At 63.9% G+C, this 112346-nt stretch carries 104 protein-coding genes, 3 tRNA genes and 1 pseudogene (2 of these 108 only partly in view); 44 read left to right on the top strand and 64 right to left on the bottom strand.

The window, feature by feature from the left end:
• The 4 genes in view from rplT to thrS are tightly spaced (at most 59 nt apart) and all read right to left on the bottom strand, a layout consistent with a single transcriptional unit that may run on beyond the window.
• Positions 1 to 139 carry the beginning of a 50S ribosomal protein L20 gene (gene rplT, locus G7Z99_RS01285; protein WP_003250671.1) on the bottom strand. Its footprint begins 218 nt before the window's first position, so the window shows 139 of its 357 coding nt (coding positions 1-139); its start codon is at positions 137 to 139; its stop codon lies off the left edge, out of view.
• Positions 140 to 167: 28 nt separating this feature from the next.
• Positions 168 to 362: a 50S ribosomal protein L35 gene (gene rpmI / locus G7Z99_RS01280; protein WP_008100408.1), complete on the bottom strand. Its 195-nt coding sequence runs from the start codon at positions 360 to 362 to the stop codon at positions 168 to 170.
• Between the two features lie 59 nt (positions 363 to 421).
• Positions 422 to 973, bottom strand: a complete 552-nt coding sequence (gene infC / locus G7Z99_RS01275) for a translation initiation factor IF-3 (RefSeq protein WP_181091294.1) — start codon at positions 971 to 973, stop codon at positions 422 to 424.
• Positions 973 to 2895 (bottom strand): threonine--tRNA ligase, encoded by a 1923-nt coding sequence (gene thrS / locus G7Z99_RS01270; protein WP_181091292.1) that lies wholly within the window; start codon positions 2893 to 2895, stop codon positions 973 to 975. Before thrS ends, infC begins: the two co-directional genes overlap by 1 nt.
• 329 nt (positions 2896 to 3224) lie before the next feature.
• Here thrS and G7Z99_RS01265 point away from each other — a divergent pair, with 329 nt between their 5' ends.
• Together G7Z99_RS01265 and G7Z99_RS01260 are read left to right on the top strand one after the other, a co-directional pair.
• Positions 3225 to 3527, top strand: a complete 303-nt coding sequence (locus G7Z99_RS01265) for a hypothetical protein (protein ID WP_181091290.1) — start codon at positions 3225 to 3227, stop codon at positions 3525 to 3527.
• Between the two features lie 158 nt (positions 3528 to 3685).
• On the top strand, positions 3686 to 3898 hold the full coding sequence (locus G7Z99_RS01260; protein ID WP_003250656.1) for a cold-shock protein: 213 nt from the start codon (positions 3686 to 3688) through the stop codon (positions 3896 to 3898).
• A 118-nt stretch (positions 3899 to 4016) separates the two neighbouring features.
• Here the strand turns inward: G7Z99_RS01260 and G7Z99_RS01255 are convergent, their stop codons facing one another.
• Positions 4017 to 4343 carry an I78 family peptidase inhibitor gene (locus G7Z99_RS01255; RefSeq protein WP_181091288.1) on the bottom strand — a complete coding sequence of 109 codons (327 nt, stop codon included), beginning with the start codon at positions 4341 to 4343 and terminating at the stop codon, positions 4017 to 4019.
• A gap of 297 nt (positions 4344 to 4640) precedes the next feature.
• On the opposite strand from G7Z99_RS01255, the gene G7Z99_RS01250 reads away from it, so the two are divergent.
• Positions 4641 to 4850, top strand: a complete 210-nt coding sequence (locus G7Z99_RS01250; RefSeq protein WP_181091286.1) for a hypothetical protein — start codon at positions 4641 to 4643, stop codon at positions 4848 to 4850.
• Between the two features lie 255 nt (positions 4851 to 5105).
• Entirely contained in the window at positions 5106 to 6197 is a 1092-nt protein-coding gene (locus G7Z99_RS01245; RefSeq protein WP_375139122.1) for an asparaginase, read from the top strand.
• 52 nt (positions 6198 to 6249) lie between these two features.
• Here G7Z99_RS01245 and G7Z99_RS01240 read toward each other — a convergent pair whose 3' ends face one another.
• Positions 6250 to 8385, bottom strand: coding sequence for a TonB-dependent siderophore receptor (locus tag G7Z99_RS01240; protein ID WP_181091282.1), 2136 nt, complete (start codon positions 8383 to 8385; stop codon positions 6250 to 6252).
• Positions 8386 to 8678: 293 nt separating this feature from the next.
• Between G7Z99_RS01240 and G7Z99_RS01235 the strand changes: the two genes are divergently transcribed.
• Positions 8679 to 8921, top strand: coding sequence for a DUF1654 domain-containing protein (locus tag G7Z99_RS01235; protein ID WP_181091280.1), 243 nt, complete (start codon positions 8679 to 8681; stop codon positions 8919 to 8921).
• A 6-nt stretch (positions 8922 to 8927) separates the two neighbouring features.
• Positions 8928 to 9620, top strand: coding sequence for an endonuclease (locus G7Z99_RS01230; protein WP_181091278.1), 693 nt, complete (start codon positions 8928 to 8930; stop codon positions 9618 to 9620).
• A 3-nt stretch (positions 9621 to 9623) separates the two neighbouring features.
• Here G7Z99_RS01230 and G7Z99_RS01225 read toward each other — a convergent pair whose 3' ends face one another.
• From G7Z99_RS01225 to G7Z99_RS01210, 4 genes are all read right to left on the bottom strand, one after another.
• Positions 9624 to 10049 carry a bifunctional (p)ppGpp synthetase/guanosine-3',5'-bis(diphosphate) 3'-pyrophosphohydrolase gene (locus G7Z99_RS01225; RefSeq protein ID WP_181091276.1) on the bottom strand — a complete coding sequence of 142 codons (426 nt, stop codon included), beginning with the start codon at positions 10047 to 10049 and terminating at the stop codon, positions 9624 to 9626.
• A 73-nt stretch (positions 10050 to 10122) separates the two neighbouring features.
• Complete coding sequence (locus tag G7Z99_RS01220) at positions 10123 to 10692, bottom strand: SPOR domain-containing protein (RefSeq protein WP_181091274.1); 570 nt, start codon at positions 10690 to 10692, stop codon at positions 10123 to 10125.
• 198 nt (positions 10693 to 10890) lie between these two features.
• Positions 10891 to 10967: transfer RNA gene (locus G7Z99_RS01215), tRNA-Val, on the bottom strand.
• 167 nt (positions 10968 to 11134) lie between these two features.
• A tRNA-Val gene (locus tag G7Z99_RS01210) sits at positions 11135 to 11211 on the bottom strand.
• Positions 11212 to 11422: 211 nt separating this feature from the next.
• On the opposite strand from G7Z99_RS01210, the gene G7Z99_RS01205 reads away from it, so the two are divergent.
• Positions 11423 to 12706, top strand: a complete 1284-nt coding sequence (locus tag G7Z99_RS01205) for an NAD(P)/FAD-dependent oxidoreductase (RefSeq protein WP_181091272.1) — start codon at positions 11423 to 11425, stop codon at positions 12704 to 12706.
• Between the two features lie 20 nt (positions 12707 to 12726).
• On the opposite strand, the gene G7Z99_RS01200 is transcribed toward G7Z99_RS01205, so the two are convergent.
• The 3 genes from G7Z99_RS01200 to G7Z99_RS01190 form a co-directional block, all read right to left on the bottom strand.
• Positions 12727 to 13410 carry a peptidase C39 family protein gene (locus tag G7Z99_RS01200; RefSeq protein ID WP_181091270.1) on the bottom strand — a complete coding sequence of 228 codons (684 nt, stop codon included), beginning with the start codon at positions 13408 to 13410 and terminating at the stop codon, positions 12727 to 12729.
• Positions 13411 to 13563: 153 nt separating this feature from the next.
• Positions 13564 to 14316 (bottom strand): TerC family protein, encoded by a 753-nt coding sequence (locus G7Z99_RS01195; RefSeq protein ID WP_181091268.1) that lies wholly within the window; start codon positions 14314 to 14316, stop codon positions 13564 to 13566.
• A gap of 27 nt (positions 14317 to 14343) precedes the next feature.
• Positions 14344 to 14583 (bottom strand): hypothetical protein, encoded by a 240-nt coding sequence (locus G7Z99_RS01190; protein ID WP_181091266.1) that lies wholly within the window; start codon positions 14581 to 14583, stop codon positions 14344 to 14346.
• Positions 14584 to 14715: 132 nt separating this feature from the next.
• Between G7Z99_RS01190 and nhaR the strand changes: the two genes are divergently transcribed.
• Together nhaR and G7Z99_RS01180 are read left to right on the top strand one after the other, a co-directional pair.
• Positions 14716 to 15612 (top strand): transcriptional activator NhaR, encoded by an 897-nt coding sequence (gene nhaR / locus G7Z99_RS01185; RefSeq protein WP_181091264.1) that lies wholly within the window; start codon positions 14716 to 14718, stop codon positions 15610 to 15612.
• 85 nt (positions 15613 to 15697) lie between these two features.
• The gene (locus G7Z99_RS01180; protein WP_181091262.1) at positions 15698 to 16360 is read left to right on the top strand and encodes a YceH family protein; all 663 of its coding nucleotides are present in this window, start codon (positions 15698 to 15700) and stop codon (positions 16358 to 16360) included.
• Positions 16361 to 16372: 12 nt separating this feature from the next.
• Here the strand turns inward: G7Z99_RS01180 and G7Z99_RS01175 are convergent, their stop codons facing one another.
• The 3 genes from G7Z99_RS01175 to ahpC all read right to left on the bottom strand — a co-directional run bounded on the left by G7Z99_RS01175 (position 16373) and on the right by ahpC (position 18941).
• Positions 16373 to 16564 (bottom strand): hypothetical protein, encoded by a 192-nt coding sequence (locus G7Z99_RS01175; RefSeq protein ID WP_181091260.1) that lies wholly within the window; start codon positions 16562 to 16564, stop codon positions 16373 to 16375.
• Between the two features lie 125 nt (positions 16565 to 16689).
• Positions 16690 to 18252, bottom strand: a complete 1563-nt coding sequence (gene ahpF / locus G7Z99_RS01170; protein WP_181091258.1) for an alkyl hydroperoxide reductase subunit F — start codon at positions 18250 to 18252, stop codon at positions 16690 to 16692.
• A gap of 125 nt (positions 18253 to 18377) precedes the next feature.
• On the bottom strand, positions 18378 to 18941 hold the full coding sequence (ahpC, locus tag G7Z99_RS01165) for an alkyl hydroperoxide reductase subunit C (protein ID WP_181091256.1): 564 nt from the start codon (positions 18939 to 18941) through the stop codon (positions 18378 to 18380).
• 319 nt (positions 18942 to 19260) lie between these two features.
• Between ahpC and G7Z99_RS20055 the strand changes: the two are divergent.
• From G7Z99_RS20055 to G7Z99_RS01155, 3 genes and pseudogenes are all read left to right on the top strand, one after another.
• Positions 19261 to 20298: pseudogene (locus G7Z99_RS20055) on the top strand (HAMP domain-containing protein); the annotation flags it as partial.
• A gap of 69 nt (positions 20299 to 20367) precedes the next feature.
• Positions 20368 to 21153, top strand: a complete 786-nt coding sequence (locus tag G7Z99_RS20050; protein ID WP_375139125.1) for a methyl-accepting chemotaxis protein — start codon at positions 20368 to 20370, stop codon at positions 21151 to 21153.
• Positions 21154 to 21390: 237 nt separating this feature from the next.
• Positions 21391 to 22176, top strand: a complete 786-nt coding sequence (locus G7Z99_RS01155) for a sulfite exporter TauE/SafE family protein (RefSeq protein ID WP_181091252.1) — start codon at positions 21391 to 21393, stop codon at positions 22174 to 22176.
• Here the strand turns inward: G7Z99_RS01155 and G7Z99_RS01150 are convergent.
• Positions 22158 to 22709 carry a histidine phosphatase family protein gene (locus G7Z99_RS01150; RefSeq protein WP_181091471.1) on the bottom strand — a complete coding sequence of 184 codons (552 nt, stop codon included), beginning with the start codon at positions 22707 to 22709 and terminating at the stop codon, positions 22158 to 22160. The two genes, G7Z99_RS01155 and G7Z99_RS01150, sit on opposite strands and share 19 nt — an antisense overlap.
• A 277-nt stretch (positions 22710 to 22986) precedes the next feature.
• Here G7Z99_RS01150 and G7Z99_RS01145 point away from each other — a divergent pair, with 277 nt between their 5' ends.
• Positions 22987 to 25251 carry an ATP-binding protein gene (locus tag G7Z99_RS01145; RefSeq protein ID WP_181091250.1) on the top strand — a complete coding sequence of 755 codons (2265 nt, stop codon included), beginning with the start codon at positions 22987 to 22989 and terminating at the stop codon, positions 25249 to 25251.
• Positions 25252 to 25326: 75 nt separating this feature from the next.
• On the opposite strand, the gene gorA is transcribed toward G7Z99_RS01145, so the two are convergent.
• The 3 genes from gorA to G7Z99_RS01130 all read right to left on the bottom strand — a co-directional run bounded on the left by gorA (position 25327) and on the right by G7Z99_RS01130 (position 28283).
• The gene (gorA, locus tag G7Z99_RS01140; protein ID WP_181091248.1) at positions 25327 to 26706 is read right to left on the bottom strand and encodes a glutathione-disulfide reductase; all 1380 of its coding nucleotides are present in this window, start codon (positions 26704 to 26706) and stop codon (positions 25327 to 25329) included.
• A gap of 175 nt (positions 26707 to 26881) precedes the next feature.
• Entirely contained in the window at positions 26882 to 27721 is an 840-nt protein-coding gene (gene galU / locus G7Z99_RS01135) for a UTP--glucose-1-phosphate uridylyltransferase GalU (protein WP_060393159.1), read from the bottom strand.
• Between the two features lie 202 nt (positions 27722 to 27923).
• On the bottom strand, positions 27924 to 28283 hold the full coding sequence (locus G7Z99_RS01130) for a hypothetical protein (RefSeq protein ID WP_181091246.1): 360 nt from the start codon (positions 28281 to 28283) through the stop codon (positions 27924 to 27926).
• 160 nt (positions 28284 to 28443) lie between these two features.
• On the opposite strand from G7Z99_RS01130, the gene G7Z99_RS01125 reads away from it, so the two are divergent.
• From G7Z99_RS01125 to G7Z99_RS01115, 3 genes are read left to right on the top strand one after another with little or no spacing between them, the layout of a single operon-like run.
• Positions 28444 to 28746, top strand: a complete 303-nt coding sequence (locus G7Z99_RS01125; protein WP_060393157.1) for a DUF1883 domain-containing protein — start codon at positions 28444 to 28446, stop codon at positions 28744 to 28746.
• Positions 28747 to 28753: 7 nt separating this feature from the next.
• Positions 28754 to 28924 (top strand): hypothetical protein, encoded by a 171-nt coding sequence (locus G7Z99_RS01120; protein WP_181091244.1) that lies wholly within the window; start codon positions 28754 to 28756, stop codon positions 28922 to 28924.
• A 19-nt stretch (positions 28925 to 28943) separates the two neighbouring features.
• A complete protein-coding gene (locus tag G7Z99_RS01115) occupies positions 28944 to 30026 on the top strand; it encodes an NAD(P)H-dependent flavin oxidoreductase (protein WP_181091242.1) in 1083 nt (360 codons plus the stop codon).
• Positions 30027 to 30063: 37 nt separating this feature from the next.
• Here the strand turns inward: G7Z99_RS01115 and G7Z99_RS01110 are convergent, their stop codons facing one another.
• The 4 genes from G7Z99_RS01110 to G7Z99_RS01095 form a co-directional block, all read right to left on the bottom strand.
• Positions 30064 to 30276, bottom strand: a complete 213-nt coding sequence (locus G7Z99_RS01110) for a PLD nuclease N-terminal domain-containing protein (RefSeq protein WP_060393155.1) — start codon at positions 30274 to 30276, stop codon at positions 30064 to 30066.
• A gap of 311 nt (positions 30277 to 30587) precedes the next feature.
• On the bottom strand, positions 30588 to 31172 hold the full coding sequence (gene nfuA / locus G7Z99_RS01105; protein ID WP_060393154.1) for a Fe-S biogenesis protein NfuA: 585 nt from the start codon (positions 31170 to 31172) through the stop codon (positions 30588 to 30590).
• A 58-nt stretch (positions 31173 to 31230) separates the two neighbouring features.
• Positions 31231 to 32265 carry an acyltransferase family protein gene (locus G7Z99_RS01100; RefSeq protein WP_181091240.1) on the bottom strand — a complete coding sequence of 345 codons (1035 nt, stop codon included), beginning with the start codon at positions 32263 to 32265 and terminating at the stop codon, positions 31231 to 31233.
• A 134-nt stretch (positions 32266 to 32399) separates the two neighbouring features.
• Entirely contained in the window at positions 32400 to 34700 is a 2301-nt protein-coding gene (locus G7Z99_RS01095) for a fatty acid cis/trans isomerase (RefSeq protein WP_181091238.1), read from the bottom strand.
• A 158-nt stretch (positions 34701 to 34858) separates the two neighbouring features.
• Between G7Z99_RS01095 and metH the strand changes: the two genes are divergently transcribed.
• The 3 genes from metH (at position 34859) to G7Z99_RS01080 (ending at position 41304) form a co-directional block, all read left to right on the top strand.
• Positions 34859 to 38566, top strand: coding sequence for a methionine synthase (gene metH / locus G7Z99_RS01090; RefSeq protein ID WP_181091236.1), 3708 nt, complete (start codon positions 34859 to 34861; stop codon positions 38564 to 38566).
• Between the two features lie 607 nt (positions 38567 to 39173).
• Positions 39174 to 40826 (top strand): nitrite/sulfite reductase, encoded by a 1653-nt coding sequence (locus G7Z99_RS01085; protein ID WP_181091234.1) that lies wholly within the window; start codon positions 39174 to 39176, stop codon positions 40824 to 40826.
• Positions 40810 to 41304, top strand: coding sequence for a DUF934 domain-containing protein (locus G7Z99_RS01080; RefSeq protein WP_181091232.1), 495 nt, complete (start codon positions 40810 to 40812; stop codon positions 41302 to 41304). The genes G7Z99_RS01085 and G7Z99_RS01080 overlap by 17 nt, the downstream gene beginning before the upstream one ends.
• A gap of 72 nt (positions 41305 to 41376) precedes the next feature.
• Here G7Z99_RS01080 and G7Z99_RS01075 read toward each other — a convergent pair whose 3' ends face one another.
• Positions 41377 to 45711 (bottom strand): NEL-type E3 ubiquitin ligase domain-containing protein, encoded by a 4335-nt coding sequence (locus tag G7Z99_RS01075; protein WP_181091230.1) that lies wholly within the window; start codon positions 45709 to 45711, stop codon positions 41377 to 41379.
• 247 nt (positions 45712 to 45958) lie between these two features.
• Here G7Z99_RS01075 and G7Z99_RS01070 point away from each other — a divergent pair, with 247 nt between their 5' ends.
• The 3 genes from G7Z99_RS01070 to G7Z99_RS01060 are packed head-to-tail and all read left to right on the top strand — an operon-like array spanning position 45959 to position 51081.
• Complete coding sequence (locus tag G7Z99_RS01070; RefSeq protein ID WP_181091228.1) at positions 45959 to 48202, top strand: ATP-binding protein; 2244 nt, start codon at positions 45959 to 45961, stop codon at positions 48200 to 48202.
• A gap of 15 nt (positions 48203 to 48217) precedes the next feature.
• Entirely contained in the window at positions 48218 to 48679 is a 462-nt protein-coding gene (locus G7Z99_RS01065; protein ID WP_181091226.1) for a response regulator, read from the top strand.
• A 38-nt stretch (positions 48680 to 48717) separates the two neighbouring features.
• The gene (locus tag G7Z99_RS01060; RefSeq protein WP_181091224.1) at positions 48718 to 51081 is read left to right on the top strand and encodes a response regulator; all 2364 of its coding nucleotides are present in this window, start codon (positions 48718 to 48720) and stop codon (positions 51079 to 51081) included.
• A 154-nt stretch (positions 51082 to 51235) separates the two neighbouring features.
• On the opposite strand, the gene G7Z99_RS01055 is transcribed toward G7Z99_RS01060, so the two are convergent.
• A tRNA-Gln gene (locus G7Z99_RS01055) sits at positions 51236 to 51310 on the bottom strand.
• A gap of 318 nt (positions 51311 to 51628) precedes the next feature.
• Between G7Z99_RS01055 and G7Z99_RS01050 the strand changes: the two genes are divergently transcribed.
• Complete coding sequence (locus tag G7Z99_RS01050; protein ID WP_181091222.1) at positions 51629 to 51871, top strand: hypothetical protein; 243 nt, start codon at positions 51629 to 51631, stop codon at positions 51869 to 51871.
• A 6-nt stretch (positions 51872 to 51877) separates the two neighbouring features.
• Here G7Z99_RS01050 and G7Z99_RS01045 read toward each other — a convergent pair whose 3' ends face one another.
• The gene (locus G7Z99_RS01045) at positions 51878 to 52303 is read right to left on the bottom strand and encodes a DUF1810 domain-containing protein (protein WP_181091220.1); all 426 of its coding nucleotides are present in this window, start codon (positions 52301 to 52303) and stop codon (positions 51878 to 51880) included.
• A 154-nt stretch (positions 52304 to 52457) separates the two neighbouring features.
• Here G7Z99_RS01045 and G7Z99_RS01040 point away from each other — a divergent pair, with 154 nt between their 5' ends.
• Together G7Z99_RS01040 and G7Z99_RS01035 are read left to right on the top strand one after the other, a co-directional pair.
• Positions 52458 to 53726: a leucine-rich repeat-containing protein kinase family protein gene (locus G7Z99_RS01040; RefSeq protein ID WP_181091218.1), complete on the top strand. Its 1269-nt coding sequence runs from the start codon at positions 52458 to 52460 to the stop codon at positions 53724 to 53726.
• A 63-nt stretch (positions 53727 to 53789) separates the two neighbouring features.
• The gene (locus tag G7Z99_RS01035; RefSeq protein ID WP_181091216.1) at positions 53790 to 54656 is read left to right on the top strand and encodes a LysR family transcriptional regulator; all 867 of its coding nucleotides are present in this window, start codon (positions 53790 to 53792) and stop codon (positions 54654 to 54656) included.
• On the opposite strand, the gene G7Z99_RS01030 is transcribed toward G7Z99_RS01035, so the two are convergent.
• The 5 genes from G7Z99_RS01030 to G7Z99_RS01010 form a co-directional block, all read right to left on the bottom strand.
• On the bottom strand, positions 54630 to 55787 hold the full coding sequence (locus G7Z99_RS01030; protein WP_181091214.1) for an HPP family protein: 1158 nt from the start codon (positions 55785 to 55787) through the stop codon (positions 54630 to 54632). The two genes, G7Z99_RS01035 and G7Z99_RS01030, sit on opposite strands and share 27 nt — an antisense overlap.
• A gap of 284 nt (positions 55788 to 56071) precedes the next feature.
• Complete coding sequence (locus G7Z99_RS01025) at positions 56072 to 57385, bottom strand: sensor histidine kinase (protein WP_181091212.1); 1314 nt, start codon at positions 57383 to 57385, stop codon at positions 56072 to 56074.
• The gene (locus G7Z99_RS01020; RefSeq protein WP_181091210.1) at positions 57382 to 58050 is read right to left on the bottom strand and encodes a response regulator transcription factor; all 669 of its coding nucleotides are present in this window, start codon (positions 58048 to 58050) and stop codon (positions 57382 to 57384) included. The genes G7Z99_RS01025 and G7Z99_RS01020 overlap by 4 nt, the downstream gene beginning before the upstream one ends.
• A complete protein-coding gene (locus G7Z99_RS01015) occupies positions 58051 to 58365 on the bottom strand; it encodes a PepSY domain-containing protein (protein WP_181091208.1) in 315 nt (104 codons plus the stop codon). It lies immediately after the preceding gene.
• Positions 58365 to 58673, bottom strand: coding sequence for a PepSY domain-containing protein (locus tag G7Z99_RS01010; protein WP_181091207.1), 309 nt, complete (start codon positions 58671 to 58673; stop codon positions 58365 to 58367). Before G7Z99_RS01010 ends, G7Z99_RS01015 begins: the two co-directional genes overlap by 1 nt.
• Positions 58674 to 58823: 150 nt before the next feature.
• On the opposite strand from G7Z99_RS01010, the gene G7Z99_RS01005 reads away from it, so the two are divergent.
• Together G7Z99_RS01005 and queD are read left to right on the top strand one after the other, a co-directional pair.
• Positions 58824 to 59903 carry a patatin-like phospholipase family protein gene (locus G7Z99_RS01005; protein ID WP_181091205.1) on the top strand — a complete coding sequence of 360 codons (1080 nt, stop codon included), beginning with the start codon at positions 58824 to 58826 and terminating at the stop codon, positions 59901 to 59903.
• A gap of 52 nt (positions 59904 to 59955) precedes the next feature.
• On the top strand, positions 59956 to 60312 hold the full coding sequence (gene queD, locus G7Z99_RS01000; RefSeq protein WP_181091203.1) for a 6-carboxytetrahydropterin synthase QueD: 357 nt from the start codon (positions 59956 to 59958) through the stop codon (positions 60310 to 60312).
• Between the two features lie 11 nt (positions 60313 to 60323).
• On the opposite strand, the gene G7Z99_RS00995 is transcribed toward queD, so the two are convergent.
• On the bottom strand, positions 60324 to 61103 hold the full coding sequence (locus tag G7Z99_RS00995) for a hypothetical protein (RefSeq protein WP_181091201.1): 780 nt from the start codon (positions 61101 to 61103) through the stop codon (positions 60324 to 60326).
• A gap of 74 nt (positions 61104 to 61177) precedes the next feature.
• Positions 61178 to 61645, bottom strand: a complete 468-nt coding sequence (locus G7Z99_RS00990) for a DUF1289 domain-containing protein (protein ID WP_181091199.1) — start codon at positions 61643 to 61645, stop codon at positions 61178 to 61180.
• 405 nt (positions 61646 to 62050) lie between these two features.
• On the opposite strand from G7Z99_RS00990, the gene acnB reads away from it, so the two are divergent.
• A complete protein-coding gene (acnB, locus tag G7Z99_RS00985) occupies positions 62051 to 64660 on the top strand; it encodes a bifunctional aconitate hydratase 2/2-methylisocitrate dehydratase (protein WP_181091196.1) in 2610 nt (869 codons plus the stop codon).
• An 82-nt stretch (positions 64661 to 64742) separates the two neighbouring features.
• On the opposite strand, the gene prpF is transcribed toward acnB, so the two are convergent.
• The 5 genes from prpF to G7Z99_RS00960 form a co-directional block, all read right to left on the bottom strand.
• A complete protein-coding gene (prpF, locus tag G7Z99_RS00980; protein ID WP_181091194.1) occupies positions 64743 to 65939 on the bottom strand; it encodes a 2-methylaconitate cis-trans isomerase PrpF in 1197 nt (398 codons plus the stop codon).
• A 50-nt stretch (positions 65940 to 65989) separates the two neighbouring features.
• Positions 65990 to 68578 (bottom strand): Fe/S-dependent 2-methylisocitrate dehydratase AcnD, encoded by a 2589-nt coding sequence (gene acnD, locus G7Z99_RS00975; protein WP_181091192.1) that lies wholly within the window; start codon positions 68576 to 68578, stop codon positions 65990 to 65992.
• Between the two features lie 158 nt (positions 68579 to 68736).
• Positions 68737 to 69864, bottom strand: coding sequence for a bifunctional 2-methylcitrate synthase/citrate synthase (gene prpC, locus G7Z99_RS00970; RefSeq protein WP_181091190.1), 1128 nt, complete (start codon positions 69862 to 69864; stop codon positions 68737 to 68739).
• 58 nt (positions 69865 to 69922) lie between these two features.
• Complete coding sequence (gene prpB, locus G7Z99_RS00965) at positions 69923 to 70816, bottom strand: methylisocitrate lyase (protein WP_181091188.1); 894 nt, start codon at positions 70814 to 70816, stop codon at positions 69923 to 69925.
• A complete protein-coding gene (locus G7Z99_RS00960; protein ID WP_181091186.1) occupies positions 70813 to 71526 on the bottom strand; it encodes a GntR family transcriptional regulator in 714 nt (237 codons plus the stop codon). The genes prpB and G7Z99_RS00960 overlap by 4 nt, the downstream gene beginning before the upstream one ends.
• A 292-nt stretch (positions 71527 to 71818) precedes the next feature.
• Between G7Z99_RS00960 and rloA the strand changes: the two genes are divergently transcribed.
• From rloA to G7Z99_RS00935, 5 genes are all read left to right on the top strand, one after another.
• Entirely contained in the window at positions 71819 to 72355 is a 537-nt protein-coding gene (gene rloA, locus G7Z99_RS00955; protein WP_181091184.1) for a retropepsin-like aspartic peptidase RloA, read from the top strand.
• A 5-nt stretch (positions 72356 to 72360) separates the two neighbouring features.
• Positions 72361 to 73896, top strand: coding sequence for an osmotic stress tolerance membrane protein RloB (rloB, locus tag G7Z99_RS00950; RefSeq protein WP_181091182.1), 1536 nt, complete (start codon positions 72361 to 72363; stop codon positions 73894 to 73896).
• Entirely contained in the window at positions 73896 to 74876 is a 981-nt protein-coding gene (locus G7Z99_RS00945) for an alpha-L-glutamate ligase-like protein (protein ID WP_181091180.1), read from the top strand. The genes rloB and G7Z99_RS00945 overlap by 1 nt, the downstream gene beginning before the upstream one ends.
• Before the next feature lie 262 nt (positions 74877 to 75138).
• On the top strand, positions 75139 to 76482 hold the full coding sequence (gene pabB / locus G7Z99_RS00940; protein WP_181091178.1) for an aminodeoxychorismate synthase component I: 1344 nt from the start codon (positions 75139 to 75141) through the stop codon (positions 76480 to 76482).
• Positions 76483 to 76595: 113 nt separating this feature from the next.
• Positions 76596 to 77330: a phosphoadenylyl-sulfate reductase gene (locus tag G7Z99_RS00935; RefSeq protein WP_181091176.1), complete on the top strand. Its 735-nt coding sequence runs from the start codon at positions 76596 to 76598 to the stop codon at positions 77328 to 77330.
• A gap of 219 nt (positions 77331 to 77549) precedes the next feature.
• Here the strand turns inward: G7Z99_RS00935 and cysB are convergent, their stop codons facing one another.
• Positions 77550 to 78524 (bottom strand): HTH-type transcriptional regulator CysB, encoded by a 975-nt coding sequence (gene cysB, locus G7Z99_RS00930; protein ID WP_181091175.1) that lies wholly within the window; start codon positions 78522 to 78524, stop codon positions 77550 to 77552.
• 115 nt (positions 78525 to 78639) lie between these two features.
• A complete protein-coding gene (locus G7Z99_RS00925; RefSeq protein ID WP_181091173.1) occupies positions 78640 to 79143 on the bottom strand; it encodes a universal stress protein in 504 nt (167 codons plus the stop codon).
• Positions 79144 to 79449: 306 nt separating this feature from the next.
• Here G7Z99_RS00925 and G7Z99_RS00920 point away from each other — a divergent pair, with 306 nt between their 5' ends.
• Positions 79450 to 80529, top strand: coding sequence for a 3-deoxy-7-phosphoheptulonate synthase (locus tag G7Z99_RS00920; RefSeq protein WP_181091171.1), 1080 nt, complete (start codon positions 79450 to 79452; stop codon positions 80527 to 80529).
• A 117-nt stretch (positions 80530 to 80646) separates the two neighbouring features.
• On the opposite strand, the gene G7Z99_RS00915 is transcribed toward G7Z99_RS00920, so the two are convergent.
• Positions 80647 to 80928, bottom strand: coding sequence for a GNAT family N-acetyltransferase (locus G7Z99_RS00915; protein WP_060393119.1), 282 nt, complete (start codon positions 80926 to 80928; stop codon positions 80647 to 80649).
• 486 nt (positions 80929 to 81414) lie between these two features.
• Here G7Z99_RS00915 and G7Z99_RS00910 point away from each other — a divergent pair, with 486 nt between their 5' ends.
• Positions 81415 to 81669, top strand: coding sequence for an Lpp/OprI family alanine-zipper lipoprotein (locus G7Z99_RS00910; protein ID WP_181091169.1), 255 nt, complete (start codon positions 81415 to 81417; stop codon positions 81667 to 81669).
• A 135-nt stretch (positions 81670 to 81804) separates the two neighbouring features.
• On the opposite strand, the gene G7Z99_RS00905 is transcribed toward G7Z99_RS00910, so the two are convergent.
• The 3 genes from G7Z99_RS00905 to G7Z99_RS00895 form a co-directional block, all read right to left on the bottom strand.
• Complete coding sequence (locus G7Z99_RS00905; protein ID WP_181091167.1) at positions 81805 to 82782, bottom strand: L,D-transpeptidase family protein; 978 nt, start codon at positions 82780 to 82782, stop codon at positions 81805 to 81807.
• Positions 82783 to 82888: 106 nt separating this feature from the next.
• The gene (locus G7Z99_RS00900) at positions 82889 to 83170 is read right to left on the bottom strand and encodes a hypothetical protein (RefSeq protein WP_181091165.1); all 282 of its coding nucleotides are present in this window, start codon (positions 83168 to 83170) and stop codon (positions 82889 to 82891) included.
• A 61-nt stretch (positions 83171 to 83231) separates the two neighbouring features.
• Positions 83232 to 83837, bottom strand: a complete 606-nt coding sequence (locus tag G7Z99_RS00895; protein WP_181091163.1) for an arylesterase — start codon at positions 83835 to 83837, stop codon at positions 83232 to 83234.
• Positions 83838 to 83847: 10 nt separating this feature from the next.
• Between G7Z99_RS00895 and G7Z99_RS00890 the strand changes: the two genes are divergently transcribed.
• Together G7Z99_RS00890 and G7Z99_RS00885 are read left to right on the top strand one after the other, a co-directional pair.
• On the top strand, positions 83848 to 84534 hold the full coding sequence (locus G7Z99_RS00890; RefSeq protein ID WP_181091161.1) for an ABC transporter ATP-binding protein: 687 nt from the start codon (positions 83848 to 83850) through the stop codon (positions 84532 to 84534).
• Positions 84531 to 87038 carry an ABC transporter permease gene (locus G7Z99_RS00885; protein ID WP_181091159.1) on the top strand — a complete coding sequence of 836 codons (2508 nt, stop codon included), beginning with the start codon at positions 84531 to 84533 and terminating at the stop codon, positions 87036 to 87038. Before G7Z99_RS00890 ends, G7Z99_RS00885 begins: the two co-directional genes overlap by 4 nt.
• 81 nt (positions 87039 to 87119) lie before the next feature.
• On the opposite strand, the gene greB is transcribed toward G7Z99_RS00885, so the two are convergent.
• The 3 genes from greB to G7Z99_RS00870 form a co-directional block, all read right to left on the bottom strand.
• The gene (greB, locus tag G7Z99_RS00880; RefSeq protein WP_181091157.1) at positions 87120 to 87596 is read right to left on the bottom strand and encodes a transcription elongation factor GreB; all 477 of its coding nucleotides are present in this window, start codon (positions 87594 to 87596) and stop codon (positions 87120 to 87122) included.
• Between the two features lie 28 nt (positions 87597 to 87624).
• Positions 87625 to 87945, bottom strand: a complete 321-nt coding sequence (locus G7Z99_RS00875) for a hypothetical protein (protein ID WP_181091155.1) — start codon at positions 87943 to 87945, stop codon at positions 87625 to 87627.
• Positions 87946 to 88118: 173 nt separating this feature from the next.
• Positions 88119 to 89483 carry an MltF family protein gene (locus G7Z99_RS00870; protein ID WP_181091469.1) on the bottom strand — a complete coding sequence of 455 codons (1365 nt, stop codon included), beginning with the start codon at positions 89481 to 89483 and terminating at the stop codon, positions 88119 to 88121.
• Between the two features lie 294 nt (positions 89484 to 89777).
• Here G7Z99_RS00870 and G7Z99_RS00865 point away from each other — a divergent pair, with 294 nt between their 5' ends.
• From G7Z99_RS00865 to G7Z99_RS00855, 3 genes are all read left to right on the top strand, one after another.
• Complete coding sequence (locus G7Z99_RS00865; RefSeq protein ID WP_181091153.1) at positions 89778 to 90584, top strand: TatD family hydrolase; 807 nt, start codon at positions 89778 to 89780, stop codon at positions 90582 to 90584.
• A gap of 85 nt (positions 90585 to 90669) precedes the next feature.
• Positions 90670 to 92148, top strand: a complete 1479-nt coding sequence (locus tag G7Z99_RS00860; protein WP_181091151.1) for a methyl-accepting chemotaxis protein — start codon at positions 90670 to 90672, stop codon at positions 92146 to 92148.
• A gap of 75 nt (positions 92149 to 92223) precedes the next feature.
• A complete protein-coding gene (locus G7Z99_RS00855) occupies positions 92224 to 92433 on the top strand; it encodes a hypothetical protein (protein WP_181091149.1) in 210 nt (69 codons plus the stop codon).
• An 88-nt stretch (positions 92434 to 92521) separates the two neighbouring features.
• Here the strand turns inward: G7Z99_RS00855 and G7Z99_RS00850 are convergent, their stop codons facing one another.
• Positions 92522 to 93289: a CHAD domain-containing protein gene (locus tag G7Z99_RS00850; RefSeq protein ID WP_181091147.1), complete on the bottom strand. Its 768-nt coding sequence runs from the start codon at positions 93287 to 93289 to the stop codon at positions 92522 to 92524.
• Positions 93290 to 93304: 15 nt separating this feature from the next.
• A complete protein-coding gene (locus tag G7Z99_RS00845) occupies positions 93305 to 93583 on the bottom strand; it encodes a hypothetical protein (protein WP_181091145.1) in 279 nt (92 codons plus the stop codon).
• Between the two features lie 147 nt (positions 93584 to 93730).
• Here G7Z99_RS00845 and G7Z99_RS00840 point away from each other — a divergent pair, with 147 nt between their 5' ends.
• A complete protein-coding gene (locus G7Z99_RS00840) occupies positions 93731 to 94762 on the top strand; it encodes a patatin-like phospholipase family protein (RefSeq protein WP_181091143.1) in 1032 nt (343 codons plus the stop codon).
• A 53-nt stretch (positions 94763 to 94815) separates the two neighbouring features.
• Here G7Z99_RS00840 and G7Z99_RS00835 read toward each other — a convergent pair whose 3' ends face one another.
• The 10 genes from G7Z99_RS00835 to G7Z99_RS00790 all read right to left on the bottom strand — a co-directional run bounded on the left by G7Z99_RS00835 (position 94816) and on the right by G7Z99_RS00790 (position 105629).
• Positions 94816 to 96687: a SurA N-terminal domain-containing protein gene (locus G7Z99_RS00835; protein ID WP_181091141.1), complete on the bottom strand. Its 1872-nt coding sequence runs from the start codon at positions 96685 to 96687 to the stop codon at positions 94816 to 94818.
• Positions 96688 to 96866: 179 nt separating this feature from the next.
• Positions 96867 to 97139, bottom strand: a complete 273-nt coding sequence (hupB, locus tag G7Z99_RS00830) for a nucleoid-associated protein HU-beta (protein ID WP_181091139.1) — start codon at positions 97137 to 97139, stop codon at positions 96867 to 96869.
• A gap of 149 nt (positions 97140 to 97288) precedes the next feature.
• Positions 97289 to 99685 (bottom strand): endopeptidase La, encoded by a 2397-nt coding sequence (gene lon / locus G7Z99_RS00825; protein ID WP_181091137.1) that lies wholly within the window; start codon positions 99683 to 99685, stop codon positions 97289 to 97291.
• Between the two features lie 153 nt (positions 99686 to 99838).
• On the bottom strand, positions 99839 to 101122 hold the full coding sequence (gene clpX, locus G7Z99_RS00820; protein ID WP_181091135.1) for an ATP-dependent Clp protease ATP-binding subunit ClpX: 1284 nt from the start codon (positions 101120 to 101122) through the stop codon (positions 99839 to 99841).
• A 106-nt stretch (positions 101123 to 101228) separates the two neighbouring features.
• On the bottom strand, positions 101229 to 101870 hold the full coding sequence (clpP, locus tag G7Z99_RS00815) for an ATP-dependent Clp endopeptidase proteolytic subunit ClpP (protein WP_060393099.1): 642 nt from the start codon (positions 101868 to 101870) through the stop codon (positions 101229 to 101231).
• Positions 101871 to 101960: 90 nt separating this feature from the next.
• Positions 101961 to 103274, bottom strand: a complete 1314-nt coding sequence (gene tig, locus G7Z99_RS00810; RefSeq protein WP_181091133.1) for a trigger factor — start codon at positions 103272 to 103274, stop codon at positions 101961 to 101963.
• Positions 103275 to 103533: 259 nt separating this feature from the next.
• Entirely contained in the window at positions 103534 to 103839 is a 306-nt protein-coding gene (locus tag G7Z99_RS00805) for a DUF6388 family protein (RefSeq protein ID WP_181091131.1), read from the bottom strand.
• 105 nt (positions 103840 to 103944) lie between these two features.
• Positions 103945 to 104169: a hypothetical protein gene (locus tag G7Z99_RS00800; protein WP_181091129.1), complete on the bottom strand. Its 225-nt coding sequence runs from the start codon at positions 104167 to 104169 to the stop codon at positions 103945 to 103947.
• A 46-nt stretch (positions 104170 to 104215) separates the two neighbouring features.
• Positions 104216 to 104542, bottom strand: a complete 327-nt coding sequence (locus tag G7Z99_RS00795; protein WP_181091128.1) for a putative quinol monooxygenase — start codon at positions 104540 to 104542, stop codon at positions 104216 to 104218.
• A gap of 79 nt (positions 104543 to 104621) precedes the next feature.
• Positions 104622 to 105629, bottom strand: a complete 1008-nt coding sequence (locus G7Z99_RS00790) for a zinc-binding alcohol dehydrogenase family protein (protein WP_181091126.1) — start codon at positions 105627 to 105629, stop codon at positions 104622 to 104624.
• 106 nt (positions 105630 to 105735) lie between these two features.
• Here G7Z99_RS00790 and G7Z99_RS00785 point away from each other — a divergent pair, with 106 nt between their 5' ends.
• Positions 105736 to 106650, top strand: coding sequence for a LysR family transcriptional regulator (locus G7Z99_RS00785; RefSeq protein WP_181091124.1), 915 nt, complete (start codon positions 105736 to 105738; stop codon positions 106648 to 106650).
• A 127-nt stretch (positions 106651 to 106777) separates the two neighbouring features.
• Here G7Z99_RS00785 and G7Z99_RS00780 read toward each other — a convergent pair whose 3' ends face one another.
• Both G7Z99_RS00780 and G7Z99_RS00775 read right to left on the bottom strand, forming a co-directional pair.
• Positions 106778 to 107947, bottom strand: coding sequence for a cellulase family glycosylhydrolase (locus G7Z99_RS00780; protein ID WP_181091122.1), 1170 nt, complete (start codon positions 107945 to 107947; stop codon positions 106778 to 106780).
• Complete coding sequence (locus G7Z99_RS00775) at positions 107940 to 108143, bottom strand: Com family DNA-binding transcriptional regulator (RefSeq protein ID WP_181091120.1); 204 nt, start codon at positions 108141 to 108143, stop codon at positions 107940 to 107942. Before G7Z99_RS00775 ends, G7Z99_RS00780 begins: the two co-directional genes overlap by 8 nt.
• 1210 nt (positions 108144 to 109353) lie before the next feature.
• Here G7Z99_RS00775 and G7Z99_RS00770 point away from each other — a divergent pair.
• Together G7Z99_RS00770 and G7Z99_RS00765 are read left to right on the top strand one after the other, a co-directional pair.
• Entirely contained in the window at positions 109354 to 110463 is a 1110-nt protein-coding gene (locus G7Z99_RS00770; RefSeq protein WP_181091118.1) for a ParA family protein, read from the top strand.
• A 1-nt stretch (position 110464) separates the two neighbouring features.
• Positions 110465 to 111175, top strand: a complete 711-nt coding sequence (locus G7Z99_RS00765; protein ID WP_181091116.1) for a RelA/SpoT domain-containing protein — start codon at positions 110465 to 110467, stop codon at positions 111173 to 111175.
• Positions 111176 to 111221: 46 nt separating this feature from the next.
• Here the strand turns inward: G7Z99_RS00765 and G7Z99_RS00760 are convergent, their stop codons facing one another.
• Both G7Z99_RS00760 and G7Z99_RS00755 read right to left on the bottom strand, forming a co-directional pair.
• Positions 111222 to 112256, bottom strand: coding sequence for a phage portal protein (locus G7Z99_RS00760; RefSeq protein ID WP_181091467.1), 1035 nt, complete (start codon positions 112254 to 112256; stop codon positions 111222 to 111224).
• An 11-nt stretch (positions 112257 to 112267) separates the two neighbouring features.
• Positions 112268 to 112346: the 3' portion of a terminase ATPase subunit family protein gene (locus G7Z99_RS00755; RefSeq protein ID WP_181091114.1), read on the bottom strand. The gene runs 1679 nt beyond the window's last position; only the last 79 of its 1758 coding nucleotides appear in the window; its start codon lies beyond the right edge, outside the window — the gene reads right to left on this strand; it ends in the stop codon at positions 112268 to 112270.

Raw genomic sequence — 112346 nt, 5'->3', positions numbered from 1 at the left:
AGGCGTATTGACCCGCCTTGATGACAGCCTGCTTGGCAACGCGGAACACGCGCGAGCGTGCACCGTAGTAGCCTTTAGCCAGTTTCAGGATTTTCTTGTGACGCTTACGAGCGATGACGCCACGCTTTACACGAGCCATGAGTAACTTCCTCTATCGTTGACCAGAATTAACGAACGCGCAGCATGCGCGCGACTTTCGCGACGTCGGACGGGTGCAGCAAGCTGCTACCACGCAATTGACGCTTACGCTTGGTCGACATTTTGGTCAGGATGTGGCTCTTGAAAGCGTGCTTGTGCTTGAAGCCGGAAGCGGTTTTCAAGAAACGCTTCGCTGCACCGCTTTTGGTTTTCATCTTTGGCATGTTCGGAACTCCGCATTGAGTGGATAAACATAACCGCAAGGCCTGCCGTGCCCTGGTGGTTATTTCTTTTTCTTGGGGGCGATGACCATCATCAGCTGGCGTCCTTCCATCTTAGGATGCTGCTCGACGGTGCCGTATTCCACGAGGTCACCTTCGACCCGCTTCAACAGCTCCATGCCCAGCTCCTGGTGGGCCATCTCACGACCACGGAATCTCAGAGAGATCTTGGCCTTGTCCCCTTCACTAAGGAAACGTACCAGGTTGCGTAGTTTTACCTGGTAATCCCCTTCCTCCGTCCCTGGACGAAACTTGATTTCTTTGATCTGGATCTGCTTCTGATTTTTCTTGGCCTCGTTGGCCTGCTTCTTCTTCTCGAAGAGGTGCTTGCCGTAGTCCATGACCTTGCAGACAGGGGGTACGGCATCTGCAGAAATTTCTACCAGATCCAGCTTCGCTTCTTCAGCGATACGAAGCGCTTCATCGATCGAGACGATGCCAACCTGCTCGCCATCCGCGCCAATTAACCGAACCTCGCGTGCCGAGATATTCTCGTTGATCGGGGCCTTCGGGGCAGCTCGTTTATCGTTTCTCATATCACGCTTAATAGTCATTACTCCGATTCTTGGCGACCACGCCGGGAAACCGCATGCGCCAGGAGCTCGGTGAACTGGGTGACGGGCATGGAACCCAGGTCCGCACCTTCACGAGTCCGCACAGCGACGGTTTGCGTTTCGACCTCGCGGTCCCCTATAACCAAAAGATACGGGACCCTGAGCAAGGTATGCTCGCGGATTTTAAAGCCGATCTTCTCATTTCTCAAGTCGCACTTGGCACGGAATCCGCTGGAATTCAGAGTTTTTTCCACGTCAAGGGCAAAATCGGCCTGTTTGTCGGTGATATTCATGATCACCGCCTGAGTTGGCGCCAGCCAGGCAGGGAACACACCGGCGTAGTGTTCGATGAGCATGCCGATGAAACGTTCGAACGATCCGAGGATGGCGCGGTGCAGCATCACGGGGCGACGACGGTTGTTGTCCTCGGCGATGTAGCTGGCGTCCAGGCGCTCGGGCAGGTTCGGGTCGTACTGCAACGTGCCGCACTGCCAGTTACGGCCCAGGCAATCGCGCAGGGTGAACTCGATCTTCGGCCCGTAGAACGCACCCTCGCCCGGCTGGTATTCCCACTCCAGGCCCGATTCGTTCAAGGCATCGGCCAAGGCGCTCTCGGCGCGGTCCCACAACTCTTCGGAACCGACGCGCTTGGCGGGACGGGTCGAGAGCTTCATGGCGACGTCGGTGAACCCGAAGTCCTTGTAGACGTCGAGCGTCAGGCGAATGAAGTCGGCGGCTTCCTTCTTGACCTGATCTTCGGTGCAGAAGATGTGCGCGTCGTCCTGGGTGAAGCCACGCACGCGCATGATGCCGTGCAGGGCACCGGACGGCTCGTTGCGGTGGCAAGCACCGAACTCGGCCAGACGCAGCGGCAGGTCGCGGTAGGACTTCAGGCCCTGGTTGAACACCTGCACGTGGCACGGGCAGTTCATCGGCTTGACGGCGAAGTCGCGGCTTTCCGACGAGGTGGTGAACATGTTCTCGGCATAGTTGGACCAGTGGCCGGAACGCTCCCACAGCACGCGATCGACCACCTGCGGCGTCTTGATCTCGAGGTAGCCGTTGTCACGCTGGACCTGGCGCATGTACTGCTCGAGCACCTGGTACACCGTCCAGCCGGCCGGGTGCCAGAACACCATGCCCGGCGCTTCTTCCTGCAGGTGGAACAGGTCGAGCTGCTTGCCGATCTTGCGGTGATCGCGCTTCTCGGCTTCCTCGATGCGCTGGATGTAGGCCGCCAGCTGCTTCTTGTCGGCCCAGGCGGTGCCATAGACACGCTGCAGCTGCTCGTTCTTGGCATCGCCGCGCCAGTAGGCACCGGACAGCTTGGTCAGCTTGAACGCCTTCAGGAAACGGGTGTTCGGCACGTGCGGACCACGGCACATGTCGACGTATTCTTCGTGGTAGTACAGGCCCATGGCCTGTTCGTCCGGCATGTCTTCGACCAGGCGCAGCTTATAGTCTTCGCCACGGCTGGCGAACACGTCGATGACCTCGGCGCGCGGGGTCATCTTCTTGACCACGTCGTAGTCGGTGTCGATCAGCTGACGCATGCGCGCTTCGATGGCAGCTAGGTCTTCAGGGGTGAAGGGGCGCTCGTAGGCGATGTCGTAATAGAAGCCTTCGTCGATCACCGGGCCGATGACCATCCTGGCGGTCGGGTACAACTGCTTGACCGCATGACCGATCAGGTGGGCACAGGAGTGGCGGATGATCTCCAGCCCCTCCTGGTCCTTCGCCGTGATGATCTGCAGCGTGGCGTCGTGGTCGATCAGGTCGCAGGCGTCGACCAGCTTGCCGTCGACCTTGCCGGCCAGGGTGGCCTTGGCCAGGCCTGCGCCGATGGATGCTGCGACGTCGGCAACGCTGACGGCCTGTTCGAAGGACCGTTGACTGCCGTCGGGAAGAGTGATTACGGGCATGGCGCCTCCTCTCCTAGTGGTGACCCCTACCAAAGGTCACGTGGGTTGGGATGAGCCAGTACAAGATCCGCCCTGCCTTTCCCTCGGGAAAGCCTGCCTCACAGTGGCAGAAGCCGTTGAGCCTGCCAGGGTCGAACCAGAGTGACTGGAAGAGTGACGACGAGGCCGGTCAGGCCTGTCGTGAGCCGGCCATGCTAGCACGACCTGCCAGGCCACCCTATGAATATTTGGGAATCGAAGGCTGGCGGTGAACTTGTGGGAGCGATTGCCCGTCACAATGCCGGAACCACCCTACTCTTGATGAGACCTTACCGAAGGAGTTAACGGTTATGCGATTTCAGTCTCTTCTGGCCCTGACCGCGGCAGGTGCCCTGATGCTGCCCCTGGCAGCCCACGCCGAATCGTGGCCAGCCGGCAAGAAAGACGCCTACATGGCTCAATGTACCCAGGTCGCGAGCAGCAAAGGACTGGATGCCGCTGCGGCCAAGCAGCACTGCGAGTGCGGCGCCACGGCGATCGAGAAGAACTTCAGCACCAAAGAGATCGAACAGCTCGACAGCAAGCAAGGCGTCGATGCCAAGCTGATGGAAAAAGCCCAGGCCGTCGTGGCCAAGGCATGCGCTGCACGCTGACATTTCGTACAGGATCCGGCGTTCTTTTGCCCTGGATCACGATTGTGCGAAGGTAATTGACGCGACACGCGCAGAATTAGACTATGATGTGGCTCGTGCAGTCTGTAGCCTCGGCCACATCGCACTACTGAAAATTTCAAGATTCCGGAGATTCACCCATGTCCAATCGCCAACAAGGCACCGTCAAATGGTTCAATGATGAAAAAGGCTACGGCTTCATCACCCCAGCAGGCGGCGGCGACGACCTGTTCGTTCACTTCAAGGCCATCGAATCCGACGGCTTCAAGAGCCTGAAAGAAGGCCAGACCGTTTCGTTCGTTGCCGAACGTGGTCAGAAGGGCATGCAGGCTGCACAGGTTCGTCCGGAGTAATTCGGGCTTACCGCTGTAAAAAAACCCGCCTTCCGGCGGGTTTTTTTATGGGCGTTGTGCACACCGCGGCGTCAGACCGGGCCGTCCTGGCCCGCTGCCCCGCCCCCGCCAAGGGCGCTCAACCGCAATTGACGCGGTTCACCACACCCTGCTGATCCACGTTCAGGTTCAGGCGCTCGGAACGGTACTCCAGCGTCACCCTGTCATCGGGCTTGAGAATGCGCGCGTACTGGGCGCCGCTGGCCTTGCGCGCCTGCTCCAGCAGGTCGGCGCTGGCAGGCTTGCCCATGGCGAAATCGGCACCGCTGGCCGAGCAGCGTCCACCGTTGTCGGCCGCTGCAGGCGCAGGCGAGGCGCCACGATCATCCGAAGTGCCCCCCGTGCTGCAACCGGCCAGAACTGCGGCTACCAGCAAGGTCGCCAGGGAAGCGCGAGTATGAAACATGGATCCTCCTAATCGATCACATTGGCTGCCTAATGCGACAGTGCCATCAAGCGTTTGTTGCAAAACCTGTCGAGTGTGCCTTAAATCCGCACAGGCTGGCCCAATGCAATCGTGACCGAATCTTACGCCCTCGAAACGGCACGGCCGTCAGGCCCGCTCAGACCTTCATGCCCATGCCGCAGAGTTCACCATGCCTACCCCATGCATTCTCACCCTCCCAGGGCCTCGGCCCGCCCCGCTCATCGAGGAGACGAACGCCCGCTGCCCGTCCATGCCCCTCACGCCACGAGGCCGCCCATGAGCCGTCACAGCATTGATGCCGACATCAAGGTCAAGTGGTCCGAAGGCCAGAGCGCCTACAGCCCCAGTACGCCCGAGGAGTTGCTGTTGATCGCGATCGACCTGCTGGTGCGCGACCTAGGTGGTCAGGCGGCCCGGACTTTCACCGAACAGGTGCTCGAACGCCATGCCCCACGCGCCATGACCGCGCAGGACCCTGCCCTGTGATCGTGCGCACGTGACACCAGACCAGGCGCGTGAAGCGACCCATGCCCGCGCCCGCACGAGAAACCGAACGAGACCCCCCATGACTCGTTCGGTGCACCGAACACTTGTGCGCCCCATCTCCGCATGACGACCTGGCCTTGCGCTCCTCGACTGGCCATCAGGTGTGCCATCAGCCGATCCGACCAGGTTGGTACGAAAACTGCCTGACTTTGTCGGGCAATACAGCCCACCTCATTAGGAAGAGCGAGAACAATAATGATCCATGTCGCCATGAAGACCTTTATCCCCAGTGCCCTTGCACTGATGCTGGCCTTGCCAGCCCATGTCAGCGCCGAAGAGGCCAAGCAGCAGCAGGCCCTGGCCAATGTCGTGATCCTGGCCACCGGCGGCACCATCGCCGGTGCCGGCGCCAGCACTGCCAACAGCGCCACCTATCAGGCGGCCAAGGTAGGCGTCGACAAGCTGATCGCGGACGTACCGGAGCTGGGCAACCTGGCCAAGGTGCGTGGCGAGCAGGTGATGCAGATCGCCTCGGAAAGCATCAGCAACGACAACCTGCTGCAGCTGGGCAAACGCGTCGCCGAACTGGCCGACAGCCCGGACGTCGACGGCATCGTCATCACCCATGGCACCGACACGCTGGAAGAGACCGCCTACTTCCTGAACCTGGTGGAAAAGACCGAGAAACCGATCGTGGTGGTCGGCTCGATGCGCCCAGGCACGGCCATGTCCGCCGATGGCATGCTGAACCTGTACAACGCCGTGGCCGTGGCCAGCGACAAGCAGTCGCGCGGCAAGGGCGTCCTGGTGACCATGAACGACGAAATCCAGTCGGGCCGCGACGTGAGCAAGTCGGTCAACATCAAGACCGAAGCGTTCAAGAGCGCCTGGGGCCCGATGGGCATGGTCGTGGAAGGCAAGTCGTACTGGTTCCGCCTGCCCGCCAAGCGCCATACCGTCAATTCGGAATTCGACATCAAGCAGATCAGCAGCCTGCCCCAGGTGGACATCGCCTACGGCTATGGCAACGTGACCGACACGGCGTACAAGGCCCTGGCCCAGAACGGCGCCAAGGCGCTGATCCATGCCGGCACCGGCAACGGCTCGGTGTCCTCCCGCGTGGTACCGGCCCTGCAGGAGCTGCGCAAGAACGGCGTACAGATCATCCGTTCTTCGCACGTCAACCAGGGCGGCTTCGTCCTGCGTAACGCCGAGCAGCCGGACGACAAGAACGACTGGGTCGTGGCCCACGACCTGAACCCGCAGAAGGCCCGCATCCTGGCCATGGTCGCCATGACCAAGACCCAGGACAGCAAAGAGCTGCAGCGGATCTTCTGGGAATACTAAACGCCCCGCCTGACGAGAGGGCCCAGGCGGCCCTCTCGCTCACACCGTTCGATCAGAACGTGTAGGAAACACCCGCCTGCACGGTGCGCGGTGCGCCTGGGTACACATAGGTGTTGAAAGCACCCTCGTCATAGCGTGTATTGAAGACGTTCTTCACGTCCAGGTTCAGCCGCACGTGCTCGTTGACCGTGTAGAAGCTCAGCAGATCCACCACGCTGTACTGATCCATGGTGTAGGTCGAGACCGCCGTCTGCCCGGCACGATCGTCCACATGCTTGAACCCCACCCCCAACCCCAGCCCTTTCGCCGCGCCTTCCTGGAACTCGTAGGTGTTCAGCAGGCTGAAGGTGTTGCGTGGAATGTTCGCCAGGCGCGTGCCGCGCGCCAGGGTGTTGTCGCGCGTCACCTCGGCATCGACGTAGGCATAGCCACCGATCATTCGCCACTCGGGGGTGATGTTGCCGGCGATGTTCAGGTCGAACCCACGGCTGCGCACTTCGCCTGCCGCCACGCTGTAGGTGCCGGTCGGATCGTTCGGATCGCGGGTCAGCACGTTTTCCTTGACCGTGTGGTACACCGCGGCATCGACGCTCAGACGACGGTCGAGGCTTTCCCACTTCAGGCCGATCTCGTAGGACTTGCCCTTTTCCGGGTCGAACCCGCCGCCTTGCAGGCTGGTGCCACTGTTGGGCTTGAACGAGCGCGAAGCGGTGCCGTAAAGCGCGAGGGTCTCGGTCAGGTCGTACATCAGGCCCACGCGCGGCGTCACGCCATTCTGCCCATTGGAGAAGTCACGCGCGTTGCTGAGCTTGTCGTCGTAGTCGTGCTCGAAGCGCTCGAAGCGCACCCCGGCCAGCGCCTTGAGCCGCTCGGTCAACGCGACCTGGTCTTGCGCGAAGGCCGCCCAGGTCTTGAGGTTTTCTCGATCGTGGGTCGTCGTACGCGTCAGTGCAGGCCGTGGCTGCCCCAGCACAGGGTTGAACAGATCGACCGGATAAGCAGCCGCGCCGCCTGCCGATCGCAGGATGATCGAGCTGTAGTCGTAGTCTTCGTACTCGAGCCCCGTCAGCAGTGTGTGCGACAGGCCCGCCGTGTCGAAATGCCCGGTCAGGTTGAGCTGGTAGTCACGGCTGGTCCATTCCAGTTCGCGGTAGTTGAAGTTGCGCCCCAGGGTACGTCCATCAGCCTGCAGCCCGTTGGCCTCCACGGCATTGCCCTTGAGCGAGCCGTCCAGCCACTGCAGGCCGCCGGCCAGGGTCCAGTCGTCATCGAGCCGGTGCTCGAAGCGCAGCTGCGCCATGTCGTTGTCGTTGTGCAGCAGGTTGTCACTGCCCTTCTCCCACACATTGGTGTCACGCGAGGCCGTGCCAGCCTGCCTGGGCAAGCGCGTCAGACCCCGGTCCAGCGGGTGATTGTTGCGCATGAAGTCACCCTCGAAGACGATCCGGGTGGCGTCATCGACCTGCCAGCTGAGCACCGGCGTCACACCGTAACGCTCGCTGTCCACGTCATCGCGAAAGCTCTCGCCGCCCTCGCCCAGGACGTTCAGCCGATAGGCCAGGGCACCGTCCTGCGTGAGCGCGCCGGTGGCGTCGAGCGTGGCGCGGCGCAAGCCCTGGTCGTCGATCTGGCTGCCCACGGTGACCTTGTCATCGAGCTGCGGCTGCTTGCTGACGATGTTGAAGGTGCCTCCCGGATCGCCTCGGCCGTACAGGGTGCTCGCCGGCCCGCGGATCACCTCGAGACGCTCCACGGTGTTGGCATCCGGCGCGTTGGGATAGCCACGGTTGATGGGGAACCCGTTGCGGTAGAACTCGCCCGTGGTGAAGCCGCGGACGGTCAAGGTGGTCAGGCCCTGGCCGCCGAAGTTGTTGGCCCGCCCCACGCCGCCGGCATAGTCCAGCCCCTCCTGCAGGCGAGTGGCGGAGGTGTCCTTCAGCACATCCCGGGGCACCACGCTGACGGACTGGGGCGTCTCGTGCAGCGCGGTATCGGTGCGCGTGGCGCTGGCAGAGCGCTCGGCCTTGTAGCCTTGCACCGGGCCATCGGCAGTCTGCCAGTCGGAGGCGTCAGCCTCGATGTTCACCGCACCCAGCTCGATGCTGGCCGATGGCGTGACAGGAGTCTCGGCCAGGGCCAGAGAGGGTAAGGCATGCAGCAGGCACAGCGAGACGATCGAGCGGCGCATCGATAGAAGAATCCTGAAAGTGGGAAAACCCGGAGGGGTCTGGGAGCGTGCGAATCCTATGTGGAAATAATTCGCATTGGCAATGGTTATTTTTACAAATCGAACGATAAACCTTTGCCGTTTCCGTAACAGGCCAACCACCGACCTCGACCCCTTCATTTCGAGACAAGGCCGCTCAGGCACGAGACGGTGTCGACTTTATCCGCCACTAGGGTTAAAGAGCCTTACGGTGAGTTGCGAAATGCCCTACAGTCAAATACTGTACGCGCATACAGCCCACCAAGGACACCGTCATGCCCAGCCCTGCACCTGCCACCCCCTCGAGTTTTGCGCTGCTGGGAACGCGCATCCAGAAGATCATCAACAGCCCGGCCGCCCAGCGCAGCCGTGCGGCCTTGATCTACCGGCTCGAGCACGAAGCACCCGAAGACTGGCTGACGCTGCTCGACGAGATCGCCGAGAACGACAACGTGACCATCGCCCACCGCGACGACGGTGGCGTGCAGTTGTTCTGGACCGTGCCGCAGGAAGACTGACCGACCATGAGAGCGTTGCTTTTCACCCTGGCAGGCGTGCTGCTCGCCCTGCCCCACGCCCATGCCGAAGCGCCCCGCACGTTCCAGGAGGCGAAGAAGCTCGCCTGGACGCTGTATGCGCCGCAATCCACGGAGTTCTACTGCGGTTGCAAGTACAACGGCAACAAGGTCGACCCGCGCACCTGCGGGTACACGCCGCGCAAGAATTCCCAGCGGGCCGCACGTATCGAATGGGAGCACATCGTCTCGGCCTGGCAGATCGGCCATCAGCGCCAGTGCTGGCAGCACGGCGGGCGAAAGCACTGCGCCCGCAGCGACGACGTGTTCCGGCGAGCCGAGGCCGACCTGCACAACCTGGTGCCCAGCATCGGCGAGGTGAATGGGGACCGCAGCAACTACAGCTTTGGCTGGCTGCCCGAAAAGCATGGCCAGTATGGCCAATGCCTGACCCAGGTGGATTTCAAGGCACGCCGCGTGATGCCGCGGCCGTCGATCCGCGGCATGATCGCCCGTACGCACTTCTACATGAGTCAGCGTTACGACCTGCGCCTGTCGAAACAGGACCGCCAGCTGCTCGAGGCCTGGGACAAGACCTACCCGGTTCAGCCGTGGGAGCGACAGCGCAACCAGCGCGTGGCCTGCCTGATGGGCCACGGCAATCCCTTCGTCGGCCCCGTGGACCTGGGCGCCTGCCGCTGAGCATCAGGCCAGCGTACTGAGGTAGGCGCTCGCCTCGTTGTACTTGGCCATCCGGGCGATGTCGTCCGGCCCCGGATAAGGAATGCGGGACATGTCGCTGTTGTCGGCCAGGTCGGCCAGCTTGACCACGCGAGCCAGGGGGTCATCGCCGACGCGCACCACGAAGTCCAGGTACGGCTCGCCCTGACGACGGCTCAAGGCATGCACGGCCGCCAGGATCTTCAGCGAAAACCCCTGGCGTGCCAGGTCGGCCAGGGTGGTCGGCGTGTCTTCCAGCACATCGTGCAGCACGGCGACGATGCGCTGCTCCGGCGTCGACACGCGCAACATCACCCGCAGCGGGTGAAGAATGTAGGCATTGCCGCCTTTGTCGTATTGCCCCTCATGGGCCTGGGCCGCCAAGGCGATCGCCCGCTCCAAGGTAGACATGTGGCCCTCCCGCGCAGCCTCTGCAATTGAGCATAGCTGTGACAGCGAGGTCGGCGCCAATACTCCCGTCACATCAGCGTGCGACACCGTGCTGGATGACCACCGAGTCGGTACCCAGCCTGGCCATGACGTCGGTCTTGCGCGCTTCGGCCTCGGCCTTGCTCGGGAATGGCCCCATCAGCACCACCGGCTTGCCGTTGCGATACTCGACCGACGAGGGGATGCCTTTTTCCAGCAGGCGCGCGGTCATGTCGGTCATGGCGCCCATGTTGGCACCCTGGACGACTTCGACGTCCCAGCCTTCGGGCGCCGGCTGATCGGCCAGCGCGTCGGCGCGGCGTTGCAGGTCGGCACCGCCACACACCTCACGGATGCGCAGGTCGTTGCCCGACTCATCGACGATGATCTGGTAGTCGCTGCCCTGCTTGATGGCGACGTAGCTGCGGTAGGCCTCGTACTGGCCGGCCTGGTCCTTGCCACGGAATTGGCCGCAGATGGTGCCTTCCGGGGAGATCCGCACGTTGGCGAACTTTGCCGTGTCAGGCCGTGTGAGGCTTTCAGCGACCCGCTTGTGCACGCCTTCGACTTCGTTGTCACAGCCAGCCAGAGCCAGCACCGCCATTACCACTGCCAGTTTGCGCACGCCATCATCTCCCGTTCAGAAGCGGACGATTCTAACACGGCCGACCGCCTCGTCAGGGGCGTGCCCGAAGTGGCACGACGCTCAGGCCAGTGCGCACCGGCGGTCAGAGCGGACCTTGCGACACAAGGCCGCAGCCGCTCGAAGGCGTTTTGGCAGACAATAAAAAAGGGCGATCTGTGTAGATCGCCCTTTTAAATTTGGTAGGCACAATTGGACTCGAACCAACGACCCCCACCATGTCAAGGTGGTGCTCTAACCAACTGAGCTATGTGCCTGTCGTGTGGCGCGCATATTACGAGTGCGCCCTGACCTTGTAAAGCGTTTTCTTCAAAAAAATCAGAAACTTTGCATGCGTGCTCACACCCGCGTGCACAGCGGCGCCTTTCTCGAAAAGCGCGCGCAAAAAAAGGGCGACCCTTTCGGATCGCCCCTCTTTTCGATTTGGTAGGCACAATTGGACTCGAACCAACGACCCCCACCATGTCAAGGTGGTGCTCTAACCAACTGAGCTATGTGCCTGTCGATGAGGGCGCATTCTACGCACTTGCTCGGGGGTGTCAACCGGTTTTTTCGCTAAGCCACTGAATCTTCGCTCTTTTATGAGTCTGCCATCGCGCTCGCTCACGGCTCGCCCGCCGTCAGGAATTTTTAACAGGCCGCTAGCATGCGTTTATTATTATTGATAGCATCAGCGCATCCGTTAAAAATATAAAACACGAGGTGCTGCCGCATGGCCACGACTTCCTACCCCCACTCCTATTATGCCGCCTCGGCCAATCCAGCACCGGCACGCCCGGCGCTGCAGGGCGAAGTCGAGACTGACGTGTGCATCATCGGCGCTGGCTACACCGGCCTGTCCAGCGCCCTGTTCCTGCTGGAGAATGGCTTCAAGGTCACCGTGCTCGAGGCCGCTCGCGTCGGTTTCGGCGCTTCGGGCCGCAACGGTGGTCAGATCGTCAACAGCTACAGCCGCGACATCGACGTCATCGAGCGCAGCGTCGGCCCTCAGCAGGCCAAGCTGCTGGGTGACATGGCGTTCGAGGGCGCGCGCATCATCCGTGATCGCGTGGCGCGCTACGGCATCCAGTGCGACCTGAAGGACGGCGGCGTGTTCGCCGCGCTCACCCCCAAGCAGATGGGCCACCTGGAGTCGCAGAAGCGGCTGTGGGAACGTTACGGTCATACGCAACTGGAGCTGCTCGACCAGCGCCGGATCCGCGAGGTCGTCGCCTGCGAGAACTACATCGGCGGCATGCTGGACATGAGCGGCGGCCATCTTCACCCGCTCAACCTGGCCCTGGGCGAAGCGGCCGCGGTCGAGTCGCTCGGCGGCACGATCTACGAGCAGAGCCCGGCGGTGCGCATCGACCGTGGCGCCAGCCCCGTCGTGCACACGCCTCAGGGCAAGGTGCGCGCCAAGTTCATCATCGTCGCCGGCAACGCCTACCTGGGCAATCTGGTGCCAGAGCTGGCCGCCAAGTCCATGCCCTGCGGCACGCAGGTGATCACCACCGAGCCGCTGGGCGAGGCGCTGGCACGCAGCCTGCTGCCCCAGGACTACTGCGTCGAAGACTGCAACTACCTGCTCGACTACTATCGCCTGACCCAGGACAAGCGCCTGGTCTTCGGCGGTGGCGTGGTCTATGGCGCCCGTGATCCGGCAAACATCGAAGCGATCATTCGGCCGAAGCTGCTCAAGGCCTTCCCGCAGCTCAAGCAGGTGAAGATCGACTACGCCTGGACCGGCAACTTCCTGCTGACCTTGTCACGCCTGCCGCAAGTTGGTCGCCTGGGCGACAACATCTACTACTCGCAAGGGTGCAGTGGTCACGGCGTGACCTACACGCACCTGGCCGGCAAGGTCCTGGCCGAGGCGCTGCGCGGCCAGGCCGAACGGTTCGATGCCTTCGCAGGCCTGCCGCACTACCCGTTCCCCGGTGGGCAGGCGCTGCGTGTGCCGTTCAGCGCCCTGGGCGCCTGGTATTACAGCCTGCGTGACCGCCTGGGCTTCTGACAGGCCCTCCGGGCTGCCGGTCACCGGTCCAGGCTGTCGACCGCCTGTCGCGCAGCCCGTTCCTGACCGGCGCGCGCCAGCTCGTCGGCGGCCTGCAGCCAGCGCTGCCGATCGACCTGCGCGGCCGGTTGCGTCGGTGGCTGCACCAGCACTGCCCAGCTCCCCTCCTTCGCCCATGCCTGGGCAAAGTCGTCGAAGTCCATCAGCTGCCGGCGGTTCATGCCTGAGCGCAGCAGCACGTGACGCTTGTAGCGGTCATAGCCGATCAGCAGCGCATAGCGTGGCTCGCCCCACCACGCCATGCCTTCGCGGTAGCTGAGCAACACCGGATTGCCTGCCGAGACCTGGGTCAGCAGTGCCTCCAGGCGCGGGTCGAGCGGGTAGACGACCAGGCCATGGTCACGGGCCACGGGCGGGATGCGCGTCTGCAACCGATCCGCCGCCTCAGGCAAACCCAGCGGCACGTCGAGCATGCCCGGGGTGATCTGCACGCCCTGCTGAGTGAGCAACGCCGCCAGCGCCATGGCGCCACTGTGATTGGCATACCCGCGATAGAACGGCACGCTGCCGATCTCGACACGCTGCGCCAACCCTGCAGGCATGGCGGGAGGCTGGCCGGCGCACCCGGCCAGCAGTGCCGCTGTCACGCACACGGCCAGGAAACGACGGGAAAAGGCAGGCGGTCGGAGGAAGATCGATGGCATGAGCGCTCACTTGCAGAAATCAGGGCGGGTGAAAGACAGAGCGCCCCGATCATAGGCCTAGCAAGGCCAGCCGTACAGGTACGCCGCCCCCTGGCTCCAGAAACGCCTGAAGCCCCCACAGGGGCTCCAGCACGTTGAGCGGTCAGGTCCGGATCACCCCTGCCCGAGCTCCTTCTTCATCCTGGCGCGGCGCGCCATGATGTTGAGCACCTCGATCGCGGTGGAGAATGCCATCGCCGCGTAGACGTAGCCCTTCGGTACATGGGCACCGAACCCTTCGGCGATCAGGGTCATGCCGATCATGATCAGGAAGCCCAGGGCCAGCATGACCACGGTCGGGTTGTCGTTGATGAACTTGGCCAGGGGGTCGGCGGCCAGCAGCATCACGAGCACGGCGCTGATCACGGCGATGATCATGATCGGCAGGTGCTCGGTCATGCCCACGGCGGTGATGATGCTGTCGATGGAGAACACGATGTCCAGGATCAGGATCTGCCCGATCGCCGAGGCGAACCCGATGGTCACGGTGTGGCCGACCTTGGCCTCTTCCTTGGCGCCATGGGGGTCGACGCTTTCATGGATTTCCTTGGTCGCCTTCCACAGCAAGAACAGGCCACCGGCGATCAGGATCATGTCCTTCCAGGAAAATGCATGGCCGAACACCTCGAACACCGGCTCGGTCAACTGCACGATCCAGGCCACGGTGCTGAGCAGGGCCAGGCGCATGACCAGTGCCATGCTGATACCGATGCGCCGCGCCTTGGAACGATACGCCTCCGGCAGCTTGTTGGTCAGGATAGAGATGAAGATCAGGTTGTCGATACCCAGGACGATCTCCATCGCCACCAGCGTGGCGAGCGCGACCCAGGCGGTGGGGCTCGAGGCGAGTTCCAGCAAGTATTCCATGAATCATTCCTGCGTCAGGTGAAAGGGTCAGATGTCTTGGGTGTCACGGGTGTCTTCGGCGCTCTGGCGTGGCGTATCGGCCGGCCCCATCGCCTCGTCCAACGCCTGCTGCGCCACCTCGTTGGTCTTGTCGATGACCGACTTGGCCGATTCGGCGGCCTGGTCGAGCGCCTGGCGCGTCGATTGCCGGGCCTCGTCGCAACCGCTCATGGTCAGCAGGGCGATGCACACCACCAGCGGTGTGCCGATCGATTTGAAGTCAAGCATGAAAGCCTCGTCGATTCCTGTTCAGATTGCGCTCCAGGCGCATGATGCAGGGATTCTAGAACGCCGCATCGTTCAGTAAAATTCGTATTTAAACGGGTTATACTTCGGGTTTTCCGAATCCGCACGCGCCTCATGCTCAACTATCGCCAACTGCACTACTTCTGGGTCGTCGCTCGTACCGGCAGCGTCACGCGCGCCAGCGAACACCTGAACCTGACGCCGCAGACCATCAGCGGCCAGCTCACCCTGCTCGAGCAGACCTACGGCATCGAACTGTTTCAGCGCGTCGGGCGCCAGCTCGAGCTGACCGAGCAGGGGCGTCGGACGCTGGCTTATGCCGAACAGATGTTTCAGATCGGCAGCGAACTGGAGGCCATGCTGCGTGCGCGTCCCGACGAGCAGCAGATCCTGTTCCGGGTCGGGGTGGCCGACGTGGTGCCCAAGTCCATCGTCTACCGCCTGCTCGCGCCGACCATGGAGCTGGACAGTCCGCTGCGCATCAGTTGCCGGGAAGACAAGCTCGAACGCCTGCTGGCCGACCTGGCCATCCAGCGCCTGGACCTGGTGATTTCCGACAGCCCGATGCCGAGCCATCTGGACATCAAGGGCTACAGCCAGAAGCTCGGTGAGTGCGGGCTGAGTTTCTTCGCCACGTCGGCGCTCGCGGCACGGCTGACCGCGCCCTTCCCTGCCTGCCTGCAGGACGCGCCGCTGTTGATCCCTGGCCAGGAGACCATGGTCCGTAACCGGCTGTTGCGCTGGCTCGGCGAGCAACGCGTGCAACCCCGGATCATCGGCGAGTTCGACGACAGTGCCTTGATGCAGGCCTTCGGTCAGTCCGGCAGCGGCCTGTTCATCGCACCCAGCGTCATCGCCGAAGAGGTCTGCCGTCACGGCGACGTGCAACTGATCGGGCAAACCGAAGCGGTGCGTGAGTCGTTCTATGCCATCTCGGTGGAGCGCAAGGTCAAGCACCCTGGGATCCTGGCCATCACCGAAGGCGCGCGGCGCGAACTGTTCAACTGGTAGCGACGTGTCTCACCCGGTCTTTCAGCTTGTCTTGAGACCGGGACACCCCTAGGCTTGGGCACTTCCTTGACCATGAGACCGGACCATGTCAGCACCTGAAAATGCCAGTGCCGCACGCTTCAACGCTGTCGAGATCCGCGTCCTGGGTGCCTTGATCGAAAAGCAGGCGAGCAGCCCCGAGACCTACCCGCTCACCCTCAATGCCCTGGTACTGGCCTGCAACCAGAAGACCAGCCGCGAGCCGGTGATGAACCTCACCGCCGGCCAGGTCGGCCAGGCCCTGCGCGCCCTGGAAAGCCAGGGGCTGACCCGGTTGCAGATGGGTAACCGGGCCGATCGCTGGGAGCAGCGTGTCGACAAGGCGCTGGAGCTGGTGCCGGCCCAGTTGGTGCTGTTGGGCCTGATGTTCCTGCGTGGCCCCCAGACGCTTGGCGAACTGCTGGCCCGCAGCAGCCGCCTGCAGCCGTTCGAGGACCTGGCACAGGTGCAACATCAGGTCGAGCGCCTGGTGTCACGTGAACTGGCGGTGCACCTGCCGCGTCAGGGCGGCCAGCGGGAAGATCGCTACACCCATGCGCTCGGCGACCCTGCCGAGGCAGAGGCCATCCTCGAGGCGCGTCAAACCGCTGCCGCAGAGCGCAATACGGGCCATGCAGGCGGCACGGACCTGGCGGCGGAGCAGCGTTTCGAAGCGCTGGAAGCGCGCATCGCCGCGCTCGAAGCACGCCTGGCCGAATGGGAAAGCTGAGCGTCCGTCGGGCTAGGCAGGGTCCGGCTCAGGGAAATGCCGGCAGCTCTTGCGTTCGGCCAGCTCACGCTCGCTGGGGCGCTGGTCGATGAACACGGCGCGTCCATCGGCATAGATTTCCAGGTAGCCCCAGTGCAGTTCGTGCTCCTGCTGCCCCGGTCGTGGCGGCACGAACCACCAGGGTTCACGGCTGATCAAACGCATGCAGGGCCCCTCCGGCAGGTGTCTAGTTGACTATAGACACTGGCTGGAAGGGCCCTGCAGGAACGTGTCAGCGGATTTTTCCGTCACAGGCCGCGTCACCTGGCGCATGACGCGGCTGCGACGGCTCAGGCCGGTGCCGACGTGCGGATCAGGTGGTCGAACGCGGCCAGCGAAGCCTTGGCGCCTTCGCCCACGGCGATCACGATCTGCTTGTACGGCACGGTGGTCACGTCACCGGCGGCGAACACCCCAGGTACGCTGGTCTGGCCGCGGGCATCGACGATGATCTCGCCACGCGGCGACAGCTCCACCGTGCCCTTGAGCCAGTCGGTGTTGGGCAGCAGGCCGATCTGCACGAAGATGCCTTCCAGCTCGAGTGCATGCACCGTCTCGGTGGTGCGGTCCTTGTAGCTCAGGCCCGTGACCTTCTCGCCATTGCCATGCACCTCGGTGGTCAGCGCGCTGGTGATCACCTTGACGTTCGGCAGGCTGTGCAGCTTGCGTTGCAACACGGCGTCGGCACGCAGCTGGCCGTCGAACTCGATCAACGTCACCTGGGCGACGAGGCCGGCCAGGTCGATGGCCGCTTCCACGCCCGAGTTGCCGCCGCCGATCACCGCCACACGCTTGCCCTTGAACAGCGGGCCGTCGCAGTGCGGGCAGTAGGCCACACCGCGGCCGCGGTATTCCTGTTCGCCTGGCACGTTCATCTCGCGCCAGCGTGCGCCCGTGGCCAGGATCACGGTCTTGGCCTTGAGCGAAGCACCGCTGTTCAGGCGGACTTCGTGCAGCCCGCCCTCGGCGGCGGGGATCAGCGCCTCGCCGCGCTGCAGGTTCATGATGTCGACGTCGTACTGCTTGACGTGTTCTTCGAGCGCGACGGCCAGCTTCGGCCCTTCGGTCTCATGCACCGAGACGAAGTTTTCGATCGCCAGGGTATCGAGCACCTGGCCGCCGAAGCGTTCGGCTGCGACACCGGTACGGATGCCCTTGCGCGCGGCATAGATCGCCGCCGAAGCGCCGGCTGGCCCGCCGCCGACGACCAGCACGTCGAAGGCGTCCTTGGCATTGATCTTCTCGGCCTGGCGGCTGCCGGCACTGGTGTCGATCTTGCCGAGGATTTCTTCCAGGCCCATGCGGCCTTGGCCGAACGGTTCGCCATTGAGGTAGAGGCTCGGCACGGCCATGATCTTGCGCGACTCGACCTCGGCCTGGAACAGCGCGCCATCGATCGCCACGTGGCGAATGTTGGGGTTGAGCACGGCCATCAGGTTCAGCGCCTGGACCACGTCCGGGCAGTTCTGGCACGACAGCGAGAAGTAGGTCTCGAAGACGAATTCACCCTGCAGCCCGCGGATCTGTTCGATCACCTCGGCGCTGGCCTTGGAGGGGTGGCCGCCGACCTGCAGCAGCGCCAGGACCAAGGAAGTGAATTCATGCCCCATGGGAATACCGGCAAAGCGCAGGCCGATGTCCGCCCCAGGGCGGTTGAGCGAGAACGACGGGCGACGGGCGTCGTCACCGTCCACGCTCAGGGTAATGAGGTTCGACAGGCCGGCGATTTCCACCAGCAGGTCGTGCAGCTCGCGGGATTTCGCGCCGTCATCGAGGGAGGCGACGATCTCGATCGGCTGGGTAACCCGCTCCAGGTAGGTCTTGAGTTGCGATTTAAGCGTGGCGTCCAACATACGGGCGATTTCCTTGTTTCAAATGCTGTAAATGAAAACGCCCAGGCACAAGCGCCCGGGCGTTTTGCAGGGCGGTGAAGCATTACCGGTGACGGTCGTTCACCGTCCGCAGCAGGCGCATGGCCTCAGATCTTGCCGATCAGGTCGAGCGACGGCGCCAGGGTGGCCTCGCCTTCCTGCCACTTGGCCGGGCAGACTTCGCCTGGGTGGGCTGCGACGTACTGGGCCGCCTTGACCTTGCGCAGCAGTTCGCTGGCGTCACGGCCGACACCGCCGTCGTTGATTTCGACGATCTTGATCTGGCCTTGCGGGTTGATCACGAAGGTACCGCGATCGGCCATGCCGGCGTCTTCGATCAGCACGTCGAAGTTGCGGGCGATCTGGTGGGTCGGGTCACCGATCAGCGGGTACTGGATCTTGCCGATGGTGTCCGACGTGTCGTGCCAGGCCTTGTGGGTGAAGTGGGTGTCGGTCGACACGCCATAGATCTCCACGTCCAGCTTCTGGAATTCAGCGTAGTTGTCAGCCAGGTCGCCCAGTTCGGTCGGGCAGACGAAGGTGAAGTCAGCCGGGTAGAAGAACACCACGGACCACTTGCCCTGAAGATCGGCTTCGCTCACTTGAACGAAATCGCCATTGTGGTAGGCGGTAGCGTTGAACGGTTTTACCTGGCTGTTGATGATAGGCATCAGAAAGCGCTCCTTCATGGGTTGAAATACGTTGACGGGGATCATCCTAGACAATCGAGCGGCCGAAGGCTCATTGGCAAAGCTGATGCCACTGATTGGTTTTGGCTATGGCGGCCCTTATAAAGAGCAGCGAAAGACTATGGGCGTCGCGGCAAGGAGCCGGCAGGCGACGCGGGATCGATCGACCTCGCTTGGCGTGCAAAATAGTTGACCACTGCATTCAACCTTGGCCGCTTGCTGCCGATACGCGGGAAACGGGTCGCCCTCGCCACACGGCCGAGTCGCGTCTCCCTCCTCAACGGGTGCAAGGTCAACGCGCATGAACCTGAAATTCCGCCACAAGATCCTCCTGAGTGCCAGCGGCATCGTCATCCTGGCATTCGCCCTGTTCACGCTCTACAACGACTACTTGCAGCGTCATACCATCGCCCAGAACCTTGATTCGTCCATGCGCCAGTCCGGCGCCCTGGCCGCCAGCAGCGTGCAGAACTGGATGAGCGGCCGGATCCTGATCATGGAAAACCTGGCCGAGGACATCGCCGAGCAAGCGGCGGCCGGCAATGACAACGTGGCCAGCCTGGTCGACCAGCCGTCCTACCTGCGCAACTTCCAGTTCACCTACCTGGGGCAGAGCAACGGCGTGTTCACCCAGCGCCCTGACGTGCAGATGCCGGCCGACTACGACCCGCGCAAGCGCCCGTGGTACAGCGAGGCCGCCACGGCGGGCAAGACGGTGCTGACCGCGCCCTATCAGGCATCGGTCGGGGGCCTGGTGGTGACCATCACCGCCCCGGTCAAGCGCAAGAACGGCGGCGAACTGCTGGGCGTGGTCGGGGGCGACCTGTCGCTCGACAGCCTGGTGCAGATCATCCAGAAGGTCGACTTCGGCGGCATCGGCCATGCCTACCTGGTGGACAAGGATGGCCAGGTCATCGTCAGCCAGAACAAGGACCACCTGACCAAGCACCTCAAGGACCTCTACCCCGACAGCGGCCTGCGGGTCGAGCCGGGCATGCAGGACGTGATGCTCGACGGGCATGAGCGGATCGTCTCGTTCGCCCGGATCGAAGGCCTGCCGTCGGCGCAGTGGTACGTCGGCCTGGTGGTCGACAAGGACCAGGCCTACGCGGCGCTCGGCCAGTTCCGCGTCTCGGCGATCATCGCCATGGTCGTCGCGGTGATCGCCATCGCCGGCTTGCTGGGCCTGCTGATCCCGGTCCTGATGCGCCCCTTGACCACCATGGGCCGCGCCATGCACGACATCGCCGAAGGTGAAGGTGACCTGACCCGCCGCCTGGCCGTGCAGAACCAGGACGAGTTCGGCGAGCTGGCCGGCTCGTTCAACCGCTTCGTCGAACGCATCCATGCGTCGATCACCGAAGTCTCGTCGGCCACACGCCTGGTGCATGACCTGTCGGAAAAGGTCATGAGTGCCTCGAACGCTTCGATCATCGGTTCGGAGGAGCAGAGCCTGCGCACCAACAGCGTGGCAGCGGCGATCAACCAGCTGGGCGCGGCCACCCAGGAAATCGCGCGCAACGCCGCTGACGCCTCGCAGCATGCCAGCGGCGCCAGCGAACAGGCCCACGACGGGCGCCGCGTGGTCGAGCAGAGCATCCAGGCGATGACCGCGCTGTCGCAGAAGATCAGCGAGTCGTGCGAGCAGATCGAAGTGCTCAACGCCAGCACCGATGACATCGGCAAGATCCTCGACGTGATCAAGGGCATCTCTCAGCAGACCAACCTGCTGGCGCTCAACGCCGCCATCGAGGCCGCGCGGGCCGGGGAAGCCGGCCGTGGCTTCGCAGTGGTCGCCGACGAGGTCCGCAACCTGGCCCACCGTACCCAGGAGTCGGCCGAAGAGATCCACCGCATGATCACCACGCTGCAGGTGGGCTCTCGCGAAGCGGTGCACACCATGAACGCCAGCCAGGTCTCGAGCGAACAGAGCGTGCAGGTGGCCAACCAGGCCGGCGAACGCCTCAACAGCGTGACCCGACAGATTGGCGAGATCGACGGCATGAACCAGTCCGTGGCCACGGCCACCGAGGAGCAGACCGCCGTGGTCGAGAGCCTCAATCTGGACATCACCCAGATCAACACCCTCAACCAGCAGGGCGTGGAAAACCTCAACCAGACCCTGCGCCATTGCGACGCCTTGGGCCAGCAGGCCGGTCGTCTCAAGCAGCTGGTCGGCAGCTTCCGGATCTAAGCTGCACGCTGCAAGCCAAGTGCGATTCTGTATCGCTTGGTTTGCAGCGCCCCCTTCGGAACGCGTTTCGCCATCACACGGCCATACACATCAGCTTGCAACGTGTAGTACGCCGCTCACCGCTTTTCTCCGCCTCGCCAGTTATAACCTAATAACCAACAAGTCTATTTCGCTATAAAAAAATCTATATGCTGGCTTCCATCCGATCACGGGCACAGTTGGGCAGTCGAGAGCGTTATGGATGTAGGTTCGTTCGGTTTCACCATTGCAGGGCTGGTCGTAGGGTTCATCGTGGGCATGACGGGGGTCGGGGGCGGTTCGCTGATGACGCCGATCCTGCTCTGGTTCGGCATCAACCCGGCCACGGCCGTGGGCACCGACCTGTTGTACGCGGCCATCACCAAGGCCAGCGGCGTCTGGGTCCACAGCCGCAACAAGAACATCGACTGGAAGATCACCGGCCTGCTGAGCCTGGGCAGCGTGCCCGCGGCAGCCCTGACCCTGTGGTTCCTGGGCACGTTGCACACCGACACCTCGGCGCTCAACGCCCTCATCAAGCAGGGTCTGGCCGTGGTGCTGATCATCACCGCGCTGGCGATCCTGTTCCGCTCCAGGCTGCAGGCCTTCGCCAGCCGCCATGCCGGCGATCACTACCACCTCAGCGATCGCACGCTGAACCTGTTGACCGTGTTCACCGGCGTGGTGCTCGGGGTGATGGTCACGCTGACGTCGATCGGTGCCGGGGCGTTGGGGACGGTGGCACTGTTCCTGCTGTACCCGTTCCTGGTCACGCGACGCCTGGTCGGCACGGAGATCGCCCACGCCGTGCCGCTGACCCTGGTGGCCGGCCTGGGCCATGCCAGCATGGGCAACATGGACTGGTCGCTGCTGGGGTACCTGCTGCTGGGCTCGCTGCCGGGCATCTACCTGGGCAGCCACCTGGCCGGACGGGTGTCCGACCGCATCCTGCGCCCGTGCCTGGCGACCATGCTGCTGCTGATCGGCTACAAGCTGGCGTTCTGAAGCAGGCGCAGGCGCCATCGGCCGGTGTAGGCCAGGTGGACGCTGGCGCAAGGCAGCACGTCCATGCACTGCAGGCTGGCCGGCGTACTGCCCAGCACCTGCATGAGGGCAGCGCGGATGACGAACGGGTGGGTCACGGCCAGACGATCGCCTGGCACCACGCTGCACGCCTGCAGCCAACAGGCCACCCGCTGACACAGATGACCGATGGACTCCCCCCCGTGAGCGACGCTGTCGGGATCGCTCATCCATTGAGCCAGGGCCTGGGGCTCGTCGCGCTGCACCTGTTTGAGCGACAGCCCCTGCCAGCGACCCAGGTTCACGTCGCGCAGCAAGGGGTCGATCTCGAAGGCATCGGTCACCCACGCGGCGGTTTGCCGAGCACGCCGTTCAGGCGCGCACAGCACCGCCTGGCGCGTCCTGGGGGGCCTTTGCACGCCATCGAGAATGGCGTCGTCATCATGGCTGAAATGGCCGGTGCGCTGCGCGTCCGTCCGGGCATGGCACAACAGGGTCAACTGCACGGTCTGCACATGGAGGCTCGGCATGGCGGAAGGGAACACAGTGTGCCATGGACAGAAACGGCCTGTGATACGCCCTCAGAAAAAGCATCTGATTACAGACGACATTGCTGTACGATGCTCAGGTCAGCCAGGACGGCCTCCGATTGCCCTTTCACGCGAGACCGTTCATGCCGCTACACCTGCCTTTGCCTGACTTCCCTGAGAGAAGGCGCTCATTCGCACTACGCCTTCGACCATTACCCCCTACTTTTCCCACGACCCTGCCCAAGGTCGAAAGAACAGCACGGTGAGCCCTCTGGACAACCTTTCCTTCGAACAAGCCCTGGCCAATTGCGCCAACGAACCCATCCAGTACCCCGGCGCCATCCAGCCCCACGGCGTACTGATGACGCTCCGCGAACCTGCGCTGGAGATCGTGCAGCTCAGCGCGAACGTCGAGACCCTGCTGGGTGTTTCGGTGGATCAGGCCTTGGGCCAGCCATTGGCCCACGTGCTTGGCACTTCGCTGGCCGACGAGGTCCGTGTACTGGTCGCGCTGGACCTGGCCGACCACCTGCAGCCCCTGCGCATGGACGTGAACGGCACGCGCTTCGAAGGGTTCGCTCACCGTCATGACGGGCTGTTGATCCTGGAACTGGAAGTGCTGGCCCAGGGCAAGCGCGATCCGCACAGCCACTTCGACCGCATGCTGCAGCGCCTGCACGCCGCCAGCAGCCTGGACGCGCTGTACGCGCTGGCCGTGCACGAGGTGCAGGCGCTGACCGGTTACGACCGTGTGCTGATCTACCGTTTCGAAGAAGAAGGCCACGGGCAGGTGGTGGCCGAGGCGTCCTCGCCCGGCATGGAGCTGTTCAACGGCCTGTTCTTCCCGGCATCCGATATCCCGGCCCAGGCCCGGCAGCTGTACCTGAGCAACTGGCTGCGGATCATTCCGGACGCCAACTACACGCCCGTGCCCATTCTGCCGGCCCTGCGCCCGGACACCGACACCCCGCTGGACTTGAGTTTCGCGACGCTGCGCAGCGTGTCGCCCATCCATTGCCAGTACATGCGCAACATGGGCGTGCTGTCATCGATGAGCATCTCGCTGATCTGCGAAGGTCGCCTGTGGGGCCTGATCACCTGCGGCAACCGTGCGCCCCTGCACGTGCCCAGCGACCTGCGCGGCGCCTGCAAGAGCATCGGCCAGGTCCTGTCGCTGCAGATCAGCGCCATGCAGGCCTTGCAGCTGTCGGCCGAGCGCGAGTCCAAGCTCGACAGCCTGGCCGGGTTGACCCAGGCCATGCGCAACAGCACGGGAACCGTGTTCGAAGGGCTGGTCGCGCATGCCAATTCCCTGATGGCGCTGGTCGATGCCGGCGGCGTGGCGATCATCGAGGACCAGCAGCTGCACCTGGCCGGACTCTGCCCTGAGCCGGCCCTGGTCCGGGAGCTGCACCACTGGATCGAAAAGCAGGCCATGCCGGTGTTCGACACCGACGAGCTGGGCAGGCACTTCGCCCCAGCCAAGGCATATCCCCTGCAGGCCAGCGGCGTACTGGCCCTGACCCTGCCCAAGCCCGTCACCAATGGCATCCTCTGGTTCCGCCCGGAGGTCAAGGAAACGCTGTCCTGGAGCGGCGATCCCAGCAAGCCGATGCAGCTGGATGCTTCCGACGAAGCGCCCCGCCTGCGTCCACGCACCTCGTTCGAGCTGTGGAAGGTCGAGATGGAAGGCATCTCGCGCAAGTGGTCGCACGGGGACCGCTTCGCCGCCAATGAACTGCGCCGCTGGGCCCTGGAGATCGACCTGTCGCACCAGGTGTTGCGCGAGCAGGCCGCGGTGCGCGCGCGCGATGACCTGGTGGCCGTGGTGTCGCACGACCTGCGCAACCCGATGACCGTGATCGGCATGCTCTGCGGCATGATGCAAAAGGCGTTCAGCGGCGACGGCTCCAATGCCTCGCGGCGCATCACCTCGGCGATCGGCACCATGCAACAGGCCACCAGCCGCATGAACGCCCTGCTCGACGACCTGCTGGACACCTCGAAGATCGAGGCCGGACGCTACGTGATCATGCCGACCGCCCTGGACGTCGCCCAGATCCTGGAAGAGGCGCAGACGCTGCTGTCGCCCCTGGCCGTGCTCAAGTCGGTCACGGTGACGTTCGAGTCCGAACCGGGGCTGTGGGTCAATGCCGACCCTGAGCGCCTGTTTCAGGTGCTGTCGAACCTGGTGGGCAATGCCATCAAGTTCACCGATGCCGAAGGCGTGGTGCAGGTCAAGGCGGCCGCCAACGACGACACCATCGTGTTCAGCGTGCGCGATACCGGGCGTGGCATACCGGTCGATCAGCTGCCATACGTCTTCGACCGCTACTGGACCGGGCGCGAAGGCAACCCGAACGGCACCGGGCTGGGGCTCTACATCACCCAGGGCATCATCAAGGCCCATGGCGGCAGCATCGATGCCAGCAGCCTGCCTGGCCTGGGCAGCACGTTCCGATTCACCCTGCCACGCCTGCAGCCTGACGTACCGCCCGTGTCGAACACCGGTTGCGTCAAGGTGTGATCACGGCTGGTACCGCGCAGACACGCCTCAGGACGAGGGTGACGGCGTTTCCCGCGTCACCCCCGGTGCCCGGCCTCAGGCCCTTTTCGACGGGCCGACTTCACGGGACGCCGTGCGCAGGGTCACGAACTCTTCCGCGGCCGTCGGGTGAACACCGATGGTCTCGTCGAACTGCTGCTTGGTCGCCCCGGCCTTGAGCGCCACGCCCAGGCCCTGGATGATCTCGCCCGCGTCGGGGCCGACCATGTGGCAGCCCAGTACCCGATCGGTCTCGGCATCGACCACCAGCTTCATCAAGGTCTTTTCCTGCACGTCGGTCAGGGTCAGCTTCATCGGCCGAAAGCGGCTTTCGTAGATCTTCAGGGCGTGCCCGGCGTCCAGCGCCTGCTCTTCGGTCAGGCCGACGGTGCCGATTGGCGGCTGGCTGAACACGGCCGTGGGGATGCCCTGGTAGTCGACCGGGCGGTACTGCTCGGGCTTGAACAGGCGCCGCGCCACGGCCATGCCTTCGGCCAGGGCCACAGGCGTGAGTTGCACCCGCCCGATCACATCGCCGATCGCCAGGATCGACGGCTCGGTGGTCTGGTACTGCTCGTCGACCTTGACGTAGCCGCGCTCGTCCAGCTCGACCTTCGTGTGTTCCAGGCCCAGGTTATCGAGCATCGGTCGGCGGCCCGTGGCGTAGAAGATGCAGTCGGCGTCCAGCGTCCGGCCATCCTTGAGGGTCGCCTTGAGGCTTCCATCGGGCTGGCGATCGATGCGCTGGATGTCGCTGTTGAAGTGCAGGTCCATGCCCCGCTTCTCCAGCTCCTCCTTCAAGTGCTCGCGTACCGAGCCGTCGAACCCACGCAGGAACAGATCGCCCCGGTAGAGCAGGCTGGTATGGGCGCCCAGGCCATGGAAGATGCCGGCGAACTCCACCGCGATGTAGCCACCGCCCACCACCAGCACGCGCTTGGGCAATGTGTCGAGGTAGAAGGCTTCGTTGGAGCTGATCGCCAGCTCCTTGCCCGGAATGTCGGGGATCTGTGGCCAGCCCCCGGTCGCGATCAGGATACGCTCGGCCGTGTACCGCTGGCCTTCGACCTCCACGTCGTGGGGCCCGGTCAGGCGCGCGTGGCCTTCGAGCAGGGTCACGCCGCTGTCGACCAGCAGCTTGCGGTAGATGCCGTTGAGCCGCTCGATCTCGCGGTTCTTGTTGCCGATCAGGGTGCTCCAGTCGAAGCGCCCTTTTTCGAGCGTCCAGCCGTAGCCGGCGGCCTGTTCGAGCTCGTCGGCCACATGGGCGCCATACACCAGCAGTTTTTTCGGCACGCACCCTACGTTGACGCAGGTGCCCCCCAGGTAACGGCTTTCGGCTACCGCCACCTTCGCGCCGAACCCTGCAGCGAAACGCGCGGCACGTACGCCACCGGACCCTGCGCCAATCACGAACAGATCAAAATCGTAGGCCACTTGTCACCTCTCACGAAAACGCCACCTTCGGTCATCGTGGGGGCGGTTGCAAGGCCCAGGGTGCGTACGGCCTTGGCCGTCTGCCCTCCTGCCTGAACCGCCCCGCTTCGATCCGAAGGTGGCGCTGATTGTCACGGGATGCAGCGGGTGACCTTCACCCGCTGCCCGGCCTGGCTCAGTGAGCCTTGCCGGTCTTGTAGTAGTTCTCGAAGCAGAAGTTGGTCGCGTCGATGTAGCCTTCGGCGCCGCCGCAGTCGAACCGCTTGCCCTTGAACTTGTAGGCGATCACGCAGCCGTTCTGGGCCTGCTTCATCAGCGCGTCGGTGATCTGGATCTCGCCGCCCTTGCCCGGCTCGACTTCGCCGATGATGTCGAAGATGTCCGGAGTGAGGATGTAGCGACCGATGATCGCCAGGTTCGACGGCGCGTCTTCGGGCTTGGGCTTCTCGACCATGTTGGTGACGCGGAAGATGTCGTCACGGATCATGTCGCCGGCGATCACGCCGTACTTGTGGGTCTCCTGCGGATCGACTTCCTGGATGGCGACGATCGAGCAGCGGAACTGGTTGTAGAGCTTGACCATCTGGGTCAGCACGCCATCGCCTTCCGGGTTGACGCACAGGTCGTCGGCCAGGACCACGGCGAACGGCTCGTCACCGATCAGCGGACGACCGGTCAGGATCGCATGACCCAGGCCTTTCATCTCGGTCTGACGGGTGTAGGAGAACGAACACTCGTCGAGCAGGCGACGAATGCCGACCAGGTATTTCTCCTTGTCGGTGCCCTTGATCTGGTTTTCCAATTCGTAGCTGATGTCGAAGTGGTCTTCCAGGGCACGCTTGCCGCGGCCGGTGACGATGGAGATCTCGTTCAACCCGGCATCCAGTGCTTCTTCGACGCCGTACTGGATCAGCGGCTTGTTGACCACCGGCAGCATTTCCTTGGGCATGGCTTTGGTCGCGGGCAGGAAGCGTGTGCCGTAGCCGGCAGCCGGGAACAAGCATTTCTTGATCATATACGTCCTTAATGGGGCTCGGCGGTGTGAAATCGGCGCAGTCTCGTGAGGCATCGGTGCCCTACGATGCCTGGCTGCGCTCGGTCAATTCCATGATAGAGACGCCGTAGTGTAGATAGTTCAATGGGCCCGTGAACATCGGGGCCGGCAAATATATTTTCGCGCATTCATGCCAGCCCGATGCCACGCTGTTGCGGCAGGCTCAGGTGCCTGAGATGCACTCGGTGGCCGCCTTGCGCACATCGCCCGGACGCAAGGGGAAGTTGCTCAGGCGCTCGCGCACCTTGATGCTGCTGCCCTCGCCCTTCTTGTCGATGTCCACCAGAGCGGCAGGCCCTGCACCTGCGGCCAGCTTTTGCGGCACGATCAGGCGCAGCCCTTCGCCTCTGACTTCTTCCTGCAACGGGTCACGTTCGTTGGCCAGGTGCGCCTTGACGCAGTCGGCGTACTCGCGCGGCGTTTTGCCCGACATGACGTCCATCGTTTCATGGGACTGTTCGAGTTCCGAGACGCTGGCGCATCCGCCCAACGCCAGTGCCAAGCCGGCGATGATCCACTTCATGGGGTTCGAGTTCTCCGCAAAAACCCTTATGACCGTGACCACACGGTTTTGCTCCCGGCCTGTCGCAGATACTTGCCACCTGGGCATTGCCGCACGGCAACGCCCAGGCACATCGTGGTATCGTGCGCGCTTGCAGAACCTTTACCTTGCGGAGCCCTTCATGAAATTCATCCACCAGCGCGAGCACCTCAACGAAGATGACATCGTCGTCATCGAGTGCTCCCAGCGCTGCAACATTCGCCTGATGAACGACGCCAACTTCCGCAGCTTCAAGAATGGCGGCCGTCATACCTACCACGGTGGCGCGTTCGATCGCTTCCCGGCGAAGATCACCGTGCCGAGCACGGGCTTCTGGAACATCACCCTCGACACCGTCACCACCCGGCCGATCTCGGTGACCCGCAAACCGGCGTTCACCCACAAGATCAAGATCGTCCGTCGCTCTTCGTCGCAACTGAGATAACCGCCCCATGACCCAGACCACCAAGTATGTGATCAAGTACACGCTCGACGGCGCACGCCGCTGGGACTTCGCCCTGATGACCGAGGCCTCCCTCGAGCAGGCCCGTGAAGCATTGCGCAAGCTGCACGGCGACGATGCCGAGCAGATCAGCGACATCACCGTCAGCAAGGCCCTGTAATCGCACGAGGAGCCTCGTCATGAGCACCTGGCCGGACCGCCGCCTTCTCGACCTGCTCGGCCTCGACGTGCCGATTCTCCAGGCGCCCATGGCAGGCGCGGCCGGTTCGGCGCTGGCCATCGCGGTGGGAAGCGCTGGCGCGCTGGGCGCACTTCCCTGCGCCCTGCTGAGCCCGGCGCTGATTCGGCAGGAGATCGAAGCGTTCAGGGCGGCCTGCGAGGGCCCCCTGAACCTGAACTTCTTCTGCCATCGCCCTCCCGCCGCCGATGCGGCGCGCGAGGCGCGCTGGAAGCAGGCGCTCAAGCCCTATTACGAGGAACATGGCCTCGACTTCACGGCGGCGACGCCCGTGTCCAGCCGCGCGCCCTTCGACGCAGCCGGTTGCGCGCTGATCGAAGCGTACCACCCCGAAGTCGTGAGCTTTCATTTCGGCCTGCCCGCGCCTGACCTGCTGCAACGCGTCAAGGCCACCGGCGCCAAGGTGCTCTCCAGCGCCACGACGGTCGAGGAGGCGCACTGGCTCGAAGCCCAGGGTTGTGACGCCATCATCGCCATGGGCTACGAAGCCGGTGGGCACAGGGGCATGTTCCTGAGCGAGGACATCGACAGCCAGATCGGCACCTTCGCCCTGGTCCCCCAGGTGGTCGATGCGGTGAACGTCCCAGTCATCGCGGCCGGCGGCATCGCCGACCATCGGGGGCTGGTCGCTGCCCTGGCACTGGGCGCCTCGGCCGTGCAGATCGGCACGGCCTACCTGTTCAGCCCACAGGCCAAGGTCTCGACGGCCCACCGTCGTGCACTGGACACCGCCTCGGCCAGCGAGACGGCCCTGACTAACCTGTTCACCGGCCGGCCTGCGCGTGGCATCGTCAATCGCGTGATGCGTGAACTGGGCGCCATGAGCCCGCTGGCGCCAGCCTTTCCCCTGGCCGGGGGTGCACTGATGCCCTTGCGCGCCGTGGACGACGCCCAGGACACCAGCGACTTCGGCAACCTCTGGGCAGGCCAGGCATTGCGCCTGGGTCGCCACCTGACGGCCGACGCGCTGACACGTGACATCGCGACCAGGGCGCTGGCCCTGATCGGAACGTCGAGCATGTGAGGAGGCGACGGGCCGCGGCGCGACCCTGGGATGAACGTTACTTCTCTTCCAGCACGTCCTTGCCCTTGACTGCACGCGGGCCACGGATGGCCCAGGCGATCAGACCGATGAAGGGCAGCCAGACCACGAACACCACCCAGAGCATCTTGCGCTCCGCGCGACGGTCGCTGCCGATGATGTGCCAGATCGCCCAGATCTGGAGCAGAATGAGAACCGCAGCGAGGATGATCCAGATCGTTCCGATTTCCATGAATGAGTCTCCGGTGTGCGTGTACCTCTTTGGTTCTCCACACACGCCGAGGGTTCATTAAAATCTTGTCCGATCAATGCCTGCGCGACCCGATGCAGGCGACGCGCCCGAGGGCCGCGCGCAAGTCAGGCGGCATGGGCGCCCCGGAGCGACCCACGCCGGCCAATGACGCAAGCGCTTGATAAGGATCGAATTGAAGCCTGTCGACCCTCGTCGTGCGGTGAGGCACCTGGGCCGGTGCCGTCGAAGAAGGCACGGCGCGAGCGCAATGCCCTCGCCGTGTGCTGCGACGTTCTGACGCGCACCAAGGCTCAGTAGTACGCGTTCTCTTTCATCGTGTGGTCAGTCACGTCACGCACGCCCTTGAGTTCCGGCACGCGCTCGAGCAGGGTCCGCTCGATCCCGTCCCTCAAGGTGACGTCAGCTTGACCGCACCCTTGGCATCCGCCGCCGAACTGCAGCACCGCGATGCCGTCCTCGACCACATCGACCAGGCTCACCAGGCCGCCATGGCTGGCCAGGCCCGGGTTGATCTCGGTCTGCAGGTAATAGTTGATGCGCTCGTTGAGCGGGCTGTCCTCGTTGACCATCGGCACCTTGGCGTTCGGCGCCTTGATGGTCAGTTGCCCACCCATGCGGTCGGTGGCGTAGTCGACCAGCGCATCTTCCAGGAACGGCTCGCTGATCGAGTCTATGTACGCGGTGAAGCTCTTCAGGCCCACGGCGACGTCGTCGGGCTTTTCCTCGCCCGGCTTGCAGTAGGCGATGCACGTCTCGGCGTACTGGGTACCTGGCTGGGTGATGAAGACGCGAATGCCGATGCCGGGCGTGTTCTGCTTGGACAGCAGATCGGCCAGGTAGTCATGGGCGGCGTCGGTAATGGTTATTGCGCTCATGTAGGTTCCTCACAGACTTGCGTTCCAGTGTACGCCAACCTGGCGATGCAACAAAGTCCTAGTATTTGACTCGGGAAAGCGCCAGCGCAGGGGCCGGCTGCAACCGTGCGTCGCACCAGGCCTTGCTTCGCCGGTATACCCCACGCTCCAGCCACTGGTAGCTCAACCAGGACGCAGCGCCGATCAAAGGCACGCAGCAGGCGAACGTCACGTAAGGGTCGATGCCGAACCGCTGACTGACGAACCAGCCCGACCACAGCACCAGCACGTGGATCAGGTATACCGAGTAGGAGCAATCACCCAGGGCCTTGAGCAGCTGGCTGCCCTTGAAGTACCGCTCCAGCCCGATGAAGGCCAGCACCACCAGGGCGCTGGGCAGGCCCCAGTGGACCAGTCGCTGGGACGCGTCGAAGTGATAGATGGCCCAGCACGCGGCCGTCAGGAGCGCCAGCGGCCACCACAGCCCCTGCCGAATCCACCCGCGCTGATAGAGCACGCCGATCCCGATTCCGAGCAGGAACTCGTAGATGATGTCGTTGTTGTAGAACCGACTCAGCAGGCCCACCCGGGCCAGCCCTTCGCTGACGATCAGCAGCGCGACACCCACCAGCAGCAGGTGCAGGCGCTGGCGCACCAGGAACGCCAGGGAGAACAGCAGGTAGAAGAACATCTCGAAATTCAGCGTCCAGCCGACGTTGAGGGTCGGGTACAGGCCATAGCCTCCGGGATTTTCGGCCGGGATGAACAACAACGACAGCGCCAGGTGCTGCCAGTCGAAGACCTGATGTGGCATCCACCGGCTGGCGCCGAACAACAACGCGGCCATGAGTCCGGTGTAGAACCAGTAGGCCGGCACGATGCGCAGCACGCGCAGCAGCATGAAGCGTTGCGGGGCCATGGGCTTGTCGCGGGTCGACAGGTAGATCACCAGCCCGCTGATGACGAAGAAGATGTCGACCCCCACCGCACCGCGCTCGGTGAAGAACCGTCCGACAGGACCACTGGGTTGGAAGTCGAAGAAGATCTGCATGAAGTGATGACACACCACCACCCAGGCAGCGAACGCCCGGAGAGCCTGAAGCGAATACAGCATGAAGTGTCCCGTTTAGGTCGGTGCATTCAGGCCGTCTCTGGCGAGCTGCACGCATACAGCTCCATCCTCGCGGCGCCAGAGAGGCCGCCCGCCTCTAGGGACCCTGCCTTGCCTGAAAAGCTCCCCTGGGCCGATCAAAGGTTCTCGTAGCGGTTCATGTCCAGCACCCCTGCCTCCAGGGGCGCGACCTCCTTGATGTAGCGATCCATGTCGTGGAAATAGCGCCAGAACTCGGGGTGACTGCGCCGGATGCCCCAGCGTTCGACGATGCGCTCGAACCGGCCTGCATCGTCCCGCGCCGCTTCCATGGCCTGGACGAAGGCCGGCACTTGGTCGGCAGGGACATTGAACATGAAGTTGGGGTAGCTGCTCATGACGCCCGGGTAGATCGTCAGCGTGTCCAGCGCGGGCTGGTAGCGGTAGCGCTCGCCCAGCAGGAACGCCACGTTGGTGTGCGCGCGATTGCGCAGCAGGCTGTAGACCTCGCGCTGGCCGCCCTGCCCTTCGACACGCAGCAGCGTCGCCTCCGGCAGACGCTCGATGACCTTGAGGCCGCCAGCCGGCCGTGATGCCAGGCGGCTCAGCGCCTGCTCGGCATACTGGAACTCCCTGGCGACGCCAGGCCGATGGCAGGCCGCGCCCAGGCAGCGGTTGATCGGGTCGGGCGAGGCGTCGATGGCTGCGTAACGTTGCAGCAGCTGCATGCCGAAGTCGCGACGCGGATCCTGGCTCCGCAGGCGCAGCGCGCTCCGCGTGTGGGTGTCGATGCCTTCGTAGTCGAACAGCATCTTCAGCTTGCCCCCGTCCTGGTACCAGTCGCTGAGCATGTCCGCACGGTTCGCGGCCGGCATCAGGCGCAGGAAGTTGACCTCGGCACCGTTACGGATCAGGTCGAAGTACAGGCGTGTCTGCACCTGGTGCGACACGTTGCCGAACACGTCGAAGTTGACCGCCAGCTGGTAATAGGTTCGCTCGAGCAGCGGATAGTCGAACAGCCAGAAGGTCTGCGGCACGTCGCCGATCAGCCCCTTGGTCACCGAGGCACTGTCGAAATGCCGGAAGATGCTCAGCAGGGCGTCGTCGTTGCCCTGCCAGAGGGTGTCCCAGCCCGGGGCGGGCAACGTGGCATAGGTGTCGCGGCGCAGGGCCTCGTAGGCGTTGCGCTTGTCGCGGTAGGACAGCCACAGCGACAGCACGCTGGTGACGTTGTCGATCTGCCCGGGCATGGCCAGCAGCGGCGTCGCCTGGGATCGGTAGCGTGCGTCGGTGACGTACTGATCCTGGCTCGGGTCCTGGAACAGCACCCAGAAGTTGTCGCGGATCACGTCGGTCGCGATCTGGCCACGGCAGACCGGCCCGCGAATGAACGTGCGCACGAAATACTCGGCATTGTCGAGCATGAACTGGTAACGCGCCCGCGCCGGGATTGCGGCGAACGTCTCGAAGGGGTTGGCGCGACGCTGTCGTCCATAACCCGGGGTGCTGTCGACATGCCAGTCACCGGCATAGAACAACGCCTCGACCCGCGCCAGCTTGGCGGGGCTCATCGGGTAGGTGATGTGGGTCTTGTGCACGATCACGCCCTGGACCGGCCGCAACCGGTAGTAGAACGTGGTGCCTGGCGCATCGTTGGGCCGACGTGTGGCGATCGGATCGACTGGCTGGCCACTGGGCGTGCGCGAACGGACCCATTGGAAGAAGTGGTCGGGCTCACCGCCCTCGAAGTGCACGTGCGCCAGGAACAGGTGTTCGTAGAGCCAGCGGGCCGCCAGGGCCTCGCTGGCGCCGGGCCGGTTGAACAGGGCTTCCCACTGCGCGATCTGCCGGGCCTCGACGGCAGTAGGCGCGATGGCCTGGTGGTCGATCGGCGCACCGGCGGCGAGCCAGCGCTGCAAGGTCTGGTACTCGGCGTCGGTCAGACCCGTGACGGCCAGGGGCATGCCCTGGCGCGGGTGCGAGGCGACATAGCCGTCGAACTCCACAGGCATCGGGCACATGTTCTCTCGGCCCAGGCCCAGCGCAATGTCGCTGGGGATCTTGGCATTGGGCGTCAGCGGCGTCTGATGCCCAAGCTCGAGCATCCGCGCCATCAGCGCCGCCTGGCTGCCCTGGGCGTCGAGGACCGAGTAGAAGCCCTTGCGCCGCCAGGCCTCCTCACCATGGGCATCTTCGAACAGCCGGGTGGTCGGTGCGGCCTGGCTGCGTTCGCCCTGGTAGACCGGCATCTTCGAGGCGCCGCGCTCGACGCCTTCGGCGCTGCCCAGATTCAGCTGGCAGGCCGCGTCGTTGCAGGCATGGCAGGCCACGCACTTCTCGGTGAAGATCGGTTGAATGTCACGGGTGTAAGAAATCGTGGGACTCGATTGCGGGGCTTGTCCGAGCGCGGCGCCACTGAGCAGGGTCGCCAGCGCCAGAACAAGTAAACGGTGCACCATGTGCCGGCATCCTGTTGATGAAAAGACTGTCGCGATAAAGGGGTGAATGGGGTCGGCCGAACATGAGCGCAATTCATACAAAAGCGCGGAGCGTCTAAAAACCGTGCACCTTTGTTATGATCCGCCCCTTCTGATATTCGCCCGACCAGGTAGTTCCCATGTCCGACCGCAGCGCTCGTTACCAAGCCCTCCAGCACGCGCTCAAGGCGCGCATCCTGATCCTCGACGGCGGCATGGGCACCATGATCCAGAGCTATCGCCTGGAAGAGGCCGACTATCGTGGCACGCGATTCGCCGATTGGCCAAGCGACGTGAAGGGCAACAACGACCTGTTGCTGCTCACCCAGCCCGACGTGATCGCTGCCATCGAGAAGGCCTACCTGGATGCCGGGGCCGATATTCTCGAAACCAACACGTTCAACGCCACCCAGATCTCCCAGGCCGACTACGGCATGGAGTCGCTGGTGTACGAGCTCAACGTCGAGGGTGCGCGCATCGCCCGCCAGGTGGCCGACGCCAAGACCCTGGAAACCCCGGACCGTCCGCGCTTCGTCGCCGGCGTGCTCGGCCCGACCAGCCGCACCTGTTCGATCTCGCCCGATGTCAACGACCCGGGCTATCGCAACGTCACCTTCGACGAACTGGTGGTGAACTACGTCGAGGCCACGCGCGGCCTGATCGAGGGCGGCGCCGACCTGATCCTGATCGAGACCATCTTCGACACCCTCAATGCCAAGGCCGCGATCTTCGCGGTGCAGCAGGTGTTCGAGGACGACGGTGTCGAGTTGCCGATCATGATCTCCGGCACCATCACCGACGCTTCCGGCCGTACGCTGTCCGGGCAGACCACCGAGGCGTTCTGGAACTCGGTGCGCCACGCCAACCCGATTTCCGTGGGTTTGAACTGCGCGCTGGGCGCCAAGGACCTGCGTCCTTACCTGGAGGAGCTGTCGACCAAGGCCGGCACCCATGTCTCGGCCCACCCCAACGCCGGCCTGCCGAACGCTTTCGGCGAATACGACGAGACGCCGGCGGAGATGGCAGCGGTGGTCGAGGAGTTTGCCGCCAGCGGCTTTCTCAACATCATCGGCGGCTGCTGCGGTACCACGCCGGGCCACATCCAGGCCATCGCCGAGGCCGTCGGCCGCCATGCACCACGGGCCATCCCGGACATCCCCAAGGCGTGCCGCCTTTCCGGCCTGGAGCCGTTCACCATCGACCGCCAGTCGTTGTTCGTCAACGTCGGCGAGCGGACCAACATCACCGGTTCGGCCAAGTTCGCCCGGCTGATCCGCGAAGAGAACTACACCGAAGCGCTCGAGGTGGCCCTGCAGCAAGTGGAGGCCGGCGCCCAGGTGATCGACATCAACATGGACGAAGGGATGCTCGATTCCCAGGCGGCCATGGTGCGCTTCCTCAACCTGATCGCCGGCGAGCCGGACATCTCGCGCGTACCGATCATGATCGACTCCTCCAAGTGGGAGGTGATCGAGGCGGGTCTCAAGTGCATCCAGGGCAAGGGCATCGTCAACTCGATCTCCATGAAGGAAGGTGTCGAGCAGTTCAAGCACCATGCGCGCCTGTGCAAGCGCTATGGCGCCGCGGTGGTGGTGATGGCCTTCGACGAGGTCGGCCAGGCCGATACCGCCGCGCGCAAGAAAGAGATCTGCCAGCGCAGCTACGACATCCTGGTCAACGAGGTGGGCTTCCCGCCGGAAGACATCATCTTCGACCCGAACATCTTCGCCGTGGCCACCGGCATCGAGGAGCACAACAACTACGCGGTCGACTTCATCGAGGCCTGTGCCTACATCCGCGATCACCTGCCCCATGCGCTGACCTCGGGCGGGGTCTCCAACGTGTCGTTCTCGTTCCGTGGCAACAACCCGGTGCGCGAGGCGATCCACTCGGTGTTCCTCTACCACGCGATCCAGAACGGCCTGACCATGGGCATCGTCAATGCCGGGCAGCTGGAGATCTACGACGAGATTCCGCCGGCGCTGCGCGAGCGCGTCGAGGACGTGGTGCTCAACCGTACCCCGGAAGGCACCGATGCCCTGCTGGCGATCGCCGACGACTACAAGGGCGGCGGCGCGGCCAAGGAAGTCGAGAACGAGGAGTGGCGCTCGCTGCCGGTCGGCAAGCGGCTGGAGCATGCGCTGGTCAAGGGCATCACCGCCTACATCGTCGAGGACACCGAGGAATGTCGCCAGCAGGCGGCGCGTCCGATCGAGGTCATCGAAGGCCCGCTGATGAGCGGCATGAACGTGGTCGGCGACCTGTTCGGGGCGGGCAAGATGTTCCTGCCGCAGGTGGTCAAGTCGGCGCGGGTGATGAAACAGGCGGTGGCCCACCTCATCCCCTTCATCGAAGCCGAGAAAGGCGACAAGCCTGAAGCCAAGGGCAAGATCCTGATGGCCACGGTCAAGGGTGACGTGCACGACATCGGCAAGAACATCGTCGGCGTGGTGCTCGGCTGCAATGGCTACGACATCGTCGACCTGGGCGTGATGGTACCGGCCGAGAAGATCCTGCAGACCGCGCGCGAGCAGAAGTGCGACATCATCGGGCTGTCCGGGCTGATCACCCCCTCGCTCGACGAAATGGTCCATGTGGCCCGCGAGATGCAGCGCCAGGGCTTCCACCTGCCGCTGATGATCGGCGGCGCGACCACCTCCAAGGCGCACACGGCGGTGAAGATCGAACCCAAGTACTCCAACGATGCGGTGATCTATGTGACGGACGCCTCGCGCGCCGTCGGCGTGGCCACCCAGCTGCTGTCCAAGGAGCTCAAGCCGGGTTTCATCGAAAAGACTCGCTTGGACTACCAGGAGGTGCGCGAACGCACGGCCAACCGCAGCGCACGCACCGAGCGGCTGAGCTACGCGCAGGCCATCGCCCGCAAGCCCCGGTTCGACTGGGCAAACCATTCGCCGGTCGCACCGACCTTCACCGGTGTGCATGTGCTGGACGATATCGACCTGCGGGTGCTGGCCGAGTACATCGACTGGACGCCGTTCTTCATCTCCTGGGACCTGGCGGGCAAGTTCCCCCGCATTCTCACCGACGAGGTGGTGGGCGAAGCCGCCACAGCCCTCTATGAAGACGCCCGCCAGATGCTCGACACGCTGATCGACGAGCGCCTGATCAGTGCCCGCGCGGTCTTCGGCTTCTGGCCGGCCAATCAGGTCGCCGACGACGACATCGAGGTCTATGGTGCCGAAGGCCAGACCCTGGCCACGCTGCACCATCTGCGCCAGCAGACCATCAAGCCCGATGACAAGCCGAACCTGTCGCTGGCCGACTTCGTCGCGCCCAAGGACAGTGGCGTCACCGACTACGTGGGCGGCTTCATCACCACGGCCGGCATCGGCGCCGAGGACGTCGCCAAGGCCTATCAGGACAAGGGTGACGACTACAACTCGATCATGGTCAAGGCCCTGGCCGATCGCCTGGCCGAGGCCTGCGCCGAGTGGCTGCACGAGCGGGTGCGCAAAGAGCATTGGGGTTATGCCCGCGATGAGCAGCTCGACAACGAAGCGCTGATCAAGGAGCAGTACAGCGGCATCCGCCCGGCACCCGGCTACCCTGCCTGCCCGGACCATACCGAGAAGGAAACCTTGTTCCGCCTGCTCGATGGCACCGGCATCGGCGAAACCGGACCGAGCGGCGTCTTCCTGACCGAACATTTCGCGATGTTCCCGGCGGCGGCAGTCAGTGGCTGGTACTTCGCTCATCCGCAGGCGCAGTACTTTGCCGTGGGCAAGGTCGAGAAGGACCAGATCGAGCGGTACAGCGCACGCAAGGGGCAGGAGGTGAGCGTGAGCGAGCGGTGGCTGGCGCCTAATCTGGGGTATGAGGGTTAAGCAAGGCGAAGACGCGCGGATGCGACAGTGGGTTTTACGGCCCCTTCGGGGCCGCTCCCACATGGGACCGCGATTGCCTGTGCCACTGCCGGGTGTAGGAGCGGCCCCTGTGCCGCGATCAGGCCCGAAGGGGCTGTAGCATTAGCGCTTCATCTGTACAGGGCCAGCGTCTTCTCTAGGGCCCTCATTCAACTGGCCCAATACACCGCCGCTACCACCACCAGTACAGCGAGGCACACGATCGCCCATGTATCGACACTGGCTCCCGGCTTGCGCATCTTGGTCGGATGTCCCATGGCATTGCCTCTTGTGATTGTATGAATGCACGTCCCTGGGAGTTAAGTTCAACAATGCCCACTTCTCAAGCAGGGTCTTTGGGGTGGAGGAAATCCAAAAGCCACAGCAACCTCATGCCCCCTCTACCGACCGACAAACTTCAACGGCCGCTCGAAGCCTGCCTCGCCTGCCCCTTAGTCCCTAAGGTTCTTTCCATATACCAAAACATCCCTTTAGCGCATATCCACAAGATGCTATCTTCCCGCCGCTCCGAACGGGAGTGCGCGGCCGTGCGCGCGATTAGCTGCCTGCAGCCTGAGACAGGACTTTTATGTACGTATATGACGAGTACGATCAGCGGATCATTGAGGACCGCGTCAAGCAGTTCCGTGATCAGACCCGCCGCTACCTGGCCGGTGAGCTGAGCGAAGAAGAATTCCGCCCTCTGCGCCTGCAGAACGGCCTCTACATCCAGCGTTTCGCCCCGATGCTGCGCGTGGCCGTACCTTACGGTCAGTTGAACGCCACCCAGACGCGCATGCTCGCGAAGATCGCCCGCGACTACGACAAGGGCTACGCCCACATCAGTACGCGGCAGAACGTGCAGTTCAACTGGCCGGCGCTGGAAGACATCCCTGACATTCTCGCCGAGCTGGCCACCGTGCAGATGCACGCGATCCAGACCAGCGGCAACTGCCTGCGCAACACCACCACCGACCAGTTCGCCGGGGTCGCGCAGGATGAAGTGGTCGACCCACGCCCCTGGTGCGAGATCGTCCGTCAGTGGACCACCTTCCACCCGGAATTCGCCTTTCTGCCGCGCAAGTTCAAGATCGCCATCAACGGCTCCAAGCAAGACCGTGCGGCCATCGAAGTCCATGACATCGGCCTGGAGCCAGTGTACAACGCGGCCGGCGAGCTGGGCTTCCGTGTCCTGGTCGGCGGCGGCCTGGGCCGTACGCCGGTGGTCGGTGCATTCATCAACGAATTCCTGCCCTGGCAGGACCTGATCAGCTACCTCGATGCCATCCTGCGCGTGTACAACCGTTACGGTCGCCGTGACAACAAGTACAAGGCGCGGATCAAGATCCTGGTCAAGGCGCTGACCCCGGAGGTCTTCGCCGAGAAAGTCGAGGCCGAGATGGCCCACCTGCGTGGCGGCGCCACCACGCTGACCGAAGCGGAAGTGCAGCGCGTCTCGCGTCACTTCGTCGACCCTGCCTACCAGGCCCTGGACGACGTCGACTACGCCACGCTGGACCAGGAACACCCAGGCTTCGCCCGCTGGCGCTCGCGCAACACCCGTGCCCACAAGCGTCCCGGCTACGTGGCGGTGACCCTGTCGCTCAAGCCCACCGGCGTCGCACCGGGCGATCTGACCGACAAGCAGCTCGATGCCGTGGCCGACCTGGCCGAGCGTTACAGCTTCGGCTTCCTGCGCACGTCGCACGAGCAGAACATCATCCTCGCCGACGTCGAGCAGCGCCAGCTGCACGCGCTCTGGCTGGAGCTGCGCGAGCAAGGCTTCGCCACGCCGAACATCGGCCTGCTGACCGACATCATCTGCTGCCCTGGCGGCGACTTCTGTTCGCTGGCCAATGCCAAGTCGATCCCGATCGCCGAATCGATCCAGCGCCGCTTCGATGACCTGGACTACCTGTTCGACATCGGCGAACTGGACCTGAACATCTCGGGCTGCATGAACGCCTGCGGTCATCACCATGTCGGCCACATCGGCATTCTCGGCGTGGACAAGAAGGGCGAGGAGTTCTACCAGGTCTCGCTGGGCGGTAATGCGGCGCGCGATGCGAGCCTGGGCAAGATCCTCGGCCCATCCTTCGCCCAGGACGAAATGGCCGACGTGATCGAGAAGCTGATCGGCGTGTACGTCGAGAAGCGCACCGAAGACGAGCGCTTCATCGACACCTACCAGCGTATCGGCATCGATCCCTTCAAGGAGCGCGTCTATGCAGCGAATCATTAAGCACCAGCAGATCGTCGACGAAACCTGGCACCTGCTGCCCAAGGATGCCTCGTTCGACGAGCTGACCAACTGCGACGACTACATCGTGCCACTGCAACTGTGGCGCGACCACGGCCATGCCCTGAAAGCCCGCGACGGCGGCCTCGGCATCTGGCTGGACAGCGACGAACAGGCCGAGGAGATCGGCGACGACGCTCGGCATTTCCAGGTCATCGCCCTGAACTTCCCGGCCTTCACGGACGGGCGTAGCTACTCCAACGCCCGCCTCTTGCGCGACCGCTACCAGTACAAGGGCGAGCTGCGAGCCATCGGTGACGTGTTGCGCGATCAGCTGTTCTACATGGCGCGCTGCGGGTTCGACGCGTTTGCGATTCGTGCCGACAAGGACCCGGAGGCCGCGCTCGAAGGCCTGAAGGACTTCTCGGTGACTTACCAGGCCGCTGCCGACGAACCGCTGCCGTTGTTCCGTCGTCGTTGAGGCACACGAGGGGTTGCAGCCGCGACCCCTCGATCTTCGCTCGCCGCTCGGCCGAATGAGGCGCGGGACGGGTCAGTGCGGCCCCATTTCAAGCTCTTCCAGCGTCAACCTCAGCCAGAGCGCGTGCTCTGCCTGCTGCCGCTCGGCAGCCAGTTGCTCGACCTTGTCGAGGTAGGCCTGCTCGCCGAACAGCGTATTCCACCCCTCCAGCGCTTCAAGCCGCACGTGAAACGGCGCATTCATCTCCTCGAGCAAGTGCCCGAAACGCTCACGCAAATGATTCACCCAGAAATCGCGCTGCACCAGCGACTCGGCCAGCACCGGATTGTTCTCTCGCGCCAGGATGGTCGTGCGCGCCACGTTGATGTCGAGCGCACTGACCCTGCTGTGCGAGCCGAAGTACATGTGATCTGGTTGCTCGGGCAACCCCAGAGGTCCGGCCAGATAGACGCGGTAAGCCATGATGACCTCGATGTCGTCCACAGGCCGCACGGGCTGCAGGTTGCGCAGCCTTTCGATATGGGCTGTCGCGATACGGTCCACCTCATCGAGTCGGTGCAATGAACGCCCTAGCCGCAGCAATGCCCGTGTGGCCAGCGCGCCTGTATACCCTTGTGTCTGCTCGGCCACGAGCGTCCCGATCTCCAACTGGCTGAGCACGATCAACGTACGGTCGGCGCAGGTTCGAGGGCCGGCCGCCTGCTGGAACAGTGCCTCTCTGACGCGGGCATCACGCTCACAGGCGCGCAGGATCCGCCAGACGCGTCGGGTCAGTTGTCTAGGTTGACGAAGAAACTCGTTGGAATCGGCCAGATCGGCGAAAAAGCGCAGCAAGTCGCCACTGCCAGGCTCGTCGTTCAGACTGTTCCAGATCGCCTGGTGCGCGCTGCGCTCACCCTCCTCCACATGCCGCAGCCAATGATCGCGGGCCCCTGCGTCGACAGGTGCATGCAGATGGGCGATGTCCTGGGCGCTGGACGCGGCTTGCCCGACCTGCATGGCCTGATTGATCTCGACCATGCTGGCCCTTTCGAGCGGGTTGTCGTGCATGAACAGGCGCCGCAACAGGACGTCCGACCAGGAGCGCCGCAGGCGCTGGATGACGTTTTCACGCAGGTCGATCATTTCGATGAAGGGCCGATGCTGTACCCACGCAGGCACCTGCTCGATCGAGGTATTGCGCATCGAGACATGGCGCAGGGTGCGCAGGGCCGCGAAATCAGGCATGACGCGCAGCGGGTTGCCGGACAGCCCCAACGTATGCAGATGCGTCAAGGCGGCGATTCGTTGATCGTCCTCAGCGGCCCAGACGATACGGTTGCCGCCCAGGCGCAATTCCCTGATGTGCACCAGGGACTCGAGCCCGGCAGGCAGGCGTGTCAATCGGTTGTGGGATACGTCCAGCACGCGCAGGTTCCCGAAGCGAGGCAAGAAGGACTCCGGCAGATCGGTCAACGCCATGTCGCGCAGCACCAGCGCTTGCACATGGCCAAAATCGACGCGTTCCGGCAAGGCAGGCAACTGCCCTACCCGCACGCCCTCGATCACCAGCCACGAGCCGTCGACACCGCCCCGCTTGCGCCGCCAGCACTGGCGAATCCGGGTAGCGGTTTCACGCCGCCTGAGCCTCTGCCACACCGTGTCCGGCTCGGCCTGCCAGGCGTCCAGGACCGAGCGTAACGTGCCCAGTTGCTCGTGCAGATCATGCAGATGGTTCCAGGGATCCAGGCCTCGCTGCTGAAGCTGGTGCAGATACGCGTCGATGTCGGCGTCGGAAAACGTGGGATACAGCTGACGCAAGCCTCGCACGAACGCTTGCCGACTGCTTTCGCCACGCCCGCTGAGGGGGTAGCCCACCCGTCCATCGCCCAGGCGCAAAGGCGGTCGAACACCCTGGTCACTCGTCACCAGGCCCATGGCCTTGGCAGCGCGCTCACGCGACTGGTTCGCGCGCTCGAGCAGGCATGCGCCCAACTCGGAAGCGCTCAAGTCAGCCTTGCCGAGCAGCAGCTTCTGCAGCGGGTCCAGCCTGAGCAGCAGCGCCTCGTTCAAGGTACCGTCAAGGCGACTGCCCGGCAGCCGCTCCCCGGCCGCATCTACGCAGTAGTAATGGCCCTGCCGACTGACGATCACCTGCGCCCGGGCCCCAAGCATCGCGGTCGACTGCGCGAGCAGGGTACCCTGCGGGGTGTCCTGACGAATTTCCAGGCGAGTGTCGTCAGCCCAGGGCGCCACGGCCTCGATCAGGCCCAGGGCCAGTCTCTGGGTGTCGCGCCCGACGGCCTGAGGCAGGATCAACCCTGCACAAGCACGATCCAGACGGGCGTCGTGCAGTGCCCAGCGTGCCTGTTGAGTCAGGGCCAGCGGAACGCGCTGCTCGTCGAGCAAGCGTTGCACCTGGGCCTGGCTCGCGTGCTCGACGAGCTCATTGGCGCACCGTGCCGTCAAGTTGGGGAAGTCGCGCCTGAGTACCTGGGCCGCTGCCTCCACGGCCGGCTGGTCCGCCGCCACCTGCGCTTCGAACGCTTCACCTTGCAAGGTCGGCCAGCGGTCGTGCAGCGCGTACCGCGCCAGTGCATCGCGCAACCGTGCAGGCGCACGCGCGTTCTCCAGGTGCAGGCCCCGTATGTGATCCGCGCTCATCGCCGTGACGCGCAAGGCGAACTGCACTGCGTCGTCGCTGACCGTGGCGGTGTCGCCGTCGAGCCTGCGCACCAGTTCGTGCACGTCGCCCCACTGCTGAGGCGCCTCCAATGCATGCCGCCACCCACCGGCAGCGTTGCCCTCCACACGCGGCGCGTAGGCGCGCTCGCGTGTGGGATGAACGACGACCCACGGCGCATGCTCGTCCGAGCGCTCGAGCTTCAATCGGCCTGCTTCGGTCTCCACGTAGCGTACGTTGGGCTGGGGCGCGACCGCCTCGGCCACGGGAACGGCATAACCCGGCAGGCTCGGGTCGATCAGGCGCAACGTACCGGAAGCACCGAGAATCGGCGCCAGCCCATCCACGAACCGTGAACGTTGGGCCAGCCGTACCACGGCGACGGGTGCGACGGCACCCAGCACATTGCCCACGACGCCTTCGGCGACATTGAACACATGCTCCAGGGCCGCCTCGCGGTCGCCCAATTGCCAATCCTGGTAGCCCTCGTAGACTTCATCGGCCAGTTGCACCGCCGTGATCCCGAGCAGAGCGATGCCCAGGCCCGGAACGAACAGACTGGCCAGGCCAAGCACATCGAGCCCCGCATTCACGTACCCTTCCAGCCTGGCCACCCGGGCCCTGCGATCCTCTTCTCCGGTGGGCACGGCCAGTACCTTGGCATCGGCCAGCATGCCCTCGACCTGGCGTCGACGCAGGTAGGCAAAGACGTTGCCCTCGATCGCCTCATGCCGACTGTCGATCTCGATGGGCGCGCCGGGTGTCGCCTCGTGCAGCCTGCGCGCCAACACCTGCGTGAACGCCAGCTGGTCCTGCCTGGCCAGCAACTGCACGAAGAAGGCAGCGTAACCCGGTGCAGCAAGACGCCCTGCCAACGCGATCGACAGCGCGCGCCAAGAGCCATGCAAGGACACCGAGGCGATGGGATCGCCGGGTATCCAGAGGATGATCGACTCCAGGTTGGCCGCTCGCGATGCGCTGGACCAGACTTCCAGGGCCAGTACGCCATTGACGCGCTTGCCCAGCACTCGCAGGCCGTGCGGCTTCAGGACGTGGGCGTCGGGCTGCACGACCGGCGTCGGCGCTGTCAATGCCAACAGGCGGCGGTAGTTGTCCTGGTCGAGCCCGCCACGCAGTCGTGCCAGGCAGGCGGCGGCCGACAACGCCGTGCGCACGGCATTTTCCAGGATCTGCTCGGCCGCCGTACCTGCAGTGCCCGCTGGCGCCAGCGTCGCCTGGATGTGCCGCTGGTACTGACCGCCGATGTCCAGGGTCCGGCACAACGTGGCGAAGCGTTCAGCGCTCAGCGCAATGGGCTGGCACGTGGCATCGCACAGTCTGGTCTCGGACGAGAACGCACCCTGCGTGGTTTCGCTGGCATCGAAGTTGTGCAAGGCAGCGGCCAGCAGGCTTTGTTTGCTGACATGCCGCTTGAGCGTCTGGGCCAGTCCGAGGCTGGCGCTGGCCTCTGGCAGATAGGCCACCAAGTTGAGCTGGCTGGCGCGCACATCCAGCCGGTACCCCAGAAGGCGCTCCAGTGCTGGCGCAAGTAGCGCTTCGGCGAACACAGGCAGTGCCGTGACGGTACCGAGCAGGCGCTGAGCCTGCGCATGGGCCCGCTGTTGGGCGAGCAGATGAGTTTTCAGGACGGCGCGCTGATCAGCCGACGCCGACCGTAGCCAGGCAGGAAGCTGGCGGGCGATCAAGGTATCGATGCTGGAGGGCGGGGCGAGGTGGTCGGACATGCTGAGAGCCTCTGTGAGCAGAAAGCCTCGAGCGTGCGCGCTACCCTGCCGACACAGGCGGTAGCTATGTCTGCACCCCCTGCCCGGGTGCCGACGGTCGCCCCCCGTGCCCTCGATGAAACCCGTGAGGCTTTTTGCTTTCCCATGACCTCAGGCCGGCAATCACGGTGCTTTTCTGATACCGTGGACGGCCCTATGCTATGTGCCTATATGTCCGACCTCGTGTCACGGACCGGGAGCGTTATTCTTGACCACTGCAGACCCCTCTCTCCAGCACGCCATCGATCGCTGTGCCCAAGAGCCCATCCGCGTGCCTGGCAGCATCCAGCCACAAGGCTTTCTGCTCGTGCTGGACGAGAGCGACTTCAGCATCCTGCAAGTCAGCGAAAACGCCGAACGCTGGCTGGGCCTGCCGGCACACGCGCTGATCGGGCTGGACGCACGTCAGTTCCTCGATACCGAGTTCGACCTGGCAGCGCATCTGAAGCAGATCCCGGAGCATGAGAGCTTCCCGTTCCATATCAGCAATGTGCAACTGTGCGCCGAGAAGGCGTCAGGCGAGCTTCTGCAATTGCTGGTCCACCGGCACGACCAGGTCTTGCTGGCCGAATTCGAACCGTGCAAGAGCATGGTCTCGCAGAACAGTCATTACCCCCTGGTTCGCGCGTTCGTCGGCAGCCTGCACCAGCTGGGCGACGTGCACGATCTGCTGACCCGCAGCGTCCAGGAGATCAAGCGCCTGACCGGCTTCGGCCGGGTCAAGGCCTACCGCTTCGACGCCGAAGGCAACGGCCTGGTGCTGGCCGAGGAGGCCGAACCTGGCTACCCGAGCTACCTGGGGCTGTGCTTCCCGGGCTCGGACATCCCGCGCCAGGCCCGTGAGCTGTACCGGATCAACCGGATCCGCCTGATCGGCGATGCCAACTACCAACCCGCCCGCCTGGTGCCCGAGCACAATCCGCGCACGGGCAAACCGCTGGACCTCAGCTTCGCTTCGCTGCGCAGCGTCTCGCCGGTGCACCTGCAATACATGCGCAACATGGGCACCCTGGCGTCGATGTCGCTTTCGATCGTGGTGGACGGCAAGCTCTGGGGACTGATTTCATGTCACCACGACGAGCCGCGCACCGTGGACTTCCAGACGCGTACCGCCTGCGAACTGCTGGCCAGCGTCCTGTCGCTGCAGATCGAGTCCCGCGAATCGCACACCAACACCCGCAAGCTGCTCGATCTGCGCCAGCACATCGTCAAGATGCTGTCGTCCATGGCCGACCATGACAGCGTGGCCCTGGGCCTGCTGGAGCTGCCCGAGGTGCTTCTGGCGTTCGCCGATGCCACGGGCGCCGCGATCATCAGCGCCGACCGTTGCGATGTCGTCGGGAAGACACCGCCCACGGCGCAGATCACGGCCCTGGTCCACTGGCTGTCGCGCCGGGGCGACGAGCACGTGTTCCACACCGACAACGTGCGGCGTGACATCGAAGAGCTGCCGGAGCTGGGTGACCATGCCGCCGGCGTGCTGGCCCTGGCCATTTCGCAGATCCACTCGCACTACCTGGTCTGGTTCAGGCCCGAACAGGCCCGCACGGTCGAATGGGCCGGGCGCCCGGACAAGCAGATCGGCCCGCAGGGCAACCTGGACCCGCGCAACAGTTTCGAGCGCTGGCACGAAGTGGTTCGCGATTTCAGCAAGCCCTGGGATCCGCTGATTCTCGAAAGCAGCCTGGAGCTGCGCAATGCCGTGCTCGGCATCGTCCTGCGCAAGGCCGAGGAGCTGGCCCAGCTGGCCAGCGAACTGAAGCGGTCGAACAAGGAACTCGAAGCCTTCTCCTACAGCGTCTCCCACGACCTGCGCGCCCCCCTGCGCCACATCGCAGGCTACACCGAGCTGCTGAGCGAGATGGAGGCGCAGCACCTGACCGAACGCGGGCAGCGTTTCCTGCAGCATATCGAGGAGGCCGCACGCTTTGCTGGCACGCTGGTCGACAACCTGCTCAACTTCTCGCAGATGGGGCGCTCCGCGCTGCGCCTGTCCGACGTCGACCCCAATGCGCTGATCGAGACCATCCGCACCGAACTGGCGCCGGACGTCGAAGGGCGCCAGATCGTCTGGGAAATCGCTTCGCTGCCCAAGGTCATCGCCGATCCGGCGTTCCTGAAGATGGCGTTGCAGAACCTGATCGCCAATGCCGTCAAGTACACGCGCGACCGCGACCCGGCGCGCATTCAGATCGGGTATCGGCAAAGTGCGACCCATACCGAGATCTTCATTCGCGACAACGGCGTAGGTTTCGACATGACCTATGCTAACAAGCTGTTCGGGGTCTTCCAGCGTCTGCACCGCATGGAAGACTTCGAGGGAACGGGTATCGGCCTTGCCAGCGTCCGGCGCATCATCGAGCGCCACGATGGCGAGGTCTGGGCCGAAGGCCAGATCGACAAGGGGGCCACGTTCCATTTTTCACTGCCCCGACAACCGCTGCACGCTTGAGGACACCGCATCATCATGCTCAAACCGATCCTGTTGGTCGAAGACAACCCCAGAGACCTGGAGTTGACCTTGCTGGCGCTGGAACGCAGTCAGTTGGCCAATGAAGTCATCGTCATTCGCGATGGCGCCGATGCCCTGGACTACCTGTTCCAACGCAACGCGTTCAAGGACCGCGACGCCGGTAATCCTGCCGTGATGTTGCTGGACCTGAAGCTGCCCAAGGTCGACGGTCTGGAAGTCCTGAAGATCGTCCGCGAGACGCCGGAACTGCGCAGCATTCCGACCGTCATGTTGACCTCTTCGCGCGAAGAACCTGACCTGGAACGCGCCTACGAGCTGGGCGTGAATGCCTACGTGGTCAAGCCGGTGGACTTCAAGGAGTTCGTCGCGGCGATCTCCGACCTGGGCATCTTCTGGGCCGTGCTCAACGAGCCGCCACCGGGTTCGCTGCGCCTGTCGCGTCGAGGCCCCAACTGAGCCCGGTCGGCACACAGGCGGCGCCGCTCAAGCTGTTGATGGTCGAAGACAGTGCGATGGACGCCGAACTGACGCTGCTGCGCCTGGAGCGAAACGGCCTGCAGATCCAGGCCCGCCAGGCGTTCGACCATGTCGGCGCCGAACGTGCGCTGCGTGAAGAAGTCTTCGACATGGTGCTGTGCGACTGCGTCCTGCCCAGCTCGTCCGGCACCGAGGTGCTGGCCATCGCCCAGCGCCTGGCGCCTGATGTACCGTTCATCTTCCTGTCGGGGATCTACGGCGAAGAGCATGCGGTGGAGATGATCCGACTCGGCGCCACCGACTACGTGCTGAAGAAGAACCTGTCGCTGCTGCCCAAGGCCGTCAGACGGGCGATGACCGAAGTGCAGGAGCGCCAGCGTCGCCGGCATGCCGAACAGGCCCTGGCGGACGTCGAGGCCCGCGCGCGGATCGCCATCGATGCGGCCGGCATGGGCACCTGGGACTTTCGCCCCGAGAGCGATCAGCTGATCTGGGACGATCGCTGCCGGGCCCTGTTCGGCCTGGCGCTGGACGCCCCCGTGAACATGGAGGTGTTCTTTGCCGGCCTGTATCCCGAGGACCTGCCCCATGTCCGCCAAGCTGTCGAGCATGCGCTGCAACCGAGCGGCAGTGGGCGCTATCGTGTGGAGTTCCGGGTTCTGGGCCACGGCGGACACGAGCCGCGCTGGCTACTGAGCACCGGACAATCGCGGTTCGTCGACGGCAAGTGCGTGCGCTTCTCCGGCGTGCTGCAGGATGTGCACCAGCAACACCTGGCCACACAGGCGCTCAAGCAGCTCAACGAAATGCTGGGCGAGCGCGTCGAGCGCCGGACTCGCGAGCGTGACCGCGCCTGGGACCTGTCCCAGGACCTGTCGGCAGTACTCAAGCAGGACCTCACGCCCGTGGCGCTCAATCCGGCCTGGGAAACGGCGCTCGGCTTCACCCGGGCGCACCTGTCCGAAACGTCCTTGCTGACGGTGCTTCCCGAATCGGCGCGGGACATGTTCGTCTCCGAGCTGGCCGCCCTGAGCCAGGGCAATGGCAGCGCACGCTTCGTCGGCCCCGTGCAGCACGCCAGCGGCCAGCAGCGCTGGCTGTCATGGGTCGTGGTCCAGGACGATGACCTGCTCTATGTGGTGGCACGCGACATCACCAGCGAGCGTGAAGCCACTCTGGAACTGGGCGAGGCCAACCGACGCCTGCGCGAGCAGATCGCCGAGCGCGAACGCATCGAGGCGACCTTGCAGCAGATGCAGCGCCTGGAGGCGGTGGGTCAGCTCACCGCTGGCGTCGCCCATGACTTCAACAACCTGCTGACGGTCATTCTGACGGGCGCCAGCTTCCTCGAACGCGACCTGGCCAAGCCCGACCTGGTCAAGGCCGCTTCTCGCCTGCAGCACATTCGGGAAGCCGGCGAACGGGGTGCCAAGCTCACCGCCCAGCTGCTGGCCTTCTCCCGACGGCAACGGCTCGAGCCGATACCGGTGAACCTGAACGACACGTTCGGTGGGCTGGAAGAGCTGCTGCGCCGGACCCTCGGCGGCAGCATCTCGGTACGTCTCGACCTGGACCCTCTGCTGTGGCAGGCGCTGACCGACCCGACCCAAACCGAGATGATCATCCTCAACCTGGCGATCAACGCGCGCGACGCCATGCCAGAAGGCGGGCAGCTGACCCTCAGCACCCGCAACACGTACATCGACGCCCTGCCGCAACGGCCCGAAGAACCCGAGCCTGGCGAATACGTGAGCCTCTCGATCCGCGACACGGGCTTCGGCATGAGCGAAGAGATCGTCGGCAAGGTCTTCGAGCCCTTCTTCACCACCAAGGACATCGGCAAGGGCTCAGGCCTGGGCCTGGCCCAGGTGTTCGGTTTCGCCAAGCAATCAGGCGGCGGGGTGCGCATCGTCACCGCGCCCGACCAGGGCACCGAAGTCACGGTCTACCTGCCCGCGGTCAAGCAACCGCTGGCCATCCACGTGAGCGGCCCGTCGGCGACCCCGGCGTCGAGCACCCTCGGCAGCGACCGTACGGTCCTGTTGGTGGACGACGATGATCGGGTTCGCGAGCTGATCGGTGAAATGCTCCATCAGTACGGCTATCGCGTGCGCCAGGCCACCGGGGGTGAGCATGCCCTGACGCTGCTCGATGGCGAGATCGACGTGCTGCTCACCGACTTTGCCATGCCCGAGTTCAACGGGGCTCAGCTGGCGCAGGCAGCACGCGAACGGTACGCTCACCTGCCGGTGGTATTCCTGACGGGCTACGCCGATCTCGAAGGGCTGCAACTGCCGGGAAGCCTGGTTGTACAGAAGCCCGTGCAACCAAACACCTTGACCAAGGCACTGGGCGAGCTGCTCGGGAGCCACGGCGGCTGACCGACGCGCCGTGTCGGTACCGGCAGCGATGACGCCAAAGGGACTTGGCGTCGAACGCCTGACGCGCACAGGCCGCACCTGAACGACGCGCACGACGAATCGCCTCGATACGCTTTCACGTACGAAACGAAAAAATACGGGTATGGAGAGTAAATGGCAGGGGCGGCTGGATTCGAACCAACGCATGGCAGGATCAAAACCTGCTGCCTTACCGCTTGGCGACGCCCCTGTATCCACCGACAACCGAGGTGTGACTGGCTGTGCGGGAATGAGCGGCAATGTATCAAGAAAATTTGAGGTTGCAAACCCCTCACGCAAAAAAAATCTCTTAAAACAGCGGCTTAGTCGGTCATCGACTGCCGTGAGCGACGGACAAGCTTCTTCAGCACGCACCCCATACCGTTTTCTGCCCGTCCTGTTTTCAGCGCCCTGCTGCCCCGTGTCCAGGCCCACAACCGTTCGTCGCCTGCAGTTACAGGCGCGTCCAACTCGTTCCTTGTCGCTGGCTCAAACAGGTATTCCAGCCCTCTGCACAAGGAACACAGCCATGCCGGTTTCACACGATCTGTACCAGGACCTGCACTACCCACGCGAAATCGTGCAGCAGCGTCGGCAGACAGACAAGGAGCTGGACCGCCTGCTCGACGACTACACCGATATCGACAACCAGGTGCTGGCTGCCGAGTCGATCTCGGCTGGCAATTACGAAGACGACGATCTGCGCCGTCTCAAAGAGCGCCGCTTGAGCGTCAAGTACATGATCGAGCGGCAACTGGAGCGCAAGGCCTGAGCCTACTCAGCGTTCGAGCCGACCCAGCGTCGCAGCATCCGGCACACCGTCGAAGAAGTGCATCAAGGCCAACTGCCACAGCGCTTCGCCTGGATCGGCCTTGTCGAACAATGTCAGGCAGGAACGCAGCTTCAGGTCATCGGGCGTCCCCATGATCTGCCGAGCGCTCTTGTCGGTGTGCTGCAACAGTGCCGTCACGCAGCGCTTGAGACGCGGACCAAGGATGTCATGCGCCAGGTAGGCACGCGCCTCGTCGAGCCCGGAAATCGCATAGCGCGCCGCCATTTCGCTGTGGCCCAATCCTTGTAGCTGGGGAAAGACGAACCACATCCAGTGGCTGCGCTTGTGGCCTGCCTGCAGCTCGTCGAACACGCGTGTGTAGCTAGGCTGCTGCGCTTCGACGAAACGATCGAGGTGATAGGGGTCGGACATGGGGTCAGCTCCTGGTGAGAACGGCCTTCAGCGTACGACACCCAGGGTGTGCACGCGACCCCTGGCCATGATGCCGCCCTGCAATGCCTGCCCCTTGGGGACGAATGCCGCTATCATCGCCTGCTTTCTCGCAATGAATGACATGTGATCGGCAATGCACACCCTTGACGACCTGAAGGCTGGACGCTTGCACGGCCTGACCCGCCTGGACCTGAGTCAAGGTCTGGATGAATTCCCACAGGAGATTTTCAGCCTGGCCGACAGCCTGGAGGTGCTGAACCTCTCAGGCAACCGGCTCAGCCGCCTGCCGCACGACATGCACCGCCTGCATCGCCTGCGCGTGCTGTTCTGCTCGGACAACCTGTTCACCGACATCCCAGTGGCCGTGGGGCAATGCCAGCGGCTCGAGACCGTCGGCTTTCGCAACAACCGGATCGAGCGGATCGATGGCCGTGCCTTGCCACCTGCCCTGCGCGCCCTGATCCTGACCGAAAATGCCCTCGAACACCTGCCCGACACACTGGGCGACTGCGCGCACCTGCAAAAACTCATGTTGTCGGGCAACCGCCTGACGGACCTGCCGCAGACGCTGGCACGCTGCGACCGCCTGGAGCTGCTGCGCCTGGCCAGCAATCGCCTGACCACCCTGCCCCGCTGGCTGCTGGACCTGCCCAGGCTCGCCTGGCTGGCGTTCTCGGGCAACCCCTGCGAAGCCGAACCTTTGGCGGACCTTCACCCGTGCCCCTCGGTCAGCTGGGACCGTGTGGCCGTGAAGGAGATCCTGGGCCGGGGTGCCTCGGGGGTCATTCATCGTGCCCACCTCGACGGTGAGCCGGGCGCCGTCGCCGTGAAACTGTTCAAGGGTGCCCTGACCAGTGACGGCGCGCCCTTGGCCGAAGTCCGTGCGTGCCTGGCCGCTGGGCAACACCCAGGCTTGACCGGGCTGCTCGGCCGTATCGACGATCATCCCACGGGCCTGCCCGCGCTGATCATGCCGTTGCTCGCCCCCACCTGGTTCAACCTGGCCGGGCCGCCCAGCCTCGACAGCTGCACCCGCGATCGATACCCGGAGCGCCTGCCCTGGCGCCTCCCGGCCCTGCGCCGGCTGGCGCGCACCGTCGCGCTGGCGGGTGCGCACCTGCATGCCCATGGCCTCAATCATGGCGACCTCTACGCGCACAACATCCTGTGCGATGACGAAGGTGACGGCGTGCTGGGCGACTTCGGCGCCGCGGCCTTCTCGCCACGTGACCTGGCCAGCGGCCTGGAGCGCATCGAAGTCCGCGCCTTCGGCCTCCTGCTCGACGAACTGCTCGAACGCGCCGACGGCGAAGCGTGCGACCTGCGCCAATTGGCCCAGGACTGCCAGCAGCCAGCGGTCGCCTCGCGCCCTTCTTTCGCACAGGTAGCGGCGCGCCTGTAAGGCCCTCCATGGAGGCCGCCGTGTGGCCTCCTCCCTCCGCACCGTCTTCCACCGAGCCTTAGCATGGACATCGATCAAGCCCGGACCTTTCTCGAGATCGCACGGTGCGGCAGCCTGGTCGCCGCCGCCGATCGCCTGTGCGTCTCACAGACCGCGATCAGCGCACGGGTCCAGCGCCTGGAACAGCAATTGGGCTGTCAGTTGTTCGTACGGGGCCGTAGCGGCGCTCGCCTGACGACGGACGGCGAGGCCTTTCTGAGCTACGCCCACCAACTGGTCCAGACCTGGGAGGCCGCACGCCGGAACCTGCCACGCGTGCAGGGTGGGCAACCGGTGCTGAGCATCGGCGGCGAGGTCAGCCTGGGTACGCCCCTGATGCTCGAGTGGATCTGCGCGATGCGCCAGGCCCTGCCTGGGCACACGGTTCGTAGCGAGGTCAACGATGGGGAGGCGTTGCTGCGCAAGGTCGAAATGGGGCTGCTCGATGCCGTGCTCGTCTACCAGCCCAGTTATGCACCCGGCCTGCAGGTGGAGCAGCTGATGGAAGAAAAGCTGGTGCGCATTCAACGCACGGATTGCCCCGAGCCTTATGTCTACATCGACTGGGGCGAGGCGTTTCGGCGCCAGCACGACGCCGCCCTGCCCGACTGCGCTCGGGCGAGCGTGAGTTTCAACCTGGGACCGCTGGCCTTGCAGTTCATTCTCGACCAGGGCGGCAGCGGTTATTTTCGCACCCGTGTCGTCCAGGCCTACCTGGACAGCGGGGTGCTCGAGCGGGTCGCGCAAGCCCCTGAGTTCACCTACCCCACGTTCGTGGTGCACGCCCGTGAACGTGACGGCGAGGCCCTGCGGTGCGCACTGGCCATCCTGCGACGCCAGGTGGCCGAGGACGCCAGCGATTGGTCACAACGCTGGGACCCGTTCGCCTGAGACCCGGTCGGGCGCACTGAGCAGGCGACGCTCGAGCCCGGCGATCAGGTCGGTCTGGGTCACGATGCCGACCAGTGTGTCGCCTTCCAGCACCGGCAGGCAATGCAGACCCTGCTCGCACAGCAGCGGCAACAGGTGCGCCAGGGGATGATGCGCGCTGACGCTGACGACTCGACGGCTCATGATGTGCTCCAGGCGTACCGAGCGACGCCCTAGCAGGCCTCCCCAGCGTGAGCGGCCCCGGGCCATGGCCGGCCCCACCAGGTCGCTGAGACTGACGATCCCGACGAGACGTCCCTGGTCGAGTACCGGCAACGTATGGAGGCGATGGCTCGACAACAGGCGCCACGCTTGTTCGAGGCTGGTCTGCGGCGTGGCGACCTGCAGGTCACGGGACATTACCGAGGCGGCCGTGAGACCACTGAGGCTGCGTTGCAGCGCGTGCTGCTCGGTGGCCAGGATGATCCGTTCCAGCTCATCGCGGGTGACGTCGACGAATTCGCCCAGTTCGTCCAGTGCCTGGTCCAGGTCCTGGGCCGTGACGCCGACGCGCTCGGTCGGCAGCGGATCGTGGGTATGGTGCAGATCCTTGCGCGGCGCCGCTCCCTTGGGGTACCGCACGCCGGTAAGGCGGTTGTAGAGCACCGCGACCGTGACCAGGATCACGGCGTTGAGCAGAACCGGCTCGAGCACATGGTCACCCATCGCCACCAACCCAGGGTCGGCCAGTACCAGGCTGGCGGCCACGCCACCGCCCGGCGGGTGCAGACAGCGCAGCGCGCACATCACCAGGATCGATACCCCCAGTGCGGCGGCCGCGACCCAGAGCGCATCGCCCAGGCCATGCCGCATCGCCAGGCCGACGACACCGGCCAAGGCGTAGCTGCCGACCACGGGCCAAGGCTGGGCCAGGGGGCCGGAGTGAACGGCGAAGACCAGCACCGCCGACGCCGCCAGTGGACCGAGCAGGTGCAACGCGATCGAAGGCCCGAATGCCAGGCTGCACAGCCACCCGGCCAGGAACAACCCCAGCATGGCGCCAAGGCCGGCGCGCAGCCATTCGCGGGGCGAGGTATTCAGGGAGGGCGGCAGCAGCCGTTGCCAGCCGGTGTGAGGGGTTCTGGAGGACATGGAAAAGGGCTACCTGACGAGCGACCTGTTGATCGAGACACTGCCACGCTGCATCCAGCGCAGCGGGGCATTGTGCCCGCCGCTACAGGTGCTGACCAACGCAAAAAACGGCGCTTGATGTGCAACTTTCTTGCAGCGACGCAAGCGCGTGCCACACGCCCTGCCTGAGGGGCCCGTGGCGGCGGACCTGCCGGCTCTCGCAGGGCGACGTTCATCGACTGGATCAGGTGCTGGGCATCGCAGCGAAAAGCGCGCCAGCAATGGCGGCGGCACTGGCAGCGACGCTATCGCCTGGGCAGTTCCACGCCCACCCGCAGACCGCCCTGGGGGCTTTCCTGCAGGGTCAGTCGTGCACCCCAGGCGTCGACGATGTCACGCACGATCCCCAGGCCCAGGCCGTGGCCATCGACCTGTTCGTCCAGGCGCGACCCGCGCTCCAGGACGCTCTGGCGTGCGCCTTCAGGAATACCGGGGCCATCGTCGTCGACCCATAGCCGATAGCCCTCGGCCGTTTGCGCGAGGGTGAGCTGTACCTCGCTGTCGGCCCACTTGCAGGCATTGTCCAGCAGGTTGCCCAGCAGCTCGAGCAGGTCCTCGCGGTCCCAGGGCAGCAGCAGGCCGGGCGAGACCTCACTGCGCAAGCTCAGCCCTTCGCCATGAATCATGCCCAACGTCGCCAGCAGCCCCGGCAACTCTGCGTCACAGTCGAACTGCGCACCCGGCAAGGCATCACCCGCCAGGCGCGCCCGGTTGAGCTCGCGCGCCAGGCGCTGCTGGATCTGTTCGAGCTGTTCCTGCAGTTGCGCGCGCACCTCGGGCTGGTCCTTGAGGCGCTCACTGCTCGCCAGGCTGAGCAGCACCGCCAGCGGCGTCTTCAGGGCATGGCCCAGGTTGCCCAAGGCGTTGCGGGACCGTCGCAGACTGTCTTCGGTATGGGCAAGCAGATGGTTGACCTGCGCGACCAGGGGTTCCAGCTCACTGGGCACCTGCTCGTCCAGCTGCGAGCGTCGCCCCTGTTGCAGCTGGGCGATCTGCCGGCGGACGCGTTCCAGCGGGCGCAGCGAGCGTGTCACGGTCACGCGCTGCAATACCAGGATCAGCAGCAGCGCCACCAGCCCGAGCCCCAGCCCGATCTGCTCGAGCCGCCGAAAGCCATCGCGCACCGGCGAATAGTCTTGCGCCACGCTGATCGAAATGTCCTGCCCCAGGCGCCGGTAATCGGCGCGCAACACCAACAGCTGCTGCCCCTCGGGTGCCAGCTGATGGCCACTTTCCAGCCCCGGCTGGGCTGGCTTGGGCATCTCCAGATCCCATAGCGAACGCGAGCGCCAGCTGCCCTGTTCGAAATCGATACGAAAGTAATAGCCCGACAGCGGGCGCTGGTAGGCAGCCGACACACGACGCTCGTCCAGCTGCGGACCGTTCGGGCCGCGCACCAGGGCCACCAGCAGGTTCTCGCTTTCCTTGCGCAGGCCCGCTTCCAGGTACCGCTGCAAGCCGACTTCGAACAGCCACAGCCCCAACTGTGCGAACCCCAGCCCGACCACCACCAGCACCGCGACCAGCCCGAGGCTCAGACGCCCCTGGATGGACTTCATGCGCTGTGCCCGGCATAGCGGTAACCCTGGCCACGGTGCGTCTCGATCACGCTGCGACCCAGTTTGCGCCGCAGGTGATTGACGTGCACTTCGAGCACGTTCGAGTCACGCTCGGTCTCACCGTCGTACAGGTGCTCGGCCAGATGCCCCTTGGACAGGATCTGTTGCGGGTGCAGCATGAAATAGCGCAGCAACCGGAACTCGGCGGCGGTCAGCTGGACCTCGAGCCCGTCGCGGGTCACGCACTGGCGCGCCTCGTCCAGGTGCAGCCCTGCGGCTTCCAGCCGTGGCTGGTTGGCCAGCCCGCGCGCACGACGCACCAGGGACTGGATGCGCAGTTGCAGCTCTTCAGGATGAAAGGGTTTGCTCAGGTAATCGTCGGCGCCGGCCTTGAGCCCCTCGATGCGCTCGGCCCAGGAGCCGCGCGCCGTGAGGATCAGCACTGGCGCGAGCAGGCCGCCGGCTCGCCATTGCGCCAGGACGTCGAGACCCGGCAAGCCCGGCAGACCCAGGTCCAGGATGATCAGGTCATAGGGTTCGCTCTGGCCCTGGTACACCGCATCGCGACCGTCGGCCAGCCAGTCGACCGCGTAGCCCTGGCGTTGCAGGCTCGCGGTCAGTTCGTCGGCAAGCGGGACGTTGTCCTCCACCAGCAACAAGCGCATTCAGTCATCTTCCTCGTCTTTGAGCAAGGCGCCGGTACTGGCATCGAGCTTGATTTCGCGGACCACCCCCTCGGGGGTGAGCATCTCCACCTCGTACTCGTAGCGCCCGTGTTCCTTTTCCAGCTCGGCTTCGAGCAGCCGCGAACCGGGGTGGCGCGCCAGGGCCGCTTCGAGCAGCTTCTCCAGCGGCAGGATGATGCCCTCGCGCCGCAGTTCGAGGGCTTCGTCCTGGTCCAGGTCGCGGGCCACCGCCAGCGAGCAGCAGGCCGACAGCGCCAGCACCAGGCCGCGCGCCGTCAGCGACAGATCGTTCATCAGTTGTCCCGTTCGTCCTTCAGGATTTCACCGGTGCGGGCATCCAGGTCGACATCCCACTCCACGCCCTGGGCGTCGCGCAGTTCGACCTTGTAGATGTAGCGCCCGTATTCGTTTTCCAGCTCCGAATCAGTGGCCGTCGAACCGGGGTGCTTGGCGATGGCCGCCGCCTTGAGCTCGTCCAGCGATTTGAGGGTCTTGTCGTTGACCAGCCTGACCACCTCGTCAGGCTGGACGTCCTTGGCCAGGGCTACATTGGCCCCCAGGGCGAGCGTGGCGGCGGTCAGCAAGGCAGTCAAGGTTTTCATGGGTCTCTCCATCGAGGTCTTCGTGTTGGGTACGGGCTCAAGCGTATGGCCTGCGGCTTAACTCAACCTGAAGCGAGCGGCGGCATGATAACGCAGCCGTCAGCGCCCGGCTTCCCTATAATGGTCACCCCGTTTCGCCCGAGGCCTGCCATGAGCGCCATCCATGTCCCCTACCCTGCCCTGACGTTCAAAGCCGGTCGGCGGGCCTTCGCGCACATTCGCGAGCATGGCCTGCGGGCGATGGATGTGGGGACCGTGCCGGGCGCTGCAGGCGGGCCCAAGCCGCTCGGCATTCAGGGCCTGGACCTGGCGCTGTTCGGCGACTGGCTGCCTTCGGCGCCACGCCCGCGCGCCCTGATCGGCGCTTCGATCGGAGCCTGGCGCTTCGCCAGTGCGTGCCTGGCCGACCCCGTCGATGGGTTGCGTCGGCTCGCCACGCTGTACACCGAGCTGGACTTCGCCAAAGGCACCACCACTGCCGAGGTCAGCCGACGTTGCGAGCGCATGCTCGACACGCTGCTGCAAGGGGGCGACGGGCACATCCTGAACAATGCCGATTACCGCCTGAATGTGCTGGTGGTCAAGAGTCATGGCCTGTTGGCCGACGACCATCGTGCCCGTCTGGGCATGGGCCTGTCGTCGGTGCTGGCGGACAACCTGCTGGGCCGCGCACGCCTGGCCCGGCATTTCGAGCGTCTGGTGCTGCACGATGCCCGCGCCGCGCCGCCCCTGGAGGCCTTGGACGACTTTCCCACGCGCCATGTGCCGCTGCAGGCGAGCAACCTGCGTCAGGCCTTGCTGGCCTCGGGCTCGATCCCGATGGTCATGCAAGGCGTGCGTGACCTGCCAGGTGCGGGCAGTGGGACCTTCCGCGACGGGGGGCTGCTCGACTACCACCTGGACCTGCCTTACCAGGGCGACGACCTGGTGCTCTACCCCCACTTCACCGACAAGGTGGTCCCCGGCTGGTTCGACAAGGGACTGCCCTGGCGCAAGGGCGACGCGGGGCGGTTGCGCAACGTCCTGCTGATGACGCCTTCGCCTGACTACCTGGCCCGCCTGCCCTTCGGCAAACTGCCCGATCGCGGTGATTTCAAGCGGTTCATGGGGGACGCGGCGAGCCGCAGACGCTACTGGTTCACTGCCATCGACGAGAGCCGGCGACTGGGTGACGAACTGCTCGAACTCATCGCCACCGGGCGCCTGAAGGACCGCTTGCGCCCCTTGTAGTCAGCATGCTGGTAGACTGCACGCCCGTATGGGTTCTACAGAGTCTACGAGTTTGGAAATCTTCAAGGAATTCACGTTCGAATCAGCCCACCGTCTGCCCAACGTGCCGGCGGGGCATAAATGCGGTCGTCTGCACGGCCACTCGTTCAAGGTCGCCCTGCACCTGACCGGGCCGGTCGACCCGCACACCGGGTGGATCCGCGACTTCTCCGAGATCAAGGCGGTGTTCAAGCCGATCTACGAGCAGCTCGACCACAACTACCTCAATGACATCCCTGGCCTGGACAACCCCACCAGCGAAGTCATCGCACAATGGATCTGGAACCAGGTCAAGCCGCTGCTGCCTGAACTGTCGAAGGTCAGGATCCATGAAACCTGCACCAGCGGCTGTGAATACACGGGCGACTGAGCGTGAACGCGTCAGGGCGTGCCGAAGTTCGGCTTGGGATGGGGTGGCACGGGGAAGTGAACCACCTCGATCGCCAGGCGGCCACGATGGCCCCTCTTGTCGTTGAGGTAGGCCCTGCCCTGCTCGAGCAAGCGCCGCACCTTGCGGCCCGTCGGCCCGTACAGCTCAAGCCCGGTGCGGATGTCACCTGCCTCGAGAGCGCCTGGCTCCAGCCCTTCGATGGTCCAGAGCGGTGCGACCTTGCCCTGGCGATAGCGGAACAGCAGCCCATGACTGTCCACGGCAGGGCCAGCCTGCAGATCGAGGCTTAGCGTCGGCACCGGGTCCGGCATCACGAACTCGACCGCAGGCGCCATGTGCAACGGCGTGCTGCCTGCTGGCACATCGGTCGGGTACATGCCCAGGTAACCGCCGCGACTCACATCCAGCACGTACTGCAATTCGGGCCAGCGATGAACGTTGATGCCGGCATAGGCCGGTCGTATCTCGTATGCATGGCGCTCACCGATCTGGTACACACCGAACCAGAAGTATTCGCAGTACAGCCGCTGCCGCGGGCCCAGGAAGGGCACTTGGTCGTGCAGGAAGGACTGGATCTCTTTCGGCGTGTAGTCACGACCTGACATGAGCCAGCCATCGTCGCCATTCCAGTCGTTGAACTCGACCCAGAGAGGCTTGACCCATTTGCCGACAGCGCTGAGCAAGTGGCGCTCGCTGATCGGCTCTTCGCCAAATTGCCAGTAGCACCTGGCGTTGAAACACAACAGGGGTTCGAACGTGCTTTCGCTCATGGTAGTTCACCGTAGGGTCCCGAGAAGCAGCGACTCTAGGGACACCCGATGAAGCGACACAGCAGGAAGGCTTGCTAGCGAACTTCGCCACGCAGGAACAGCGGCGCGATGTAGCGATCGTAGTGCGCCTCCGACAGCAGAAAGAACTCGCGGTCGATGGCGTCGCGCAGGCGTGGCAGCTCCCAGTCGCGAAACTCCGGCAACAAGGCCATGCCATAGGCCTCCAGGTCGCGAATCATCCGCGCTCCGCGAGCGATCAGCTGATACGCCCAGCAATACTCGGACTGATGGGCGACGAAACGGATCGAGCGCTGTTCGAGCTGCTCGCGCAGGCGCTCGCGGTCGAACACTTCCAGCTTGGCCATCATCACTTGCACCAGCAGGGCTTCCAGACGCAGCCAGACCGCCCGTTTGGCCTCGTCGTCATAACTGTTCCAGTGGATCACTTCGTGATGGAAACGCTTGCAGCCACGGCACACGTGGTCACCATAGACGGTGGAGCACAGCCCCACGCACGGGGTCTTGATCGACTGATTGGACATCGCAGGGCAACGGCTTGAGAACGGGACACCGGCCCATGTTAGCCCTTTGTCTAACGGGGGTCACGGGTTAAAGTCGAACGCCGCGCCTTACCTTGCGGCGCTTTTTACCGTAGAATCCATTCGCCTTTTGCAGGCACCAATGTCCGTTGGAAGCTGTTTTCAAAGCGTCACGAGCACAGTCATCCGGTAGAACGGCGTTGGCCCGGTCATGCACCTCAGGCATGCCCAGGGCCAGCCCTCATCAGCTCCCCCGTTCTGCAGGCGTAAAACTTTGAAAACAGCTTCCGCGAGGATGTCCTGCCGCCTTGGCTGCACGGCCCAGAAGGCCGTCGTGCGCAAGGACGCCGGACACCCCGGATGAGCGTCCCGGCCCCCTAGATGGGACCACTGATGAGGGAAATAACTGTGCTTGAAGCCTACCGCAAACATACCGAAGAGCGTGCCGCCCTGGGTATCGTGCCCCAGCCGCTGAACGCCGAACAGACCGCAGGCCTGGTCGATCTGCTGAAGAACCCGCCTGCTGGCGAAGAAGCCTTCCTCGTCGACCTGATCACCCACCGCGTCCCGCCAGGGGTCGATGAAGCCGCCTACGTCAAGGCCGCCTACCTGTCCGCCGTGGTCAAGGGCGAAGCCGCCTCGCCACTGATCGATCGCAAGCGCGCCACCGAACTGCTGGGCACCATGCAGGGCGGCTACAACATCGCCACGCTGGTCGAGCTGCTCGATGACGCCGAGCTGGGCGCCGTCGCAGCCGAACAGCTCAAGCACACCCTGCTGATGTTCGACGCCTTCCACGACGTGGCCGAAAAAGCCAAGGCAGGCAACGCGCACGCCAAGGCCGTGCTCGAATCCTGGGCCGCCGGCGAATGGTTCACCAAGCGTCCGGCCATCGCTGACAAGTACACCCTGACCGTGTTCAAGGTGCCCGGCGAGACCAACACCGACGACCTGTCGCCGGCCCCGGACGCCTGGTCGCGCCCGGACATCCCGCTGCACGCCCTGGCCATGCTGAAGATGGCCCGCGATGGCATCGAGCCGGAGCAGCCAGGCTCGGTCGGCCCGCTCAAGCAGATCGAAGACGTCCGCGCCAAGGGCTTCCCGGTCGCCTACGTCGGTGACGTGGTCGGTACCGGCTCCTCGCGCAAGTCCGCCACCAACTCGGTGCTGTGGTTCTTCGGCGACGACATCCCCTACGTGCCGAACAAGCGCGCCGGTGGCTTCTGCTTCGGCACCAAGATCGCGCCGATCTTCTACAACACCATGGAAGACGCCGGTGCCCTGCCGATCGAGTTCGACTGCACCGACCTGAACATGGGCGACGTGATCGACGTCTACCCGTACAAGGGCGAAGTCCGTCGTCACGACAGCGACGAGCTGGTCACCACCTTCACCCTCAAGACCGAAGTGCTGCTCGACGAAGTCCGCGCAGGCGGCCGTATCCCGCTGATCGTCGGCCGCGGCCTGACCGACAAGGCACGCGCCGAGCTGGGCCTGGGTGCCACCGACCTGTTCAAGCTGCCGGAAGCGCCGGTCGACACCGGCAAGGGCTACACCCTGGCGCAGAAGATGGTCGGCCGTGCCTGCGGTCTGCCGGAAGGTCAGGGCGTGCGTCCTGGCACCTACTGCGAACCGAAGATGACCACCGTCGGTTCCCAGGACACCACCGGGCCGATGACCCGTGACGAGCTGAAAGACCTGGCCTGCCTCGGCTTCTCCGCCGACCTGGTCATGCAGTCGTTCTGCCATACCGCGGCTTACCCCAAGCCGATCGACGTCACCACCCACCACACCCTGCCGGACTTCATCCGCACCCGTGGCGGCGTGTCGCTGCGCCCAGGCGACGGCATCATCCACAGCTGGCTGAACCGCATGCTGATGCCCGACACCGTCGGCACCGGCGGCGACTCGCACACCCGCTTCCCGATCGGCATCTCCTTCCCGGCCGGTTCCGGCCTGGTCGCCTTCGCCGCCGCCACTGGCGTGATGCCACTGGACATGCCCGAGTCGGTACTGGTGCGCTTCAAGGGCAAGCTGCAGCCTGGCATCACCCTGCGTGACCTGGTGCATGCGATCCCCTACTACGCCATCCAGCAGGGCCTGCTGACCGTCGAGAAGAAAGGCAAGAAGAACGCCTTCTCCGGCCGCATACTGGAAATCGAAGGCCTGGACGAGCTGACCGTCGAGCAAGCGTTCGAGCTGTCCGACGCGTCGGCCGAGCGCTCTGCCGCCGGCTGCACCATCAAGTTGCCGGAAAAGGCCATCGCCGAGTACCTGCAGTCCAACATCACCCTGCTGCGCTGGATGATCAGCGAAGGCTACGGCGACCCACGCACCCTGGAGCGTCGCGCCCAGGCCATGGAAGCCTGGCTGGCCAACCCAGAGCTGCTGTCGGCCGATGCCGACGCCGAGTACGCCGAGATCATCGAGATCGACCTGGCCGACGTCAAGGAGCCGGTGCTCTGCGCGCCGAACGACCCGGACGACGCTCGCCTGCTGTCCTCGGTACAGGGCGAGAAGATCGACGAAGTGTTCATCGGTTCGTGCATGACCAACATCGGCCATTTCCGCGCTGCCGGCAAGCTGCTGGAGAAGGTCAAGGGCGGTATTCCGACCCGTCTGTGGCTGGCACCGCCGACCAAGATGGACGCTCACCAGCTGACCGAAGAAGGCTACTACGGCATCTACGGCAAGGCCGGTGCGCGCATGGAAATGCCAGGCTGCTCGCTGTGCATGGGTAACCAGGCACGGGTCCAGACCGGCGCTACCGTGGTGTCCACCTCGACGCGCAACTTCCCCAACCGTCTGGGCGATGCCACCAACGTGTACCTGGCGTCGGCCGAGCTGGCTGCGGTCGCCTCGATCACCGGCAAGCTGCCGACCGTCGAGGAGTACATGACGTACGCCAAGGACATCGACAGCATGGCGGCCGACGTCTACCGCTACCTGAGCTTCGACCAGATCGCCGAGTTCCGTGATGCTGCGGCCAACGCGCTGATTCCGGTCGTTCAGGCGTGAGATGAACGGCAAGCGCTAAGCTGCACGCGATAAGAGAAAGCCCCGGCCATGCCGGGGCTTTTTCGTTGGGCGATGGAATCGATCAGGGGTGTTCCAGGCAGTCGGACGGGACACGTATCCAGCCTTCCATCAACGTGCGTGCGCTGCGGCTCATGGTGACCTGGGCCACTGTCCAGTCGCCCCGCTCCTGACGCACATCGGCGCCTACCCGCAAGATGCCCGAGGGGTGACCGAAGCGAACGATCGCCCGCGCCTGCCCGCCCGCCGCTCGACTGACCACCGTGCCGGGAATGGCCGCGGCCGTGCCAATGGCCACGGCGGCGGTGCCCATCATGGCGTGGTGCAGCTTGCCCATGGACAAGGCCCGCACCAGCAGGTCGATATCGTCGGCCTGGACCGGCTTGCCGCTGGAGGCGGCATAGGCTATCGGGGGCGCGACGAAGGCCAGCTTGGGCGTGTGCTGCCGGCCTGCCGCTTCCTCGATGCGCGTGATCAGACCCATGCGCACGGCGCCGTAGGCACGGATCGTTTCCAGGCGCGCCAGTGCCTGCTCATCGCCGTTGATCGCGGCCTGCAGCTCCGTACCGTGGTAACCCAACGCTGCAGCGTCGACGAAGATCGTCGGGATACCTGCATTGATCAAGGTAGCCTCGAACGTGCCGATGCCCGGCACTTCCAAGGCGTCGATCAATCGTCCGGTCGGGAACATGGCGCCCCCGCCTTCGCTGTCATCGGCGGCCGGGTCGACGAAGGTCAGCTGCACCTCGGCGGCCGGGAACGTCACGCCATCGAGTTCGAAGTCGCCCGTCTCCTGCACCTGCCCCTCGCGCATGGGTACCTGGGCAATGATGGTCTTGCCGATGTTGGCCTGCCAGATGCGCACGGTCGCCATCCCGTCGCGGGGCAGGCGCTGCGCATCGATCAGGCCGGAGGCGATGGCGAAGGCGCCGACCGCCGCCGACAGGTTGCCGCAGTTGCCGCTCCAGTCGACGAACGCCGTGTCGATCGACACCTGGCCGAACAGGTAGTCCACTTCATGCCCGGGGCGCTCGCTCGGCGACAGGATCACCGCCTTGCTGGTGCTGGACGTCGCACCGCCCATGCCGTCGGTCTGCTTGCCGTAGGGGTCGGGGCTGCCCAGCACTCGCAACAGCAGCGCGTCGCGCACCGGCCCTGGCTGCTGTGCGGCCTCGGGCAGGTCCTGGAGGCGAAAGAACACCCCCTTGCTGGTACCGCCGCGCAGGTAGCTGGCGGGGATCTTGAGTTGCGGAGCGTGCATGGGATGGTCTCCTGGACGGAACGTCGCGGCAGGACCGCGACGAAAAGGGGTCACGCGCGAGCGTCGAGAAAATCCTGGGCGAAGCGTTGCAGCACCCCGCCCGCTTCATAGATCGAGACTTCTTCGGCGGTGTCCAGCCGACAGATCACCGGCACCTGCAGCGACGTGCCGTCGCGCCGCGTGATCACGCACGTCAGCTGCGCGCCCGGCGTGCGCTCGCCGAGCACGTCGAAGGTCTCGCTGCCATCGATGCCCAGGGTCTTGCGGTCGGTGCCGGGCTGGAACTCCAGCGGCAGGACGCCCATGCCCACCAGATTGGTCCGGTGGATACGCTCGAAGCCTTCGGCGACGATCGCCTCGACCCCGGCCAGGCGCACGCCCTTGGCCGCCCAGTCACGGGACGACCCTTGTCCATAGTCGGCACCGGCGATGATGATCAGCGGCTGACGGCGTTGCATGTAGGTCTCGATGGCCTCCCACATGCGCATCACCTGGCCTTCGGGCTCGAGCCGCGTCAGCGAACCCTGGCGCACGCTGCCATCGGCGTTGCGCACCATTTCGTTGAACAGCTTGGGGTTGGCGAAGGTGGCGCGCTGGGCGGTGAGGTGGTCGCCGCGGTGCGTGGCGTAGGAGTTGAAGTCTTCCTCGGGGACGCCCATGCGCGTCAGGTACTCGCCCGCCGCGCTGTCGGCCATGATGGCGTTGGACGGCGACAGGTGATCGGTGGTGATGTTGTCTGGCAGCACCGCCAGCGCGCGCAGGCCGCGCAACGTGCGCTCCCCGGCCAGCGCCCCCTCCCAGTAGGGCGGACGGCGGATGTAGGTGCTCATCGGCCGCCAGTCGTAGAGCGGCGCCACGGCCGGGCCGCTGAACGACTCGACGGCGAACATGGGGATGTAGACCTGGCGAAACTGCTCGGGCTTGACGGCCGCGCGCACCACGGCATCGATCTCGGCATCGCTGGGCCACAGGTCTTTCAGGCGGATCGGCTGGCCGTCGACCACGCCCAGCACGTCCTTTTCGATGTCGAAGCGGATGGTGCCGGCGATCGCGTAGGCCACCACCAAAGGTGGCGAGGCGAGAAAGGCCTGCCGCGCATAGGGGTGGATGCGCCCGTCGAAGTTGCGGTTGCCTGACAGCACGGCGGTGGCGTACAGGTCGCGGTCGATGATCTCCTGCTGGATCGCCGGATCGAGCGCGCCGGACATGCCGTTGCAGGTGGTGCAGGCGAAGGCGACGATGCCGAAGCCCAGGCGTTCGAGTTCGTGTTCGAGCCCGGCTTCTCGCAGGTACAGCTGGACGGCCTTGGAACCGGGCGCCAGCGAGGACTTGACCCAGGGCTTGCGGGTCAGCCCCAGGCGGTTGGCATTGCGCGCCAGCAGCCCGGCCGCGATGACGTTGCGCGGGTTGCTGGTGTTGGTGCAGCTGGTGATGGCGGCGATGATCACGGCGCCGTCAGGCATCAGGCCTGGCTGCTCGCTCCAGGCACCGGCGATGCCCTTGGCGGCGAGGTCGCGGGTGGCCACGCGGGCATGGGGGTTGGACGGACCGGCCAAGTTGCGCTCGACGCTGCTCAGGTCGAAGTGCAAGGTACGCTCGTACACGACCTCCTGCAGGGTCTCGGCCCACAGGCCGGCGACCTTGGCATAGGTGTCCACCAGCGCCACCTGCGCCTCTTCGCGCCCGGTCAGGCGCAGGTAGTCCAGGGTCTGCTGATCGATGGCGAACATCGCTGCCGTGGCGCCGTACTCCGGGGCCATGTTGGAAATGGTCGCCCGGTCGCCCAGGGTCAGCGCCCGCGCACCGTCGCCATGGAACTCCAGATAGGCACCGACCACCTTCTGCTGGCGCAGGAACTCGGTGAGCGCCAGCACCAGGTCGGTGGCGGTCATGCCTTCGGCCAGGCGACCGCTCAGTTCGACCCCGACGATGTTCGGCAGGCGCATCCACGAGGCCCGCCCGAGCATGACGTTCTCGGCCTCCAGCCCCCCCACGCCGATGGCGATCACCCCCAGTGCATCCACATGGGGGGTATGGCTGTCGGTGCCGACGCAGGTGTCAGGGTAGGCCACCCCATGCTCGGCATGGATCACCGGCGACATCTTCTCCAGGTTGATCTGGTGCATGATGCCGTTGCCGGGCTGGATCACTTCCACGTTGCGAAACGCCTGCTTGGTCCAGTCGATGAAGTGGAAGCGGTCCTCGTTGCGCCGGTCCTCGATGGCGCGGTTCTTCTCGAACGCCTGGGGGTCGTACCCCCCGCACTCGACCGACAGCGAATGGTCGACGATCAGCTGCACCGGCACCACCGGGTTGACCTGCGCAGGGTCGCCGCCCTTGTCGGCGATGGCATCACGCAGGCCGGCCAGGTCCACCAGGGCGGTCTGCCCCAGGATGTCATGGCACACCACGCGCGCCGGGTACCACGGGAAGTCCAGGTCGCGACGGCGTTCGATCAACTGGCGCAGCGAGGCTTCGAGGGTCGCTGGCGCGCAACGGCGGACCAGGTTCTCGGCCAGCACGCGCGACGTGTATGGCAACCCTGCGTAGGCGCCGGGCTGGATCGCCTCGACGGCCGCGCGGGCATCGAAATAGTCGAGGTCGGTGCCGGGAAGGTGCTTGCGGTAGTCGGTATTCATGCGGGATCAGGCTCGCTCACGGTAATCGGAAGGCGTGCGCCGCACGTGTGGGAGCGGGCTTGCCCGCGAATGCGTCGGTGCTGGACACCCATATGCCCGCGCTTGCACATTCGCGGGCAAGCCCGCTCCCACAGGTTTGGCATCGGCGCCCCTCAGGCTCAACGCTGTTCGATGGGCACGAACGTGCGCTGTTCTACGCCGGTGTACTCGGCACTCGGTCGGATGATGCGGTTGTTGGCCCGCTGCTCGAACACGTGCGCTGCCCAACCGGTCAGGCGCGAGCAGACGAAGATGGGCGTGAACAGCGGGGTCGGGATGCCCATGAAGTGGTAGGCCGAGGCATGGTAGAAGTCGGCGTTGGGGAACAGCTTCTTCTGCTCCCACATGGTCGCGTCGATGGCCTGCGACACCGGGAACAGCACCCGATCGCCCACCGACTCGGCGAGTCGTTCGGCCCAGCCCTTGATCACCTCGTTGCGCGGGTCGGACTCCTTGTAGATGGCATGCCCGAAGCCCATGATCTTGTCCTTGCGCTCGAGCATCTTCAACAGCTCGGTACGCGCCTGCTCGGGCGAATCGAAGCGCTCGATCAACGCCATGGCCGCTTCGTTGGCGCCGCCGTGCAGCGGGCCGCGCAACGTGCCGATGGCGGCGGTGATGCAGGAGTACAGGTCCGACAGGGTCGAGGCGCAGACCCGCGCGGTGAAGGTCGAGGCGTTGAACTCGTGTTCGGCATACAGGATCAGCGAGACGTTCATCACCTTGACATGCAGCGGGTCGGGCGTCTTGCCGTGCAGCAGCGCCAGGAAATGCCCGGCCAGGGTGTCCTGGTCGCTGGTGCAGTCGATGCGCGTGCCATGGTGCGTGAAGCGGTACCAATAGCACATGATCGCCGGGAACGTGGCCAGCAATCGGTCGGTACGGTCCTGCTGCAGGTCGAAGGTACGCTCCGGCTCCAAGGTGCCCAGCACCGAGCAGCCCGTGCGCATGACATCCATCGGGTGGGTGTCCTTGGGCAGGCGCTCGAGCACCTCCTTGAGCGCCTGAGGCAGGTCGCGCTGCCCCTTGAGCGCATGCTTGTAGTCGTCGAGCTCGGCCTTGGTCGGCAGCTCGCCCTGCAGCAGCAGGTAGGCGACTTCTTCGAACTCGGCCTGGGCGGCCAGCTCGCGGACATCGTAGCCTCGGTAGGTCAGGCCAGCGCCGGCCTGGCCGACCGTCGACAGTGCCGTCTGCCCGGCGACCTGGCCGCGCAGGCCGGCCCCGCTGAGTACTTTTGCTTCGGCCATGGACATTCTCCATTGTTGGATTTGTTATGGATGACAGGCGAATCAGGGTGTATCGGGTTCAACGCTCCTCGCGCGGCGCGTACAGGGCGTCGAGCTGCTGCTCGAAGGCGTGATAGCCGATGGCGTCGTACAGCTCCATGCGCGTCTGCATGGTGTCGAGCACGTGTTGTTGCGTGCCGTCGCGGCGCAACGCGGCGTAGACGTTCTCGGCGGCCTTGTTCATGGCGCGGAACGCCGACAGCGGGTACAGCACCAGGGAGACGTCGACCGACGCCAGCTGCTCGGTGGTGTACAGCGGCGTGGCGCCGAACTCGGTGATGTTGGCCAGGATCGGCGCGCGCACCCGGTCGGCGAAGAGCTTGTACAGGGGCAGCTCGGTGATCGCCTCGGGGAACACCATGTCGGCCCCGGCCTCGACGCAGGCGGCGGCACGGTCGAGGGCCGACTCCAGCCCCTCGACGGCCAGCGCATCGGTGCGCGCCATGATCACGAAGCTGTCGTCGGTTCGTGCATCGACCGCCGCCTTGATCCGGTCGACCATCTCCTGCAATGGCACGATCGCCTTGTTGGGCCGATGACCACAGCGCTTGGCGCCGACCTGGTCTTCGATGTGCAGGGCCGCGGCACCGAACTTGATCATCGAGCGCACGGTGCGCGCGACGTTGAACGCCGAAGCACCGAAGCCGGTGTCGACATCCACCAGCAGCGGCAGGTCGCAGACGTCGGTGATACGGCGCACGTCGGTCAGCACGTCGTCCAGCCCGCTGATCCCCAGGTCCGGCAGACCCAGCGAACCGGCTGCCACGCCACCTCCGGACAGGTAGATGGCCTGGAAGCCGGCGCGCTTGGCCAGCAGTGCATGGTTGGCATTGATGGTGCCGACCACCTGCAAGGGACGTTCGGCGGCGACGGCATCGCGAAAGCGTTGGCCGGGCGTGTGCTTCGTGCTCATGACTCACCTCGTGACGGGGTATCGGCGCTCTGGAAGTGCCGCTCGATGTTGCGCCGGGAGCCACCGATATGGCGGCGCATCAGCAATTCGGCCAGCTCGCCGTCGCGGTCGGCGATCGCATCGAGGATGCGATGGTGCTCGGCAAAGGCCTGGCGCGGACGATTGGGCGTGAAGGAGAACTGGATGCGGTACATGCGCACCAGCTGGTACAGCTCGCCACAGAGCAGCTTGACCAGCGTCTGGTTGCCGCTGCCCTGGATGATGCGGTAGTGAAAGTCGAAGTCGCCTTCCTGCTGGTAGTAGCCCAGCCCCGCCTGGAAAGCCGCATCGCGCTCATGGGTGTCGAGCACCTGGCGCAGCGCGTCGATCGCTTCCTGACTCATGCGTTCGGCCGCCAGCCGGCAGGCCATGCCTTCGAGGGACTCGCGGATCTCGTAGAGCTCGATCAGTTCGGCCTGGTCGAGCGACACCACCCGTGCGCCCACATGCGGCACGCGCACCAGCAGCCGTTGCCCTTCCAGGCGATGGATGGCTTCTCGCAAGGGGCCCCGGCTGATGCCGTAGGTGCGCGCCAGTTCAGGTTCGGAGATCTTGCTGCCTGGCGCGATCTCGCCCTGCACGATCGCCGCCTGGATACGCCGGAACACATGCTCGGACAAAGTCTCGGCATGTTCCGCGTCAGGGGCAGAGGAAGCGATCGCTTCGGACATAGTGTCGACACCAACGTTGGATAATGCAGTGAAACTAGCTCAATACCCGATTTTCGTCAAAGCCATAAGAAGGATTGTCGACAATAGTCGAACGTCGAACTTACCCTTATCGGCAAGGTCTGAACGCCGCGCGTCTGGCGCCCTGAAACCGGCGTGCTAGAATGCCGCGCCTCCTAGTGTCTAGGGATGATGCGTTCGTCGGCGCCCCAGGCGTCCACGGGCCTACGAAGGAGCTTGCGCAGTCCATGCCATTCGCCTTGATTCGAACACTGCATTGCATTGCGCCAGGATTATGAGACTCACGCCTTATCTATTGCTGTTCTGCCTGATCGTGCCCACTGCCTTGGCACAGGCCGCGGAGAAGACCGTCTACGGTCTGAACGAATACGCCCGCCTGCTCGATCTCGACCTCGAAGTGGCCGCCAAGCTCGACACCGGTGCCAAGACCGCCTCGCTCAGCGCCCGAGACATCAAGCGCTTCAAGCGCAATGGCGAGAGCTGGGTGCGCTTCTACCTGGCCATCGACACGGCCCACTCGCACCCGATCGAGCGCCCTCTGGCGCGGGTCAGCAAGATCAAGCGCCGGGCCGGCGACTATGATGCCGAGCAAGGCAAGGCGTACACCGCCCGGCCGGTCATCGAACTGGACATGTGCATGGGGCGCAGCCGGCGCACCATTGAGGTCAACCTTACTGACCGCAGCACCTTCCAGTTCCCCTTGCTGATCGGTGCCGAGGCGCTCAAGCACTTCGATGCCCTGGTCGACCCCAGCCTCAAATACGCGGCCGGCAAACCTGCCTGTGCCCTCGTCGCTCCTACCGCAGAGTAACCTCGATGCGCTCTCTTACGCTTCATTTGAAAATCCTGATCACCGTCCTGGTCCTGCTGGGCGTGGCGGTCACGGCTTATCAGATCTACGTCCTCGACATCCCGGTGACCGAAAACGAGACCGACGATTTGTGGAACATCGATGCCAAGGTCGAGTTCGTCGCCAGCAGCAAGGACCCGGTCAAGGTGCAGATGTTCGTGCCGCCGCTGAACCGCGACTATGTCAGCATCACCGAAAGCTTCATCTCCAACAATTACGGGTTCAGCGTCAATCGCGCCGATGGCAACCGCAAGGTGACCTGGTCGGCACGCCGTGCCAGCGGCAACCAGACGTTGTACTACCGACTGGTGCTGACCAAGCGTTACAGCACGGAAAAGGCCACCGTCAAGGGCCCGACCTTCCGTGACAGCCTGGCGGTGGACGGCCCCGAGAAGATCGCTGCCGAAGCGCTGATGGCGCCGATTCGTCAGCATTCGGCCGACGTCGAGACCTTCGTCAGCGAAACCATCAAGCGGGTCAACAACCTCAACGACGACAACGTCAAGCTGCTGCTGGCCGGTGATACCTCGCCGCTGAACAAGGCCAAGGTGATCGACCTGCTGCTGTCCATCGCCCACGTGCCGATGGAAAAGGTGCACACCGTGCGCCTGGTGGCCGACGTGCCGCAGACGCCCGAGCTGTGGCTGCGCAGCTTCAACGGCAAGGACTGGCTGTACTTCAACCCCGACACCGGCGAACAGGGCCTGCCGAGCGATCGCCTGCTGTGGTGGACCGGCGACGACAACCTGATCACCGTCGATGGCGGGCGCAAGGTCAACGTCACCTTCAGCCTGAGCAGCAGCGAGATGAATGCCATCCGCCTGACCAAGGTGACCGACGAGAACACCGACGCCGACTTCCTCGAATATTCGCTCTACGGGCTGCCGCTGCAGACCCAGCAGACCTTCATGATCATGGTGATGATCCCGATCGGCGTGCTGGTGATCCTGGTGCTGCGCAACCTGATCGGCCTCCAGACCCTGGGGACCTTCACGCCAGTACTGATCGCCCTGGCCTTCCGTGAGACCCAGCTGGGCTTCGGCATCGTGCTGTTCACCGTGATCACGGCGTTGGGCCTGTCGCTACGCTCGTACCTCGAGCACCTCAAGCTGCAGATGCTGCCCAGGCTGTCGGTGGTGCTGACCTTCGTGGTGATATTGATCGCCGCGATCAGCCTGTTCAGCCACAAGCTGGGCCTGGAGCGCGGGCTGTCGGTGGCGCTGTTCCCGATGGTGATCCTGACCATGACCATCGAGCGCCTGTCCATCACCTGGGAAGAGCGTGGCGGCGGTCACGCCATGAAAGTCGCCATCGGCACCCTGTTCGCCGCGTCGCTGGCGCACCTGCTGATGATGGTGCCGGAGCTGGTCTACTTCGTCTTCACCTTCCCGGCGGTGCTGTTGATCCTGGTCGGCTTCATGCTGGCGATGGGTCGCTACCGCGGCTATCGCCTGACCGAGCTGGTACGGTTCAAGGCCTTTCTGAAAAAGGCTGACAGCTGATGTTCGGACTGATCAAGACCTGGAAAGCCCTGGAAGCCCGGGGCATCATGGGCATCAACCGGCGCAACGCGGACTACGTGCTCAAGTACAACAAGCGCCATCTGTACCCGATCGTCGATGACAAGATCATCACCAAGGAGCGAGCGCTCGCCGCGGGCATCCACGTGCCCGAGATGTACGGCGTCATCGAGACCGAGAAGGACATCGACAAGCTCGACCAGATCATCGGCGGGCGCACCGACTTCGTCATCAAGCCGGCCCAGGGCGCCGGTGGCGACGGCATCCTGGTGATCGCCGACCGCTTCGAGGGCCGCTACCGGACGGTGTCGGGCAAGATCATCAGCCACGAAGAGATCGAGCATCAGGTCTCGAGCATCCTGACCGGCCTGTATTCCTTGGGCGGTCACCGCGATCGGGCGCTGATCGAATACCGGGTCACGCCCGACCCGATCTTCAAGAGCATCAGCTACGAAGGCGTGCCCGACATCCGCATCATCGTGCTGATGGGCTACCCGGTGATGGCAATGCTGCGCCTGCCAACCCGGCAGTCCGGCGGCAAGGCCAACCTGCACCAGGGCGCGATCGGCGTGGGCGTGGACCTGGCGACGGGCGTGACCCTGCGCGGCACCTGGTTGAACAACATCATCAGCAAGCACCCGGACACCACCAATGCGGTGGACGGGGTGCAGTTGCCCAACTGGGACGGCTTCATGAAGCTGGCGGCAGGCTGCTACGAGCTGTGCGGGCTGGGTTACATCGGGGTGGACATGGTGCTGGACCAGGACCGCGGGCCGTTGATCCTCGAGCTCAACGCACGACCCGGCCTGAACATCCAGATCGCCAACGATTGCGGCCTGACCCAGCGCACCCATGCCATCGAAGCGCACATCGAGGCGTTGGCCAAGGAGGGTATCGAAGAGGATGCGGCGCAGCGGGTGAAGGTGGCGCAGAATCTGTTCGGCCATCTGCCGCATGCCTGAAGCATCCAGGTCCGAAGGCTGTTTTGACCAGGGTTGGCATGATGGCAGCGATGGCGGTGCCTGTACCGCCGTCATCGCCGGCAAGCCGGCTCCCACAGGGGATACCTGTGGCTGGGGAGACCTACTGTGACGCCTTCAGGCCTTGGACTGCTATACGCCAACGAGCGACCTGGCCTCTACCGGCCTGTAAGCGCGCAGCGCTAGGCGTCGATGACGGGGCCGACTACAATCGCTGCCTCGACTTCAAGCGCCTTTGATCCGCATGCCGACCTGTACGCTTTACCCTCTGCCCTATCAGCCCGACCCTGCCGTGTACTTCGCCCGTTTGCGCGAGGCGCCGGGGGCGATCCTGCTGGACAGCGCGCGCCCCGGCGCGACGCGTGGGCGCTTCGACCTGGCCAGCGCCTGGCCTGTCGAGCAGTTCCAGCCCCAGGCCGATGAGCACGGCACGGTCTTTCTGGCGCGCCTGCGCGCTGCCTTGCAGACCCTGGGGCCTGCGCAATTGCCAGAGGGCTGCGAGTCGCCTTTCGCTGGCGGCCTGATCGGCTACCTGAGCTACGATTTCGGGCGGCGCCTCGAGCGATTGCCGACGCTGGCCCGCGATGACCTGGGCCTGCCCGACGCGGACCTTGGACTATACGCCTGGGCCTTGGTCAGCGATCACCAGCGGCGCCTGACCCACCTGGTCTTTCACCCTTGCCTGGCGGCCCAGGAGCGCCAACGGCTGGTCGCACTGTTCGAGACGCCTGCTGCCCAGGCCCACAGCCCTTTCCGTCTGCTGGCCCCCATGCGCGGCGACCTCGAGGCCGGCCAGTATCGCCAGGCCTTCGAGCGAGTGCAGGCCTACATCCAGGCCGGCGACTGCTACCAGATCAACCTGACCCAGCGCTTTCGCGCGCCCTGCGAGGGGGATCCCTGGCACGCCTACCAGGCCTTGCGCCAGGCCTGCCCTACCCCTTTTTCCGGCTACCGGCGGCTGCCTGACGGCAGCGCGCTGCTGAGCTTCTCGCCGGAGCGCTTCGTGCGCGTCAGCGCCGGTACGGTGGAGACCCGCCCCATCAAGGGCACCCGTCCTCGTGACGCCGACCCGGTGCAGGATGCGCGCAACGCCGCCGAACTGCAGGCCAGCCTCAAGGACCGCTCCGAGAACCTGATGATCGTCGACCTGCTGCGCAATGACCTGGGACGCACCTGCGCGGTCGGCTCGGTCAAGGTTCCCGAACTGTTCAGCCTGGAAAGCTACCCGAACGTCCACCATCTGGTCAGCAGCATCACGGGGCAATTGGCCACCGACCACGACGCACTGGACCTGATCGCCGGCAGCTTCCCTGGCGGGTCGATCACCGGGGCGCCGAAGATCCGCGCCATGCAGATCATCGACGAACTGGAGCCGACGCGCCGGGCGCTGTACTGCGGCTCGCTGCTGTACCTCGATGTACGTGGCGAGATGGACAGCTCCATCGCCATTCGCAGCCTGCTGGTGAAGGATGGCCAGGTCAGTTGCTGGGGCGGCGGCGCGGTGGTGGGCGATTCGCGCTGGGAGGACGAGTACGAGGAATCCATCGCCAAGGTCCGGGTGCTGATGGAAACGCTGCAGCGCCTGTAGGACGGCCGTGCACGCCGTGGCCAGGCCCGGCGTGTGCCCCTCGTCGTGCGTAATTTTGTTACCATTTGCGCACTACGAGCGCACAGCGCCATTACACGCATGGAAACCGCCTGATGAGCCAACCTCTCGACGTCGCTGCCCTGGCCGCGACCTATGCCGACAAGTCCCCCCAAGAGATCCTGAAACTCGCGTTCGAGCACTTCGGTGACGACCTGTGGATCTCCTTCAGCGGCGCCGAAGACGTCGTACTGCTCGACATGGCCTGGAAGCTCAACAAGCAGGTCAAAGTGTTCAGCCTGGATACCGGCCGACTGCACCCGGAAACCTACCGCTTCATCGACCAGGTTCGCGAGCAGTACGCACTGTCGATCGACATCCTGAGCCCGGACCGCGACCTGCTCGACCCGTTCGTCAAGCAGAAGGGCCTGTTCAGTTTCTACCGGGATGGACACGGGGAATGCTGCGGGATTCGCAAGATCGAGCCCCTGCGTCGCAAGCTGTCCACCGTCAGCGCCTGGGCGACCGGACAACGTCGCGACCAGAGCCCTGGCACACGCAGCCATGTGCCGGTGATCGAGATCGACGCTGCCTTCTCCACCCCCGAGCGTACCTTGTACAAGTTCAACCCCTTGGCGCAGATGACCAGCGCCGAAGTCTGGGGCTATATCCGCATGCTCGAGCTGCCCTACAACAGCCTGCACGAGCGCGGCTTCATCAGCATCGGCTGCGAGCCCTGCACACGTCCCGTGCTGCCCAACCAGCACGAGCGTGAAGGCCGCTGGTGGTGGGAGGAGTCGACGCAGAAGGAATGTGGGTTGCATGCAGGCAACCTGATTGCCAGGAGCTGACGACAAGCGACAGGAGCCTCGGGAGAGGCTCCATGTTCAGTGCTGATCCTGTAGCCCTCAGGACCGGTCCGGCGCCCCCGGCTTGACTGCAGGAGCAGCCCCTGTGCCGCGATTGGGCCGCCTGCGGCCCACAGCATCTGCCCCACCGTTCACCTGGCCACCCTGCCAGGGCAGCTCCACCCGCTTGCAGCGTGCAGCTCGTGACCCTCCACTGGTGCCTCAGTGCACCGGCAGCTCCACCCCCGCGAACAGCTCTTCCAGCTCCTGCTTGTTGTGGCACTGGATCGCCTTGGCCATGACGTCACGGGTCAGGTGCGGCGCGAACGTCTCGATGAAATCGCACATGAAGCCACGCAGGAAGGTCCCGCGACGGAAACCGATCTTGGTGATGCTCGGCTCGAACAGCTCGCTCGCATCCAGCGCCACCAGGTCGCTGTCGAGCTTGGCGTCAACCGCCATGCCGGCCACGATGCCCACGCCCAATCCCAAACGCACGTACGTCTTGATCACGTCGGCGTCGGCGGCGGTGAACACCACCTTCGGCGTCAGCCCGCGATGGCTGAAGGCCTCGTCCAGCTTGGAGCGCCCGGTGAACCCGAACACGTAGGTCACGATCGGGTACTCGGCCACCGCTTCCAGGGTCAGTTTGGGCAGCTTGGCCAGCGGATGACCCTGGGGCACCACCACGCACCGGTTCCACGTGTAGCACGGCATCATGATCAGGTCGCCGAACAGCTCCAGCGCTTCGGTGGCGATGGCGAAGTCCACGGTGCCATCGGCCGCCATTTCAGCGATCTGCATGGGCGAACCCTGGTGCATGTGCAAGGACACTTCCGGGTACTGCTTGATGAAGCCACTGATCACCGGCGGCAGCGCATAGCGCGCCTGGGTGTGCGTGGTGGCGATGGACAGCGTGCCTTTCTTCTCGTTGGAGAACTCCTGGGCGATCTGCTTGATGCTTTCGACCTTGCGCAGGATTTCACCGGCCGTGGTGATGATCCGCTCACCGGCCGGCGTGACGCGCGTCAGATGCTTGCCACTGCGCGCGAACACCTCGACCCCCAGTTCATCTTCGAGCAGGCGGATCTGCTTGCTGATGCCAGGCTGAGACGTATAGAGACTCTGCGCGGTCGCGGAGACGTTCAGGTCGTGGTGCGCCACTTCCCAGATGTAGCGCAGTTGTTGAAGCTTCATAGAGATCCCTCGGATCGGCGATGGCCCGCCGTGCTGCCGGCAACGATTTATAACCATATTAGGGGATAACAACGCCAACATAGAACTCTTTTCTTATCAGCGGTGTGTCGGTGCCTCAGACCTGATCCAAGCGTTGATCGAGCTGGCGCATCAGCGGCGCCATGTACACAGGCACGGACGACAATTGCATCAGCCGAGCGGCTGTACGACCGACTGGAACATCGCCCTCGGCACGCTGGGCATGACTGCCGAAGACCAGCAGATCGACGCCCAGCCGGCGGACCTGGTCGAGAATCACCTGAGCCGGATCGCCCTGCCGCACCCGGACCGCCCTGATCAGCGCCAGATCGGCCGTTTCGCCCAGGTCCTGGCGAAAGGTGTCCAGCACCTGTTGCTCGATGTTCGCCATGACCACACCGACGCCCTGGCTGTGCAAGCGATCCAAGGTGCGCTCATCCAGGTAGCTCTGCAGCAGCGACTCGGCGAACCGCCCCATCGGCTCCACCACGTGGATCACATACAGCTCGGCTTGAAACGCACGTGCCAGGGACAGCGCGTGTTGCAGCACCAAGGGCGCGTAGGCCCCCAGGTCGGTAGCGTACAGCAGGGAGCGAACCATGCGACCTCCTCGACTGCCGCGTGGGCAGGGCACGATTGAGCTTAGACGCAGGGCCGACATTTGGCCTGTCGGCCTGCGCGCGCAGGCCATGCACCCAGGTTACCCCGTGGGTCCAGGCGAGCGTGCAGAGACAAGGTCGCCAGGGCGCGTGTGGGCCGGTATGCCTAAAACGCCGCTGCCATGACCCGAAGCATTGTTCCGCCTTGTATAACGCGCTAAGGTTCGGCTCCCCGCCTCGAACAATCCAACGGCTGGGCCGCACGGGGTTTGCTGGCGGCCGACGCCCGTGACCTGACGAGTAACACGATGGCTGATTTACCGATCGATGACCTCAACGTCGCTTCCAATGAAACGCTGATCACCCCCGATCAGCTCAAGCGGGAGCTTCCTCTCAGCGCCAGCGCCTTGCAGACCGTGACCGCCGGTCGCGACGTGGTGCGCAACATCCTGGACGGCAAGGATCATCGCCTGTTCGTGGTCGTGGGCCCCTGCTCCATCCACGACATCGACGCCGCGCACGAGTATGCCGAGCGCCTGAAGGTGCTGGCAGAGGAAGTGTCCGACACCTTGTACCTGGTCATGCGGGTGTACTTCGAAAAGCCGCGCACCACCGTCGGCTGGAAAGGCCTGATCAACGATCCTTACCTGGATGACTCGTTCAAGATCCAGGACGGCCTGCACATCGGGCGCAAGCTGTTGCTCGACCTGGCCGAAAAAGGCCTGCCGACCGCGACCGAAGCACTCGACCCGATCTCGCCGCAGTACCTGCAGGACCTGATCAGCTGGTCGGCCATCGGCGCACGCACCACCGAGTCGCAGACGCACCGTGAAATGGCCTCGGGTCTGTCGTCGGCGGTCGGTTTCAAGAACGGCACCGATGGCGGCCTGACCGTGGCGATCAATGCCTTGCAGTCGGTTTCCAAACCCCACCGCTTCCTGGGCATCAACCAGGAGGGTGGCGTCTCGATCGTCACCACCAAGGGGAACGCGTACGGGCACGTGGTGCTGCGCGGTGGCAATGGCAAGCCCAACTACGACTCGGTCAGCGTTGCGCTGTGCGAGCAGGACCTGGCCAAGGCCAAGATCAAGGCCAACATCATGGTCGACTGCAGCCACGCCAACTCCAACAAGGACCCGGCCTTGCAGCCGCTGGTCATGGACAACGTGGCCAACCAGATCCTCGAAGGCAATCAGTCGATCATCGGCTTGATGGTGGAAAGCCACCTGAACTGGGGCTGCCAGTCGATTCCCAAAGACCTGTCCGAGCTTCAGTATGGCGTATCGGTCACCGATGCGTGCATCGACTGGTCTGCCACGGAAAAAGCCCTGCGCAGCATGCGTGACAAGCTCAAGGACGTGCTGCCGCGTCGTCAGCGCGAGCACTGATCGGTTCCGAAGGGGGCGCCCAGGCCGACGGGGCGCCTTCGGTCGATGCGAGGACATGCCGCGAAGCGGCTTGGGCAATCGGAGCGCCAGGCCATGCCCGGCACCCCGACGCATCGGTCAGGTCTTGTGCACCTGACGCTGGTGACGCTCCATGTAGCGCTCGACGTACGAGCACGATGGAATGACCGTGTAGCCCATCTGCTCGGCATACGCCAGCGCCTGCTCGGTAAGCGCCGCGGCGATGCCGCGCCCGCGCAGGGCGTTGGGCACGAACGTGCGGTAGATGTCCAGGGTCTGCTTGCCCAGGTCCATGTACGTCAGGTAGGCACGATGACCGTCCACGCTGGTTTCGAATTGATGACCTGCCTGGTCATGGTGAATGCTCAGCGCTTCGTTCATCGCAACTCCTAGTAGGCCCTTGCCTAGACCTTTTCTTCATCGACTGTTCGTACTGCCGGCACGGCCCCGGACGTTCGCGTGTGACAGGCGCACGATGCCTGGGTCGCCAGCATGCCCTTGCGATAGTAAGCGCCTCAGGCCAGGTTGCTCAAGCGGCAACACATCGAAATGACAGAATCGTGTCAGCAGGCAATGAGCACGAAAACGCCGCAAGAAGAAACTGTATGTAGGAACACCAACAGGTGCAGACACGAGATCACCAAGTTGGTTCAAGGAAAAGTTACCGTATCGATACACTTTTCTACTACGGCCCTGCAGTAGGCGAGTCCACTACGCGCCGATGCATGATGGCACCATTTTTTTCACGTTTCTTGCACAACGTCCGTTTACTTACTACAAGTAATGAGTACTATGTACGACGGCCAGTTTCTCTTTTGCGAGAGATGGCTACTTACGAGATGGATTAAAGTCCTTGAGGGGAACACGATGAACAATGCTCTGAAATTCTCTGCTCTGGCGCTGGCCGCCGTCCTGGCAACCGGTTGCAGCAGCAGCCACACCAAGGAAAGCGAAGCGCGTCTGACCGCTACCGAAGACGCCGCTGCCCGTGCTCAGGCACGTGCCGACGAAGCCTACCGCAAAGCCGATGACGCCATGGCTGCCGCTCAGAAAGCTCAGCAGACCGCTGACGAAGCCAATGAGCGCGCCCTGCGCATGCTGGACAAAGCCAGCCGCAAGTAAGCATCCTCAGGGATTGAAAAAAGGCCGACCCTTTGCAGGGCCGGCCTTTTTTCTTGATTGAACCGACCTCGACGGGTCGGTCGGGCAGGTTCACATCGGTACTGCACGCGGCAAGACGTCAGGCGCTGCGCGCTCTCAACGTATCTCTTCAGGAATGTCCGAGACCATCGACGCCGACTGCGAGGCATCGAGCGGCGTGGCGATCTCGACAGGCAGACCGTCCTCGGCAGCAAGCACGTCCCGCAGCGTGTCCCAGTCCATGCGCACGTTGTGCGTCAGGTCCTCGCGCTTGAGCAAGGTATTGACCAGTGTCGTGTGCTTGTCGACTACCGAAGGGTCGCCATGGTCATCCAGTGGCGTGTGCGCCTCCAGGTAGACCGCTCCTGCACTCTTGCCGAACTTGTAAGGCTCATTAATGATACGCACGGGCGTGCCGACCGGCACTCGCTCCGAAAGTTCCAGTACATTGTTATTGAACATGCGGAAACAGCCATGGCTGGTGCGCATGCCAATGCCGAACTTCTTATTGGAACCGTGGATCAAGTAACCCGGCAAGCCCAATGTAAACTTGAACGGCCCCAAGGGGTTGTCAGGGCCGGCCGGCACCACGGCTGGCAGGATATCTCCGTCGGCCGCATGCTCGGCACGAATCGAAGCCGGCGGCGTCCAGGTCGGGTTGGGCGTCTTGGCGACGATCTTGGTCGTGGCGATGGGCGAGCCCCACCCTTCGCGCCCGATCCCCAGGGGGTAGGTGTGCACAACAGGCTCATCCTTGGGGTAGTAGTACAGGCGGTATTCGGCCAGGTTGATCACGATGCCTTCACGCGGCCCCGGCGGCAGGATGAAGCGCGTCGGCAGTACGATTTCGGTACCCGCTCCCGGCAGCCAGGGGTCGACGCCCGGGTTGGCGGCGATCATCTCCAGGTAGCCCAGGTCATTGGCCGTGCCGATGTCGGCGAACGTGTCTTCGTATTTGGCCTTGATCACCTGGACCTGACCGACGATGTCCTCACCCGGCGGGGGCAACGGCAACTCCAATGCCATGGCGGGTCCTGTCGTCAGCAGGGCAGCCAGGGAAAGGCGACGAGCGACGGCGGGAAATCGCTGCAACATCCGGTAAATCCTTCATCAGGGAGGGCAAGAGCGGCGATTGTATACCGGCGCGCGAGCCCTCGGCATGGAACACGGCCAGGTTAGCCATTCAGATGATCAACGGCGGTCAGAGTTCCGGCCAGACCGGGCGCGTACCACGCCGCTGAGCCTCGAGAATCGCCTTGCACAACGGACACAGCCGGTCATCGCGGTGAACCGTCCTGGGCACGGCCGACCACCGTGGCTGCGCCGGCAGCAGCCCCCCGCACAATGTACGGTCGACCGGCGCGCCCAGCTCCAGCTGACGAGCGATCAGGTGGACGCGGATTTCCTGGCAGGCGAACAGGTCGAGCTGATCGTCAGGCTCGATCAACTGGTAGGCGTGAAGGGACCAGGCAGGGCGTGGCATCAACAAGGTGTTCCAGAGCGGGGGGCGCCACATTAGCCGAAAGCGGCCCCCGATAAAAGCGTCAGAGCAGCGGTTTTATCACCGGCCAGGCGTTTTCCAGCAGCTGCTGCTGGGCCTTTTGCGCAGGGTGGATGCCATCGGCCTGCATCAGGCTGGGGACGCCGCCGACCCCTTCCAGGAAGAACGGCACGAGCGGGACCGACTTCTGCTGGGCCAGCGTCTCGTAGACCTGCGCGAACGCCGTGGTATAACGCACCCCATAATTGGGCGGCAGGCGCATCCCGAGCAGTACCACCTTGGCGCCTGCGGCACGCGAGGCGTCGATCATGCTGCCCAGGTTCTTCTCGAGCTGCTGGGGCGGCTGCCCACGCAGGCCGTCATTGCCGCCCAGCTCCACCACCACCAGCGTCGGCGTGTGCCTGGCCAGCAGAGCCGGCAAGCGCGCCTGTCCGCCGGCACTGGTGTCACCGCTGATCGAGGCATTGACCACCTGGTCCTTGAAACCCTCGGCCTGCACCCGCTGTCGCAACAGGGACACCCAACCGTACTCAGGGTCCAGCCCGAAACCGGCACTGATGCTGTCGCCGACCACCAGGACGGTGCCCGCCATCGCGCTCTGGGCCAGGCAGCACGCTGCAAGACCGATACTCATCCACCACCTTCGCATTGGAATCTCCATGGTCCCCAGCATTCTCGTTGTGCAGCACCTTAGCAAAGTGGTCCCCAGCGCGGAAGGCGACCTCACCATTCTGCACCCCCTGTCGCTGTCGCTCGAGCCAGGCGACAGCCTGGCCATCGTGGGCGCCTCGGGCTCGGGCAAGTCGACCCTGCTCGGGCTGCTGGCCGGCCTCGACCAGCCGACCAGCGGCACGGTGACGCTCGCCGGTCATGACCTGGGGACGCTCGACGAGGACCAGCGCGCCAAGGTGCGGGCCGAGCACGTCGGCTTCGTGTTCCAGTCGTTCCAGCTGCTCGACAGCCTCGATGCGCTGGAGAACGTCATGTTGCCCATGGAACTGGAAGGCCGCCGTGACGCGCGCGACCAGGCACGCGCCCTGCTCGAACGGGTCGGCCTGGGCCAGCGCCTGACCCATTCGCCCCGCCAGCTGTCGGGGGGTGAACAGCAGCGGGTGGCGATTGCGCGCGCGTTCGCCGCAGAGCCCTCGGTGCTGTTCGCCGATGAACCGACCGGCAACCTGGACAGCCACACGGGCGAGCGCATCAGTGACCTGTTGTTCGAACTCAACCAGGAACGCGGCACGACCCTGGTGCTGGTCACCCACGATGGGCGGCTGGCACAACGCTGCAGGCGCTCGATCCGCCTGGAGGGCGGTCGCCTGGTGACCGCGCAGGCGCCACGATGAGCCAGGTTCCGCTGACTCGCCTGTGCCGCCTGGCCCTGCGCCAGGTCTGGCGCGATACGCGCACCCACGAAGTGCGCGTGCTGTTCTTCGCCCTGCTCGTGGCCGTTGCCGCCAGCACCGCCATCGGTTACTTCGGCGCACGCCTCAACGGCGCCATGCAGTTGCGCGCCACCGAATTCCTGGGGGCCGACCTGGTGCTGCAAGGCTCCTCGCCCGCCACACAGGCACAGCACGCCATCGGGCGTGCCTCAGGCATGGCCGAGGCCCATGTGGTCGAGTTCGCCAGCGTGGTGGCTTCCGACCAGGGCATTCAGCTGTCCAGCATCAAGGCCGTCGACGAGGCTTACCCCCTGCGTGGCCAGGTGCGCAGCGCCGCAGCGCCCTACGCAACCGAATCGCCCGGTGGCACCCCGGCGCCAGGAGAGGCCTGGGTGGAAGCCCGCCTGCTGGTGGCCTTGGCGCTGTCGGTCGGTGACCGCATCGACGTGGGCCAGAAGAGTCTGCGCATCGCCCGCGTCCTGACCTACGAGCCGGACCGCGCCGGCAATTTCTACAGCCTGACGCCACGTGTCCTGATCAACCTGAAGGACCTGGACGCCACTGGTGTGGTGCAGCCGGGCAGCCGCGTGACCTACCGCGACCTCTGGCGCGGCGGAGGTACAGCCTTGAGCGCGTACCGGAGCCGCATCGAACCTACCCTGAACGCCAACCAGCGCCTGCGCGATACACGCGATGGCAACCAGCAGATCGGCGGTGCGCTGGGCAAGGCCGAGCGCTACCTGAACATGGCCAGCCTGGTGGCGGTCCTGCTGGCGGGTGTGGCCGTTGCCCTGTCGGCCAGTCGCTATGCGGCGCGACGGCTCGATGCCAGCGCCCTGCTGCGTTGCCTAGGGCTGTCGCGCCGTGAAGCCTTGAGCCTGTTCTGCCTGCAGCTGGCCCTGCTTGGCCTGGTGGCAGCCTGCGCAGGTGCGGCCTTGGGCTGGCTGGCGCAACTGGGCCTGTTCCGCCTGCTGCACGGGCTGCTGCCGCCGGAGGTCCCTGCCGGGGGCCTGGCGCCTGCCCTGGCGGGGATCGGCACCGGGCTGGTGGCGCTGGCAGGCTTTGCCCTGCCGCCGCTGGCCGCGCTGGGCCGTGTCCCGCCCCTGCGCGTGTTGCGCCGTGACCTGCTGCCCGTTCCGCTCAGCAGTTGGCTGGTGTATGGCGCAGCGCTGCTGGCCCTGGGCCTGATCATGTGGCGGCTGAGCCTCGACCTGCTGCTCACGTTCACGTTGCTCGGTGGTGGCCTGATCGCGGCCGGGGTACTGGGTGGGTTGCTCCTGCTGGGCCTGCGCGGTGTACGTCGCCTGCTGGGCGATGCACCGTTGCCCTGGCGCCTGGGCCTGGGCCAGTTGTTGCGTCACCCGTTGTCCGCCGCCGGGCAAGCCTTGGCCTTCGGCTTGATCCTGATGGCCATGGCGTTGGTCGCCCTGCTGCGCGGTGAATTGCTCGACAATTGGCAGGCGCAATTGCCCGAGGACGCGCCGAATCACTTCGCGCTGAACATCCTGCCCGAAGACCGGGAACCGTTCACACAACGCCTGGCCTCGATCGGCGCCAGCGCAGCGCCACTCTACCCTGTCCTGCCAGGCCGCCTCGTAGCCATCAATGATCAACCGGTGCGCGAGCGCGTGGTCGAGGACTCGACCGGAGGACGCGCCGTCCAGCGTGACCTGAGCCTGACCTGGTCTGCCGACCTGCCTGCGGGCAATGCGCTGACCGAAGGTCGGTGGTGGCAGGCCGCCCCGACGCCTGGCACTGTGCCCGGCGTCTCGGTGGAGGCCGAGCTGGCCCGCAGCCTGGAACTGAAACTGGGCGATGTCCTGCGCTTCGACATCGGCGGCGAGGTGCGCCAGGCCCAGGTCAGCAGTGTGCGCTCGGTGCACTGGGACAACTTCCAGCCCAACTTCTACATGATCTTCCAGCCGGACACCCTGCAGGGGCTGCCCGCCACCTACCTCACCAGCTTCTATCTGGCGCCTGGGCACGACCAGGCCGTGGTCGCGCTGTCGCGTGCCTTCCCGGCGGTCACGCTGCTGCAGGTCGACGCCCTGCTCGAGCAGTTGCGCAGCATCCTCGAACAAGTGACGCTGGCCGTGGAGTTCGTCTTGCTGTTCGTCCTGGCGGCCGGGCTGGCCGTGCTCTTCGCCGGCCTGCAAGCGACGCTGGACGAACGCATCCGCCAAGGCGCCCTGCTGCGGGCCCTGGGCGCCAGGCGCGCGTTGCTAGTGACCGCCCGGCGCATCGAGTTCGGGCTGCTGGGCGCCGTCAGCGGCCTGCTGGCGGCGCTCGGCTGCGAGGTGATCACCCTGGTGCTGTATCGCTTCGCCTTCGCCCTGCCCTGGGCGCCACACCCCTGGCTGTTGGCGCTGCCGCTGTTCGGCGCGCTGCTGGTCGGTGTGGCGGGCGTGCTTGGCACTCGGCGGGCGCTCACGACCAGCCCCTTGACCGTGCTGAGGGAGTCCTGAGGGGCTGCCCGTCCCCCTGCGCGCCGCTCGGTGCGGCCGCAGGTCAGGCCTCAGCGACCGAGAGCCTGAGTCACGGTCGCCTCAAGGGGCGTCGTACCAGATCCGGTTGACGTACCAGGTCGCTTCACCGGTCGGGGTCTGCACCACCACCTCGTCGTCCACGCCCTTCTTGAGCAACGCCCGGGCCATGGGTGAATCGATGGAGATGTAGTCGTTGCGCCCATGGATCTCGTCATAGCCCACGACGCGAAAGGTCAGGGTCTGGCCCTCGTCGTTCTCGATCTCCACCCAGGCGCCGAAGTAGACCTTGCCTTCCTGCTCAGGGGCATAGGCGACCACCTTGACGTCTTCCAGGCGCTTGCGCAGGTAGCGCACCCGGCGATCGATCTCGCGCAGCAGCTTCTTGTTGTACTGGTAGTCGGCGTTCTCGCTGCGATCGCCCAGCGAGGCGGCCCAGGCCACTTTCTGCGTGATCTCGGGGCGGTACACGCGCCACAGGTGATCGAGTTCCTGCTTGAGGGCCAGGTGGCCGGCAGTGGTGATGATGTTGGTGCTCACACGTGGCTCCTTGCAGTCGCGGCCATGTTCAACCGCGGGTGATCAGCCCTTGCCGCGCGATGCGGGTCAAGTGGCCGATGACCTCGGCAGCCCCACCGCCTACCGGCGCCTGCACCACGGCCAGGTCGAACTGATCGTCCGCATGGTCGGACAAGTCCTGCCCGACCTCGGCGAACTGGATCAGAAACGCCCGCGCCTGGCCCTTGCGCCGGGACAGCCCGTCGAGGTGGCGCAGCAAGGTAGGCTGATGATGTCCGCCCAGCAGGATACGCGGGGTGCGCGTGGGAGAGGCCTTGGCCAGGGGGCTCAGGCAGACGCTGGTGCGTGGGCAACCGGATGAATGACTCATGATGGGTTCTCCGCCTCGCCAATCTCGCTGGGCAGCGGTGGGAGGCGTCACCGAACCAGCGCTTTAGCGGTATTTCGGACTGGCACGTGGCGTGTCCCGCGCCCCGCAAGTAGCTGTTTAAATCGGCGCGATCGCTATGCTAGAGCGACCGACGGCGGTTTACAAGCCTTGACTCAGCGACGCACGGTGCGTTCGAGCGACGAGCGCTCGCGATTGAAGGCGAGGTAGTACTTGTTGACGCTGTTGACGAAGTTGACCGGCCCCATGCCGACCTGCTCCATGGCGATGCGCTCGGTCTGGAAGAACCACTGGTTGCCATTGAGTCCACGTCGGCGTGCTTCGGCGCGCATGGCCTGGACACGCTCAGGGCCCAGGTTGTAGGCCGCCAGGGTGAAGGCCATGCGTTCGCGCTCGTTGAGCTGCTTGCTGGAGAAGAACTTTCGCCGCAGCAAGGCCAGGTAGCGTGCGCTGGCCTTGACGTTGCCATCCACGGTGGCGGTGTCGCGCACGCCGACCCGACGTGCGGCGGACGGCGTGATCTGCATCAGGCCATGGGCGCCGCCGGAGCCTTGCGCGGCGGGGTTGAGGGTCGACTCCTTGAACGCCAGCGCGGCCAGGTTCAGCCAGTCCATGTCCTGGGCGGCAGCGTGTTTTTGCAGCACCGGACGCACCGTCTCCAGTCGACGTCGCTGGGCCAGCGGGTCGTGCACCCGGTACTGGCGCTTGTACAGGCGCTCGAACAGAGCGTCCCGGTTCTTGGGCGGCTGGTAATGCTTGAGAAAACCATCGACCGCCGCTTGCAGGGCCGGTGCATCCTGGCGCACGTACCAGCGCATGGCACGCGGTGGCGCCAGCTTCAGCCGATCGTTCAGGCGCAGGCGAGGCATCACCCGTGCCCAGCGCTGCGCGATGGGTCGCTCGACGATGGTCCGAGGGTAGATGCCGGCCTGGACCATCTCCAGTACATCCTCCACGGCCAGGCTCGGGTCGACCCATTCGACCTTGATGGGCGCGCGCTTGCGCCTGGCAAGGTCCTGGTTGATCGCCTGCAGGACGGGGCCTGCCGCACTGCCGGTCGTCAACGCGACGGTCTTGCCCGACAGCTGATCCAGGCGCGTGAAACTGCGCCCGCCCTTGCGCCCGACCAGTTGCAGGCTCACCCGGTCCGCCACGGGCACCGTCGCGGCAAGGCCCTGGCTCAGGGCAGGGTCGAGCAGTTCGCCCGGCGCGGCCAGATCGCCCTCGCCTCGCTTCAAGGCAGCCAGCAGCTGCTCCTTGGCACGCGGGATGATTTTCACATGAACGGGATGGCCTGCCGGCTGACGTGCGTTGAGGTAGTGCTCCAGCGCCCGGAGCCGGTGGTACTCGACACCCACGGGCTCACCCTTGACCTTGCCCGAGCTGTTGCGGCTCTGGTTGACCAGCACCCGCAAGACCTTGCTCGTCTGCACCTGACTCAGGTCGCGTGCCTGGGTCGCCCCCACTTGCTGTACGGGGCCGCTCACCTGCGCCAGCGCCGGGAACGCCGCCCAGGCCATGAGCACGGCGAACAGCCCGCCTCGCAGGGCAGGCGCAGGTGTCTCACGGATCCAGCGGCACGAACTCCAGGGCATAGGCGAGCATTGTCGTCGAATGAAGGCTAAGAGACCCTGACAATGCCAGCAAGTTCGGCGATCTGCACCCGCTCATACAGCTTACCCGACACACGGTCAGCCGCCTGGCGTCTCGTGCCACCGGCCAACGCGACAGTCCGTCGGTTGTCGACAGGCCGCCCTGCGGCTTAGCCTAGCGCTGCAGCGTACGCATTCTTTCTTCTTCAAAGGCCCGGACTCATGCAATTGATCGACATTGGCGTCAACCTTACTCACAGCAGTTTCGACGACCGCCATGCCGAGGTGCTCGAGCGCGCCCTGGACGCTGGCGTCGTGCAGATGGTGGTGACCGGCACGAGCCTTCCGGTCAGTGAGCAGGCGCTGGACGTGTGCCAACGGTGGGATGAAACCGGCCAACGGCTGTTCGCCACGGCGGGCGTCCATCCTCACGAGGCCGGTGACTGGACCGTCGACAGTGAACGTCAGCTGCGGGCGTTGTTACAGCAGGACCGGGTCAAGGCTGTCGGTGAATGCGGGCTGGACTTCAACCGCGATTTTTCGCCCCGGCCTCGTCAGGAACAGGCCTTCGAGGCTCAACTGGCACTGGCGGTGGAACGGGGCCTGCCGGTCTTCCTGCATGAGCGCGAGGCCAGCGAACGCCTGCTGGCGATCCTCAAGCCCTACCGTGACCACCTCACCGCCGCGGTGGTCCATTGCTTCACGGGCGAGCGAGAGGCGCTGTTCGCCTACCTGGACCTCGACCTGCACATCGGCATCACGGGCTGGATCTGCGACGAGCGCCGCGGCACCCACCTGCACCCGTTGGTGAGCAGCATTCCTCAGGATCGACTGATGCTCGAGAGCGATGCGCCCTACCTGCTGCCGCGTAGCCTGCGTCCCAAGCCCAAGCACGGGCGCAACGAGCCGGCGTTCCTGCCCGAAGTGCTCAACGAAGTGGCTCGTCATCGGGGCGAATCCCCTGCCCAACTGGCCCGACAGAGCACCGCGTGTGCTCGTGCGTTCTTTTCGTTGCCTGCCATCGATTGACGCAGATCAACGTACCCGGCACAGGGCTCGGGCAGGATGATGGCACCTTGCCAATACTCTTGTCGCCCCTTCAGAGACCCCTGCCATGCGTGCCCGGCTCGACAACCTGTCCTTGAAATACAAATTCTGGGCCGTCAATGCGGTAGCGTTCTTCACCACGCTGCTGCTGGTGCTGTTCGCCCTGCACACCGAACAGCAAGGCCGTATCGAATCGCTGCGCCAGGCCCTTCGTGCGCATGCCGACCTGGCGAACGCATGGCCTGGTGGCCAGCCGCTGCCCGAACAGCCCGATCACGTCACCTGGACGAAGGGCGAGTCGCTGACGTTGGCCGGGCATTCGCTGGCGCCGTCAGAGGCCGCGCCAGGCTGGATCACGCTGCCCAGCGCCTGGATGCTGGGCGATGATCCGCGCGTCGGCGCCTACGTGACGTGCCAGGACGAGCGCTGCCAAGCGTGGCTCGCGAACGTACCGAGCCTGCGCCAGCTGCTGGTGGCCCGCGCCGGGCAGTATGCGCTGTGCGTGACACTGCTGATGCTGGCCATGCTGGCGGCCTCGCAACTGCTGATCCGCTTTCTGCTCGGGCGACTCGACACACTCAAGGCGGTCATGCTGCAGGCGCAGCACACGGGCGACCTGAGTGCACGCGTGCCCTTGGCGGGGGGTGACGAAGTCGGGCAGATGGCCGCCGCGTTCAATGCCATGCAGGCGAGCTATCACCAGGTGGTCGGCACCGTCGCGCACACCGCGCGCGAACTGGATGCCAACGCCAGACGGCTTGCGGACGGCATGGTGGAGGTTCGTCGAGGCATGCTGGGGCAACAGGGTGAGACCGACCAGGCGGCCACCGCCATCAACCAGATGACCGCGACCGTGCACCACATAGCCGAGCATGCCGGGGCTACGCGCGACCTGTCGCAGTCCACCGACACCCTGGCGGTCAGCGGCAAGGCCGTGGTCGACAGTGTCCAGGATGCGATTGCCGGCCTGTCCAGTGGCGTCCAACAGACCGCCGAAACGATTCGTCGACTGGCCGACGACAGCCAGAAGATCAACGGTGTGGTCAGCGTCATCCACAGCATTGCCGAGCAGACCAACCTGCTGGCGCTCAACGCCGCCATCGAGGCCGCGCGCGCCGGCGACCTGGGGCGTGGGTTCGCCGTGGTGGCCGACGAAGTGCGCAACCTGGCCAAGCGCGTGCAGGCCTCGACCGACCAGATCACCGGCATGGTGTCGACCCTGCAGGCAGGCACGCGCGATGCCGTGGAGTTCATGCAGGAAAGCTCGCTCAAGGCGGACGACTGCGTACGACAGGCCCAGGACGCCAGTTCGGCCCTGACCCAGATCGCCGGGGCCGTGGCGCAGATGCGCGAGAACACCACGCAGATCGCCGTGGCTGCCGTGCAGCAGAGTCAGGCGGCAGAGGAAATGAACCGTGCGGTGGTCAGCATTCGCGACGTGACCGAGGACACGACGCGCCAGGCCACCACCTCGACCACCGACAGCGTGGAACTGGCCGACTTGGCCGGCACGCTGCACCAGGCGATCGGCCGCCTGACCCTATGATGGCCATAGCAACGCTCGATTGGCTCGACGCAAGGCGCCGCACTACGCTGAACAGGTGACCTTGAGGATAGACCCATGACCAAACGACTGCTCGAACTTGCTGGCTGGAACACACGTCTCGACTCACGGCCTGAGACCACCGGCCCTGCACCCCATCAGATCGCCGTGCCCCTGTTCGTGATCGGTGCACTGCTTGCGTTCAGCGGCCTGCTGGGAGGGGACGCTTCGCAGGTGGCACTGGGTGCGATCACCCTGGGCGCTGGCTGGGCCCTGAACCGCCGATGAGCGCCCCCTGCTCGACTGACGCGGCCGTCGGCACAGTGCCTGATGGCCCTTCTCCCGATGCGCCAGCCAGGGTGATCGCAGGCTGTGATCAACGCTTCTTCAAGGCCTTGCCCAAGCGAACCAGGGTCTTGTCGGCACGTTGTTGCGCAGCCTCCAGCTCCTGCTCCCAGTCAGCCTTCAGCGGCGCAAGGTCTGCCTGCTGGCCCACCTGAAGCAACCACTGCACGCGATCGTGCCACTCACCCAGGTCCTGTTGCCCTTGCTTGAGCAGACGCCGTAGCGTGCTGCCTGCGTGATCAAGCTGTGGGTAGGCTTCCTCGGCATAACGCACCCGCTTGATCAACAGGCGCACACGATGCCGATCGTGGGCAGGGTCCTGCAACGCCTTCTCGAGCTTGCGCCATTGCTTGCGCAGGCGCTCGTCCACACGGCGGTGCAGGCCATTGACCACGCCTTCACGGTCTGCGGCACGCAAGAACCCTGGAAAGGCGTCGAGAATCGACAGCGTCCGGGTCAGCGGAGCACTGTCCGCCACATTGGCGAACGTCCGCGCCCTGCCCTCCAGCCGACGCTGCCCGGATGCCGAATGCCCGCGCTCGATGAGCTCTGCGCCCAGCACTTCGCGATCACGCAGCGGCGTGGTCAGCGTGCCCAGCGCCTTGGCGGCGTCTTCCAATTCCAGCACGCCTGGCAACCCGCGCAACGGACGCAACAGGCTGCGCAGGCGCCGCACGCTGGTACGCAGGTCGTGCAAGGCTTCACGGTCGGTGTCGGCGCGCAGGCGCTGCCGGCAGGCGTGAAGGCGCACGTGCAAGGCAAGCACGCGGGCCACTACATGGTCTAGCATCGCAGACATGGCACTCTCCTGGACTCAACGTCCCGCACGGGACTCGCGGATGTAGAAACGCGCCTTTTCGGCCTTGCGCGAACAGCCCTGGAAGGCTTCGAACTGTTGCTGGGTCTTGGCCCCGGTCAACAACGACAGGGCCTTGGAGTAGCTGACCGTGCCTGCCAGCCCTTCGGCCTTGGCAATGTCGAGCTCTTTCCAGGCAGCGTCCAGCTGGGTAGCGCAACTGTCGCGGTAGGCCGTCTTGCCGGCACATCCGGTCAGCGCCAACGCCAGCAGCGGCAGGCAGATCCAGGCTTTCATGGGCAGTCCTCAAAGTGTCTGGGGGAATGGCTGTTCGACGGCCACGGGCCGGGAAAGTGCCTTTTCCACGCGCTGGGACACATCGGGATTGAAGCGTCTCGACCAGCGGTGCATTGTGCACAAAAAGATAACGATGGGGGAGCGAGCATGGGCAAACGTGTAGCACTGGTATTGGGCTCTGGTGGCGCTCGAGGGTATGCCCACATCGGCGTCATCGAAGAACTCGAACGGCGCGGTTACGAGATCGCCTGCATCGCCGGATGCTCGATGGGCGCCATCGTCGGCGGCATCTATGCGGCCGGCAAGCTGGACGCCTACAAGCAGTGGATCGAGAGCCTGGATTACCTGGACGTGCTGCGCCTGGTGGACGTGAGCTTTCGTCTCGGCGCGATTCGTGGGGACAAGGTGTTCGGCCAGATTCGCAAGATCGTCGGCGAGATCGACATCGAACGGCTGCGCATCCCCTACACGGCCGTGGCCACCGACCTGTCCCATCAGCAGGAGGTCTGGTTTCAGGAAGGATGCCTGCACCAGGCCATGCGCGCTTCGGCGGCGATCCCCAGCCTGTTCACACCGGTCGTGCAGGGCAACCGCGTACTGGTCGATGGCGGCATCCTCAACCCCTTGCCGATCGTGCCCGTGGTGTCGAGCCACTGCGACCTGATCATTGCCGTCAACCTGAACGCCACCCATCCCACGTCCTATCAATTGCCCGTCATCGAGCGACCGGCTGCGTTCCGGCAACGCTTCGACAGCCTGGTCACGTCGCTGGGCGCACGCCTGCCCTTTCGACGCAAGCCGGCCGAGCAGTTGATCCAGATCGAGCGCGAGATCATCGCTGAAGGGCTGGGGGTGACCAATCCATGGCTGGCCGAAGGGCGGATCGCCACATTAGCGTCGAGCAGCGACGCCCAGGGCGTCCCCAAATCGGCCGCCGGGTCGTTCGTCGTCGATGCCGTGGGGCCGGCCTCATTGCTGGACCTGATCAACCAGAGCTTCGAGGTCATGCAAACCTCGCTGGCCCAGTACAAGATGGCCGGCTATCCACCGGACGTCGTGATCGACGTGCCGCGGCGCGTCTGTCGCTTCTTCGAGTTCTACAAGGCACCGGAGCTGATCGCCCTGGGTCGGCAGATCGCCCGTGACCGCCTGGATGCCTACGAGCGGCCCCATCGCTGACGGCAGAAACGACTCAGGCCGCATGAGCGGCCTGAGTCGATTACAGCGCGGTATCAATAACGCTTGATGTCCGCCTTGGCTTCGAGCTGCTTGAGGTAGGCCGCGAAGTCCTGCTCACCCGCACGTGAGGCCAGGATACGACGCATCTGCGTCTTCTCGGCTTCGTTCGGGGCAGCGCCTTCGTTGACACCCTTGAGCTGCAGCACAGCCAGGCGCCCGTCGTTGAGCACGACACTGTCGAAGACCGCCTGCGCCTTGTCCTGCGGCTTGGCCAGACGGAAGACCGCCTGCAGCTCGACAGGGTCGATGCCTTCCTGGTTACGCGTGACCGCTTCACGTACCTTCCAGGCCTGCCCTTCGAGTGGCGCGTCGGCCTTGATCGAGCCATCACGCAGCCCCTTGACCAGGGTATCGGCCTTGGCCTTCAGATCGGCGACTGCCTGCTCCTTGGCCAGACGATCGCGGATGTTGCCAGCGACCTGCTCCAGCGGCAGCTGTTCAGGCTTGCGGTGCTCCTTGACCCGCACCACCAGGACCGTTTCCGGGTCCAGTTCGATGGCGTTGCTGTTGCTGCCTTCCTGCAGGACTTCGTCGCTGAAGGCCGCTTGCACGACCTGGCGGTTGGCGGTGATGCCCTCGCCGCCTTCACGGCCGAACGGCGCGGACGTCTGGACCTTCAGGCCCAGGTCTTGAGCCGGCTGCCCCAGATCGGACGACTCGAACGCGGAGTCCTCCAGTTGCTTGGTCGCTTCGACGAAGCGCTGCTCGACCTGCTGGGACTTCAAGTCACGGGTCAGCTTGTCACGCAGGCTGGCGAAGGTCGGTACGTCCGGCGCCTCGACACCCAACAGCTTGATCAGGTGATAACCGAAGCTCGTGCGCACGGGGGCCGAGACCTGGTTCTCCGACAACTTGTACAGGGCATCCTCGAACGCAGGGTCATAGACCCCTGGGCCGGCGAGCCCCAGGTCACCCCCATTGCTGGCCGAGCCCGGATCCTGGGAGTATTCCTTGGCCAGGGCGGCGAAGTCCTCGCCCTTCTGCAGACGCTGGGCGATCTCTTCGGCACGGGCCTTGGCCTGCTCGTCGCTGACCTTGTCGTTGACCTCGATCAGGATGTGCGCGGCATGGCGCTGTTCGGCCAGGTTGGCGATTTCCTTCTCGTACGCCGCCTTGAGCTGGTCTTCATCGACCTTGACCTGATCGAAGTAGGCGGACTTCTTCAGCTCGAGGTAGTCGATCACGACCTGGTCAGGCGTCATGAACTCCTTGGCGTGCTGGTCGTAGTGCGCCTTGATCTGCGCGTCCGACACCTTCACGGCGGCAGGATCGGCCTGGAAGACCACGGACGCGAAATCGCGCGTCTGGTTTTCGAGGCGGGCGAAGGCGTCCACCTGAGGCGCGGTCGCGAAGCTGGTGGCCACGAAACCACCGCGCAGCTGCCCGATCAGCAGCTCTTCGGCCAACATCTGGCGGAACTGCATGCGCGTGTAGCCCAAGCGGCGGATGAACTGGTCGAACAGGTCCGCGCTGAAGGTGCCATTGGCCTGGAATTCCGGCATCTGCAGGATGACCTGGTCGAGCGCCGCGTCGGTGAAGGAGAACCCGGCGTCGCGTGCGCCTTGCAGCAGCAGCGTGCGGTCGATCAACCCCTTGAGCGAAGCCTCGCGAAGCAGCTTCTCGTTCAGCAGGGCGGGATCGAAATCCTTGCCCATGCGCTGCATCAGTTGCCGACGTTGCATGTCGGTCGCCTGGCTGAGTGCATTCTGGCTGATCGTGTCGCCATTTACCTTGGCAGCATCCTGGCTATGGTTGGTGGCCTGGAAAATGGCATCGAACCCGGTCAGTGCCATCAGCACCACGATGAGACCGATGATGGCCTTGGCAATCCAACCTTGTGAATTGTCCCTGATATTCTGCAGCATGCGTCCCCCAAAACGGTCGTTCCACTGCGCTGACGACCGTGGAGTAAAGGTAAAGTCCTGATAGAAGAAAGGCGCATCCGAAGATGCGCCTTCTCGAAGCGTGCGCGGCGCCGGGAGTCATGCTCCGTTTGGCATCGCGACAGGGGCTGACAGGGTCAGCTCCCCTTGAGCGGCATGGCTCAGTTGACAGCGTCTTTCAGACCCTTGCCGGCCTTGAAGCCTGGAACCTTGGCAGCGGAGATCTTGATCGCCTTGCCCGTCTGCGGGTTACGGCCGGTACGTTCAGCACGCTCCTTGACGGAAAAAGTGCCAAAGCCTACCAGAACGACGTCGTCGCCTTGCTTCAACGCACCGGTGACCGAATCGATGACCGCATCCAGAGCGCGGCCAGCGGTAGATTTCGAAATATCAGCGGAGGTGGCGATAGCGTCAATCAGTTCCGACTTATTCACTCTAAATCCCCTTTATCTCTCTAATGAGTATGTTTCTAAGTATGTGAAAGCATGAATACGCGAAGACCGGGCGACCTGGGAGCACTGGAATGTCACTTCTTCGACCTGTGCGGCTTACCGCAGGCAAGGTCACCCGGTTGAAAGCTTTATCAATGCGTGCTGACGCGTTCCTTGGCATCGCTGTCGCGCTTCTCGTCTTTGGCGACAATCTCGGGAGCCACGTCCGGCAACGGCTCGGGGGCGTATTGCAGCGCAATTTGCAGGACTTCGTCAATCCATTTGACCGGTTTGATCTGCAGATCCGCCTTGATGTTTTCCGGGATCTCCTTGAGGTCGCGTACGTTCTCCTCGGGGATGATCACGGTCTTGATGCCGCCTCGGTGCGCGGCCAGCAGCTTTTCCTTCAGCCCGCCAATGGCCAGCACTTGACCACGCAAGGTGATTTCCCCGGTCATCGCCACATCGGCGCGCACCGGAATCTGGGTCAGGGCCGAGACCAGCGCGGTGCACATGCCGATGCCGGCGCTGGGGCCGTCCTTCGGCGTCGCGCCCTCGGGCATGTGAATGTGCACGTCGTGCTTCTCATGGAAATCGCTGGGGATGCCCAGACTGCGGGCCCGGCTACGCACCACGGTCTGCGCGGCCGTGATCGATTCGACCATGACATCGCCCAGCGAGCCGGTCTTGATCAGCTGACCCTTGCCCGGGATGACCACCGATTCGATGGTCAGCAGCTCGCCACCCACCTGGGTCCAGGCAAGGCCGGTGACCTGACCGATCTGGTCCTGCTGCTCGGCCAGCCCGTAGCGGAACTTGCGTACGCCCAGCAGGTGCTCGAGCTGTTCGCCTGTAACGGTGACGTTCACCTGCTTCTGCCCGGCGTGTTCCTTGACGACCTTGCGGCAGACCTTGGCGATCTGACGCTCCAGCCCGCGCACGCCTGCTTCACGGGTGTAATAACGGATGATGTCGCGAATCGCCGTGGTGTCGATGCTCAGTTCGGTCGGCTTCAGGCCGTTGGCCTTGACCTGCTTGGGCACCAGGTACTTGACTGCGATGTTGATCTTCTCGTCTTCGGTGTAGCCCGGCAGGCGAATGATCTCCATCCGGTCGAGCAGCGCCGGCGGAATGTTCATCGAGTTCGAGGTGCACAGGAACATCACGTCCGACAGGTCGTAGTCGACCTCCAGGTAGTGATCGTTGAAGTTGTGGTTCTGCTCGGGATCGAGCACCTCGAGCAGGGCCGACGCAGGGTCACCGCGCATGTCGCTGCCCATCTTGTCGATCTCGTCGAGCAGGAACAGCGGGTTGCGCACGCCGACCTTGGTCATTTTCTGAATCAGGCGGCCCGGCATCGAACCGATGTACGTACGGCGATGACCGCGGATTTCGGCCTCGTCACGCACGCCACCCAGGGCCATGCGCACGAACTTGCGGTTGGTAGCGGCGGCGATCGACTCGGCCAGGGAGGTCTTGCCCACGCCAGGCGGGCCGACCAGGCACAACACCGGCCCACGGATCTTCTTCACGCGCTTTTGCACGGCAAGGTATTCGAGGATGCGGTCCTTGACCTCTTCGAGCCCGTAATGATCGGCGTCGAGGATTTCTTCGGCACGGGTCAGGTCCAGGCGTACCTTGCTCTGGGCCTTCCACGGCACCTGGACCAGCCAGTCGAGGTACGAGCGTACCACGGTCGCTTCGGCCGACATCGGCGACATCTGCTTGAGCTTGTTCAGCTCGGCCTGGGCCTTGGCCAAGGCATCCTTGGGCAGACCGGCCGCGTCGATGCGCTTCTTGAGTTCGTCGATTTCGTTATGGCCTTCGTCGCCATCGCCGAGCTCTTTCTGAATGGCCTTCATCTGCTCGTTCAGGTAATACTCGCGCTGGCTGCGCTCCATCTGTTTCTTGACGCGACCACGAATGCGCTTCTCGACCTGCAGCAGGTCGATTTCCGCATCCAGCAGCGCCAGCACGTGCTCGACGCGAGTGGACAGATCGACGATCTCGAGGATTTCCTGCTTCTGCTCGATCTTCAAGGCCATGTGGGCGGCCATGGTATCGACCAACCGACCGGGCTCGTCGATGCTGTTGAGCGACGACAGCACTTCGGCAGGCACTTTCTTGCCCAGCTGGACGTACTGCTCGAACTGGGAAAGCAAGGTGCGAACGAACACTTCCGACTCGCGCTCGGCGGCTTCGGTCTCGTCGATCAGGCTGACCTGCGCGCGGATGTGGTCGTCCACTTCGGTGAAGCGCTCCACGGCGCCGCGCTGTTCGCCTTCGACCAGCACCTTGACGGTGCCATCAGGCAATTTCAGCAACTGCAGGACCGTGGCGACGGTACCCACGCGGTACAAGGCGTCTTCGCCCGGATCATCGTCGGCAGGGTTCTTCTGGGCCAGCAGCAGGATCTGCTTCTCGCCCGTCATCGCCGCCTCGAGGGCTTCGATGGACTTCTCGCGCCCCACGAACAGCGGGATGACCATGTGCGGATAAACGACGACATCGCGCAATGGCAACAGAGGCAAGTCGAGGGTTGTCTTCATGAGTGCGCCTCTACAGCGGCCTTGCGGCCGGAATCCGGTGGAAATGATGCTTGGAGCTAATGTGGGGGTAGCCCTGCAAAATTACAAGCATTCTGGTCAGGAAATGCAGAAAGGGGCCCGAGGGCCCCTTTTTTGTCACTGCATGCAACGAACTCAGGCGTCCGGTGCGGCCTTGGCAGGCGCTTCGCTGTTCTCGTAGATGAGCAGCGGTTGCGAAGTGCCGTCGATGACGCTCTCGTCGATCACCACCTTGCTGACATCCTTCTGCGAAGGGATCTCGTACATGGTGTCGAGCAGAATGCCCTCGAGGATCGAGCGCAGGCCACGTGCACCGGTCTTGCGCTCCAGAGCCTTGCGTGCGACGGCCTTGAGGGCATCACTGCGGAACTCCAGGTCGACGCTTTCCATTTCGAACAGCTTGGCGTACTGCTTGGTCAGCGCGTTCTTCGGCTCGGTGAGGATCTGCATCAGTGCCGCTTCGTCGAGCTCGTCGAGCGTCGCCAGGACCGGCAAACGGCCCACGAACTCTGGAATCAAACCGAACTTGACCAGGTCATCGGGCTCGACCTCACGCAGCGATTCGCCGACCTTCTTGCCGTCTTCCTTGCTGCGCACTTCAGCGCCGAAGCCGATGCCACCTTTGGTGGAACGGTTCTGGACGACTTTCTCCAGGCCGGAGAACGCACCCCCGCAGATGAACAGGATGTTGCGCGTATCGACCTGCAGGAACTCCTGCTGCGGGTGCTTGCGGCCCCCTTGCGGAGGCACGGACGCCACGGTGCCTTCGATCAGCTTCAACAGTGCCTGCTGCACGCCCTCGCCCGAAACGTCACGGGTGATGGACGGGTTGTCGGACTTGCGCGAGATCTTGTCGATCTCGTCGATGTAGACGATGCCCATCTGGGCCTTTTCCACGTCGTAGTCGCACTTCTGCAGCAGCTTCTGGATGATGTTCTCGACGTCTTCGCCCACGTAGCCCGCTTCGGTCAGGGTCGTGGCATCGGCGATGGTGAACGGCACGTTCAGCAGGCGCGCAAGGGTTTCGGCCAGCAACGTCTTGCCCGAGCCGGTAGGCCCCACGAGCAGGATGTTGCTCTTGCCGAGTTCGACCTCGTCGCCTTTCTTGTCACGCTGGTTCAGGCGCTTGTAGTGGTTGTACACCGCTACGGCAAGCACCTTCTTCGCTCGTTCCTGACCAATCACGTACTGGTCCAGGATGGAGCTGATTTCTTTCGGCGAAGGCAATTTATGCGCGCTGCTCTCGGCCTGGGCTTCCTGCACCTCCTCGCGGATGATGTCATTGCACAGGTCGACGCACTCGTCGCAGATAAATACCGAGGGCCCGGCAATCAGTTTGCGCACTTCGTGCTGGCTTTTGCCGCAGAAGGAGCAATAGAGCAATTTGCCGTTGTCCTCGCCGTTACGGGTGTCAGTCATTCGATCGATCCAATCCGGTAGGCTTGCAACACAAGATGAAGGCAATTGCGGGCTTTTTCAAGTCCGCAGGCAGGCGGGGGCCGCCTGCCCGCTCTGGCAGCCGGGATCAGGATGCCAGCAGTCGCTTGTCGTAGACCGAGTCGACCAGGCCATACTCGGCAGCGCGCTGGGCGCTCATGAAGTTGTCACGTTCGGTGTCGCGCTTGATGGTCTCTAGGTCCTGACCGGTGTGGTAGGCCAACAGCTCGTTCAGGCGTGCCTTGATCGAGAGAATCTCCTGGGCATGGATCTCGATGTCGGTGGCCTGACCCTGGAAACCACCCAGGGGCTGGTGAATCATCACCCGCGAGTTGGGCAGGCAGTGACGCTTGCCCTTGGCACCGGCAGCCAACAGGAAGGCACCCATGCTGCAGGCCTGGCCGATGCAGATGGTGGAGACGTCGGGCTTGATGAACTGCATGGTGTCGTAGATCGACATGCCTGCCGTCACCGAACCACCCGGCGAGTTGATGTACAGATGGATATCCTTGTCCGGGTTTTCCGCCTCAAGGAACAGCAACTGCGCCACCACTAGGTTGGCCATGTAGTCTTCGACCGGGCCGACCAGGAAGATCACTCGCTCCTTCAACAGGCGCGAGTAGATGTCGTAGGCGCGCTCGCCACGAGCGGATTGCTCGACAACCATCGGGACCAGGCCGCCGGCGGCCTGGATGTCAGAACTCTGCTGAATGTAAGAATTGCGGGACATGTCCTGCGCTCGCTCCCAAATAGTCATGGCTTGAAAACACACAAGCCAGCGCGAAGGCTGGCTTGTGTGGACTTCCTACAAAAAAGGCGATCACTCAGCGTCGGCAGGGGCCTGTGCTGGTTTGACGGCTTCCTCGTACGAGACCGACTTGTCGGTCACAGTAGCTTTCTGCAGGACAGTATCTACAACTTGTTCTTCGAGCACAACCGAGCGAACTTCGTTCATCTGCTGGTCGTTCTTGTAGTACCAGGCGATGACTTGTTCCGGCTCCTGGTAGGCCGAGGCCATCTCTTCGATCATGGCGCGTACGCGCGCGTCGTCGGGCTTGAGCTCGAACTGCTTGACCACTTCGGCAACGATCAGGCCCAGGACCACACGGCGCTTGGCCTGTTCCTCGAACAGCTCGGCCGGCAGTTGCTCTGGCTTGATGTTGCCACCGAACTGCTGAACGGCCTGCACGCGCAGACGGTTGACTTCGTTCTCCAGCAGCGCTTTCGGCACGTCGACCGGGTTGGCGGCCAGCAAGCCGTCCATGACCTGGTTCTTGACCTTGGTCTTGATGGCCTGACGCAGCTCACGCTCCATGTTCTTGCGGACTTCGGCGCGGAAGCCTTCCAGCGTCGATTCCTTGATGCCGAACTGGGCGAAGAAGGCTTCGTTCAGCTCAGGCAGCTGAGGGGCGGAGACGCTGTTGACCTTGACGGTGAACTCGGCAGCCTTGCCGGCCAGGTCGAGGTTCTGGTAGTCCTCGGGGAAGGTCACGTTCAGCACGCGCTCTTCACCGGCCTTGGAGCCGACCAGACCGTCTTCGAAGCCCGGGATCATGCGACCCGAACCCAGCACCAGCTGGGTACCGGTGGCCGAACCACCGGCGAAGGCTTCACCGTCGACCTTGCCGACGAAATCGATGTTCAGCTGGTCTTCGTTCTGCGCTTCACGCTCGACCGCCTCGAAACGCACGTTCTGCTTGCGCAGCACTTCGAGCATGTTGTCCAGGTCAGCATCAGCCACTTCGGCGTCGAGGCGTTCGACGTTGATGGAATCGAAACCGGCGACGGTGAACTCAGGGAAGACTTCGAAGGTGGCGATGTATTCCAGGTCCTTGCCTTTCTCGAAGACCTTGGGCTCGACGGCAGGTGCGCCGGCCGGGTTGAGCTTCTGCTCGACCACGGCTTCGTAGAAGGTGGCCTGGATCAGGTCGCCCAGGGCTTCCTGGCGTGCGGCCTCTTCGTAACGCTGACGAATAACGCTCATCGGCACCTTGCCTGGACGGAAGCCAGGCACCTTGGCGCGACGGGCAGTCTGCTGCAGACGCTTGTTGACTTCGGTCTCGATGCGCTCGGCAGGCACGCCGATGGTCATGCGGCGCTCGAGCGCAGAAGTGTTTTCAACAGAAACTTGCATGGATATTCCTCGTTGCACAGACGTTAGCCGGCGATAGCCCGACTCCAGAATCAAGGGCAGGCATTCTAGTGACTCGCGAACCAGAAGTCACCCCATCCGAAACGACAGGAAACGCGTGCGAATCAATTTGCCCGCCACGCGCTCGAACCAGGCTGGCCGGGCGGCGCATGCTCGGCAAGTGCACGGGCGCCGGGCAGCGCCTGGCCACCGATGCCCTCTGCAAGACTTGGCACGACGACCACCTGCGTGCAGCACGCCGTCAGGGGGCGGCCGGGTCCAGCTCGTTGGCTTCGCAATAGGCGCCCCAATCCACACCCAGCGCCTCGGCCACCTCGCGGTGCACACTCAGGCGCATGGCCTGCAGGTGTTCCGGCGACTCGGCGATCAGTTGCAGCGTCAGCTCCCAGGGCGCCAGCCCCTGGTCGGCCGCAGCGTCCTCGAAGGCCCATTCGATCTGCTGGGCCTGCTCCTCGGCATCCAGTTGAGCGATCTCTTCGCGCAAGTCCGGGTGCGCGTCGGCAAAGCGGCGCAGCGCCAGTGCCGTGCTGTCTTGAGTGACGATCATGTACTTCCCCTTGGGCCGGCACAGGCGCCGGCGTTTTCGAACGGGCGGAATCTATCAGGTTCACGTGCGCTGGCAAGGGGTACGCCACACGGCCGCCCTGATGCGTCAGGGGACGTCGGCGGCAGGTGCTTCGGCAGGCGGCGGCTCGAGCACCAGCACGCCCAGGTGGCTGGCCACCCCGAGCACGAGAAACGCGACCATCCAGCCGGCCAGGCAGCCCATCACATGACGCCGGAGAAAGCCCCGCCCGGACCTGCGCAGCGACAGGGCAAGCCCCCACCACACCAGGGCGAACGCCAAGACTGCCAGGAGAGCGATGGTGACGGTCATGGGAACGCGCTCGCAGAGAGGGGTCGCATCGACAGGTTCGCCGCCTTCATGGACGTGCGGTGACCGGTGACGAGACAGGGTCGAGGAAGGTCAGTTGCGGCGGTTCCGCCAACAGGGCATCACTGCCTGCAAGGAACCGCTGGAAATGCTCGGAGGCCACGTGCGCATCAAAGGCCGCCTGGTGCGCGAAGGCTTCACGCATGCAGAAACGACCAGGCTCGTCGCGGCGCTCGAACAGCATGTAGTCCAGGTTGCCGGGTTCGGCGCGGGTCGGCTCGACCAGCGCCAGCAAGGCCGCCTTGAGCGCGTCGGCCTGCCCCGCCTTGGCCGTGAGCGTGGCCAACAGCACGATGGGTGGGGTGTGTTCGTTCATGCAGACTCCTTCAATCCTGTGAACCGAGCGGGGCGCGACCTGACCGGCCGGGGATGCCAGTCAGGCTTGCGCGCTCGACTCAGAAACCTTCGAGCACGATCTTGCCGCGGGCCTGACCACGTTCCAGCACCGCATGGGCACGGCGCAGGTTGGCGGCATTGATGAGACCGAAGTGCTCGCCCAGCGTCGTGCGCAGAATACCCTGATCGATCAGCCGTGCCACGCGTTCGAGCAGATGATGTTGCTGGATCATGTCCGGCGTTTCGAACAGCGACCGGGTGAACATCAGCTCCCAGTGCAAGGACAGCGACTTGCGCTTGAGCGGCATGACGTCCAGTACCTGCGGGTCGTCGATCACCGCGAGCCGCCCCTGTGGGCGCAGCGCCTCGATCAGCTGTGCAAGGTACTGGTCCGTGTGCGTCAGGCTGGCGACATGACTGACGTGCTCGATGCCTAATGCCTGCAACTGCGCCAGCAGCGGCTGGCTGTGGTCGATCACGTGGTGCGCACCCAAGCCCCGGACCCATTCGGCGGTCTGGGCACGCGATGCCGTCCCGATGACCGTCAGCCGGGTCAGTTGCCGGGCCAGCTGGACCAGCATCGACCCGACACCCCCGCCCGCGCCCATGATCAGCAGGATATCCCCTTCCCCGCCACCTTCGGCAACGCCCAGACGATCGAACAGCAGCTCCCACGCGGTGATCGAGGTCAGCGGCAACGCAGCGGCCTCGGCAGCGCCCAATGTGCGCGGCTGGTGCCCGACGATACGCTCGTCGACCACATGGTACTGGCTGTAGCTGCCCTGACGCGCGATCGAGCCGGCGTAGTAGACGGCATCGCCCGGCTTGAAGAGGGTTACCTGGGCGCCGACTTCACGCACGACGCCCGCCGCATCCCAACCGAGTATTTTAGGCGCTTGCGTGAAAGTACCCGCCCGCACCTTGGTGTCCACCGGGTTGACCGCCACCGCGCTCACCTCGACCAGCAGGTCGCGCGGGCCAGGCGTGGGCATCGGCATCGACATGTCCTGCAGGGAGGCGGGATCCTCGATGGGCAGGCCGTGCTGGGTATAACAGATGGCTTTCATAGGCACTCGTCGCTGAATATGCTGTGATTGACGCCCGCAGTATGACCGCCCGGGCGCGCGTCAAACAGGCGGTGGGCGCGCAAACACTTTCACACCGGGAATGACAATGATCCGCCTCAATGACCTGGAGATCTTCGTCCGCAGTGCGGCCCTCGGCAGTTTCACGGCGGCTGCGCTGGAAGCCGGCCTGCTGCCCGGACAGGCAGCCGAAGCGGTCAAACGGCTGGAGCGCGAACTGGACGTGCGCCTGTTCGCACGCACCACCCGCAGCCTGCGCCTGACGGCCGAGGGCGAACAGTACCTGCCTTCGGCCCTGACGGCGCTCGAAGCCCTTCAACGTGGGCGCGACGACCTGCGCCGCGACCCGGCGCAATTGCAAGGCACCTTGCAGCTGGCCGCCCCTTCCGACCTGGGACGCAACCTGCTGCTGCCCTGGCTCACGGATTTTCGACGCGAGCATCCCCTGCTGCACCTGCGCTTCCTGCTGTCGGACCAGCTCGTGGACCTGTTTCGCGACCCGGTGGACATCGCCATTCGCTATGGGCTGGACGTCGACGCCTCCTATGTGGCGCTGCCCCTGGCCCCGCGCAACCGCAAGGTGCTGGTGGCCTCGCCGAGTTACCTGGCGCGCTGCGGCCAGCCGCACGTGCCTGGCGACTTGCACGACCACCAGTGCCTGCTGTACATGCAGCAAGGCCGTCTCTACGACAAGTGGCGATTGGGCACGCACACGGTACGCGTCACCGGCGCCCTGCTGAGCGACGATGCCGATGTCGCCCGGCGCTGGGCCGTCGCGGGCGAAGGCATCACCTACAAGTCCTGGCTGGACGTCAGTGACGACGTGCTGTGCGGTCGCCTGGTGCTGCTCATGCCGGACCATCCAGGGCCTGCCCTGCCCTTGAGCCTGGTCTGCCCGCACCGCAAGCAGCTCTCGCCTACGGTGACGCGCCTGCACACCTGGTTGTCCGAGCGCTTCGCCAGGCTGCCGGGCCCTGACGAGGCAGCCCTGCCCGTCCACTAACCAGGCCGAACGACGCCTTTGCCCAGCAAGCTCCGCATCGACGGAGGCATGCTGGGCAAAAGGGTCGATGGCATACGCTTGCCATGAGGACGGAGCACCCGCTGCTCAGGGTGCCCCGCCGCTTCCCTTACGAAGCCGAGTAGTTCCAGTGACTCAAGCGCTGCGAAAAGTATGGCGCGACCAAAGCGACCGTCGCCGCCTGGTCAGCCCGCTCGAGGCTCATCTTCTCGGTGTCCGAGCCTGGGCCGGTGATCCACAGGGTGGCCGGCACCTTTTCCAGCTTGATCTTCTCCAGCAGGTTCTTCAGCGCCGTGCGACCGGCATCGGTGCTCGGAATACCCACCTCACCGATGAACAGCGCCATCTTGTGCTTGTCGGCATAGGTGAACATCGGACCGAACACTTTCTCGGTGAATACATTGGCCGCGATCTTCGTGTTATCCCCCTCGTACGCGCCGCTGGAACTGTCGTTGACGTCGCCATAGCCGTGCACCTCCCACACGATGGCGTTGGCCGGGTCGACGATCCGCGCCTGCAGGTCATCGGAGTAGGCTTCCCAAAAGCGCGCACTGGCGTACTGCAAGCCGCAGATGAAGACCGGTTTGCGCGAACTGTTGCGCAGGTTCTTCAACACGATGTTCAGGGTGTTGATGTACAGCGTCTTCATGTCCTCTGCGGTGATGTAATCGGTAGCCCCGGGATTGGTCTGGGCATAAGGCTCATTGCCCAACCCCCAGCCCAGCACCATCGGATCGTCGCACGCCTGCACCAGCTTCTGGTGGAAGTTGGCCAGGTGTACGGCGGACCATGCCGCGCCGCTGATGCTGTTGCTGTCGTTGATCAGCACCGGCTCGGTGGCCTTCCACCGGTTGCCCTGGTTGCCCGCCTGATTGGCCGGCAGCAGGCGCCCGGTCAGCGCACCGTTCGCGGTCTCATAGCGCATCAGGCGCATGTAATGGTGGGGATCGGGGATGATCTTCGCTTCGCCGTTGGAATCCTCGCGAATCCAGCCCAACAGCTCCTTCCACTTGCTGACGAAGGTGGTGTCGAGGCTGGCACCCTGCCCTGGCAGGCCTTCGTGGGACAGGTTGATGGCGCGTTGCACTTCGAACGGGAAGCGGATCAGACGCACCCCGCGTTGCTTGACCCACAGTCGGACGGTGTCGCGCGTTGGCCAGAAGTAGTGGGTGCCTGCCTCGCCCGGCACGATCTGCCGTGCGTTGGCGTGGGAACCCAGGTTGATCCCCAGCAGAGGGATGTTGGTCAGGGTGTTGAGACCGGTGCTGGAATTAGCCATGTGGTGTTACCTCGGAATGATGAGTGGTCAGGGGCAGTCGCGCTGCTCCGTCCGCGCTCGGTGGCGCTGGCTCAAGGCTCGAGGCCTTCGCATGATTCAAGGTCCGGCAACGGGAACACTTGATCTGGAACTCGGTGAACTCGCCCACACGGGCGAGCAGACGGCCGCAATGGCCGCAACGGTAGTCGTTGAGCATGGTGTGCAACCTTGGAGGAAGGGAGGAAAAGCGGGCACGACGAAAGGGCTGCGGCGGCGCAGTGGCGTCCGGCGAGGCAGACAGGTGCGGCGTGCAGCGAGCGTTAGAGCGGAACGCAATAGAGGCGGTGTTTTGCGGGCACAAAAAAACCGGCTCAGGGCCGGTTGCTTGCCAGAGCCGCCTGGGGCGGATCTCTAGGAATGGGGAAATACTGCCACCTGCCGCACGGGAGTGCAAGGGGTGTCTGAAAAAATGTCTATGGCCAGTTGCGCGAAAACGAAAAAGGCAGCCTCGACGGGCTGCCTTTTTTGCCTGAAATTCCCAGTTTGCTCCCAAAAACGCTCCCAAATGGCAGGTCTCTGAAAAAAACTTCTTTAGAATCAGGCACTTACATGGTGCGGACGAAGAGACTCGAACTCAACGAATCTGTGCGTGCTGGGCTGGAGGCCTTGAAATTCGTGAGGGCAGCGTGCGGATGTCGGTGTTTTTGTTCCCAGCGTGTTCCCAGAGCGTGCGTGCAGGTCGACCGTAACACCCTCTTGCTACCGGAGAGCGCCGTTTCAGGTTGACCCCTCGGAAAAAGGTAATTTTGGTAATCACGTTGAGTGAAAATGGCTGGAAGCCGCGTAAATCAAGGGCTCCAGCGGTTTTGAAAAAAGGTAATTTTTGGGTAATTGAGAGGTAAGTGGATTACCCTAGAAATCGGTTCGATCTTGCTAAGATAAAATCCTTTAAAATCAATCACATAACTAAAAATTACCTTTCTTCTTACCGTAGATTACCTTTGGAGGTAATCGCTCCAAGCTGTCTGGGACGGGGCTTGCAGCTTGCTCAACTACCCTCCTAACCAAAATTACCTTTTTCAGAGGGGTCACCCCTGATGCGCCCAGCATCCGGTTCTAAGCCCGCTCCTATCTGCTGAAACGGAAGCTGGCGATGCAGGCTTTCGCAGAAGGAACGTCTTGCTTCCAGACTGAACCAAGCCCCCAGCCGCGCTCGGCAGAGCACTGTGCAGGGTTGCGGAATTCTTGCCACGTTTAGCCCGCAGGCGTGGCGGGGGGACGAGGGCGTGCTCAGGGTTCGGGCAAAACAGAAAGATCTTCAGACTTGCGCGCTATCACCCTCAAAGGCAAAATGCCACCATCCCTACATCATTTCTTGATCTTAAAGATTTAGGTCCTGCTAGACTCAAATAAACAAGGAGTAGAAAGTGAAAGTGATTTCTGTTTTTAACAATAAAGGCGGCGTAGGAAAAACTACGCTCACATACCACTTAGCGCATGCACTTTCTGAAAGTGGCTTTAAGATCTTGATGATCGACGCCGACCCTCAATGCAATCTTACAATTTACTCTTTAGACCAAGATATAGTGCACTCTATTTGGGAAGAAGAAGATAGTTTTATCGATACTGGCTTCGAGGCCACTAAAGATCGGCTCGGCCAATATGAATTTGATAGACTCAATCGCAAATGTAGAAGCATCCATTATCTTCTCAAACCAACAGAGGAAGGGACCGGGGAACTAGAACATCTTCCACCACCCTTTAGCATTACTAAAACTTTAGATATCATACCCGGAAGATTAACCCTTCACCTCTACGAAGAGAAAATTGCAAGCCGATGGACTGACTCCTACAGAGGCGAACCGTTAGCAATACGCACAATAACGAAAATCAGGACTCTTGCAGAGCAATATTCCACAATAGGCGATTACGACTATGTAATTATTGACACGTCACCCAGCCTAGGATCCCTGAATAAAGTAATTATATCCACCGTAGACGGATTCTTTGTACCAGCGTCACCAGATTTGTTCTCCCTATACGGCATAAAGAACATCGGAAAATCATTAAGCGCTTGGAAAGAAGAATTTGAGATAATTTATAAACTTATATCAGTTGAAAAGCGACATAGCTTTCCTGAAAAATTTGTGACGTTCCTTGGCTACACAATATACAACGCAAAAAAATACAGCGGATATAATAACAAGTGGGACTTGGCCCAAGCCCACCTGAACTATGCAAACCAGATCCCTGGAGTCATTGAAGAGTGTATCGCCGAAGATTTACGCGAACATCTCACTCAAGAGCTGTTAGCTCAACCCATTGGCAACACACTTGTAATGCACAGCCATAACACCTTCCCATCAATGGCGCAGCATTATCACCATCCTATGTGGCAAGTTCCTGGCTTAAACAATATACAACAAGACCATAAAAGCACTATCAACGCAGCAACTCAAAGGTATGAAGACACCCGAGCAAGATATATTGAGTTTGGCGAAGATCTTATTTCGCGCATAGAGCTGCTGGGCAACTGACATGAGCAAAAATAAAAACATTGAAGAAGCTGTTTCAGCATACAAAAAAGATCGCTACTTGTTTGAGCGATTCTTAAATGGCGTAGTGGATTCCTTCAGGCTCGACCCCAGATTAAATTCTTATGGCAACCCTTTAATACATACAATCAAAAGCAGACTAAAAGATGCAGACCACCTGCACGAAAAAATTCTCAGGAAATGGTCAGACAAAGATCCAATTACTCCTGAAAATATTTTCTCCAAGATAACAGATCTTGCAGGTGTGCGAGTACTTCACCTTTACCAGGATCAGTTTACCGAGATCCACAAGCACATCATGAATCAAGTAGATAATGGTGACTGGTTTTTGCGAGAGTCTCCGGTTGCCTATTCGTGGGATCCAGAGGCCTCTGAATTTTTCACAACCCTGGGATTAAACGCTCAGACCAAGCCCACATATTATACAAGCATACATTATGTTGTTAGCCCTAAACAGGGCTCTACAATTTATTGTGAAATCCAAGTTCGAACTTTATTCGAGGAAATCTGGGGAGAGATAGATCACACCATAAACTATCCAAACCCAACAACCAGCAAAGCTTGCAAAGAACAACTAAGAGTTCTTTCAAAGCTAGTCTCAACCGGCACCCGACTAGCTGACTCTATTTTCAGAAGCCAACAAGAATCGAATGAAATGGTGGCCATCAGCACGAACACATCACTCGAACATTGATCAGTGGCACACAACAAATGACAGGCCACCTACAAAAGCCTGTCATTTACACCGAAATATTAAACTCAAAATTAATCACCGCATCGCCAATCCAATCATTTATTCCGCACAACCTTCTTTTTATTGGCTCAAGCTCATTTCCTGCCCAAGCTTCCGTTGCATCCTTAACAGAGCCGAACCCCCCGGCATTCTGCGGTACAATCCCCATTAATTGCGGCGGAATGCGAAGCGCCGCTAATAGATCGTCCCTACTAACGTTTTTTATAGCGCCAAAATCATCCTTCGCCGCCACCTCACTAATTGGCAACAACTGAATCCCATCTTTCTTCCCACCCGGAGCATACATAAACAAATTCCGAAAATTCCCAGGCCCCTTGCTGTTCCGCATAGCGTCCCGCAAATCATCCACAAACTTCTCATTGTGCGCCGCATCAGTCATATAAAGAATAAACCCCGCATGACTCCCATTCTGATAATACTTACGTCTAAACAAAGTAGCACTCTCATTCAACAGCGCACTCTGCAACGCCGCCATCCACTCCGGTAACCCATAAATTTCCTGATTGATATCAGCCTCTCGCAGATGGCAAACCGTACCCGCCTTGAACGTGTGCTCGTCCTTCCACCCTCGCACCTGGTAGTAAGTGTCTAAATCAGTCCCACGCCGCATATACTTGGCCAGACAAGGCTGTAACCCCAAGGCCCGGCTCAGCATGTTGTCCCGCTTCTCTAGGTAGAGATTCCCACACCACCCCCAATCCATTACGATCTGCTCAAACGCCTGCCGGCTCAGCAGCTTATGCGGCACAAAGCTGCGCACCAGCATATTCCGCTTAAACGTCAGCCCAGACTGAAGATGCACACTGGCTCTGATCGACCTGGCCAACCCATCAAAATTAACCGGCGGCTCATACCATTTACCGTTCGACCAGGACTCCAGATAGTCCAAGATCTCGCGCCCATCCAGGACTGGTACAGGATCGCCGAATGTAAAGCACACTCCTTGCCCATCCTCTCCTTTCTTCATCACTTTACCCTCACAAGACTGCTGCATTAGGTCACCCCCACTGCGTCGGCTCATCCCCAACTTGCTCATTGATAAATCTCCATAATCCCAGTGTTAGCCACCGTCTGCCCCTCAAGCGGCTCGTTATGCAACGCATGAAACAAC

The sequence above is a fragment of the Pseudomonas entomophila genome (genome assembly GCF_013523165.1).
Classification (GTDB): Bacteria; Pseudomonadota; Gammaproteobacteria; order Pseudomonadales; family Pseudomonadaceae; genus Aquipseudomonas; species Aquipseudomonas entomophila_A.
The sequence above is the reverse complement of the archived record's forward strand: the minus strand, read 5'-3'. Positions and strand labels throughout refer to the sequence as shown.

What these genes read in the sequence shown, in the direction of transcription:
- G7Z99_RS20050 (WP_375139125.1), top strand. Translation starts at nt 20,368, where the DNA reads ATGAGTGCCTCGAACGCTTCGATCATCGGTTCGGAGGAGCAGAGCCTG.
- G7Z99_RS00960 (WP_181091186.1), bottom strand. Translation starts at nt 71,526, where the DNA reads ATGTCCGAAGCGATCGCTTCCTCTGCCCCTGACGCGGAACATGCCGAG.
- G7Z99_RS00875 (WP_181091155.1), bottom strand. Translation starts at nt 87,945, where the DNA reads ATGAGTCATTCATCCGGTTGCCCACGCACCAGCGTCTGCCTGAGCCCC.
- G7Z99_RS01100 (WP_181091240.1), bottom strand. Translation starts at nt 32,265, where the DNA reads ATGCTGTATTCGCTTCAGGCTCTCCGGGCGTTCGCTGCCTGGGTGGTG.
- G7Z99_RS01060 (WP_181091224.1), top strand. Translation starts at nt 48,718, where the DNA reads ATGGTCGAAGACAGTGCGATGGACGCCGAACTGACGCTGCTGCGCCTG.
- G7Z99_RS00840 (WP_181091143.1), top strand. Translation starts at nt 93,731, where the DNA reads ATGGGCAAACGTGTAGCACTGGTATTGGGCTCTGGTGGCGCTCGAGGG.
- G7Z99_RS00900 (WP_181091165.1), bottom strand. Translation starts at nt 83,170, where the DNA reads ATGCCACGCCCTGCCTGGTCCCTTCACGCCTACCAGTTGATCGAGCCT.
- G7Z99_RS00780 (WP_181091122.1), bottom strand. Translation starts at nt 107,947, where the DNA reads ATGGCTAATTCCAGCACCGGTCTCAACACCCTGACCAACATCCCTCTG.
- G7Z99_RS01265 (WP_181091290.1), top strand. Translation starts at nt 3,225, where the DNA reads ATGCGATTTCAGTCTCTTCTGGCCCTGACCGCGGCAGGTGCCCTGATG.
- prpB (WP_181091188.1), bottom strand. Translation starts at nt 70,816, where the DNA reads ATGAGCACGAAGCACACGCCCGGCCAACGCTTTCGCGATGCCGTCGCC.
- G7Z99_RS01120 (WP_181091244.1), top strand. Translation starts at nt 28,754, where the DNA reads ATGACCCAGACCACCAAGTATGTGATCAAGTACACGCTCGACGGCGCA.
- G7Z99_RS01255 (WP_181091288.1), bottom strand. Translation starts at nt 4,343, where the DNA reads ATGTTTCATACTCGCGCTTCCCTGGCGACCTTGCTGGTAGCCGCAGTT.
- G7Z99_RS01195 (WP_181091268.1), bottom strand. Translation starts at nt 14,316, where the DNA reads ATGGAATACTTGCTGGAACTCGCCTCGAGCCCCACCGCCTGGGTCGCG.
- G7Z99_RS00760 (WP_181091467.1), bottom strand. Translation starts at nt 112,256, where the DNA reads ATGAGCCGACGCAGTGGGGGTGACCTAATGCAGCAGTCTTGTGAGGGT.
- G7Z99_RS00835 (WP_181091141.1), bottom strand. Translation starts at nt 96,687, where the DNA reads ATGCTGCAGAATATCAGGGACAATTCACAAGGTTGGATTGCCAAGGCC.
- G7Z99_RS01180 (WP_181091262.1), top strand. Translation starts at nt 15,698, where the DNA reads ATGTCAGCACCTGAAAATGCCAGTGCCGCACGCTTCAACGCTGTCGAG.
- G7Z99_RS01030 (WP_181091214.1), bottom strand. Translation starts at nt 55,787, where the DNA reads ATGTCCTCCAGAACCCCTCACACCGGCTGGCAACGGCTGCTGCCGCCC.
- G7Z99_RS00765 (WP_181091116.1), top strand. Translation starts at nt 110,465, where the DNA reads ATGAGCAAAAATAAAAACATTGAAGAAGCTGTTTCAGCATACAAAAAA.
- G7Z99_RS00910 (WP_181091169.1), top strand. Translation starts at nt 81,415, where the DNA reads ATGAACAATGCTCTGAAATTCTCTGCTCTGGCGCTGGCCGCCGTCCTG.
- G7Z99_RS01240 (WP_181091282.1), bottom strand. Translation starts at nt 8,385, where the DNA reads ATGCGCCGCTCGATCGTCTCGCTGTGCCTGCTGCATGCCTTACCCTCT.
- G7Z99_RS01010 (WP_181091207.1), bottom strand. Translation starts at nt 58,673, where the DNA reads ATGAAAACCTTGACTGCCTTGCTGACCGCCGCCACGCTCGCCCTGGGG.
- cysB (WP_181091175.1), bottom strand. Translation starts at nt 78,524, where the DNA reads ATGAAGCTTCAACAACTGCGCTACATCTGGGAAGTGGCGCACCACGAC.
- G7Z99_RS01245 (WP_375139122.1), top strand. Translation starts at nt 5,106, where the DNA reads ATGATCCATGTCGCCATGAAGACCTTTATCCCCAGTGCCCTTGCACTG.
- G7Z99_RS00935 (WP_181091176.1), top strand. Translation starts at nt 76,596, where the DNA reads ATGAGCCAACCTCTCGACGTCGCTGCCCTGGCCGCGACCTATGCCGAC.
- G7Z99_RS01040 (WP_181091218.1), top strand. Translation starts at nt 52,458, where the DNA reads ATGCACACCCTTGACGACCTGAAGGCTGGACGCTTGCACGGCCTGACC.
- G7Z99_RS00905 (WP_181091167.1), bottom strand. Translation starts at nt 82,782, where the DNA reads ATGTTGCAGCGATTTCCCGCCGTCGCTCGTCGCCTTTCCCTGGCTGCC.
- clpX (WP_181091135.1), bottom strand. Translation starts at nt 101,122, where the DNA reads ATGACTGACACCCGTAACGGCGAGGACAACGGCAAATTGCTCTATTGC.
- ahpC (WP_181091256.1), bottom strand. Translation starts at nt 18,941, where the DNA reads ATGCCTATCATCAACAGCCAGGTAAAACCGTTCAACGCTACCGCCTAC.
- G7Z99_RS00800 (WP_181091129.1), bottom strand. Translation starts at nt 104,169, where the DNA reads ATGACCGTCACCATCGCTCTCCTGGCAGTCTTGGCGTTCGCCCTGGTG.
- G7Z99_RS00890 (WP_181091161.1), top strand. Translation starts at nt 83,848, where the DNA reads ATGGTCCCCAGCATTCTCGTTGTGCAGCACCTTAGCAAAGTGGTCCCC.
- infC (WP_181091294.1), bottom strand. Translation starts at nt 973, where the DNA reads ATGACTATTAAGCGTGATATGAGAAACGATAAACGAGCTGCCCCGAAG.
- ahpF (WP_181091258.1), bottom strand. Translation starts at nt 18,252, where the DNA reads ATGTTGGACGCCACGCTTAAATCGCAACTCAAGACCTACCTGGAGCGG.
- G7Z99_RS01045 (WP_181091220.1), bottom strand. Translation starts at nt 52,303, where the DNA reads ATGTCCGACCCCTATCACCTCGATCGTTTCGTCGAAGCGCAGCAGCCT.
- G7Z99_RS00920 (WP_181091171.1), top strand. Translation starts at nt 79,450, where the DNA reads ATGGCTGATTTACCGATCGATGACCTCAACGTCGCTTCCAATGAAACG.
- G7Z99_RS01125 (WP_060393157.1), top strand. Translation starts at nt 28,444, where the DNA reads ATGAAATTCATCCACCAGCGCGAGCACCTCAACGAAGATGACATCGTC.
- G7Z99_RS01130 (WP_181091246.1), bottom strand. Translation starts at nt 28,283, where the DNA reads ATGAAGTGGATCATCGCCGGCTTGGCACTGGCGTTGGGCGGATGCGCC.
- rloB (WP_181091182.1), top strand. Translation starts at nt 72,361, where the DNA reads ATGCGCTCTCTTACGCTTCATTTGAAAATCCTGATCACCGTCCTGGTC.
- prpC (WP_181091190.1), bottom strand. Translation starts at nt 69,864, where the DNA reads ATGGCCGAAGCAAAAGTACTCAGCGGGGCCGGCCTGCGCGGCCAGGTC.
- G7Z99_RS00925 (WP_181091173.1), bottom strand. Translation starts at nt 79,143, where the DNA reads ATGGTTCGCTCCCTGCTGTACGCTACCGACCTGGGGGCCTACGCGCCC.
- G7Z99_RS01005 (WP_181091205.1), top strand. Translation starts at nt 58,824, where the DNA reads ATGAGCGCCATCCATGTCCCCTACCCTGCCCTGACGTTCAAAGCCGGT.
- G7Z99_RS01015 (WP_181091208.1), bottom strand. Translation starts at nt 58,365, where the DNA reads ATGAACGATCTGTCGCTGACGGCGCGCGGCCTGGTGCTGGCGCTGTCG.
- G7Z99_RS00775 (WP_181091120.1), bottom strand. Translation starts at nt 108,143, where the DNA reads ATGCTCAACGACTACCGTTGCGGCCATTGCGGCCGTCTGCTCGCCCGT.
- G7Z99_RS01080 (WP_181091232.1), top strand. Translation starts at nt 40,810, where the DNA reads ATGCAGCGAATCATTAAGCACCAGCAGATCGTCGACGAAACCTGGCAC.
- G7Z99_RS00785 (WP_181091124.1), top strand. Translation starts at nt 105,736, where the DNA reads ATGATCCGCCTCAATGACCTGGAGATCTTCGTCCGCAGTGCGGCCCTC.
- G7Z99_RS01190 (WP_181091266.1), bottom strand. Translation starts at nt 14,583, where the DNA reads ATGCTTGACTTCAAATCGATCGGCACACCGCTGGTGGTGTGCATCGCC.
- G7Z99_RS01020 (WP_181091210.1), bottom strand. Translation starts at nt 58,050, where the DNA reads ATGCGCTTGTTGCTGGTGGAGGACAACGTCCCGCTTGCCGACGAACTG.
- G7Z99_RS00895 (WP_181091163.1), bottom strand. Translation starts at nt 83,837, where the DNA reads ATGCGAAGGTGGTGGATGAGTATCGGTCTTGCAGCGTGCTGCCTGGCC.
- metH (WP_181091236.1), top strand. Translation starts at nt 34,859, where the DNA reads ATGTCCGACCGCAGCGCTCGTTACCAAGCCCTCCAGCACGCGCTCAAG.
- G7Z99_RS00845 (WP_181091145.1), bottom strand. Translation starts at nt 93,583, where the DNA reads ATGAAAGCCTGGATCTGCCTGCCGCTGCTGGCGTTGGCGCTGACCGGA.
- G7Z99_RS00855 (WP_181091149.1), top strand. Translation starts at nt 92,224, where the DNA reads ATGACCAAACGACTGCTCGAACTTGCTGGCTGGAACACACGTCTCGAC.
- G7Z99_RS00865 (WP_181091153.1), top strand. Translation starts at nt 89,778, where the DNA reads ATGCAATTGATCGACATTGGCGTCAACCTTACTCACAGCAGTTTCGAC.
- G7Z99_RS00870 (WP_181091469.1), bottom strand. Translation starts at nt 89,483, where the DNA reads ATGGCCTGGGCGGCGTTCCCGGCGCTGGCGCAGGTGAGCGGCCCCGTA.
- galU (WP_060393159.1), bottom strand. Translation starts at nt 27,721, where the DNA reads ATGATCAAGAAATGCTTGTTCCCGGCTGCCGGCTACGGCACACGCTTC.
- G7Z99_RS01225 (WP_181091276.1), bottom strand. Translation starts at nt 10,049, where the DNA reads ATGTCTACCTTGGAGCGGGCGATCGCCTTGGCGGCCCAGGCCCATGAG.
- acnD (WP_181091192.1), bottom strand. Translation starts at nt 68,578, where the DNA reads ATGAATACCGACTACCGCAAGCACCTTCCCGGCACCGACCTCGACTAT.
- G7Z99_RS01065 (WP_181091226.1), top strand. Translation starts at nt 48,218, where the DNA reads ATGCTCAAACCGATCCTGTTGGTCGAAGACAACCCCAGAGACCTGGAG.
- G7Z99_RS00945 (WP_181091180.1), top strand. Translation starts at nt 73,896, where the DNA reads ATGTTCGGACTGATCAAGACCTGGAAAGCCCTGGAAGCCCGGGGCATC.
- G7Z99_RS00990 (WP_181091199.1), bottom strand. Translation starts at nt 61,645, where the DNA reads ATGTCCAATCAGTCGATCAAGACCCCGTGCGTGGGGCTGTGCTCCACC.
- G7Z99_RS01035 (WP_181091216.1), top strand. Translation starts at nt 53,790, where the DNA reads ATGGACATCGATCAAGCCCGGACCTTTCTCGAGATCGCACGGTGCGGC.
- G7Z99_RS01095 (WP_181091238.1), bottom strand. Translation starts at nt 34,700, where the DNA reads ATGGTGCACCGTTTACTTGTTCTGGCGCTGGCGACCCTGCTCAGTGGC.
- G7Z99_RS00860 (WP_181091151.1), top strand. Translation starts at nt 90,670, where the DNA reads ATGCGTGCCCGGCTCGACAACCTGTCCTTGAAATACAAATTCTGGGCC.
- G7Z99_RS01110 (WP_060393155.1), bottom strand. Translation starts at nt 30,276, where the DNA reads ATGGAAATCGGAACGATCTGGATCATCCTCGCTGCGGTTCTCATTCTG.
- G7Z99_RS00805 (WP_181091131.1), bottom strand. Translation starts at nt 103,839, where the DNA reads ATGATCGTCACTCAAGACAGCACGGCACTGGCGCTGCGCCGCTTTGCC.
- G7Z99_RS01200 (WP_181091270.1), bottom strand. Translation starts at nt 13,410, where the DNA reads ATGCCATCGATCTTCCTCCGACCGCCTGCCTTTTCCCGTCGTTTCCTG.
- G7Z99_RS01250 (WP_181091286.1), top strand. Translation starts at nt 4,641, where the DNA reads ATGAGCCGTCACAGCATTGATGCCGACATCAAGGTCAAGTGGTCCGAA.
- G7Z99_RS00790 (WP_181091126.1), bottom strand. Translation starts at nt 105,629, where the DNA reads ATGAAAGCCATCTGTTATACCCAGCACGGCCTGCCCATCGAGGATCCC.
- clpP (WP_060393099.1), bottom strand. Translation starts at nt 101,870, where the DNA reads ATGTCCCGCAATTCTTACATTCAGCAGAGTTCTGACATCCAGGCCGCC.
- pabB (WP_181091178.1), top strand. Translation starts at nt 75,139, where the DNA reads ATGCCGACCTGTACGCTTTACCCTCTGCCCTATCAGCCCGACCCTGCC.
- nfuA (WP_060393154.1), bottom strand. Translation starts at nt 31,172, where the DNA reads ATGAGCGCAATAACCATTACCGACGCCGCCCATGACTACCTGGCCGAT.
- G7Z99_RS01050 (WP_181091222.1), top strand. Translation starts at nt 51,629, where the DNA reads ATGCCGGTTTCACACGATCTGTACCAGGACCTGCACTACCCACGCGAA.
- G7Z99_RS01230 (WP_181091278.1), top strand. Translation starts at nt 8,928, where the DNA reads ATGAGAGCGTTGCTTTTCACCCTGGCAGGCGTGCTGCTCGCCCTGCCC.
- prpF (WP_181091194.1), bottom strand. Translation starts at nt 65,939, where the DNA reads ATGCACGCTCCGCAACTCAAGATCCCCGCCAGCTACCTGCGCGGCGGT.
- G7Z99_RS00885 (WP_181091159.1), top strand. Translation starts at nt 84,531, where the DNA reads ATGAGCCAGGTTCCGCTGACTCGCCTGTGCCGCCTGGCCCTGCGCCAG.
- nhaR (WP_181091264.1), top strand. Translation starts at nt 14,716, where the DNA reads ATGCTCAACTATCGCCAACTGCACTACTTCTGGGTCGTCGCTCGTACC.
- rpmI (WP_008100408.1), bottom strand. Translation starts at nt 362, where the DNA reads ATGCCAAAGATGAAAACCAAAAGCGGTGCAGCGAAGCGTTTCTTGAAA.
- G7Z99_RS01205 (WP_181091272.1), top strand. Translation starts at nt 11,423, where the DNA reads ATGGCCACGACTTCCTACCCCCACTCCTATTATGCCGCCTCGGCCAAT.
- G7Z99_RS00795 (WP_181091128.1), bottom strand. Translation starts at nt 104,542, where the DNA reads ATGAACGAACACACCCCACCCATCGTGCTGTTGGCCACGCTCACGGCC.
- G7Z99_RS00850 (WP_181091147.1), bottom strand. Translation starts at nt 93,289, where the DNA reads ATGTCTGCGATGCTAGACCATGTAGTGGCCCGCGTGCTTGCCTTGCAC.
- G7Z99_RS00915 (WP_060393119.1), bottom strand. Translation starts at nt 80,928, where the DNA reads ATGAACGAAGCGCTGAGCATTCACCATGACCAGGCAGGTCATCAATTC.
- lon (WP_181091137.1), bottom strand. Translation starts at nt 99,685, where the DNA reads ATGAAGACAACCCTCGACTTGCCTCTGTTGCCATTGCGCGATGTCGTC.
- tig (WP_181091133.1), bottom strand. Translation starts at nt 103,274, where the DNA reads ATGCAAGTTTCTGTTGAAAACACTTCTGCGCTCGAGCGCCGCATGACC.
- G7Z99_RS00995 (WP_181091201.1), bottom strand. Translation starts at nt 61,103, where the DNA reads ATGAGCGAAAGCACGTTCGAACCCCTGTTGTGTTTCAACGCCAGGTGC.
- G7Z99_RS01175 (WP_181091260.1), bottom strand. Translation starts at nt 16,564, where the DNA reads ATGCGTTTGATCAGCCGTGAACCCTGGTGGTTCGTGCCGCCACGACCG.
- G7Z99_RS01025 (WP_181091212.1), bottom strand. Translation starts at nt 57,385, where the DNA reads ATGAAGTCCATCCAGGGGCGTCTGAGCCTCGGGCTGGTCGCGGTGCTG.
- G7Z99_RS01115 (WP_181091242.1), top strand. Translation starts at nt 28,944, where the DNA reads ATGAGCACCTGGCCGGACCGCCGCCTTCTCGACCTGCTCGGCCTCGAC.
- G7Z99_RS01235 (WP_181091280.1), top strand. Translation starts at nt 8,679, where the DNA reads ATGCCCAGCCCTGCACCTGCCACCCCCTCGAGTTTTGCGCTGCTGGGA.
- thrS (WP_181091292.1), bottom strand. Translation starts at nt 2,895, where the DNA reads ATGCCCGTAATCACTCTTCCCGACGGCAGTCAACGGTCCTTCGAACAG.
- G7Z99_RS01075 (WP_181091230.1), bottom strand. Translation starts at nt 45,711, where the DNA reads ATGTCCGACCACCTCGCCCCGCCCTCCAGCATCGATACCTTGATCGCC.
- rloA (WP_181091184.1), top strand. Translation starts at nt 71,819, where the DNA reads ATGAGACTCACGCCTTATCTATTGCTGTTCTGCCTGATCGTGCCCACT.
- G7Z99_RS01260 (WP_003250656.1), top strand. Translation starts at nt 3,686, where the DNA reads ATGTCCAATCGCCAACAAGGCACCGTCAAATGGTTCAATGATGAAAAA.
- G7Z99_RS01085 (WP_181091234.1), top strand. Translation starts at nt 39,174, where the DNA reads ATGTACGTATATGACGAGTACGATCAGCGGATCATTGAGGACCGCGTC.
- G7Z99_RS01155 (WP_181091252.1), top strand. Translation starts at nt 21,391, where the DNA reads ATGGATGTAGGTTCGTTCGGTTTCACCATTGCAGGGCTGGTCGTAGGG.